Origin of the sequence: Rubrobacter tropicus (assembly GCF_011492945.1) — a bacterium.
GTDB lineage: Bacteria > Actinomycetota > Rubrobacteria > Rubrobacterales > Rubrobacteraceae > Rubrobacter_D > Rubrobacter_D tropicus.
Genome location: NZ_CP045119.1, coordinates 573,438 through 686,553 on the forward strand (window position 1 = coordinate 573,438; position 113,116 = coordinate 686,553).

Annotated in this window: 113 protein-coding genes, 2 tRNA genes, 1 pseudogene and 1 riboswitch (1 of these 117 running past the window's edge); of the genes and pseudogenes, 67 read left to right on the forward strand and 49 right to left on the reverse strand. The window is 66.6% G+C overall.

Translation table 11 applies throughout. The features are described from left to right. The 3 genes in view from GBA63_RS02625 to GBA63_RS02635 are tightly spaced (at most 49 nt apart) and all read left to right on the forward strand, a layout consistent with a single transcriptional unit that may run on beyond the window. Positions 1-2,222, forward strand: partial view of a heavy metal translocating P-type ATPase gene (locus GBA63_RS02625; protein ID WP_166173217.1) — the 3' portion only. Its footprint begins 490 nt before the window's first position; only the last 2,222 of its 2,712 coding nucleotides appear in the window; its start codon lies off the left edge, out of view; it ends in the stop codon at positions 2,220-2,222. A gap of 31 nt (positions 2,223-2,253) precedes the next feature. Continuing rightward, positions 2,254-2,562, forward strand: coding sequence for a metal-sensitive transcriptional regulator (locus tag GBA63_RS02630; protein ID WP_166173219.1), 309 nt, complete (start codon positions 2,254-2,256; stop codon positions 2,560-2,562). Positions 2,563-2,611: 49 nt separating this feature from the next. After that, on the forward strand, positions 2,612-2,824 hold the full coding sequence (locus tag GBA63_RS02635; protein WP_166173221.1) for a heavy-metal-associated domain-containing protein: 213 nt from the start codon (positions 2,612-2,614) through the stop codon (positions 2,822-2,824). A gap of 52 nt (positions 2,825-2,876) precedes the next feature. On the opposite strand, the gene GBA63_RS02640 is transcribed toward GBA63_RS02635, so the two are convergent. Both GBA63_RS02640 and GBA63_RS02645 read right to left on the reverse strand, forming a co-directional pair. Next, positions 2,877-4,193 carry a hemolysin family protein gene (locus tag GBA63_RS02640; RefSeq protein WP_228282274.1) on the reverse strand — a complete coding sequence of 439 codons (1,317 nt, stop codon included), beginning with the start codon at positions 4,191-4,193 and terminating at the stop codon, positions 2,877-2,879. Positions 4,194-4,349: 156 nt separating this feature from the next. Then, on the reverse strand, positions 4,350-5,201 hold the full coding sequence (locus GBA63_RS02645) for a D-2-hydroxyacid dehydrogenase (RefSeq protein ID WP_166173223.1): 852 nt from the start codon (positions 5,199-5,201) through the stop codon (positions 4,350-4,352). A 445-nt stretch (positions 5,202-5,646) separates the two neighbouring features. Here GBA63_RS02645 and GBA63_RS02650 point away from each other — a divergent pair, with 445 nt between their 5' ends. Further along, complete coding sequence (locus tag GBA63_RS02650; RefSeq protein WP_166173225.1) at positions 5,647-6,279, forward strand: NUDIX hydrolase; 633 nt, start codon at positions 5,647-5,649, stop codon at positions 6,277-6,279. Between the two features lie 271 nt (positions 6,280-6,550). On the opposite strand, the gene GBA63_RS02655 is transcribed toward GBA63_RS02650, so the two are convergent. From GBA63_RS02655 to GBA63_RS02665, 3 genes are all read right to left on the reverse strand, one after another. After that, positions 6,551-6,985 (reverse strand): hypothetical protein, encoded by a 435-nt coding sequence (locus GBA63_RS02655; RefSeq protein ID WP_166173227.1) that lies wholly within the window; start codon positions 6,983-6,985, stop codon positions 6,551-6,553. A gap of 40 nt (positions 6,986-7,025) precedes the next feature. Then, the gene (locus GBA63_RS02660; protein ID WP_166173229.1) at positions 7,026-7,871 is read right to left on the reverse strand and encodes a DUF1206 domain-containing protein; all 846 of its coding nucleotides are present in this window, start codon (positions 7,869-7,871) and stop codon (positions 7,026-7,028) included. A gap of 78 nt (positions 7,872-7,949) precedes the next feature. Continuing rightward, positions 7,950-8,798 (reverse strand): DUF1206 domain-containing protein, encoded by an 849-nt coding sequence (locus GBA63_RS02665; RefSeq protein ID WP_166173231.1) that lies wholly within the window; start codon positions 8,796-8,798, stop codon positions 7,950-7,952. A 147-nt stretch (positions 8,799-8,945) separates the two neighbouring features. On the opposite strand from GBA63_RS02665, the gene GBA63_RS02670 reads away from it, so the two are divergent. Then, on the forward strand, positions 8,946-10,664 hold the full coding sequence (locus tag GBA63_RS02670) for an NAD+ synthase (protein ID WP_166173233.1): 1,719 nt from the start codon (positions 8,946-8,948) through the stop codon (positions 10,662-10,664). Between the two features lie 159 nt (positions 10,665-10,823). Here GBA63_RS02670 and GBA63_RS02675 read toward each other — a convergent pair whose 3' ends face one another. From GBA63_RS02675 to GBA63_RS02685, 3 genes are all read right to left on the reverse strand, one after another. Then, positions 10,824-11,696, reverse strand: coding sequence for an ABC transporter permease (locus tag GBA63_RS02675; protein ID WP_166173235.1), 873 nt, complete (start codon positions 11,694-11,696; stop codon positions 10,824-10,826). A gap of 1 nt (position 11,697) precedes the next feature. Beyond that, positions 11,698-12,639, reverse strand: a complete 942-nt coding sequence (locus GBA63_RS02680) for an ABC transporter ATP-binding protein (RefSeq protein ID WP_166173237.1) — start codon at positions 12,637-12,639, stop codon at positions 11,698-11,700. A 138-nt stretch (positions 12,640-12,777) separates the two neighbouring features. Continuing rightward, the gene (locus GBA63_RS02685; protein WP_166173239.1) at positions 12,778-14,340 is read right to left on the reverse strand and encodes a sensor histidine kinase; all 1,563 of its coding nucleotides are present in this window, start codon (positions 14,338-14,340) and stop codon (positions 12,778-12,780) included. 166 nt (positions 14,341-14,506) lie between these two features. On the opposite strand from GBA63_RS02685, the gene GBA63_RS02690 reads away from it, so the two are divergent. From GBA63_RS02690 to GBA63_RS02745, 12 genes are all read left to right on the forward strand, one after another. Further along, positions 14,507-15,502 (forward strand): aldo/keto reductase, encoded by a 996-nt coding sequence (locus GBA63_RS02690; RefSeq protein WP_166173241.1) that lies wholly within the window; start codon positions 14,507-14,509, stop codon positions 15,500-15,502. A gap of 60 nt (positions 15,503-15,562) precedes the next feature. After that, positions 15,563-15,922, forward strand: a complete 360-nt coding sequence (locus tag GBA63_RS02695) for a hypothetical protein (RefSeq protein WP_166173243.1) — start codon at positions 15,563-15,565, stop codon at positions 15,920-15,922. A gap of 318 nt (positions 15,923-16,240) precedes the next feature. Next, a complete protein-coding gene (locus tag GBA63_RS02700; protein WP_166173245.1) occupies positions 16,241-17,017 on the forward strand; it encodes an inositol monophosphatase family protein in 777 nt (258 codons plus the stop codon). Positions 17,018-17,091: 74 nt separating this feature from the next. Beyond that, a complete protein-coding gene (locus GBA63_RS02705; RefSeq protein WP_166173247.1) occupies positions 17,092-18,072 on the forward strand; it encodes an aldo/keto reductase in 981 nt (326 codons plus the stop codon). A gap of 10 nt (positions 18,073-18,082) precedes the next feature. After that, the gene (locus GBA63_RS02710; RefSeq protein WP_166173249.1) at positions 18,083-18,472 is read left to right on the forward strand and encodes a VOC family protein; all 390 of its coding nucleotides are present in this window, start codon (positions 18,083-18,085) and stop codon (positions 18,470-18,472) included. 20 nt (positions 18,473-18,492) lie between these two features. Continuing rightward, entirely contained in the window at positions 18,493-19,125 is a 633-nt protein-coding gene (locus GBA63_RS02715) for a peroxidase-related enzyme (RefSeq protein WP_166173251.1), read from the forward strand. 54 nt (positions 19,126-19,179) lie between these two features. Beyond that, positions 19,180-19,380, forward strand: coding sequence for a hypothetical protein (locus GBA63_RS02720; RefSeq protein ID WP_166173253.1), 201 nt, complete (start codon positions 19,180-19,182; stop codon positions 19,378-19,380). Continuing rightward, a complete protein-coding gene (locus tag GBA63_RS02725; RefSeq protein ID WP_166179758.1) occupies positions 19,381-19,644 on the forward strand; it encodes an OsmC family protein in 264 nt (87 codons plus the stop codon). A gap of 103 nt (positions 19,645-19,747) precedes the next feature. Then, entirely contained in the window at positions 19,748-19,900 is a 153-nt protein-coding gene (locus GBA63_RS02730; RefSeq protein WP_166173255.1) for a hypothetical protein, read from the forward strand. A 163-nt stretch (positions 19,901-20,063) separates the two neighbouring features. Further along, positions 20,064-20,273, forward strand: a complete 210-nt coding sequence (locus tag GBA63_RS02735) for a hypothetical protein (RefSeq protein ID WP_166173257.1) — start codon at positions 20,064-20,066, stop codon at positions 20,271-20,273. A 116-nt stretch (positions 20,274-20,389) separates the two neighbouring features. After that, positions 20,390-21,181 (forward strand): ABC transporter ATP-binding protein, encoded by a 792-nt coding sequence (locus tag GBA63_RS02740; protein ID WP_166173259.1) that lies wholly within the window; start codon positions 20,390-20,392, stop codon positions 21,179-21,181. 3 nt (positions 21,182-21,184) lie between these two features. Continuing rightward, positions 21,185-22,027, forward strand: a complete 843-nt coding sequence (locus tag GBA63_RS02745) for an ABC transporter permease (protein ID WP_166173261.1) — start codon at positions 21,185-21,187, stop codon at positions 22,025-22,027. 185 nt (positions 22,028-22,212) lie between these two features. Here GBA63_RS02745 and GBA63_RS02750 read toward each other — a convergent pair whose 3' ends face one another. Next, positions 22,213-23,163: an ABC transporter substrate-binding protein gene (locus GBA63_RS02750; protein WP_228282276.1), complete on the reverse strand. Its 951-nt coding sequence runs from the start codon at positions 23,161-23,163 to the stop codon at positions 22,213-22,215. A gap of 141 nt (positions 23,164-23,304) precedes the next feature. Here GBA63_RS02750 and GBA63_RS02755 point away from each other — a divergent pair, with 141 nt between their 5' ends. The 7 genes from GBA63_RS02755 to GBA63_RS02785 all read left to right on the forward strand — a co-directional run bounded on the left by GBA63_RS02755 (position 23,305) and on the right by GBA63_RS02785 (position 29,793). Continuing rightward, complete coding sequence (locus GBA63_RS02755; RefSeq protein WP_166173265.1) at positions 23,305-24,306, forward strand: FecCD family ABC transporter permease; 1,002 nt, start codon at positions 23,305-23,307, stop codon at positions 24,304-24,306. Then, positions 24,303-25,346: a FecCD family ABC transporter permease gene (locus GBA63_RS02760; RefSeq protein WP_228282278.1), complete on the forward strand. Its 1,044-nt coding sequence runs from the start codon at positions 24,303-24,305 to the stop codon at positions 25,344-25,346. Before GBA63_RS02755 ends, GBA63_RS02760 begins: the two co-directional genes overlap by 4 nt. Before the next feature lie 13 nt (positions 25,347-25,359). Continuing rightward, positions 25,360-26,436, forward strand: a complete 1,077-nt coding sequence (locus tag GBA63_RS02765) for an ABC transporter substrate-binding protein (RefSeq protein ID WP_166173267.1) — start codon at positions 25,360-25,362, stop codon at positions 26,434-26,436. Continuing rightward, complete coding sequence (locus GBA63_RS02770) at positions 26,433-27,482, forward strand: iron-siderophore ABC transporter substrate-binding protein (RefSeq protein ID WP_166173269.1); 1,050 nt, start codon at positions 26,433-26,435, stop codon at positions 27,480-27,482. Before GBA63_RS02765 ends, GBA63_RS02770 begins: the two co-directional genes overlap by 4 nt. Before the next feature lie 38 nt (positions 27,483-27,520). Then, positions 27,521-28,333: an IucA/IucC family C-terminal-domain containing protein gene (locus GBA63_RS02775; RefSeq protein ID WP_166173271.1), complete on the forward strand. Its 813-nt coding sequence runs from the start codon at positions 27,521-27,523 to the stop codon at positions 28,331-28,333. After that, a complete protein-coding gene (locus tag GBA63_RS02780) occupies positions 28,330-29,163 on the forward strand; it encodes an ABC transporter ATP-binding protein (RefSeq protein ID WP_166173273.1) in 834 nt (277 codons plus the stop codon). The genes GBA63_RS02775 and GBA63_RS02780 overlap by 4 nt, the downstream gene beginning before the upstream one ends. Positions 29,164-29,283: 120 nt before the next feature. Continuing rightward, entirely contained in the window at positions 29,284-29,793 is a 510-nt protein-coding gene (locus GBA63_RS02785) for a ferritin (RefSeq protein ID WP_166173275.1), read from the forward strand. Positions 29,794-29,988: 195 nt separating this feature from the next. Here the strand turns inward: GBA63_RS02785 and GBA63_RS02790 are convergent, their stop codons facing one another. The 3 genes from GBA63_RS02790 to GBA63_RS02800 form a co-directional block, all read right to left on the reverse strand. Beyond that, the gene (locus GBA63_RS02790) at positions 29,989-30,168 is read right to left on the reverse strand and encodes a YbdD/YjiX family protein (protein WP_166173277.1); all 180 of its coding nucleotides are present in this window, start codon (positions 30,166-30,168) and stop codon (positions 29,989-29,991) included. A gap of 11 nt (positions 30,169-30,179) precedes the next feature. Next, positions 30,180-32,294: a carbon starvation CstA family protein gene (locus GBA63_RS02795; protein ID WP_166173279.1), complete on the reverse strand. Its 2,115-nt coding sequence runs from the start codon at positions 32,292-32,294 to the stop codon at positions 30,180-30,182. A 90-nt stretch (positions 32,295-32,384) separates the two neighbouring features. Continuing rightward, positions 32,385-32,969 (reverse strand): TetR/AcrR family transcriptional regulator, encoded by a 585-nt coding sequence (locus GBA63_RS02800; RefSeq protein WP_207957044.1) that lies wholly within the window; start codon positions 32,967-32,969, stop codon positions 32,385-32,387. 111 nt (positions 32,970-33,080) lie between these two features. Here GBA63_RS02800 and GBA63_RS02805 point away from each other — a divergent pair, with 111 nt between their 5' ends. Continuing rightward, positions 33,081-34,094: an SDR family NAD(P)-dependent oxidoreductase gene (locus GBA63_RS02805; protein ID WP_166173283.1), complete on the forward strand. Its 1,014-nt coding sequence runs from the start codon at positions 33,081-33,083 to the stop codon at positions 34,092-34,094. A gap of 37 nt (positions 34,095-34,131) precedes the next feature. On the opposite strand, the gene GBA63_RS02810 is transcribed toward GBA63_RS02805, so the two are convergent. Both GBA63_RS02810 and GBA63_RS02815 read right to left on the reverse strand, forming a co-directional pair. Next, positions 34,132-34,854 (reverse strand): ABC transporter permease, encoded by a 723-nt coding sequence (locus GBA63_RS02810; protein ID WP_166173285.1) that lies wholly within the window; start codon positions 34,852-34,854, stop codon positions 34,132-34,134. Further along, a pseudogene (locus GBA63_RS02815) lies at positions 34,844-35,713 on the reverse strand (ATP-binding cassette domain-containing protein); the annotation flags it as partial. The gene GBA63_RS02810 and the pseudogene GBA63_RS02815, both read right to left, overlap by 11 nt. 193 nt (positions 35,714-35,906) lie before the next feature. Between GBA63_RS02815 and GBA63_RS02820 the strand changes: the two are divergent. Together GBA63_RS02820 and GBA63_RS02825 are read left to right on the forward strand one after the other, a co-directional pair. Next, positions 35,907-36,779 carry an NAD(P)-dependent oxidoreductase gene (locus GBA63_RS02820; protein WP_166173289.1) on the forward strand — a complete coding sequence of 291 codons (873 nt, stop codon included), beginning with the start codon at positions 35,907-35,909 and terminating at the stop codon, positions 36,777-36,779. A 16-nt stretch (positions 36,780-36,795) separates the two neighbouring features. After that, the gene (locus GBA63_RS02825; RefSeq protein ID WP_228282279.1) at positions 36,796-37,140 is read left to right on the forward strand and encodes an Mth938-like domain-containing protein; all 345 of its coding nucleotides are present in this window, start codon (positions 36,796-36,798) and stop codon (positions 37,138-37,140) included. On the opposite strand, the gene GBA63_RS02830 is transcribed toward GBA63_RS02825, so the two are convergent. From GBA63_RS02830 to GBA63_RS02840, 3 genes are all read right to left on the reverse strand, one after another. Next, positions 37,121-37,702 carry an SRPBCC domain-containing protein gene (locus GBA63_RS02830; RefSeq protein WP_166173293.1) on the reverse strand — a complete coding sequence of 194 codons (582 nt, stop codon included), beginning with the start codon at positions 37,700-37,702 and terminating at the stop codon, positions 37,121-37,123. The two genes, GBA63_RS02825 and GBA63_RS02830, sit on opposite strands and share 20 nt — an antisense overlap. Before the next feature lie 12 nt (positions 37,703-37,714). Then, entirely contained in the window at positions 37,715-38,986 is a 1,272-nt protein-coding gene (locus GBA63_RS02835) for a hypothetical protein (RefSeq protein WP_166173295.1), read from the reverse strand. Between the two features lie 125 nt (positions 38,987-39,111). Then, positions 39,112-39,561 (reverse strand): SRPBCC family protein, encoded by a 450-nt coding sequence (locus GBA63_RS02840; protein ID WP_166173297.1) that lies wholly within the window; start codon positions 39,559-39,561, stop codon positions 39,112-39,114. Positions 39,562-40,028: 467 nt separating this feature from the next. Here GBA63_RS02840 and GBA63_RS02845 point away from each other — a divergent pair, with 467 nt between their 5' ends. Further along, positions 40,029-40,217, forward strand: coding sequence for a PCP reductase family protein (locus GBA63_RS02845; RefSeq protein ID WP_166173299.1), 189 nt, complete (start codon positions 40,029-40,031; stop codon positions 40,215-40,217). Positions 40,218-40,552: 335 nt separating this feature from the next. Here GBA63_RS02845 and GBA63_RS02850 read toward each other — a convergent pair whose 3' ends face one another. The 4 genes from GBA63_RS02850 to GBA63_RS02865 all read right to left on the reverse strand — a co-directional run bounded on the left by GBA63_RS02850 (position 40,553) and on the right by GBA63_RS02865 (position 44,708). Further along, positions 40,553-42,145: a CapA family protein gene (locus GBA63_RS02850; protein WP_166173300.1), complete on the reverse strand. Its 1,593-nt coding sequence runs from the start codon at positions 42,143-42,145 to the stop codon at positions 40,553-40,555. Between the two features lie 103 nt (positions 42,146-42,248). Next, positions 42,249-42,995, reverse strand: coding sequence for an amino acid ABC transporter ATP-binding protein (locus GBA63_RS02855; RefSeq protein WP_166173302.1), 747 nt, complete (start codon positions 42,993-42,995; stop codon positions 42,249-42,251). Then, positions 42,992-43,873, reverse strand: coding sequence for an amino acid ABC transporter permease (locus GBA63_RS02860; RefSeq protein WP_166173304.1), 882 nt, complete (start codon positions 43,871-43,873; stop codon positions 42,992-42,994). The genes GBA63_RS02855 and GBA63_RS02860 overlap by 4 nt, the downstream gene beginning before the upstream one ends. Position 43,874: 1 nt before the next feature. Continuing rightward, positions 43,875-44,708, reverse strand: coding sequence for an ABC transporter substrate-binding protein (locus GBA63_RS02865; protein WP_166173306.1), 834 nt, complete (start codon positions 44,706-44,708; stop codon positions 43,875-43,877). Between the two features lie 113 nt (positions 44,709-44,821). Between GBA63_RS02865 and GBA63_RS02870 the strand changes: the two genes are divergently transcribed. The 4 genes from GBA63_RS02870 (at position 44,822) to GBA63_RS02885 (ending at position 48,126) form a co-directional block, all read left to right on the forward strand. Beyond that, entirely contained in the window at positions 44,822-46,231 is a 1,410-nt protein-coding gene (locus GBA63_RS02870) for an MFS transporter (protein ID WP_207957045.1), read from the forward strand. Positions 46,232-46,311: 80 nt separating this feature from the next. Continuing rightward, complete coding sequence (locus GBA63_RS02875) at positions 46,312-47,226, forward strand: Asp23/Gls24 family envelope stress response protein (RefSeq protein ID WP_166173309.1); 915 nt, start codon at positions 46,312-46,314, stop codon at positions 47,224-47,226. Positions 47,227-47,252: 26 nt separating this feature from the next. Further along, complete coding sequence (gene mug, locus GBA63_RS02880) at positions 47,253-47,762, forward strand: G/U mismatch-specific DNA glycosylase (RefSeq protein ID WP_166173310.1); 510 nt, start codon at positions 47,253-47,255, stop codon at positions 47,760-47,762. A 202-nt stretch (positions 47,763-47,964) separates the two neighbouring features. After that, a complete protein-coding gene (locus tag GBA63_RS02885) occupies positions 47,965-48,126 on the forward strand; it encodes a hypothetical protein (protein ID WP_166173312.1) in 162 nt (53 codons plus the stop codon). On the opposite strand, the gene GBA63_RS02890 is transcribed toward GBA63_RS02885, so the two are convergent. From GBA63_RS02890 to GBA63_RS02910, 5 genes are all read right to left on the reverse strand, one after another. Next, positions 48,123-48,968 (reverse strand): hypothetical protein, encoded by an 846-nt coding sequence (locus tag GBA63_RS02890; RefSeq protein WP_166173314.1) that lies wholly within the window; start codon positions 48,966-48,968, stop codon positions 48,123-48,125. The two genes, GBA63_RS02885 and GBA63_RS02890, sit on opposite strands and share 4 nt — an antisense overlap. A 40-nt stretch (positions 48,969-49,008) precedes the next feature. Beyond that, positions 49,009-49,260 carry a hypothetical protein gene (locus GBA63_RS02895; protein WP_166173316.1) on the reverse strand — a complete coding sequence of 84 codons (252 nt, stop codon included), beginning with the start codon at positions 49,258-49,260 and terminating at the stop codon, positions 49,009-49,011. 55 nt (positions 49,261-49,315) lie between these two features. Next, the gene (locus GBA63_RS02900; RefSeq protein ID WP_166173318.1) at positions 49,316-50,266 is read right to left on the reverse strand and encodes an IS1595 family transposase; all 951 of its coding nucleotides are present in this window, start codon (positions 50,264-50,266) and stop codon (positions 49,316-49,318) included. A 213-nt stretch (positions 50,267-50,479) separates the two neighbouring features. After that, positions 50,480-51,121, reverse strand: a complete 642-nt coding sequence (locus GBA63_RS02905; protein ID WP_166173320.1) for a trimeric intracellular cation channel family protein — start codon at positions 51,119-51,121, stop codon at positions 50,480-50,482. Next, positions 51,103-52,488, reverse strand: coding sequence for a metallophosphoesterase (locus tag GBA63_RS02910; protein ID WP_166173322.1), 1,386 nt, complete (start codon positions 52,486-52,488; stop codon positions 51,103-51,105). The genes GBA63_RS02905 and GBA63_RS02910 overlap by 19 nt, the downstream gene beginning before the upstream one ends. 100 nt (positions 52,489-52,588) lie before the next feature. On the opposite strand from GBA63_RS02910, the gene GBA63_RS02915 reads away from it, so the two are divergent. Further along, positions 52,589-53,638, forward strand: a complete 1,050-nt coding sequence (locus tag GBA63_RS02915) for an aldo/keto reductase (RefSeq protein ID WP_166173324.1) — start codon at positions 52,589-52,591, stop codon at positions 53,636-53,638. A gap of 88 nt (positions 53,639-53,726) precedes the next feature. Here GBA63_RS02915 and GBA63_RS02920 read toward each other — a convergent pair whose 3' ends face one another. After that, positions 53,727-54,131 carry a type II toxin-antitoxin system VapC family toxin gene (locus GBA63_RS02920; protein WP_166173326.1) on the reverse strand — a complete coding sequence of 135 codons (405 nt, stop codon included), beginning with the start codon at positions 54,129-54,131 and terminating at the stop codon, positions 53,727-53,729. Continuing rightward, positions 54,124-54,372, reverse strand: a complete 249-nt coding sequence (locus GBA63_RS02925) for an AbrB/MazE/SpoVT family DNA-binding domain-containing protein (protein WP_166173328.1) — start codon at positions 54,370-54,372, stop codon at positions 54,124-54,126. Before GBA63_RS02925 ends, GBA63_RS02920 begins: the two co-directional genes overlap by 8 nt. A gap of 79 nt (positions 54,373-54,451) precedes the next feature. Here GBA63_RS02925 and corA point away from each other — a divergent pair, with 79 nt between their 5' ends. After that, complete coding sequence (gene corA, locus GBA63_RS02930; RefSeq protein WP_207957046.1) at positions 54,452-55,429, forward strand: magnesium/cobalt transporter CorA; 978 nt, start codon at positions 54,452-54,454, stop codon at positions 55,427-55,429. A gap of 168 nt (positions 55,430-55,597) precedes the next feature. On the opposite strand, the gene GBA63_RS23895 is transcribed toward corA, so the two are convergent. The 5 genes from GBA63_RS23895 to GBA63_RS02950 form a co-directional block, all read right to left on the reverse strand. Further along, the gene (locus GBA63_RS23895; protein WP_266096292.1) at positions 55,598-55,732 is read right to left on the reverse strand and encodes a hypothetical protein; all 135 of its coding nucleotides are present in this window, start codon (positions 55,730-55,732) and stop codon (positions 55,598-55,600) included. Positions 55,733-55,930: 198 nt separating this feature from the next. Beyond that, positions 55,931-56,788, reverse strand: coding sequence for a hypothetical protein (locus GBA63_RS02935; RefSeq protein WP_166173332.1), 858 nt, complete (start codon positions 56,786-56,788; stop codon positions 55,931-55,933). A 34-nt stretch (positions 56,789-56,822) separates the two neighbouring features. Next, complete coding sequence (locus GBA63_RS02940) at positions 56,823-57,164, reverse strand: PepSY domain-containing protein (protein ID WP_166173334.1); 342 nt, start codon at positions 57,162-57,164, stop codon at positions 56,823-56,825. A gap of 250 nt (positions 57,165-57,414) precedes the next feature. Beyond that, positions 57,415-57,684: a 2Fe-2S iron-sulfur cluster-binding protein gene (locus GBA63_RS02945; protein ID WP_166173336.1), complete on the reverse strand. Its 270-nt coding sequence runs from the start codon at positions 57,682-57,684 to the stop codon at positions 57,415-57,417. Positions 57,685-57,829: 145 nt separating this feature from the next. Continuing rightward, positions 57,830-60,163 carry a universal stress protein gene (locus tag GBA63_RS02950; RefSeq protein ID WP_166173338.1) on the reverse strand — a complete coding sequence of 778 codons (2,334 nt, stop codon included), beginning with the start codon at positions 60,161-60,163 and terminating at the stop codon, positions 57,830-57,832. A gap of 209 nt (positions 60,164-60,372) precedes the next feature. On the opposite strand from GBA63_RS02950, the gene GBA63_RS02955 reads away from it, so the two are divergent. Further along, positions 60,373-61,314, forward strand: coding sequence for an aminotransferase class IV (locus GBA63_RS02955; protein WP_207957047.1), 942 nt, complete (start codon positions 60,373-60,375; stop codon positions 61,312-61,314). On the opposite strand, the gene GBA63_RS02960 is transcribed toward GBA63_RS02955, so the two are convergent. The 3 genes from GBA63_RS02960 to GBA63_RS02970 all read right to left on the reverse strand — a co-directional run bounded on the left by GBA63_RS02960 (position 61,305) and on the right by GBA63_RS02970 (position 65,971). Next, complete coding sequence (locus GBA63_RS02960) at positions 61,305-64,001, reverse strand: PEP/pyruvate-binding domain-containing protein (RefSeq protein ID WP_166173340.1); 2,697 nt, start codon at positions 63,999-64,001, stop codon at positions 61,305-61,307. The two genes, GBA63_RS02955 and GBA63_RS02960, sit on opposite strands and share 10 nt — an antisense overlap. Before the next feature lie 61 nt (positions 64,002-64,062). Continuing rightward, positions 64,063-65,277 carry an FAD-dependent oxidoreductase gene (locus tag GBA63_RS02965; protein ID WP_207957210.1) on the reverse strand — a complete coding sequence of 405 codons (1,215 nt, stop codon included), beginning with the start codon at positions 65,275-65,277 and terminating at the stop codon, positions 64,063-64,065. A gap of 88 nt (positions 65,278-65,365) precedes the next feature. After that, entirely contained in the window at positions 65,366-65,971 is a 606-nt protein-coding gene (locus GBA63_RS02970) for a TetR/AcrR family transcriptional regulator (protein ID WP_166173344.1), read from the reverse strand. A gap of 111 nt (positions 65,972-66,082) precedes the next feature. On the opposite strand from GBA63_RS02970, the gene GBA63_RS02975 reads away from it, so the two are divergent. The 4 genes from GBA63_RS02975 to GBA63_RS02990 are packed head-to-tail and all read left to right on the forward strand — an operon-like array spanning position 66,083 to position 67,521. Further along, positions 66,083-66,625, forward strand: a complete 543-nt coding sequence (locus GBA63_RS02975; protein ID WP_166173346.1) for a hypothetical protein — start codon at positions 66,083-66,085, stop codon at positions 66,623-66,625. Next, the gene (locus tag GBA63_RS02980; protein WP_166173348.1) at positions 66,622-67,041 is read left to right on the forward strand and encodes a DUF4385 domain-containing protein; all 420 of its coding nucleotides are present in this window, start codon (positions 66,622-66,624) and stop codon (positions 67,039-67,041) included. Before GBA63_RS02975 ends, GBA63_RS02980 begins: the two co-directional genes overlap by 4 nt. 47 nt (positions 67,042-67,088) lie before the next feature. After that, the gene (locus GBA63_RS02985; protein WP_166173350.1) at positions 67,089-67,319 is read left to right on the forward strand and encodes a hypothetical protein; all 231 of its coding nucleotides are present in this window, start codon (positions 67,089-67,091) and stop codon (positions 67,317-67,319) included. A 10-nt stretch (positions 67,320-67,329) separates the two neighbouring features. Beyond that, complete coding sequence (locus GBA63_RS02990; RefSeq protein WP_166173352.1) at positions 67,330-67,521, forward strand: hypothetical protein; 192 nt, start codon at positions 67,330-67,332, stop codon at positions 67,519-67,521. Positions 67,522-67,788: 267 nt separating this feature from the next. Here GBA63_RS02990 and GBA63_RS02995 read toward each other — a convergent pair whose 3' ends face one another. Beyond that, positions 67,789-68,937 (reverse strand): MarP family serine protease, encoded by a 1,149-nt coding sequence (locus GBA63_RS02995; RefSeq protein WP_166173354.1) that lies wholly within the window; start codon positions 68,935-68,937, stop codon positions 67,789-67,791. A 172-nt stretch (positions 68,938-69,109) separates the two neighbouring features. On the opposite strand from GBA63_RS02995, the gene rlmN reads away from it, so the two are divergent. From rlmN to GBA63_RS03020, 5 genes are all read left to right on the forward strand, one after another. Then, entirely contained in the window at positions 69,110-70,141 is a 1,032-nt protein-coding gene (gene rlmN, locus GBA63_RS03000; protein WP_166173356.1) for a 23S rRNA (adenine(2503)-C(2))-methyltransferase RlmN, read from the forward strand. Continuing rightward, complete coding sequence (locus GBA63_RS03005; RefSeq protein WP_166173358.1) at positions 70,138-70,617, forward strand: PH domain-containing protein; 480 nt, start codon at positions 70,138-70,140, stop codon at positions 70,615-70,617. The genes rlmN and GBA63_RS03005 overlap by 4 nt, the downstream gene beginning before the upstream one ends. Continuing rightward, positions 70,607-72,094, forward strand: coding sequence for a PH domain-containing protein (locus GBA63_RS03010; protein ID WP_166173360.1), 1,488 nt, complete (start codon positions 70,607-70,609; stop codon positions 72,092-72,094). Before GBA63_RS03005 ends, GBA63_RS03010 begins: the two co-directional genes overlap by 11 nt. A gap of 214 nt (positions 72,095-72,308) precedes the next feature. Then, positions 72,309-73,187: a S1 family peptidase gene (locus tag GBA63_RS03015; protein ID WP_228282448.1), complete on the forward strand. Its 879-nt coding sequence runs from the start codon at positions 72,309-72,311 to the stop codon at positions 73,185-73,187. A gap of 270 nt (positions 73,188-73,457) precedes the next feature. Next, positions 73,458-74,360 (forward strand): S1 family peptidase, encoded by a 903-nt coding sequence (locus tag GBA63_RS03020; protein WP_166173364.1) that lies wholly within the window; start codon positions 73,458-73,460, stop codon positions 74,358-74,360. A 55-nt stretch (positions 74,361-74,415) separates the two neighbouring features. Here the strand turns inward: GBA63_RS03020 and GBA63_RS03025 are convergent, their stop codons facing one another. The 4 genes from GBA63_RS03025 to GBA63_RS03040 form a co-directional block, all read right to left on the reverse strand. Then, complete coding sequence (locus GBA63_RS03025; protein ID WP_166173366.1) at positions 74,416-77,304, reverse strand: AAA family ATPase; 2,889 nt, start codon at positions 77,302-77,304, stop codon at positions 74,416-74,418. Further along, positions 77,301-78,458, reverse strand: coding sequence for a metallophosphoesterase family protein (locus tag GBA63_RS03030; protein ID WP_166179764.1), 1,158 nt, complete (start codon positions 78,456-78,458; stop codon positions 77,301-77,303). The genes GBA63_RS03025 and GBA63_RS03030 overlap by 4 nt, the downstream gene beginning before the upstream one ends. Before the next feature lie 81 nt (positions 78,459-78,539). Further along, positions 78,540-80,585, reverse strand: coding sequence for an ATP-binding protein (locus GBA63_RS03035; RefSeq protein ID WP_166173368.1), 2,046 nt, complete (start codon positions 80,583-80,585; stop codon positions 78,540-78,542). Further along, the gene (locus GBA63_RS03040; RefSeq protein ID WP_166173370.1) at positions 80,586-81,731 is read right to left on the reverse strand and encodes a hypothetical protein; all 1,146 of its coding nucleotides are present in this window, start codon (positions 81,729-81,731) and stop codon (positions 80,586-80,588) included. It abuts the gene before it with no gap. Positions 81,732-82,000: 269 nt separating this feature from the next. Here GBA63_RS03040 and GBA63_RS03045 point away from each other — a divergent pair, with 269 nt between their 5' ends. Further along, complete coding sequence (locus tag GBA63_RS03045) at positions 82,001-83,017, forward strand: hypothetical protein (protein ID WP_166173372.1); 1,017 nt, start codon at positions 82,001-82,003, stop codon at positions 83,015-83,017. Between the two features lie 221 nt (positions 83,018-83,238). Here the strand turns inward: GBA63_RS03045 and GBA63_RS03050 are convergent, their stop codons facing one another. Both GBA63_RS03050 and GBA63_RS03055 read right to left on the reverse strand, forming a co-directional pair. Continuing rightward, on the reverse strand, positions 83,239-83,826 hold the full coding sequence (locus GBA63_RS03050; RefSeq protein WP_166173374.1) for a hypothetical protein: 588 nt from the start codon (positions 83,824-83,826) through the stop codon (positions 83,239-83,241). After that, entirely contained in the window at positions 83,823-85,187 is a 1,365-nt protein-coding gene (locus GBA63_RS03055; protein ID WP_166173376.1) for a M20/M25/M40 family metallo-hydrolase, read from the reverse strand. The genes GBA63_RS03050 and GBA63_RS03055 overlap by 4 nt, the downstream gene beginning before the upstream one ends. Positions 85,188-85,301: 114 nt before the next feature. Here GBA63_RS03055 and GBA63_RS03060 point away from each other — a divergent pair, with 114 nt between their 5' ends. The 17 genes from GBA63_RS03060 (at position 85,302) to GBA63_RS03140 (ending at position 103,324) form a co-directional block, all read left to right on the forward strand. Further along, complete coding sequence (locus GBA63_RS03060) at positions 85,302-85,829, forward strand: hypothetical protein (RefSeq protein WP_166173378.1); 528 nt, start codon at positions 85,302-85,304, stop codon at positions 85,827-85,829. A 150-nt stretch (positions 85,830-85,979) separates the two neighbouring features. Next, positions 85,980-86,717 carry a hypothetical protein gene (locus GBA63_RS03065; RefSeq protein WP_166173380.1) on the forward strand — a complete coding sequence of 246 codons (738 nt, stop codon included), beginning with the start codon at positions 85,980-85,982 and terminating at the stop codon, positions 86,715-86,717. Positions 86,718-86,873: 156 nt separating this feature from the next. After that, entirely contained in the window at positions 86,874-87,842 is a 969-nt protein-coding gene (locus tag GBA63_RS03070) for a serine hydrolase (RefSeq protein WP_166173382.1), read from the forward strand. 91 nt (positions 87,843-87,933) lie between these two features. After that, positions 87,934-88,485: a CAP domain-containing protein gene (locus GBA63_RS03075; protein ID WP_166173384.1), complete on the forward strand. Its 552-nt coding sequence runs from the start codon at positions 87,934-87,936 to the stop codon at positions 88,483-88,485. A gap of 181 nt (positions 88,486-88,666) precedes the next feature. After that, complete coding sequence (locus tag GBA63_RS03080) at positions 88,667-89,176, forward strand: LPXTG cell wall anchor domain-containing protein (RefSeq protein ID WP_228282280.1); 510 nt, start codon at positions 88,667-88,669, stop codon at positions 89,174-89,176. Between the two features lie 165 nt (positions 89,177-89,341). Beyond that, the gene (locus GBA63_RS03085; protein WP_166173386.1) at positions 89,342-90,121 is read left to right on the forward strand and encodes a tetratricopeptide repeat protein; all 780 of its coding nucleotides are present in this window, start codon (positions 89,342-89,344) and stop codon (positions 90,119-90,121) included. Next, a complete protein-coding gene (locus GBA63_RS03090; RefSeq protein WP_166173388.1) occupies positions 90,108-90,842 on the forward strand; it encodes a hypothetical protein in 735 nt (244 codons plus the stop codon). The genes GBA63_RS03085 and GBA63_RS03090 overlap by 14 nt, the downstream gene beginning before the upstream one ends. 2 nt (positions 90,843-90,844) lie before the next feature. Then, a complete protein-coding gene (locus tag GBA63_RS03095) occupies positions 90,845-91,474 on the forward strand; it encodes a tyrosine-protein kinase family protein (protein ID WP_166173390.1) in 630 nt (209 codons plus the stop codon). Between the two features lie 22 nt (positions 91,475-91,496). Beyond that, the gene (locus GBA63_RS03100) at positions 91,497-93,242 is read left to right on the forward strand and encodes an O-antigen ligase family protein (protein WP_166173392.1); all 1,746 of its coding nucleotides are present in this window, start codon (positions 91,497-91,499) and stop codon (positions 93,240-93,242) included. A gap of 11 nt (positions 93,243-93,253) precedes the next feature. After that, entirely contained in the window at positions 93,254-94,189 is a 936-nt protein-coding gene (locus GBA63_RS03105; RefSeq protein WP_166173394.1) for a sulfotransferase, read from the forward strand. Next, positions 94,182-95,306: a glycosyltransferase family protein gene (locus GBA63_RS03110; protein ID WP_166173396.1), complete on the forward strand. Its 1,125-nt coding sequence runs from the start codon at positions 94,182-94,184 to the stop codon at positions 95,304-95,306. The genes GBA63_RS03105 and GBA63_RS03110 overlap by 8 nt, the downstream gene beginning before the upstream one ends. Before the next feature lie 29 nt (positions 95,307-95,335). Next, complete coding sequence (locus tag GBA63_RS03115; RefSeq protein WP_166173398.1) at positions 95,336-96,085, forward strand: WecB/TagA/CpsF family glycosyltransferase; 750 nt, start codon at positions 95,336-95,338, stop codon at positions 96,083-96,085. A gap of 75 nt (positions 96,086-96,160) precedes the next feature. Next, positions 96,161-97,576, forward strand: coding sequence for a M23 family metallopeptidase (locus GBA63_RS03120; RefSeq protein ID WP_166173400.1), 1,416 nt, complete (start codon positions 96,161-96,163; stop codon positions 97,574-97,576). A gap of 58 nt (positions 97,577-97,634) precedes the next feature. After that, on the forward strand, positions 97,635-99,023 hold the full coding sequence (locus tag GBA63_RS03125) for a sugar transferase (RefSeq protein ID WP_166173402.1): 1,389 nt from the start codon (positions 97,635-97,637) through the stop codon (positions 99,021-99,023). 316 nt (positions 99,024-99,339) lie between these two features. Continuing rightward, complete coding sequence (locus GBA63_RS03130; RefSeq protein ID WP_166173404.1) at positions 99,340-100,671, forward strand: sulfatase; 1,332 nt, start codon at positions 99,340-99,342, stop codon at positions 100,669-100,671. A 54-nt stretch (positions 100,672-100,725) separates the two neighbouring features. Continuing rightward, the gene (locus tag GBA63_RS03135) at positions 100,726-102,396 is read left to right on the forward strand and encodes a flippase (protein ID WP_166173406.1); all 1,671 of its coding nucleotides are present in this window, start codon (positions 100,726-100,728) and stop codon (positions 102,394-102,396) included. After that, complete coding sequence (locus tag GBA63_RS03140) at positions 102,389-103,324, forward strand: sulfotransferase (protein WP_166173408.1); 936 nt, start codon at positions 102,389-102,391, stop codon at positions 103,322-103,324. The genes GBA63_RS03135 and GBA63_RS03140 overlap by 8 nt, the downstream gene beginning before the upstream one ends. 370 nt (positions 103,325-103,694) lie before the next feature. Here GBA63_RS03140 and GBA63_RS03145 read toward each other — a convergent pair whose 3' ends face one another. Together GBA63_RS03145 and GBA63_RS03150 are read right to left on the reverse strand one after the other, a co-directional pair. Beyond that, entirely contained in the window at positions 103,695-104,267 is a 573-nt protein-coding gene (locus GBA63_RS03145) for a DUF3267 domain-containing protein (RefSeq protein WP_166173410.1), read from the reverse strand. A 202-nt stretch (positions 104,268-104,469) separates the two neighbouring features. Next, on the reverse strand, positions 104,470-105,087 hold the full coding sequence (locus tag GBA63_RS03150; RefSeq protein ID WP_166173412.1) for an L-2-amino-thiazoline-4-carboxylic acid hydrolase: 618 nt from the start codon (positions 105,085-105,087) through the stop codon (positions 104,470-104,472). Positions 105,088-105,205: 118 nt separating this feature from the next. Here GBA63_RS03150 and GBA63_RS03155 point away from each other — a divergent pair, with 118 nt between their 5' ends. Then, positions 105,206-106,033 carry a class I SAM-dependent methyltransferase gene (locus GBA63_RS03155; RefSeq protein ID WP_166173414.1) on the forward strand — a complete coding sequence of 276 codons (828 nt, stop codon included), beginning with the start codon at positions 105,206-105,208 and terminating at the stop codon, positions 106,031-106,033. Positions 106,034-106,157: 124 nt separating this feature from the next. Here GBA63_RS03155 and GBA63_RS03160 read toward each other — a convergent pair whose 3' ends face one another. Further along, complete coding sequence (locus GBA63_RS03160; RefSeq protein WP_166173416.1) at positions 106,158-107,456, reverse strand: glucose-6-phosphate isomerase; 1,299 nt, start codon at positions 107,454-107,456, stop codon at positions 106,158-106,160. A 69-nt stretch (positions 107,457-107,525) separates the two neighbouring features. On the opposite strand from GBA63_RS03160, the gene nth reads away from it, so the two are divergent. From nth to GBA63_RS03180, 4 genes are all read left to right on the forward strand, one after another. Beyond that, complete coding sequence (gene nth / locus GBA63_RS03165; RefSeq protein WP_207957048.1) at positions 107,526-108,161, forward strand: endonuclease III; 636 nt, start codon at positions 107,526-107,528, stop codon at positions 108,159-108,161. Positions 108,162-108,168: 7 nt separating this feature from the next. Then, complete coding sequence (locus tag GBA63_RS03170; RefSeq protein WP_166173418.1) at positions 108,169-108,414, forward strand: hypothetical protein; 246 nt, start codon at positions 108,169-108,171, stop codon at positions 108,412-108,414. A gap of 18 nt (positions 108,415-108,432) precedes the next feature. Then, positions 108,433-108,517 (forward strand) — tRNA-Ser (locus GBA63_RS03175). A 159-nt stretch (positions 108,518-108,676) separates the two neighbouring features. Next, positions 108,677-108,961: a hypothetical protein gene (locus tag GBA63_RS03180; RefSeq protein ID WP_166172252.1), complete on the forward strand. Its 285-nt coding sequence runs from the start codon at positions 108,677-108,679 to the stop codon at positions 108,959-108,961. A gap of 696 nt (positions 108,962-109,657) precedes the next feature. Here the strand turns inward: GBA63_RS03180 and GBA63_RS03185 are convergent. The 3 genes from GBA63_RS03185 to GBA63_RS03195 form a co-directional block, all read right to left on the reverse strand. Beyond that, positions 109,658-110,992, reverse strand: a complete 1,335-nt coding sequence (locus GBA63_RS03185) for a glycoside hydrolase family 5 protein (RefSeq protein ID WP_166173420.1) — start codon at positions 110,990-110,992, stop codon at positions 109,658-109,660. 18 nt (positions 110,993-111,010) lie between these two features. Further along, positions 111,011-111,090: riboswitch (cyclic di-GMP riboswitch) on the reverse strand. Between the two features lie 202 nt (positions 111,091-111,292). After that, positions 111,293-111,365: transfer RNA gene (locus GBA63_RS03190), tRNA-Lys, on the reverse strand. Between the two features lie 372 nt (positions 111,366-111,737). Beyond that, positions 111,738-113,069, reverse strand: a complete 1,332-nt coding sequence (locus GBA63_RS03195) for an HD domain-containing protein (protein WP_166173422.1) — start codon at positions 113,067-113,069, stop codon at positions 111,738-111,740. Positions 113,070-113,116 lie beyond the last annotated feature (47 nt).

The following is a 113,116-nucleotide window of genomic DNA, read 5'->3' on the forward strand; positions in this document are numbered from 1 at the left end:
CCGGGACCGGGAGGGCTGCGGTAGACGACAGCGGTGACGTTCGGGACCTCGAACGGGATCGGGAGCTAAAGGATCTCAGGAACAAGTGGGTGGTGAGCCTGGCGCTCGGGGTCCTGATGATGGCCGAGATGTACCTGCCTTTCGGGCCCGGGATGGAGGTCATGGCGCCGCTGCTGTTGATCCAGGCGACCATAGTCCAGTTCTGGGCCGGGGCTACTTTCTACAAGACGGCCTGGGCATCCGCCAGGCACGGCGGCACCAACATGAGCACGCTCGTCGCGGTGGGGACGAGCGCGGCTTACGGGTACAGCGCGTTCGTTACGCTCTGGCCTGGGTTGAGCGCCGCTTGGGGCTTCCCGTTCTACCTGTACTTCGAGGTTTCGGCCATCGTGGTCGGGCTGGTCCTTCTGGGGCGGTGGTTGGAGGCGCGGGCCAAGAGGCAGACCGGGGCGGCGATCAAGGCGCTGATGGGCTTGCGGGCGAGGACGGCGCGCGTGGTCCGTGACGGTGTCGAGAGGGACGTTCCGGTCGAGGACGTGCGGGTCGGGGACCTCGTGCGGGTGCGGCCGGGGGAGAAGGTGCCCGTTGACGGGGTGGTGGTCGAGGGGCGTTCGACGCTCGACGAGAGCATGTTGACGGGGGAGAGCCTGCCCGTCGAAAAGACGGTCGGCGACGCGGTGATCGGGGCCACGCTCAACGAGACCGGGGGCTTCGTCATGCGGGCGGAGAAGGTGGGAGCCGAGACGGCGCTCGCCCAGATCGTGCGCCTCGTCGAGGAGGCGCAGGGCTCGAAGGCCCCGATGCAGCGCCTCGTCGACACCATCTCCTCGTACTTCGTGCCGGCCGTGCTCGGGCTCGCGGCGCTCACGTTCGGGGCGTGGCTCGTCGCAGGTCCTTCACCGATCCTCGCGCTGACGGCCGCGATCTCGGTCCTCATAATCGCCTGCCCGTGCGCCCTGGGACTGGCCACGCCGACGGCCATCATGGTCGGGACCGGCAAGGCCGCCGAGAACGGCATCCTGGTCCGCGGCGGCGAGGCGCTGGAGACGACACGCAAGATAGACGCCATCGTCCTCGACAAGACCGGCACCCTGACGCAAGGGAGACCGTCGGTTACGAGACTGATCCCTGCCGATGGTTTCACCGAGCAAGACCTGCTGCGCCTGGCCGCCGCCGCGGAGGTCGGTTCCGAGCATCCCCTCGCCGGGGCGATAGTCGCGCGGGCCGGGGAGGCGGGCCTCGACCTCCCGAAGCTCGAAGCCTTCGAGTCGATCACGGGCAAGGGCGTGAAGGCTGTGGTGAACGGCCGCGAGGTACTCGTAGGCAACCGGGCACTGTTGGAAGGTTTCGGGGTACATCTCGACGGGATGGAAGACCTGGCCGGGGACCTTGCCCGCGGCGGAGCCACGCCGATGTACGTCTCCGTGGACGGGAGGGGAGCGGGCCTCGTCGCCGTCGCCGACGCCCCCAAGCCGGAGTCGCGCGAAGCGGTCGAGCAGCTCGGCGCTCTGGGCCTCGAAGTCTGGATGCTCACCGGCGACAACGAAGTTACCGCCGGGGCCATAGCCGGGGAGGTCGGCATAAGCTCTGACCATGTACTCGCCGAGGTGTTGCCTGGGGAGAAGGCCGCGAAGGTTGCGGAGTTGCAGGGGCGGGGGAGGACCGTTGCGATGGTTGGGGATGGGATCAACGACGCCCCGGCGCTCGCGCGGGCCGACCTCGGCGTCGCGATAGGGACGGGCACCGACGTTGCGATGGCGGCATCGGATATCACCCTGATCGGGGGTGACCTCAGAAACATCGTCACGGGCATCGCGCTCTCTCGCAGGACGGTGGGCAAGATCAAGCAGGGGCTCTTCTGGGCCTTCGCCTACAACGTGGCCCTGATCCCGGTCGCCGCCGGCGCCCTTTTTCCTTTCTTCGGGGTTCTACTGAGCCCTGTCCTGGCGGCGGCGGCGATGGCGATGAGCTCGGTGAGCGTGGTGACGAACGCCCTGCGCCTGCGCTCCTTCGAGAGGCCCCACAGCGCGAAAGAGATCCTGCACCCGCCCTTGCGCGCCCGCCTCTCGGAAGTCGCCTACCTCGGCGCCATAGCTGTCGTCGCCGCCGGCATCGGGGCCGCCGCGCTCCTCCTCGCCCCGGCCCAGCAGTACGACATGGCCCCGAACGCTGGCGCCATGCAGAATGGTCCCGGCGCCGGCGGACACGGGAGTGGCGAGTGAGGTTTACCTACCTTCGGAGAGGACGAAGACGATGACAGAGCACGTAGGACAGGCGCACGGCTACATAAAAGAGGGAGACAAGGAGAAGCTCAAGAACCGGCTGCGGCGCATCGAGGGTCAGGTGAGGGGGGTGCAGCGAATGGTCGAGGAGGAGGCCTACTGCGTGGACATACTCACCCAGATCAGCTCCTACATCGCCGCCTCCGAAAAGGTGGCCTCCCTCGTCCTCCGGGACCACATGGACCACTGCGTCAGGGAGGCCGTCACTAACAACGAGAAGGCCGACGAGAAGATGGCCGAGTTGGCGGAGGCCGTGGAAGGGTTTATGAAGAGGTTTTGAGGCACTGGGTTTCAGGTATCAGGTTTTGCGGTGGAGAGGAGTGACGGAGATGGCGGAGACGAGGGTTTTGCGGGTGCCCGATATGAGCTGCGGGCACTGCGAGATGAGCGTTCAGGAGGCCCTGGACGAGCTCGACGGGGTGGAGCGGTCGAAGGCCGATCACACGACGGGCAGGGTCGAGTTGTCCTACGATGGAAGTAAGGTCACCGACGAAAAGCTCCAGGAAGCCATCGAAGAGGCCGGTTACACGCTCCAGGCCTGAGCTACAAAGCTATCAGCTTTTTGCTCTTGCTGATAGCTGACCGCTGATAGCTCTAAAAACCTTCGTTCGTCTCGGCGCCGCCGTTCTCCGTGACCACCACCTTCGCGACCCTGGGGCCGTCGATCTCGTCGACGCGCAGGAGGTGGCCGTCTATGCCGACCTCGTCGCCGACTTCGGGGGCGCGGCCCAGGGCGCCGAGGACCAGGCCGCCGATGGTCTCGAAATCCGCGCTCTCGAAGCGGGAGCCGAGGGCGTTGTTCACCGTGGGGATGGGGGCGCGGCCGTCGATGGCGTGGGAACCATCCGGAAGTTTTTCGACGTCCGGCTCCTCCTCGTCGAACTCATCCCGGATCTCGCCGACTATCTCCTCCAGGATGTCCTCTATGGTGATGAGGCCCTCGAAGGAGCCCCACTCGTCGATTACGACGGCCATCTGGATCTCCTGCCGCTGAAAATCCTCCAGGATGTTCTCTATGGAGCGGCTCTCGGGGACGATGATCACCTCGCGCGCAAGGTCCCTCGCCGTAACGTCTGACCCGACGTCGCCCTCGGGCCCGACGGCGCGCAGCACGTCCTTGACGTGGACCGCGCCGATAACCCTGTCGGGGGCGTGCTCCTCGTGGACCGGGTAACGGGTGTAGTTGCCGGCCCCGACCACCGGGATCAGGTCTTTGAGCTTCAGGTGGCCCGGGATGGCGACGACGTCGGGGCGGGGGACCATGATCTCGCGCGCCGGCGTGTTCTCGAGGTTGAACACGCCCCTCAGCCGGCTCTCTTCGTCCCTCTCCAGCACGCCCTGTTCGGTGCTCTGGGCGATCAGCTGGCGGATCTCCTGCTCCGAATGGGTGTCGTCGCCCTCCGAGGCCGGCGCCACCCCCAGGGCGCCCGTTATGGCGTTCGCCGTACCGTTGAAGACTATGGTGAAGGGCAGGAGCAGGTAGTAGAAGAACCGCATGAACGGTGCCACGAACAGCGAGGTCCCCTCGGCCTTCTGGATGGCGAAGGTCTTGGGCGCGAGCTCCCCGAAGACCACGTGCAAAAAGGAGGCGATGAACAGGGCTATGGCTATGGCTATGGGGTGCAGCAACGACGCCGGGATGCCGAGCGTCTCGAGCAGGGGCTCTATGAGGTTCGCGATGGCAGGCTCGGCGAGGGCGCCGATGCCGAGCGAGCAGACCGTGATGCCCAGCTGGCAGACGGCGAGGTACTGGTCGAGCTTCTGCTGGGCCACCTTGACGAGGCCGGCGGAAGGCTTGCGCTCCGCGACCAGCCGGTCAACCTGTGTCGCCCGTATCCTCACGAACGCGAACTCGGCGGCCACGAACAGGCCGTTCAGGGCAACGAGCAAGAGGGCGGCCAGGATCCTCAAGATCGGCAGGCCGGCGGACGCTACAAAGTCCAGGATGACTCCTCGAAAGTCGGGGGGCGCCCCCTGAAGGGAGGCGCGCAGATACTAAATGTTTCGTCTGTGTCCATTAACGCGACGCTGAATATACCATCCGTAACCCCGGTCCGAACCCGCCCCTCAGTACAGCAGCCGCTTGTCGAGCACGTTGACGAGCTCTTTACCGGCCAGGTAGCGCCCGAGGTTCTCGCAGAAAAGGTCAGTCTGGGCGGCGTTTATCAACTCCGGCACGACGTCGGTCGTGTGGGCGCTCACGATCACGTTCTCCATCTCCCAGAGCGGGCTCTCCTCCGGCAAAGGCTCGACCTCGAACACGTCGAGCGCGGCCCCCGAGAGATGCCCGCTACCAAGGGCCTCGACAAGCGCGGCCTCCTCCACGACCTTCCCGCGCCCGACGTTTGCGAAGTAGGCGCCGGGCTTGATGGCCGCGATGGTCTTCGCGTCGAACAGCCCCTCGGTCTGAGGGGTGCCAGGCAGGGTCAGGGCGACAAAGTCCGCCTCGGCCAAAACTTCGTGCAGGTTCTCCGTCTCATACAGCCCGTCGAACGAATTCCATGCGGCGTCCTCCTCGCGCACGACTCGCTTCACGCCCACGACGCGCATCCCGAAGGGGCGGGCCCTGTCGGCTATGGCCCTTCCTATGCTACCCGTCCCGACGACGCACAGCGTCTTCCGCTCCAGCGTTCCGGTCGTCCCCTGGCGCCAGGTCTTCGCCGCCTTGTCCTTTCTCAAGAGGTCGAGGTCCTTGACGTGCTGGAGCATGCCCATCAGCACGAACTCGGCGAGCGGACCGGAGTAGATGCCGCTGGCCGTCGTCACCACGACGTCCGTATCCACGAGGCCCGCGGTCCGCGCCACCTCCCCGGCCCCGGCCATGCTCCCCTGAACCCACCGCAGCTTCGGAGCGACCTGCATCAAATCCCCGACGTGCCCACGCGGGAAGTCGTAGAGCACCTCCGCCTCGGCGAGCATTTCGAGGAACTCCTCTTCTTGCTCCGGTGACCGACCCCACCCTCGGGACCGTTGTGGTCCCCTCCCAGCGGGGCGGCGGGACGAGGTCGGGCCGGTAGAGGACCTTCAGCCTACCGTCCACCCCCCGAATGCGGCGGACGAACTCTTCCTCGAAAAAGCTCGATATGACCACCGTGGGCAATGCGTCTCCTTTTGTCGTGTGTCAGCTAGTCAGCATTTCAGCTAGTCAGCTTAGACCTTTGCGGGCCGCGGTGCCGTTCGCGCTCGCGGCAGCCTCGAGCGGGAGGCTTCTATGGGGGCCGTGATCTTCCAAAAACCTGAAAGGTTGACCAGCCGAAAGCGGAGCCCGCAGGGCGCAGCGTGCTGAAAGTGGAGGCCAAAGGCCGTAACGTGCTGACAAGCGGAGGCGAAGCCGCAGCGTACGCGGCGACCGAAGGGAGGAGCATTGGACGAACGGATCGACGTGCTGGATGAGGCCGGGGGGCGCACCGGGGAGGTGGTCTGGAAGAGCGAGGCGCACCGGCTGGGGCTCTGGCACGGGTGTTTCCACTGCTGGATCTGCGCGCCAGCAACCGGAACCGGCGGTCCGTTCTTGCTCGCCCAGCGCCGCGCCGCCGAGAAGGACACCTGGCCGGGATACCTGGACGTAACCGCGGCCGGGCACCTTGCAACGGGGGAAGAGCCCCTCGACGGGCTGCGCGAGGTCGAGGAGGAGCTCGGCCTGCCGGTCCACCCGGACAGGCTAGTCCCCCTCGGCACCCGCCGCGTCGAGCTCGAGATACCCGGCGGACTGGACCGGGAGTTCCACCACGTGTTCCTCCTCCTGGAAGACACCCCCCCGAGAGACCTCCGGCTGCAACGAGAAGAAGTCGAGGCCGTGCTCCGCATCGACCTGGACGACGCCGAGATCCTGTGGAGCGCGGGCTCCGCGCCGGCCCGCGAGTACCCGGCCGGAGCACCCTTCGACACGCGGATCGTCCCCGAGGACTTCGTCCCCTACGAAGACGACTACCTGCGCCAGGTATCCCTCGCCGCCCGGCAAACCCTGGCCGGAAACCGTCCCGAGAAGATCTTCTAGAGCGGGTTTTCGGAAGCTGATCGCTTCCGAAGACCGCGCCATCAGCGATCAGCCCGCTTCGGCCTTACGGCCTACGCTCTCAGCGGTCAGCTTTTCTGTCTTCGGCTGACCGCTTTTCCAGACAGGTTCACTCTCTTTGCAAACCGCTTTAGAGTGATCCTAAGAACACAAAGCTGACAGGCCGAAAGCGAGGCCTGCGGAGCAGGCCGAAGCGGGCTGAGAGTGGAGGCGAAGCCGCAGCGGGCTGACGAGCCGCGAAGCGGCGTGCTCCCTACCCCAGCTCCCCGAGTTGGCGGACGGCGAGGTCCGCCTTCCAGCCCGCGCTCCTGGCGTCCCGCGAGACGTTCTCCGCGTGGGGATCTACCGCCCCGGCATTCTCGACCAGCTCCAGTAGCGCGTGGGTAACGCCGGCGGCGAGGTGCGTGGCCGCGGCGCCGAGCGCCCTGCCGCCCTTCGGCAGCCCCGGCACGTTACAGACGGCCAACGTCGCCAGGTCGGCGCAGGCGAGCGCAGCCTCGATGGTCGAGTCGGACGTTCCATCTGCGGTTTCGGCCAGTGAAGCCAGGCGCCGTCCGAGGTCCGTGGCGAGCCCCCGAACCGTCTCTAGACGCAGGTCGTCTTCGGGGCCCGACCGGCACGCCTCCACGAGAAGATCCGCCGCCACGACACCGGCCGACGCCACGCTAACGCACCCGGGAGCCATCACGATATTCTATCCGAAGCCTGAGAGCCGACCGCCGATAGCCCTACCCGGTCTCTATTCGCCGGTAGCGGGCCACGACGAACATGAAGAGGCCGAAGCAGGCAAGGCCGGCCGCGACGGCGCCGAGGAGGTAGGGGCCGAAGGGTTGGCTTGCGAGCGCGGAGAGGGCGCCGCCGAGGCCGCGGGCCCGGCTCGGGTCGAACCGGAGCGCCGCCTGCACGAGAAAGACGCCCATGACGCAGAAGACGACCCCCCTGGCGGCGTGCCCGAGCCGGCCGGCGCGCCTGGTCCAGGTCCTCTCTGCGGGTCCCATCTCGCCGGGCTTGAGCTTCTCCATGAACTTCGCGTCGTAGGCCCGGTAGAATTGGAAGAGGCCTATCGCTACGATCCCCACGCCGGCCGCGACGGTCAGGTAGCGGCCGAGGGGCTGGCGCAGGAGCGTCGCGGTCCAGTCGTCGGGCCCGCCTCCTCCACCGCCGCCGGACCCCAGGGCCACGCCTCCCACGCTCACCGCCAGGGCAACGTGGAACAGGCCGTTGACGACATGGTCAGAACGCTTGACGACCCCCTTCGCGTCCCTGCCCTCGTTCTCCGGGTCGAGGACGCCCTGAAAGAGGCGCCACACCGCGTACCCGAGAAGGCCAAGGGCGACGAGGCCGAGCAAGACCCTCCCCAGCGGCGCGAGCAGAATCGTCTGAAGCGCCCCCTCCTGTCCCGCCGCCTCGCCGCCACCGCCCAACGCGGCCCGAAAAGCGAGCACCCCCACCAGCACGTAAACGACCCCGTAGGCCGCGTACCCGAAGCGGGCCACCCGCCCGATCCAGGGCCTCGCCTCCCTGGCCGCCCGCCGCGCCCCGTCCTTGGCTTTGGACATCCCACCCCGCGCCACCCAAACCCCCTTACGACGTATCCACGAGATCGGCCCATAGCCGGGAGTCAAAAGCTAAAGGCTGAAAGCCGGTAGCCCTCAAGACGTATCTATGTGCCGGTGTCTGGCGACGAGAAACATGAAGGCGCCGTAGATCATCAGCCCCGCCGCCACCGCGGCGAGCATGAAGGAGCCCAAAGGTTGCTGTTGGAGGGTCTCCAGGGCCCCGCCGAGGCCCCTGGTCTTCTCCGGGTTCGACTGGTAGGTCGCCAGGAGCACGAAGGCCCCGGCGAGGCCGAGGGCCAGGGCGCGGGCGGCGGTGCCGACGCGGCCGGCCAGCGTCACGCCGAACTCCTCCGCGCCGTGCATCCGGTGGAGCTTCAGCTCGCCTTTGAACTTCGCCCCGTAGGCCGCGTAGAGCTGGTAGAGGGCGACGCCTATCACGCCGATACCGACAAGGGTTACCAGAATCCTGCCGAGCGGCGGCTGGTAGGCCATGACGCTCGCGGCCATCGCGTCCTCCGAGCTGTCCTCCGCCCCGAAGACCGACTGGGCCGCGGTGTAGGCCAGGGCCGCGTGGATCGCCCCGCTCCCGACGTAGCAGACGCGGCGCACGACGCCGTGGGCGTCCGAGCCCCTGTCGTCCGGGTCCGTGACCCCCTGCACGACTTTCCACGCCGCGTACCCGAAGAGCCCGGCCGAGAGAACCACCAGCAACAACCCCCCGAGCGGCTGGGTCCCGATGCTCTGCATGGCGCCGTCGGGGCTGGCGGTCTTCCCGCCCATCCCGAGCGCCTCGAGCATCGCCAGCAGGCCGATGGTGGCGTAGACGACGCCCTTCGCCACGTAGCCGAACCGGGCGAAGGCGTCCACCCAGGGCCGCGCGTGCCTGGCCGCCGCCTCTGCGCGATCCTGCACCTCTTCGACCGGCGGACCCGCTCGTGCCACCCGCTACCCCCTTCGTTTTCGGACGAGACGCCTGCGGTCCCGCGAGCACTTTACACCCGAAGGGATGGCTCTGTCGGAATCGGCGAGTGTAATGCCGATGTGGAAACCAACCCGGCACGAACCAACCCGGCGCGATATATTGGGGCCATGAGGGTCGCTCTCGCGCAGATCAACACCACCGTAGGCGACGTGTGGGGCAACGTCGAGAAGATGACGGGCGCCGTGGGGCGGGCCGTGGACGCCGGCGCCGAGCTCGTCGCCTTCCCGGAGCTCACCGTCACGGGCTACCCGCCCGAGGATTTGCTGATGCGCCCGAGCTTTATCCAGGAGAACCTGGAGGGGCTGGAGACGTTCGCCAGGACGGTACCCGAGGGGATCACTTGCGCGGCAGGTTTCGTCGACCTGAACGGAGACCTCTTCAACTCCTGCGCCGTAGTCTCGGGCGGGGAGATCCTCCACCGCTACCACAAGCGCTACCTGCCCAACTACGGGGTCTTCGACGAGAACCGCTACTTCAGGGAGGGTTCGGGGGCGCCGATGATCCGGACGGGCGGGGCGCTCGTCGGGATCAGCGTCTGCGAAGACATCTGGTACCCGGGGGGGCCCGCCCGCGAGCAGGCGCTCGCCGGCGCGAGCGTGCTGCTCAACATCTCGGCCTCCCCCTACCACCGCCAGAAGGGCGCCTTCCGCGAGAGGATGCTCGGCGTCAGGGCGTCAGACTACGGCTGCTACGTCGTCTTCTGCAACCTCGTCGGCGGCCAAGACGAGCTCGTCTTCGACGGCCACTCTGTTGTCTTCGACCCCGAAGGGCGCCTCGTCGCCAGGGCGAAGCAGTTCGAGGAAGACCTGCTCGTCGCGGACCTCCATCCTTCGGAGTCGCTCATACAGCGCCTCCACGATCCCCGTCCCCGCAAGGAGAACCCGGAGCGGGAGCCCGAGATCGTAAGCGTCCCGGACCACCACTCCGCCGCGAAAGACGCCGTCCAACCGCGGGTCGAGCCGTACCCGTCCGAGGAGGGCGAGGTGCTCGAAGCGCTCGTCCTCGGCCTGCGGGACTACTTCCAAAAAAACGGTTTCTCGCGCGCCGTGCTCGGCCTTTCGGGGGGGATAGACTCCTCGCTCGCCGCGGCGGTCGCCGTGCGCGCCCTCGGGCCGCAGAACGTCACGGGCGTCCTCATGCCGAGCCGCTACACCTCGGACCTCTCCAACACGGACGCCGTGGCGCTCGCCAAGAACTTCGGCATCGACACCCAGACCATCCCCATAGGCCCCGCCTTTGACGCCTACGGCGAGATGATGCGGGACGCCTTCAAGGGGCTGCCCGAAGACGTCACGGAGGAGAACCTGCAGAGCCGCATCAGGGGCAACATCCTGATGGCCCTCTCCAACAAGTTCGGTTGGATAGTGCTCTCCACCGGCAACAAGAGCGAGATGAGCGTCGGCTACTCGACCCTCTACGGCGACTCGGCCGGCGGCTTCGCCGTCATAAAAGACGTCCCCAAAAACCTCGTCTACCGGGTCTCGCACGAGGTCAACAGGGTGGAGGGGCGGGAGATGATCCCAAACTCCGTCCTCGATAAGGAACCCTCGGCCGAACTGCGCGAGGACCAGCGCGACACCGACTCCCTGCCGCCCTACGACGTGCTCGACCCGATCCTCGAGGCGTACATCGAAGAGGACAAGGGCATCTCCGAGATCGTGGCCTCGGGCTACGACGAGGACGACGTCCGTCGCATAGTCGGCCTCGTCGACCGGGCCGAGTACAAACGCCGCCAGGCCCCGACCGGCATAAAAGTGACGGGCCGCGCCTTCGGCCGCGACCGCCGCATGCCCATCACCAACCGCTACAAAGAACGCAAGAGTTAGCGGTCCGCTTCGCGAACCGCGCTTTCAGCTTTCAGCCGTGAGCTTTTTCATGGGTTGCGGAATCTTCTGTTGAATTCATGGCTTCTTCCGTCGGACAAAAATGTAGCCAATCGCTTTCGACTACCAGGCTTTAGCTGAAAGCTGACGGCTGAAAGCTCCCTACACCACGTCCCGTCTGCTGAAGACGAGCGCGGCGACCACCACGAAGACTATCGCGTACGCGGCCACGACCAGCGCCGCCTGTCCCGGGTCCACGGGCGGGTTCGGCGGGGAGAAGGGGCCTTCGGCGAAGGAGTTGGCGAGGAAGGTGGAGTTCTGGCCGGGGAAGAACTCCCTGGCGTCCTGGAAGGCTTCGTTCTGGATCGGGAGGCTCAGGACCAGAGTCTCCAGCACGAGGACGTAGACGAGCCCGAGCCCGACCGAGAGCGCGGTGCTCCTGAAGAGCGTGGCGAGTAATGCCCCGAACGCCGCCCAGAGCGTGAGGATCAAAACCCCCGAACCGAAGGCCCGGACGAGTTCGCCGGCCGGCGGCCAGCCAACCGGGCTCCCCTCCAGGCCGGCGATGACGTAGCCCGCGGCGGCGCTGCCGACGAAGACCGCGATCACGAACAATACGAGGACCACCCAGAGCGCCAGGAGCTTGCCGCCGAAGACCTGGGGACGGTTCGGGCGCTGGGTGACGATCGTCTTGAGCGTGCCCCAGCCATACTCGCCCCCCACGACCAGGGTGCCCAGGATCAGGGCTATGGCGCCTCCCAGGTTGCCGAAGACGGGCATGGTGCTGGAGACGAGGTTCTCCGGTAGCAGGGACCGGAGTTGATCCTCCTGAAATTGCCGTTCCTGCTGCTGGATCTGCTCCCTCTCCCGCTCCGGGATGTCCTCTGGCACGGGGGGCGACGGGGCGTTTACGAGGAAGACGTAGACCACCGCGTAGCCGACGATCACCGTCAGGACCAGCCAGATAAGGCCGAGCACCCACACCGCCGGCCGCCTGCGGAGCTTGAGCGACTCGGCCCTGAAGCTCGCGCCCACCCTAGACCGTCTCCCCGCCGGTGAGCTCCAGAAAAGCGTCCTCCAGCGAGCGCTCCGCGAACCGGAGCTCGCTCACCCGCAGGCCCGCCGAGACGAGCTTGGCGTTGATCTCCGCCGCCCGCTCGGGCCCCGTCGTCAGCCTGAGTACCCCGTCGTTCGTCTCCACCCTCTCGACCCCCTCCAACTTCTCCGCTATCTTCGCCGCCTCTTCCACCGGCTCGGCCCGGACCAGGAGGGCCTCGCCACCGCGCAGGTCGGTGACGGCGCCTTCGGAGATCAGGCGTCCCTTGTGGATCACGCCCACCCTGTCGCAGACTTGCTCGACCTCGCCGAGAAGGTGGCTGGAGAGAAGTACCGTGCGCTCACCGGTGCCGAGGCGCCGGATGAGGGACCTCATGTCGGCCATGCCCTTCGGGTCTAGGCCGTTGGTGGGCTCGTCCAGGATCAGGAGCTCCGGGTCTTTGAGGAGCGCCGCCGCCACCCCGAGGCGCTGCTTCATGCCCAAGGAGTATTTCTTGTACCGGCTCTTTGCCCGGCCTGCGAGCTCCACATCCTCCAGCACCTCGGCCACGCGAGAGTTCGGGACGCCGCAGTAGCGGGCCATGACCTTGAGGTTGTTCTTTCCCGAGAGGTAAGGATAGAAGGCCGGCGACTCGACGAGGGCGCCTATCTTCGCGAGCCCGCCCGGCGTGCCGGGGCTCCGGTCGAGCACCCTTGCAGACCCGCCGGAGGGACGCACGAGGCCGAGGAGCATCTTGAGGGTGGTGGTCTTGCCCGCGCCGTTGGGCCCCAGAAAACCGTAGACTTCGCCCCGCCTGACGGCGAGGTTCAGGTCGTCGACGGCTGTGATGCCGCCGTAGCGCTTGGTAAGGCCCCGGGTCTCGACCAGCAGGGACGCATCCGGCGTCCTCTCTTCCGGGGACTGCGGAACGTGTGTAGCCAAGCGCGGCCTCCTCTGGGGGTTACGCCCCGTATTCTCGCCCAGCCCGACGGGCGTGTCTAATCCTCATCGGAGTATGTAAAGGAGAGGTTAAGCGGTTGTCGGAAAGCCGAAAGCCGACCGCTGAAAGCTGAAAGCCACCTAACCCCTACCCTGAAACCTGAGCTGGACCGTGGTGCCGCGGCCGGGGGCCGAGATCGCGTCGAAGTCCGCGCCCACTTCTTTTGCGCGCTGGCGCATGTAGTCGAGGCCGAGGCCCGGGGGAGGGTTCGTGGTGTCGAAGCCGCGGCCGTCGTCCCGGACGCGCACGAGGAGCAGATCCCCGACAAGCCTGGACTCCAGGCGCATGTTGCCCGCGCCCGAGTGCTTGGCGACGTTCCAGAAGGCCTCGACGAGGAACCTGTAGACAGCGGCGGTCTCCATCGGGGAGAGGCCGTCGAGCGGGGCCTGGAGGTCCTCGTGGGTCTTTATCCCGAAGTATTCCTCGAACTTGACGAGCCGGTGGCGGAGGTACTCGCGGGGCCTCAGGGACCCCTCGCCGTGGATCGAGGTCTTCAGTTCGTCGTAGGGCCGCGAGACCTGGAACTCCGTCTCGCGCGAGGCGCGCAGGGCGTTGGAGACCATCTGCGCGGCCTCGTCGTGCTCGCCGCGGCGGGCGGCGTCGAGCGCTGAGCGGAGGGTCAGGGAGACGCCGTGTACTCCCTGCTTCACGGTGTCGTGCAGCTCGGAGAGGACGCGGCCCCCCTCCAGCCTGCGGGCGAGCTCTTCCTGCTCCTCGGAGAGCCGGCGGGAGGCCGAGGAGACCAGGGCGACGCGCAGGGCCAGGTAGAGGAAGACGATGGCGCCGCCCGCCGCAGCGTAGGAAGGCAGGGGAGGGTGGGTCGCCCCCCAGAGGAGCACGACGGCCAGATGGACCGCCGGGGAGAGCGGTCCGAACCAGAACAAGAAGACCCGCCAGGGCTCGATCCTCGCGCGTACTTCGGGGGCCACGGGTGAGGCGTCGAGCGCGGCGAGGCCCAGGCAGGCGAGGCCGAGGACCCAGATCATGTCGGGCCAGCCGGCGTTCTCGTAGGAACCCGTGGCCCGCGAGGCGAGGTAGAGCCCGTCGGCCACCGCGAACGCCAGAAAGCCCAAAGTGAGCGCCCCCGTGAACGGCGGCTTGCCCGGCGCCGAAAGGACCACCAGGCACAGGAAGAGCAAGGCGGCGTCGAAGAGCACCCAGGAGAGAACCGAGAGGACCTCCCACGAGCCCGCGGCGCCGGTCGCGGAGACCGCCGATCCGAGGAAGAAATACCAGGTCAGGACGCCTGCCGAGAGCATGATGCAAAGGGCGTCGAGCCCTGTTACCAGCGTGATCCTCCTGGTCGCCAGGCCGACTAGAAGCAGCATGGCGGCGACCAGCAAGAGGTACGAGACGAGGTAGGCGGCGTGCTGGTAGGACGCGCCTTGCGTGCCGAGCTGGCCCCCTTGCAAACCGGACCAGCCGAGGTCCCCCAGGAAGTTCGCGACCACGCCGCCGCCGAGCAGGCACCAGAGAAGACGCTGCCGCCCTCCCGCGCCGGTGATGGCATGCCCGAGCGAGAACATCACGAAGACCGCCGCGCCAATGTAGAGCGCGTTAGCCACCAGGAAACGTTCCCCCGAGCCGGCCGGCAGCGTCGCGAAGAAGAGCGCGCCGAAGACCCAGCACGCGAAAACCGCCATGTAAACAGCCTTCGTTCCGCGCGGGGTACGCGACTTCAACGTATCCGTGACCTGCACCAACCGTCCTCCAGAAACCGGTCGCCCCCATCGTACCAATCGGCGGTCCCCAGGGCCAGCCCTCGACTGCTAAAGTTGTGCCTTCGGACGGAGAGATCGGGAGGATCGCGTGGAATACAGGCGTCTGGGAGAGACGGGGCTCATGGTCTCGGAGTTGTGCCTCGGGTGCATGACGTTCGGCAGGGAGGCTGACGAGGACGACTCCAAAAAGCTCGTCGCCCGCTTTCTGGAGGCGGGGGGCAACTTTGTAGACACGGCCGACGTCTACACCGAGGGCGTCTCCGAGGAGATCACCGGCAGGGCCATAAAGTCCGTCCGCGAAGAGGTGGTCCTCGCCACGAAGGTCCGCTTCCCGATGGGCGATGGCCCCAACGACGTCGGCCTCTCCCGCAAGCACGTCACGAAGGGCTGCGAAGACAGCCTCAGGCGCCTCGGCACGGACTACATAGACCTCTACCAGGTCCACTGCTGGGACGAGGCCACGCCTCTGGAAGAGACCCTCGGGGCCCTGACCGACCTCGTCCACGCCGGGAAGGTCCGGTACATAGGGGTCTCGAACTTTACGGCGTGGCAGATCATGAAGAGCGTCGGCCTCAGCGACGGTCTGGGTTTGGAGCGGTTCGTGTGCCTGCAGCCGCAGTACTCCCTGATCGAGCGCAACGTGGAGTACGAGATCCTGCCCGCCTGCCTCGAAGAGGGCCTCGGCGTGATCCCCTGGAGCCCCCTGGGCGGCGGCTTCCTCTCGGGCAAGTACCGCCGCGACGGGCGCCCGCCGGAGGACTCGCGCATCGCCGGCGCCCAGGAGGAACAGGAGGAGCACTGGGACCGCCGCGCCACCGAACGCAACTGGGACGTCCTCGACGTCGTCGGCGAGATAAGCGAGACGACGGGCAAGTCCTACGCCCAGATCTCGTTAAACTGGCTCCTCCGCCAGCCGGCGGTAACGGCCCCCATCATCGGGGCGCGCACCACCGAACAACTGGAGGACAACCTCGGCGCCGCGGGCTGGGCGCTCGACGAGGACCAGGTTAAAAGGCTCTCGGAGGCCGGCGCCCTGGAGGACACGTACCCTTACCGCTTTATCCGCAACGCGCAGAGGGTTTAGCTGTCGGCTGTCAGCTTTCGGCCAGGGAGTGGGTTTGGGAGGATTTGGTAAGATCGTAGCATGGACCTGTACTCTTTTAGCGTCCGTTTGACCCCGGCGGCCAGGGAGCTTCTGCGTCCCGGCGAGGCGCTGGTCCTGGACTGGCACAGGATGGCGATCTGCTGCGCGGGCGCCGGTGAGGCGAGCCTCTACGCGACTTCTGAGGAGGGCGCCAGGGGGCGCAAGGGGCTCGTCCGTTTGAAGGGGGATGATCCGATCTACGCCGCCCGCGCCATCTTTCCCCACCTCGCCGGCCGGGAGGTGCTGCTCGACGCCCGCAAGACCTTCGGCCTGCGGCGCTTCACGTCCAACCTGCCGGGAGACTTCGGGCTTCGGGCCGTCATGGGCTACCTGCCGGAGCCCGAGAAGACCGCCCGCTAGCCGGAAGGCACCGCCGGTTGGAAAAGGCTGTTCCGGTACCGAGCGCCTCGATACATCCGGCTATTAACACTGCAATCCACCCTACCTGCGATCCCGCGCGGGTGGTAGGACGAGCGGGGTGGATGTTTCCCCGCGTATCTTGACCGTTCGCCGACGCTTCCCCCGGCCTGGTCACGGAGAACGCCTCGTCGTCCTCGTTGCCGCGAACCTCGCGCTGCGCCATCTCTACCGTCCTTCCCGACGGTTTTCGGCCCCGATCGTTCACTCCGTGGTACACCACGCGAAGGCGTGTCGTTGGTCGGACAGGAGGGCGGAGGCTTGAACGGGGAGCTAGATGCGGCGGTCGGGGCGGCGGAGGCGGCGGGAGACTTGCTGCGCGAGGGTTTCGGCCGGCAGAGATCCATCAGGTACAAGGGCGAGGTCGACCTCGTCACGGAGATGGACGAGAGGGCCGAGGGGGCCATCAGGGAGGCGCTGCTCGGGGCTTTCCCCGACCACGGCATGCTGGCAGAGGAGGGCGGCTCCCTGTCGGGCGGCGGCGACGCGCGTTGGATCGTGGACCCCTTAGACGGCACCACGAACTACGCCCACGGGCTCCCCGTCTTCGCCGTCTCGGTGGCGCTCGAAAGGTCTGGCGAGGTCGTCCTCGGCGTCGTCCACGACCCGATGAGGGGCGAGACCTTCGTCGCGGAGAAGGGCCTCGGCGCGACGCTGAACGGCGAGGCCCTGACGCCCACGGGGGAGGAAGACCTCGCCCGCGGCCTCGTCGCTACCGGCTTCCCCTACGACCGGAACAACGTCCCGGCCGCCCTCGAGCTCTTCGGGACTCTCTCCCTGCGGGCGCAGGGCATGAGGCGGCTCGGCGCCGCCGCCCTCGACCTCTGCTACGTCGCCGCGGGGAGGCTCGACGCGTACTACGAGCGCGGCATCCACGCCTGGGACGTGGCCGCCGGCGCCCTGATACTCGAAGAGGCGGGTGGCAGGATCACCGACTACCGGGGCGGCCCTTTCGAGGTCGAGGGCGGAGAACTCGTCGCGAGCAACGGCCCCCTGCACGGGACGCTCCTCGATTTCACGGCCGGGCGCGGCGGCTAGCGGGGGAGCGTCCGCCCCCGAACGTGTAATAAACTCAATCCTCCGAAAAAGGTTTCCGACAAGAGGGGAGATCCTTGAAACAACGAAACCTGGGCGGCGAGGGACTCGCCGTGTCCGAGCTCGGCCTCGGCTGCATGGGCATGAGCGAGTTCTACGGCGCCGAGAACGACGAGGAATCCATCGCCACGATCCACAGGGCGATAGACCTCGGCGTCACCTTCCTCGACACGGCCGACATGTACGGCCCGTTCACCAACGAGCGTCTGGTCGGCAGGGCCATTGCCGGCAGGCGCGACGAGGTCGTGCTCGCCACCAAGTTCGGCAACGAGCGGACCGAGGACGGCACGAGGCTCGGCGTCAACGGCCGCCCCGACTACGTCAGGAAGTCCTGCGACGCCTCGCTCCGGCGCCTCGGCGTGGACCACATAGACCTCTACTACCAGCACCGCGTCGACCCCGACACGCCCGTCGAAGAGACGTGGGGGGCGATGAAGGAACTCGTGGACGCGGGCAAGGTCCGTTACCTCGGCATCTCCGAGGCGGCCCCGGAGACCATACGGAGAGCCCACTCGGTGCATCCGATCAGCGCGCTCCAGACGGAGTACTCCCTGTGGAGCCGGGACGTGGAGGACGAGATCCTTCCGACCGTCCGCGAGCTCGGGATAGGCTTCGTCGCCTACAGCCCGCTCGGGCGCGGCTTCCTGACCGGCCAGATCCAGAGCCCCGAGGACTTCGACGAGGGCGACTACCGCCAGAACTCCCCGCGCTTCCAGGGCGAGAACTTCCACAAGAACCTGGAGCTCGTCGAGAGGGTGCGCGAGATCGCCTCCGAGAAGGGTGTGGCCCCCGGCCAGCTCGCCATCTCCTGGCTGCTCCACAGGGGCGAGGACATAGTCCCCATCCCCGGCACCAAACGCCGCAAGTACCTGGAAGAGAACGCGGCGGCTGTGGACGTGGAACTGACCGAAGAGGACCTTCGCCGCATAGACGAGGTCGCACCGGCCGGTGCCGCGGCCGGCGACCGTTACCCGGACATGAGCACCGTCAACGGCTAGGGAGGGTTTCGTGGCGCCGGTCATCAGGCTGGACCACTGCGTTATCCACGTCTCCGATTGGAAGAGGTCAAACGCCTTCTACCGGGACGTGCTAAACGCCGAGGTCGTGCCCGTCGGGAAGGGTTTCTCCTACCGGTTCGGTGCCCTGCAACTCAACCTGCACGGCCCCGGCGTGGACGCGAACCCGCTCGCGAGGGTCCCCGTCCCGCCGGGGGGCAGCGACCTCTGCTTCGAGTGGCCCGGAGATATCGGAGAAGCGGAAGCCCACCTCCGCCACCACAACGTCGATGTGGAGCTGGGCCCCGTCGAACGTCGCGGCGCCGGAGGTGTCGGCACGAGCGTGTACTTCCGCGACCCGGACGGTTCTCTGTTGGAGTTCATCTCGTACCAGAGCGCCTGAGACCGCCAAAGGGGAGTCATATGGACGACGTCGAGCACATATCGCGCAAAGGGACGGGTGTCCCTGTTAGCTGGTTCCCGGTCCCTGAAGAATCCGAGTTGCCGGAGAACCTTCGGGGGCTCTTCCGCAAGGCGCGGGAGGCCGTCGGGTTCGTGCCGAACGTGTTTCGGGCCTACAGCTTCAGACCCGAGAGGCTCTCCGCGTGGTTCTCGCACTACCGGCAGCTCCACGAGCCGACCGAGAACCTGGACGCGGCGGAGCGGGAGATGATCGCGGTGGCCGTCTCGATGGCGAACGGCTGCCTCTACTGCCTGGTCGCCCACGGCGCCGCCCTGCGCGAAGCCCTCGGGGACCCCATCCTCGCCGACCGCATCACGCTCGACCACCGGAGGGCCGGCCTCGACGAGCGCCGCACCGCCATCCTCGACTACGCCGTCAAGGTCACGGAGAGGCCGCTGGACTGCACCCCAGAGGACCTTGAACGGCTCAAGGGCTACGGGTTGACAGAGGAGGAGGTCTGGGACGTGATAGAGGTAGCGAGTATGTACAACTTCACCAACCGCATGTCGCTGGCGTGCGGCATGATCCCAAACGAGGAGTACCACGCCCTGGCGCGGCAACCCCGGGCCAACACGGTCGATACGAAACCTTAACCCCAGGGTAAATAGCGTAAGCTGGGGGGCAGTCCAGAGAGAAGGGGGATAGGCGTGGCCGAAGTGAAGTACGTCTCGCGGGTCGGGGTGGAGCCGGTGGAGGGGAAGGTGCGGCGGGCCCACCTGCCGGGCGAGGAGCAGCCGGTGCTCTTCGGGGTCCACTCGGAGGTCGCCGAGCACTACGGCGTCTCGCCGGGGGACGAGGAGCCGCACGCGAGCACTTTAGATTACGTGGTGGCCGCGGCGGGCGGGTGACTGCTCGGCACCTTTGCCGGCGCGCTGGCAGCGCGTCAAGTCTCCTTTGAGAACCTCCGGGCGGATACGGTTGGGGAGGTGGAAGCCGACGGGAAGGTGCTGGTGATCAAACGCATCACGCAGACCTTCCAACTCGCCGTCCCCGAAGAAGAACGCGAGACCGTCGAGCGGGTGCTCTCCGTGTACGCGGACAGTTGCCCGGTGGCCCGTTCGGTCAAGGGGAGCATCGAGATCTCCAGCGAGGTCGACTTCCTCTCTACGTAAATTGTCGTAATTTTTCTTAAAGAACGCGCAACACCGTTGACAAGCTCGGCGGGCGCCGCTAGAGTGCCATGGCTGTAGTTGTCGTCGCGAAAGGACCGAGGCTTTGATGCACGTCCACCACACGAACATAGGAATTCCGGTGTTCGGAGGAGAGGTGCGTCCCGAGCCGAGGCTCCTCAACCTTACGAACTCCGGTGTCGGGGCGTTCGGGGGAGAGGTGCGTCCCAAGGTCCGCGCGGTCGCGGTGAGAACATGAGCCTTTAGCTCAACCACACTTCTCAACGAGGCCCCCGGACCAAACGGACCGGGGGCCTCAAGCTTTGCGCCACAGGCCAGAGCACGAGTCTCCGCTCCGACCCCCAGAGACGGGCATCACCCCAGGTACGGAAGCGACAGAGAGACGAGAGAAGGAGAAAGAGATGTACGGGGAGTTTTACGCAGCGCAGGACCGCACGCTCAGGCAGCAGGAGCTCGCCGACAAGGTGGCCGAGCGACAACGGTACGCGCGGCCCAAAGACCGGCTCTCGCTGCGCGCCAGGCTCGCGCGGCAACTCTTCGCCCTGGCCGTGGCCGCCGAACGCGAAGAGACGTGGCGGGTCGTCTGGGAGCGGCTCGAAGCCCGGCAGTAGTGGCAGGCTCTGCCTGCCACGCTGTCAGCTTTCAGCGGTCAGCCTTTAGCCTATTTGTTGAGGCTGATCGCTGACGGCTGAAGGCTGACCGCTCTAAAGAGGAGGGATTCTTAGGTATGAAAGCGTTGGAACTCAAGAACGTGGACAAGAGCTTCAAGAAGCGCCGGGGGGAGGTGGTGCGGGCGCTGGATGGGATCTCGCTTTCGGTTGGGAAGGGGGAGGTCGTCGGCATCCTCGGGCCGAACGGGAGCGGCAAGAGCACGCTGGTCCGGGTCGTCTCCACGCTCGTCTTCCCGGATTCCGGGGAGGTCGAGGTTTTTGGGGTGGATGCGTTGCGGCATTCCAAGAAGGTGCAGAGGAGCATGAACCGGGTAAGCGTCGAGGCGAGCTTCTTCAAGAAGTTGTCCGCCATGGAGAACTTGATCTACGGGGCCAAGCTCTACGGCGTCACCACCGGCGAGGCGCGGCCCAGGATCAAGGAGATCCTGAACAACATCGGCTTCGCCCAGAAGCGGGCCACGGAGCCGATGGAGCACCTCAGCCGCGGGATGCAGCAGAAGATAGCGCTCGCCAGGGCCCTGCTCACCAGCCCCGTCCTCATGCTCCTCGACGAGCCGACGACGGGCCTCGACCCGAGGAGCAAGAAGGACGTGCAGGGGTTTATCAGCAGGATCAGGGAAGCCCACGACTCCTCGATCCTGCTCTGTACGCACGATATGGGCGAGGCCGAGGAGCTCTGCGACAGGGTAGGCATCATGATGGACGGTAAGATACTCGCCCTCGAAGAGCCGGAGAAGCTGAAGGCGCGCTACGCCAGCGGAACCAACGGCCGCGTGCCGACGCTGGAGGAGACTTTCATGGCCGCGACCGGCTACTCGGTCGAAGAGGCCAGCGCGGAAGGAGAATAGGGGATGAGAGGTCCCGTCAAACCCGGTTGGCTGGTCGAGATGATCGCCGTCTGGGGCTACGTGCAACGCAACTACTTTCTTACCAAACGGTACTTCATGTGGGAGGTAGTCTGGCTGACGTTCACCACCGTAAACGCAATGTCCATAACCTTTATCGGGGCCGGGGCGGCCCAGCGGCCCGGCGCCGAGGCCATCGACATCCGGGAGTACATGACGTTTCTGCTCATAGGTGCCTTGATCTGGAGCTACCTGTCCATGATCTTCGACATCCTCTCGGAGACGGTGCAGTGGGAGCGGTGGGAGGGGACTATCGAGTACACGTTCATGAGCCCGACGAGCCGGGTGACGCACCTGCTCGGCATGGGCGTCTACGCGATCGTCTACGGCATCATCCGAACGGCACTCGTCCTCGGCGTCGCCATGCTCGCCTTCGACCTCGACCTCGGCAACGCCAACTACGCGGCGGCCGTCGTGGTCCTCGCCGTGTGCAGCATCTCGCTCGTCGGGTTCGGGGTCGTCGCCGCCGTCATGCCGCTTCTCTCCCCGGAGAAGGGCCAGCAGGTTACCTACATAGTCTCGGCGCTTCTGCTCCTGGTCTCGGGCGTCTACTACCCCGTGAGCGTCCTCCCCGACTGGATGCAGCCGCTCGCCACCATCTCGCCGGTAACCTACGGCCTCGAAGGTGCCCGCGACGCGCTCCAGGAAGGCGCCGGCGTCACCCAGCTCTGGGGCAGTATCTGGCCGCTGCTCGTTATGGGGGTCGTCTTCGTGCCGCTCGGGATCTGGATCTTCCACCTCGGCGAGAACTACGCGAAACGGACCGGAAAGCTGAAGAGAAGCGGGTAGTGAGGTTCCGGATCTCGTACGGCCGGTCAGCAGGATAAAGCCTCCGCAAACCGGGGAGGTCCTCGCCCGGAGCGGTTTGCAAAGCTGAAAGCTGTCAGCCGTCAGCTATCAGCTTTCAGCCAAGAGCAATAAAGCTGACGGCTGATAGAGCGGTTTTCGGAAGCGATTAGCTTCCGAAAACCGCTCTAGCTTTCGGCCAGATGTTTTTCCAGGTCGTCCACGACGCCGTTGGCGGCGGTGGGGCCTATGCCGAGCATCCAGAGGTCGTCTGAGGCCTCGTAGACACGGTCTTGCCTGACGGCTTCGAGCTTCTGCCAGAGGGGGTCGGAGGTGATCTTCTGCCGCGTCGTCTCGTCTTGCGGGCCGTAGGCGGTCACGAAGATCGCATCCCCGTCCATCTCCGGTATGGTCTCCTCGCTCGCGTTGAGGATGGCGAAGTCGTCGACGTCCTGCGAGGGGGGGCGGGGCAACCCGGCGTCCTCGAGCACCGTCCCGACGAAAGACTCCTTCTGGTAGACGCGGGTCTCGCCGGGCAGGAAACGGACGACGGAGACCTCTGTCTCGCCCAACCGGCCGCCCATGGCCCTCTTGAACTCCTCCAGGCGGTCTTCGTAGCCGTCCATGACCTCTTTGGCCTCGTCTGCCCTGTTCATGGCCTCGGCGTGCTTCTCGAAGTTCTCTTTCCAGGTGACGCCCGTGGTCTCGGTGAAGACGGTCGGGGCGACCTGGCTCAGTTGGTCGTAGATCTGCTCGTGACGGAGTTTGCTGGAGAGGATGAGGTCCGGGTTCAGCGTGGCGATCTTCTCCAGGTTCGGCTCCTCGATGGTGCCGACGTTCTCTATGCCACCCGCGCCTTCGAGGTACGAGGGGAGACCGAGCCCCTCGACGGCCTCCACCGCTCCGACCGGCTTCACCCCCAGAGACATCGCGCTGTCCAACTCCCCCGTGTCCAGCACCACGACCCGCTTGGCGGTTCCTTGTATCTTCGTCTCGCCCATCGCATGCTCGATGGTTCTCGTCTGGGCCGAGGCACCGCCGCCATCCCCGCCTTGGCCACCGGCCCCGCCGCAAGCCGCCAGCGCGAGAGCCGCGGCCAGAAAAACTACTGCGGACAGACGGTCTTTGATCCAGATCAATTGATTAGTCCCTCCAGACCCTGTATCTTGGCGTCCCATGTTGCTATTGACAATCATTATCAATATCGTGGGCAAAGATAGAGGAGTTTCCCGGTCGCGTCAACACGGGTGTGATCCGGATCAGGTCCGGGGCGGATAGGGGTGCGGGTCTTGCGTTCACGGGCGGCGCTCTCGTTCGGGTTGGTGGTGTGTTCGGGGGTACTACTGTTGTGTCTGTTGGCGAGCGTGCGGTTCGGGGCGGCCCGGATAGGGACGTGGGAGGTGATCGGGGCCTTCGTCGACTACGGGGGCTCTGAGGACGACCTGATCATCCGCACCCTGCGCGTGCCGCGGGCCCTGATCGCCGCCCTCGTGGGCGCGGCCCTGGCCGTGGCCGGGGCCATCATCCAGGGTCTCACCCGCAACCCGCTCTCGGACCCGGGGATACTCGGCATCGAGGCCGGCGCCGCGCTCGCGGTGGTGGGGTCCGTGTTCTTGCTCGGGGCCTCTTCGCTGACTACCTACGCCCTCTTCGCGTTCGTGGGGGCGGCCGTCGCCGCGGTCGTCGTCTACGGGCTCGGGACGCTCGGGGGCGGGATGAACCCCATGAAGCTCGTCGTGGCCGGGGCCGCGCTGGCGGCCCTGCTCTCGTCGCTCACGACGGCGGTGCTCATCTTCAACCAGAGGACGCTGGAGGAGATCCGGTTCTGGCTCGCCGGTTCGGTGGCGGGGAGGGACCTGGGCCTGCTCTTGCAGGTGCTGCCCTACGTCTTCGCCGGGTTGCTGCTCGCGTTCGTGCTGGGCCGCCAGATCACGGCCCTCACGCTCGGCGAGGACGTCGCCACGGGGCTGGGCCAGCGCACCGCGTGGGTAAAGTCTCTCTCCGTGGCGGCGGTCGTTCTCCTCGCGGGGAGCGCGGTCGCCATCGCGGGGCCGGTAGGCTTCGTCGGGCTCGTCGTCCCGCACGTGGCGCGCTTCTTCGTCGGGGTGGATTACCGCTGGATCCTGCCCTACTCGGCCCTTCTCGGGGCGATACTTCTTGTCTCGGCCGACATAGCCGCGAGGGTCGCGCTCAGGCCGCAGGAGCTGCCGCTCGGGGTCATGACCGCCCTCGTGGGGGCGCCCGTGTTTATCTACCTGGCGCGCAAGAGGAGCAAGGGGTGAAGGGGAGGGTAGTCTTCAGGCCGTGGGGCGGGCGGGCCTCCGCGCTGCTGGACCCGCGCGCAATCATTGTCTTCGTGTTGCTCGGGCTCGTCGCGTTCGCGGGCGTCGTTGCCAACGTGGGGGTCGGCGAGTACCCGATAGCGCCGCCCGACGTGATCCGGGCTCTCCTCGGCCTCGGGTCCGACGACGGCAACTACGGCTTTATCGTCAACGCGCTCAGGCTGCCGCGGGCGCTGGTCGCCGTCCTCGTCGGGGCCGCGCTCGCGGTTTCGGGCGCGGTCCTGCAGGGGATCACGAAGAACGACCTTGCGGCTCCTGACATCGTGGGGGTCAACGCCGGGGCCGGGCTCGCGGCCGTGACGTTGATAGTCGCCTTCCCCTCGGTCTCCGCGGCGTACCTGCCGCCGGCGGCCTTCGGGGGGGCGCTCGTCGTGGCCGGACTGCTGTACCTGCTCGCGTGGCGGGGGAGCAGCTCGCCGACGCGGCTAATCCTCGTCGGGGTGGGCCTCGGCGCGGTCGCGACGGCGCTGACGACGTTCATGATCACGTTCGGAGAGATCTACCAGGTCAGCCAGGCCCTCGTCTGGCTGACCGGCAGCGTCTACGGCCGCTCCTGGGAGCAGGTCCTCACGCTCCTGCCGTGGCTCGTGATCTTCATGCCCCTCACCCTGCTGCGCTTCCGGCACCTGAACGCGCTCGGCCTGGGGGACGAGGTGGCGAGGGGGCTCGGCGTCCGCGTGGAACTGGAGCGGGGCCTGCTCGTGCTCTGCAGCGTCGCGCTCGCCGCCGCGGCCGTAGCGACCGCCGGAACCATCGCCTTCGTTGGCCTCATGGCCCCGCACATCGCGAGGAGGCTCGTCGGGCCCGCCCACGGCGGCCTGCTGCCGGTCTCTGCGATGACCGGCGGGGCGATGGTCGTGCTCTCCGACCTCGTGGGAAGGACGCTCTTCGCCCCCGTCGAGATACCGTGCGGCATCGTCACCGCCGTCGTGGGTGCCCCGTTCTTCCTGTACCTGCTCTACAAGACGCGCAAGGCATGAGAAAGGGGCAAGCGTGAAGGCGGAAGGCTCATCGCACGGGGTGGGAGCGTTCGGGCGCGGCAGGCGCCTGAGCCGCCGGGGTTTCTTGAAGCTCGGCGGCTCAGGCCTCGCGGGCGCGGCGCTGCTCGGTAGCGGAACGCTGGCAGGATGCGGCGGGGGGACGCCGCAGGGGGAGGGAGGCTCCGCCGGGACCCGGCGGGTGGAGCACGCCCTGGGCGAGACCCGGATACCGTCAGATCCCCGGCGGGTGGTGGCCCTCGATTCCTTTATCGCGCTCCCGGCGTTGCTCGACGCGGGCGTGCCCGTGGTCGGCGCCCTGTCGGTGAGCGCCATCTCCGGCGGGGGGGCGTTGCCGTCCTACCTCACGCAAGAAGAGGCCGACGGGATCGAGATCGTGGGCGGCGCGGAGAGCGGCCCAAACCTGGAGGCGATAGCGGCGCTGGAGCCCGACGTCGTAGTCGCGTGGTCCGTGCTCCTCGACGACCGGCTCTACGAGGATCTGAACCGCATCGCGCCGACCGTCGCGACCGAGGGGGTCGCCTACCTCGGCGGGGACTGGAGGGATGAGGCGCGCAGGATCTCCTCCTGGTTCGGCGCCGAGGAGGGTGCCGAGGCGCGGATCTCCGCCTACGAAGAGCGTGTGGGAGAACTCGGACGGCGCGTAGAGGAGCGCCTGGGCACCCCGTCCGTCAGCGCCCTGCGGATCACCGAAGACCAGCTGCTCCTCTACTACAGCTGCTTCTGGCCCGGCTCGGTGCTCGCCGAGGCAGGCCTGCGGCGCCCGCAGAACCAGCAGCGCGACGATGGGTGCCCGTCCTTCCAGGAGCAACACGCCGACGTCCTGAGCCTGGAGAGGCTGCCGGAGGCGGACGCCGACGCCCTCTTCTACTACGTGGGGGGAGGCCGGGACGGCGCAGAGGCGCTGAAAGACCGGATGACGGAGAACCCCCTGTGGCGGTCCCTGGACGCGGTCCACAACGGCCGCGCCTTCGCGGTGGGCGGTGACGCCTGGCTCTTCGCCAACGCGCGGGCCGCGGAACTCGTCCTCGACGATCTCGAAAAGCACCTGCTAGGAGGAGATACGGTATGAAGAAATCAGCGACGACGCCCAGGATACTCACACGACGCGGACCGACCCGCGGGCAGTTCCTCGCCGGTGTCGGGGGTTTGCTGCTGCTCGGCGGCTGCGGCGGGACCGGCGGTGGTGGCGGCGAAGAGGGTTCGGGCGGGACGAGGACGGTAAGGCACAAGTACGGCGAGACGGAGGTCTCAGGGGTCCCCGAGCGGGTCGTCACGGTAGGATTCACCGACCAGGACCCGGTGTTGGCGCTCGGGGTCACGCCCGTCGCGGTGCGCGAGTGGTTCGGGGAGAAGCCTTACGCGGCGTGGCCCTGGGCGCAGGACGAGCTGGGGGGCGCCGAGCCGGAGGTCCTGCCCTCCACCGAGCTAAATATCGAGCAGATCGCGGGCCTAGATCCCGACCTGATCGTCGGCGTCTCCTCCGGCATGACCCGGCAGGAGTACGACACGCTCTCGGAGATAGCCCCGACCCTCGCCCAGTCCGGCGAGTTCGTGGACTTCGGTGTCCCCTGGCAGGAGCAGACGCAGGCGATAGGCCGCGCTTTGGGCCGCCAGGACCGGGCCGGGGAGATGGTCTCCGAGCTGGAAGCGCGCTTCGCCCGGGCCCGCGAGGAGCACCCGGAGTTCGAGGGCGCGAGCGGGGTGGTGGTCGGGCTTACGGCCGAGGACGACTCCTACACCCCGTCCCCCTACGGGCCCCAGGACGTCAGGGGGCGGTTCATGTCCTCCCTCGGGTTCCGGATACCCGAGGAGATCGCCGACCTCGCCGGCGATTCCTTTTTCGCGGACCTCAGCCGAGAGCGCCTGGGGCTGATCGACACCGACGTGCTGGTCTGGGTCACGGTGCTGGCTGAAGACTTCGAGGCGGTCCGGACCGATCCGCTGTACCGCAGGCTCGACGCCGCGAGGGAGGGCCGCGACCTCTTCCTGGAAGAGACCCTCTCCGGCGCCCTCTCTTTCGGCACCGTCCTGAGCCTGCCTTTCCTGCTCGACGGGCTGGTGCCGATGCTCGCAGCGGCCGTAGACGGCAACCCCAACACCGAGGCGGCGTCATGACTCGCCACCCTCGGACGCGGGGGGTTCGCGATTGGCGAATGACCGGCCCACCGCTCGCGGCGACGCTGGAGCGCGCCTCCGGGGCAGGGTCCTGGGGCGACATCCGGCTCTTCGGCCATGCGGGATCCCCCGCCGGCCCGGGATGGTCCACGGCCGCGGAACTCTGCTCCGACGCGTCGCTCCTCGACGGGTTGTTGCGGCGCTTCGGGCGGGAGTGCGGGACGGAGATCCCGCAGGTAACGGGTAGCCTCTTCTTGAAGGGCTACCTCTGGCGCGTCCTAGCCCCGGTCGTCGCCGCCCTCGTCCTCGAACGCCGGGTGCCCGACCTCGGGCCGGAGGGCGTGGCGCTGCGCTTCGACGGGCTCGGCTTCCCGGCGGACCTGGCCGTGGGCGGCGCTTTCGCCGCCCTGCCGGACGATCCAGAAGCCGGGCATCCGAACGCTCTGGTTCTGGCTTCGGAAGAAGACCTGTCGCGCTACCTGGCGGAGAGGTTCGCCGGGTCCCATCTGCCCGGATTGCTCGCCGCGCTGCGCCCGCGAACGCGCCGGGGGCTCTTCGCCCTCCGTCAGATGGCCGTGGACGCGGTCGCCGACGCGTTCCTGATCGTGGGCCAGGCCCTGGATCGCGAGGAGGAGGCCGTCGATCTTGCGGAAGGGGTGCTCGCCGACCCAGCCCCGCTCACGGGACCGACCAACTATTACGCGGTGGAGCACGACGGGCGCCGCGAGACGAGCCGGGTGCGCAACGCCTGCTGTCTCTACTACAGGCTCGGAAGGGACGCCTGTCTCACCTGCCCCCGCACCACCCGGGTGGAGAAAACAGACGAAGCGCCGGAGGTCAGGAGCCGTTGAGCAAGCTGCGAACCGAGAAGGTCAGGCTCGGCTACGACGAGGCCGTCGTCATCGACGGCCTAACCGTCGAGGTGCCCGAAGGCAAGATAACCTCCGTCGTCGGCCCCAACGGCTGCGGCAAGTCCACGCTGCTCCGCTCCCTGGCCCGCCTGATGAAGCCCCGCGGCGGCGCGATCTACCTCGACGGCGACGCCATCTCGAGCCTCCCGACCCGCGAGATCGCCCGCCGCCTCGGCATCCTCCCCCAGAGTCCGGCCGCCCCCGAGGGCCTCACCGTCCGCGAGCTCGCGGCCCAGGGACGCTACCCGCATCAGGGCTGGCTGCGTCAGTGGTCCAGGGGGGACGAGCGGGCCGTCGAGAAGGCGCTCCGGACCACGGGCGTCGCCGAGATCGCGGACAGGCCGCTCGACACCCTATCGGGCGGCCAAAGGCAGCGGGCCTGGATCTCGATGGCCCTTGCCCAGGAGACCGAGACCCTGCTGCTCGACGAGCCCACGACGTTCCTCGACATGGCCCACCAACTCGAAGTCCTGCAACTCCTCGACCGTCTCAACCGCGAGGAGGGGCGGACCATCCTTATGGTCCTGCACGACCTCAACAACGCCGCCCGCTACTCGCACCGGGTCATCGCCCTCTCCAAAGGCCGGGTCTTCGACGCCGGCCCGCCCGACGAGGTCGTGACCCCGGACCTCTTGAGGCAGGTCTTCGGCGTGGAGGCGGACGTGGTCCCCGACCCGCGCACGGGCGTTCCGCTGTGCATCCCCCACGGCCTCCACCATGGGCCGTCAAAGACCCGGTTCGGCGCGTTGGATCCCGCAGAGAAGGGTTAGCAGGTACGATGTTCCGGGACCGCGACCGTTCCCCCTCCCCGCCCGACGAGCTTGCGAACACGACCCCGCCACCTTATGATAGCGGTAGTGTGTTTTGTGACAATACGCGAAAGGAGCGGCATGAGCGAGGTCGCGCAAACGCGGATGAAGGGTGCGATGAGGGAGGCGATGGAGGAGCAGATCGGGCACGAGTTCTCCGCCGCCTACCTGTATCTCTCGATGGCCGGCTTCCTCGAGACGGCGAACCTCCCCGGCTTTGCCCGCTGGATGAGGGCGCAGGCCGCGGAAGAACAGGTCCACGCCCTCAAGTTCTTCGACTTCTTGCTCGACCGCGGCGAGTCCGTCCGCCTCCGTCCCATAGGAGAGCCGCCCCACGACTTCCACTCGCCGCTAGACACCTTCGAGCAGGCCCTGGAGCACGAGAAGCGCGTCACCTCCCTCATCCATGACCTCTACGAACTAGCTATCTCCGAAGGTGACTTCCCCGCCCAGGTGCTCCTCAACTGGTTCGTCTCAGAGCAGGTCGAAGAAGAAAAGTCCGCATCAGAGATAGTCGAACGCCTCCGCATGGCCGGCGAAGACACCGCCGCCCTCTTGATGCTGGATAAAGAGCTGGGAGAAAGGGAGTAGGGTAGCTGTCAGCTTTCAGCGGTCAGCTTTCAGCTTTTTGCCGCGCAGGGCCACACCGGGCCGCGCCACCCGAAACGCTTCGGATGGCGAGCAGCGCGACGTGTCGAGACGGCTAGCTGATAGCTGAAAGCGAGCCGGATGCGGCGAAGCGGGCTGACAAGCTGCCTCGCGGTCCGACCGGACCGCGAGGCGTCATCAGGGGCAGCGGCTGCCCGGGTTGTTGTACTTCTCGTTCTGGCGCCAGCGGTAGAACTCGCCGCGGTTCATCGGGCGGCGGCCGGGGTGGGTCGAGGAGTGGACGACGAGGTACTTGTCGTAAGCGTTCTCGCCCGAGATCTCCTTCAGGTACTCCCAGATGGCGCGCAGGGGTCTCATCGCTCCCTATTCTAGCTCCCGGTCCCGACCGGTTCGCGCTCGTCTAAAGGCTGGCCGTCGGAGTCGAGGTTGGACTCCTGCCAGGGTGCCTCGCTCAGGTCCGGTTCCTTGCCGCCGCGGATGATACCGAACCACACTCGGGTGGCGTCCACGAGGACGACGATTATCAGGAGGGCGAAAAGGATCGAGAGCACGCCGTCCACCGTGGAGTTCGTGATGATCTGGCGCACGTCGTCCGCGCTCTGGGCGGTGCCGTAGAGCTCGCCGTTGGCGAGGGCCTCCTGGGCGGCCGCTCTTTGCGCGAAAAAGCCGAGCGTGGGGTCCGAAGAGAAGATCTTCATCCAGCTCGCCGTGAGCGTCACCGACGCGTCCCACAGAAGCGGCAGCGCCGTCACCCAGGCGTAGCGGAGCTTGCCCATCTTTATGAGGATGGTCGTGCCGACGGTGAGGGCGACGGCGGCCAGCAGCTGGTTGGCGATGCCGAAGAGGGGGAAGAGCTGGTTGATGCCGCCCAGAGGGTCGTTCACGCCGGCGTAGAGGAAGTAGCCCCAGGCGCCGACGATTAGGGCGCTCGAGATCAGGTTCCCCGGCAACCACGAGGGGTTGGCGAAGGGGCGGTAGACGTTGCCGATCATGTCCTGGATCATGAACCGCCCGACCCGCGTTCCGGCGTCGACGGTCGTCAGGATGAACAGGGCCTCGAACATGATCGCGAAGTGGTACCAGAACGCCTGGAGCGCCTGGCCGCCGATGAGGCCCGAGAAGATGGCGCTCATGCCTACCGCCAGCGTCGGCGCGCCGCCCGTCCTGCCGACGATGCTCTCCTCCCCGACGTTGTCCGCCGTCGTCTGGAGCGTCTCCGGGCTCACCTGAAACCCGAACCCGTTTACGGCCTGGGAGGCGGACTGGACGGTGTCCCCGAGCACGGTGGCGGGCGCGTTCATGGCGAAGTAGACGCCGGGGTCGAGCGTGGTTGCGGCGATAAGCGCCATCACCGCCACGAACGACTCCATGAGCATCGCCCCGTACCCGATAAACCGGGTCTGGCTCTCTTTCTGGATCAGCTTCGGCGTCGTCCCCGAGGCCACGAGCGCGTGGAACCCGGACAACGCCCCGCAGGCTATCGTTATAAAGACGAACGGAAAGAGCGGGCCGGCGAAGACCGGGCCCTCGCCGTTGAAGGCGAACTCGGTGGCCTTGGGCATCTGGATGGCCGGCAGGGTGAAGGCGATGCCGACTGCCAGCAGGAGTATGGTTCCTATCTTCATGAACGTCGAGAGGTAGTCGCGGGGGGCCAGGAGCACCCACACCGGAAGCACGCTCGCTATAAAGCCGTAGGCGATGAGGGCGAAGACTATCTGGTTCGGGCTGAACGTCCAGAAGTCGGCGTACGGGCTGGACTCCGCGATCCAACCTCCCCCGATGATCGCCAAAAACAGCAGCCCCACCCCGATTATCGAGACTTCGAGGACCCGCCCCGGACGGATAAAGCGCAGGTACACACCCATCAGGAGCGCTATGGGCAGGGTCATGGCGATGGAGAAAGAGCCCCACGGCGACTCTGCGAGGGCGAGCACCACGACCAGGGCGAGAACCGCGAGCAGGATGACCATGATCGAGAGGACCGCGATCAGGGCCGCGACGCCGCCGACGGGACCTATCTCTTCCCGGGCCATCTGCCCGAGCGTCTTCCCGTCGCGCCTCATGGAGAAGAACAGCGTGGTCATGTCCTGGACAGCACCCGCCAGGATCACGCCGACTATGATCCACACCGTCCCGGGCAAAAACCCCATCTGCGCCGCGAGCACCGGCCCTACCAGCGGCCCCGCCCCCGCGATGGCCGCGAAGTGGTGGCCGAAGAGCACCCGCCGGTCCATCGGCTCGAAGTCCCGACCGTTGTTGAGCCGCTCTGCCGGCGTCGCCCTCGAATCGTCGGTCTCAAGTACCTTCTTCTGGATGAACCTGGCGTAGAACCTGTAGGCGATGGCGTAGGAGGCAATGGCCGCGAAGAGCAGCCAGCCCGCGTTTACGGTCTCCCCGCGGGAGAGCGCAAGCACCCCCCAGCAGACCGCCCCGACCAGGGCGATACCCAGCCAGATACCGTAGCGACGAATGCTATTCCCCATGGTCCCCCTGCCCTTCCCTAAAGGCTCTTACGAGATATTCGGCATCCTAGCACAATGGAAAACGGTAATGAACACGCCGCGACGGCGGCGCTATCGGGCGCCCAGGTACGCCAAGAGTCGGCGGGTCAGGGCCAGAGGGTCCCCCAAACCTTTTGCCTTCTCCGTGTGCCCGGAGAGCGTGAGGTCCACCGCCCCGTGGGCCGTGGCGTACACGAGCGCGGCCAACTCGACGGGATCTTCGCCCGGTAACAACCCCGCTTCCTGGCAGTCCGCGACGGCCCGCACGAACCGCTCGTGGACGGCGCGCGCGGCCTCGTGTGCCACCGGATACGCGCTGCCCTTGACCTCGGGCCCGAACATCAGGCGGGTGCGGGCGGGGTTCTCTAGCGCGAAGCCCACGTAAGCCGCCGTCATCGCGTCGAGGCGCTCGAAGGACCCATCCGCCGCCCCCGCCGCCCCGGCCATCTTCTCCCCGACCTGCTCGAAGTAGCCCGCCGCGACCACAGAGAGCAACTCTTCCTTGTCGGCGAAATGCCTGTACGGCGCCTGCCTGGAAATCCCAGCCCGCTCCCCGACAGCCCGTAACGTCACGGCGGTCATGCCACGCTCCTCGAGCAAGCCCGCCGCGGCCCGGATCAAAGCCCCCCGCGTATCACCCCGCTCCCTCGATGCCACCTTGTCTCTCGTCCTACTCATCTCCAGAAAGATAACAACCCGAGGTTGACAACGTCAACTTGGGAAGTTAAAGTTGACGTTGTCAACGTAGCTCTATCGCGGAGGTTCGGTATGCGAGGGGAAGATGGCGGGACCGGGCGAACGGCCATCATCACGGGGGGCAACCAGGGGTTGGGCTACCAGGCGGCGAAGAACGTCGCCGCGGCGGGTGATGGGTGGCATGTGGTCATCGCCGGGCGCAACGAGGAGAAAGTTGTGGGGGCCGTTGGGCGGATGAGGGCGGAGAGCGGCAACCCGCGCGTCGATGGGATGGTTTTGGATCTCGCCTCGCTCCACTCCGTGCGCTCCTTCGCCGAAGCGTTCGCCGCCCGCGAAGACCTGCCGCCTTTGAGGGCGCTGGTGCTCAACGCCGGCCTGCAGGTGGTCAGTGGCACGACGTACACGGAGGACGGCTTCGAGACCACCTTCGGCGTCAACCACCTCGGCCACTACCTGCTGGTCAACCTGTTGGTAGGGGAGATGGCCCCGCCCGCGAGAATCGTCTTCGTCTCCAGCGGGACCCACGACCCGGAGCAGAGGACCGGCATGCCCGCGCCGCGCTACCGCGGCGCGAAAGCCCTGGCCTGGCCGGAGCGATATCCCGATCCGGACGAGGAAGGCGAGGGGACTGGCGTGGTCGGGAGGAGGCGTTACACGACCTCCAAGCTCGCCAACTTGTACACGAGCTACGAGCTCGCCCGGCGTTTGGCGGGATCGGGGGTCACGTCGAACGCCTTCGATCCCGGCCTCATGCCGGGCACCGGGCTCGCCAGGGACTGGGGCTCCACCGCACGCTTCGCCTTCGACCACGTCCTGCCGCTCCTGCAGCCGGTGTTCGGTATGTTCGGGGTGAACGTCAACACCGTCGAGACGTCAGGCAGGGCCCTTGCCCGGCTCGTCACCGACCCGGAGCTCGAAAACGTCTCCGGCAGCTACTTCGAGGGCGAGAAAGAGATTCGTTCCTCGGAACAGTCCTACGACAGCGAGAACGCCGCGGAGCTGTGGGAGACGAGCGCGGAACTGGTCGGCCTGGGCGCGGGAGAGACCGTGTTACGGATCGGGGATAAGGTGCCGAAGCGGGCGTAGGGAGGGTGAGAGGCCGCCTCGGGTCGTCCGATCGAGGTTACAGGCGCACCGAGAGCAAGCGCGGGGCCGTGAGGCACACGAGGACGATGAGTGCTGTGCAGATGATCGGGGGGTAGACGAAGACCTCCCAAGGGGCCGTCCCGGTCGCCAGGCCGAAGATGGTCTTCAGGGCGTCGTTGGTGTAGGCGAAGGGGACGAAGTCGCGGAGCACGGCGAGCCAGCCTTCCGGGTTCTGGTTGCGGAAGAGGCCTGAGACGTAGATCAGGGGGAACAGGACCGCGGTGGCGTAGAGCAGCACGTCCGCCGGCGAGGTGGTGAAGTTGGCTATAAAGATTCCGATGCAATTGGCCGCCACGAGCGTCGCGAAGACCGCGAGCGTCGCCGCCAGCACCCAGACGAGCGGCGCCGGGTGCAGCGCGTAGACGACGACCAGCGCCGAGAGCAACTGCAGAAAGTCCAGAACGGCGTTCACGACGAGGACCTCGAAGACGATGCGGTAGGGCGAGAGGGGCGTGAGCGCGACGCGCACCAGGATGCCGTCGTTCAGGTCCGACGTCAGGCTCTCCCCGGCCCCAAAGGTTCCCGCCATGATCGCCACTATGCCTATGACGGCCGCCGCGTACTGCGCCGGGATATCGCTCGCGGCGACGGGGCCGATGATCGCGAGCGGGTACAGCATCTTTATCGCGAGCGCGAACCTCTTGCCGAAGAAGAGGGCCACGTCCTTCTTCCAGTAGGCGTCCGGGGGACTAATCCTCACGCCTGAGCGCCTCCCCCGTGAGCTTGACGAACACGTCTTCCAGGTTAGGCCGCTCGACCGAGAGGCTCACGACGTCCCCGCCTGACCGAACCAGGCCGGCCACGACGTCCGCGACGATTCCCGGCCGCTCGTCGCAATGAACCACCAGGTTCCGGCCCTCCGGCACCACGCGCTGGACCCCCTCCACGCTCTCCACCGGGCCGTACTCGACCGGGTTGCGCAGCGTCGCGACCACCCTACGGACGCCTTCTACCGAGGAGATCAGGGCCTCCGGAGTGTCCTGCGCGACCACCCCGCCCCGGTACAGAAAAGCCACCCGGTCGCACAATGCCTCGACCTCGTCCACCTGGTTGCTGGCGAGCACGACGGCCACGCCCGACTCGGAGAGGTCCCGGATCTTACGCTGGAACGCGAGCTGGGAGGTGTAGTCGAGCCCGAGAGAAGGCTCGTCCAACAGCAGGACTTCCGGTCCGTGCGCCAGCGCCTCGACGAGCGCGAGCTTCTTGCCCATCCCGTAGGAGTAGGTCTTGACCCTGTCGTCCGCGTACTCCGCCAGGTCGAAGAAGTCGAGCAACTCGGAGACCACGGCTTCGGCCTTCGCCTCCTCGACCCCGTAGGCGCGGGCGAAGAAGTACGCGTTGGCCCTTCCGGTAAGGTCGCCGTAGTGGGTGGGACGGTCGACCATGAGGCCCATCCTCGCCCTCACCTTTCGCTTCTCCCGGATCCCGTCAGCGCCCGCCACGAAAAACCTGCCGCCGTCGGGCTCGATGGCCGTGGAGAGGACGCGCAGCAGGGTGCTCTTGCCCGAGCCGTTTGGCCCGACTAGCCCGAAGACCTCGCCGGGTGCCACCGAGAAGCTGACGCCCTCCACGCCACGGCCGCTGCTCTTGTAGCGGCGGGAGATCTCTCTCGCTTCCAGCGCGGGTACGGGGGGCTCGACCATGCAGGCATTCTAGCGCCGGTTACCGGGACGGGCTGTGGTGGGCCTCACCCCACGCCCACGTTCCGGTAGAGTATGGTAGTTCCATCGTTGTCACAGACGAGGAGGACGGATGGCCGAGAACGCGAAGGTCGCACTGCTTGGGACCGGGATCATGGGCGCCGCGATGGCGCGGAACCTCTTGAAGGCCGGCATGGAGGTCCGAGCCTGGAACCGCTCGGCTGAGAAGGCCGAACCACTGGCCGAAGACGGCGCCACGGTGGCCGAAGATCCTGCGGAGGCCGCCTCCGGAGCGGACTTCCTGCTGACGATGCTCTCCGACGCCGACGTTATAGAGAGCGTGGTCGGCGAGGGTGCGCTCTCGGTCCTGGCTGAAGGCGCCGTGTGGCTGCAGATGAGCACGGTGGGGGAGGAGGGCAGTGAAAGGCTGGCCCGGCTTGCCGCCGAGAACAACGTCGCCTTTGTGGACGCGCCGGTGCTGGGTACCAAGGCACCGGCCGAGCAGGGGCAGTTGGTCGTGCTCGCCTCGGGTCCTGAGGACGTGCGGGACGAGTGCGAACCCGTCTTCGACGCGGTCGGGGGCAAGACGGTGTGGCTCGGCGGGGCCGGGGAGGGCAGCCGCCTCAAGCTCGTCGTGAACAACTGGATCGTGGGCCTGCTTGGGGTCTTGGCAGAAACCATCTCTTTTGCCCGGGCCACCGGCGTCGACCCGCAGAAGTTCCTCGAGACCATCGAGGGCGGACCGCTCGGCCTCCCCTACGCGCAGATGAAGGGCAGCATGATGATCGAGGAAGACTACCCCACGAGCTTCTCCGCGAAGCTGGCCCGCAAGGACGCCGGCCTCGTCCTCGACGCCGCCGCGAGAAAGGGCCTCGACATGACGGTGGCGGCAGCCGTGGCGGCCCACTTCGACGAGGCGATAGCCTCGGGCCACGGGGACGATGACATGGCGGCCGTCTACGTGGCCGCAACAGCCCATGGGTGACGAAACTGCCCCGCGCGTGACTAGCGCCTCCTGTGGCCGCCTGGAGGCGGGGGAGAGGACCTTCAAGGACGCGAAGCTCTTTCCCGGCGGCGCCAGGGAGTGGGACTGGAACGAGACAGGCACCCGCCACGAGCCTGGCGTCGGACCCGCCGACGTCGAGGAGCTGTTAGAACACGGCGCGACGACGGTCGTCCCCGGAACGGGCTTCTACGGAAAGTTGCGCGTCCGCGGGGAGACGCTCGACGCCCTGAAAGAGAGGGGCGTCGCAGCGCGCGCCCTGCCGACCGAGGAGGCCGTTGCCGCGTACAACGAGCTACGCGAGAAAGGACCGATGGGCGCGCTCATCCACTCGACCTGCTGATACCGTTTCGGGCGCAGTAGCTGCTGAGTCCTTCTTCTCCCTCGCGCATGACGCCGTCGTGGCTGTGACGGTAAGTACTCTTCGCCACGTGGCCGATCAAGTTGAGCGCCGGGTTCGTCACGCGCACGTACCAGTCGAACGTGACGTGGGTGATCCCCCGATTATCCTCCGCGAACAGGGTCTCGAGTACTCCTGTCAGGTCCCCTGTGACGACCTCGCGCAGCCGTTTCTCGGGCTCCACGTCCGTGTAGACGCAGTGAATCCTGAAAGGCGGGGCGAGACGGGCGACCTCGGGCGCCTGGTGCACCCTGAAAGAGACCGTGCTCCCCTCGCGCAGGGCGTCATCGTCGTCCTCGTCCGTCAGCTCCATCGAGGGCCACCATTGCCGCAGCGCTTCGCGCGAAGTCATCGCATCGTAGACCGCGGGGAGCGGCGCCGGTATCGTCCAATGCGTGCGCCAGTCGTAGGTCTTGATCAGGCGGTTTCCAACCAGAATGCCGGCACCGACGCCTACCAGCCCCGCCGCGACGGGACGGACGACGGCCGGGTTGTTCGTCTGCATACAAAAACCCTCCTACAGTGGGTGGGCCGCGTTCCGCCGTTGGGTCTCGGTCAGGGCCCCCGGACGGTAGAAACGGTCGTAGAAATCTGGATCCAAGTGGTGGGCCTGGTACGCCAGCACCGTACGGAACGGGCCGCTGTTGGCCGGGAACCTGCCGTACCTACCGTACACGTACTCGCAGTAAGAGATCGTGGCGTTGATGGCGGCGTCGGAGTAGTTCGGGATGCCGGCCTGCACACGCCCTCCCTCCCGCCAGCCCGTGGCTTCGCCCCCGTCGCGGTGCGTGCCGCTCCCCCACGCCCGCTTGTAGTCCACGAAGGCTAGTACGGCCTCCTTCATGTTCCGGTAGTAGGGTGGGCAGAAAGGTTTGATCAGCACCTCGCCGTCCAGCTCCAGTCCCACCGCGGTTGGCACGGGCGGGTCCCTTTGCAGAGCCTTCAAAATCCTCGTCGTCACGGGCCCGGCCCCGATGGTGCGTGAGAAGGGAATCTCTTGCACGCGGAAGCCGAGCGCCTGGAACCAGGCGAAAGGGTGGGCCGCGAAGTGCGAGAAACCGCCAAGCCCCAGGGCCTGCGTCATGAGCCCCAGGTTCTGCAGCACGCCGCCCTGTTCGATCGCCGCGAACTCGTAAAGCCAGGTCTCCAGGATGCCGACCGTGGCGAAGCGTCCCTCTCCAGGATCGTCGTGCAGGTGTCCGCCCTTCGAACGCGCGAACCTGGCGATGCCAGGCGGCCGGTAGCGGTTGCGTTCGTCCACCACGAAATAGCCGAAGTCCTCGCCGAAGGCAGAGAGGAGGATGTTGATGTAGAAAGCGCTGAGCTCGGCCACGGGCAGGAAATAGGTCGTGCCCGTCACGTTCGCAGACCACTTGTTGAAGGGCATCACGAAGGGCAGCTCGCGCGGCACGTTTGGACGTCCGTCGGCGATGCGGACCCGACTCTTCTCGTAGAGCTCCGCAAGCCTGTGTTCGCGGGCCATTGCGGAGAGGGAGGAGATCTCGGCCCGGGGATGATCTTGCGGACGTTTGAGCATCCACGCTCCCTCGTCGTTGATGACGAAGAGCGCGACGGCGTGGACCGCGTCGCCGCTCGCGACCGTGCGGCCTATCAAGTGCACCATGATGTTCCCGCCGCCCGCCTCCGGCAGGTCACCGCCGTCGAAGGGCAACTCCGCGAGTGCGAAGCCCGTGACGCCGCATCCCGCAAAGGCCAGGGCCGCCTCTTCTTGGTGGCTCAACGGCTCGGGCCCGCGCCTGCTCTGGTAGGCGAGCGGTCCTCCGTTCAAGCTCATGCCTCCCCCGAAACGTCGCGAGCGGCGTTCGATCAGGGCTTCTAACAACGGATAGCGGGCCAAACGTTCGTGGGGACCGTGGAAGGTCCCGGCCGGCTCTCCCGCGGACCCTGGCGGTTTCATACGGCCTCCCTTTCCAGCTCACCCTTCAAGCGCCGGAGCGCCTCGATGGACTCCGCTTCGACCCGGCGACGAAGCACCAGGCGGTCGAGGAGCGCCATCAGCCGGTTTGGCATGGCGTAGACGAGGTCCCGCTCGAACGTCGTGCCGTTCGCGTCCGGCGTCAGGGCGTAGACGATGGTGCCGCTGCCGCCTCCCTCTACCCTGCCGTCGATAACCCAGCGGCGCGGCGCTTCCCTCTCGCGCACCGTCCACACCACCCGCCCGCGCCGCCTGGCCACGCGGAACTCCTCCGTCACCCTCTCTCCAGGCCCGAGCGAATGGTCGGTCGCGCCGCTCACGCCCAGGGACGAAGGATGCCATGCCGGCCAGTTGCCCGGGGTCGTCACGTAGTCGTAGACCCTTTGGACAGGCTTCTCTATGCGAACGGTGTTGTGTATGCGGGTCATGCCGCGTCTCCTTAGAAGGCCCAGGCCAACGTGTCGGTGTCGTACGATTCGCACAGGCGCACTACCTTGCCGCCGCGGACCGAAGATATGTGCGTCCAGTCCGTCGAAAACCTGTTCGGTGGTCTGCAGGCGAACCCGTTCGTGGCCGCCGGGACCGAAGACGCACAGTACGTTAAAGGGCGGTTCGTCGGCGGTGAGCGCGTCTCTGAAAGGCTCAATCTCGGCGAACCGTCCGATGAACTTCCGGTGACGTTCTTCTCTCAGGCGACTCGCCAGGTCGCGCGGCATCGGACGTGCCCTCCGTGGGCCGTAAGCCATAGCGTTACCCTGAATTATGCTGTAGCTAGCGGGTTGGGGCAACCTCGCCCGCCGCGGCACGATAGCGTGAAGAACTCTATCGTCCGTCCAGCCCGCTGGGGTAGAATGCGGACACCAGCAATTTGGGATCTTCGGAGAGAGGTTGCGCGTTGCCTGACGAACGGAACATTACCTGGGACCCCGAGGCCGACCGCCGCATAAGGCGCAGCCCCTTCCTGATGCGCCGCTTTATCCGCAAGCGCATAGAAGACCGCGTGGCCGGCCGCGGACGGACCCACGTAACGGAAGCCGACGTGGACGAGAGCGCCGGGATGTACCGGCAGTACAGGTTTAAATAGCTTTCAGCGGTCAGCTTTCAGCCGTCAGCCTCTTTTACGGTGATGTGGCTTTGTGGGGATCTTGTCTCCCGTTTCGGTCAACCGGCGCCGGGTGCTTTTCGGCGGGCCACGCCGCCCTAAGATAAGCTGAACGCTGATAGCTGACCGCTACAAAAAATCCGGGCCGGTGAGCCGCCCTTTTGGCGGGCGTCCACCGACCCGGTCTGTGGGCCTGTTAGGGCCCGCAGATGGTTGTCGACTTAGTGATCCATCGGACCCTTTCCTCCTCCTCGAGGTACAACAACCACGATCATAGTAGCATCCCTTGCGAGGATCGTGCTACATCTTTCGGATCATTATCTCTCTCCGTACGCTTCGAACTCGGGGCCCAAAGAGGCGGCGTAGATCTTCCGCAGGGTCCTGTCCCCGCCGGCCTCGGGGGTCAGGAAGTTTGGCTGGGCGTAGTCCAGGAGGATGAAGGGGACCGGTTGGATCTGGATGATCCGGTCCTCGTGGAGGGTGATCTCGGCGAAGATGCCCGTGGAGGTCTCCTCGGACCAGGACTGGTCGAGGAGGAAGTTTCCGACGCCGTAGAAGATCGGGGCCCCTTCGTAGAGCTCGATGCCCTTGGGCCAGTGGGCGTGGCCGCCCACTACGAGGTCCGCGCCCGCGTCTACCGCGGCGTGCGCGAGCTTTACCTGTCCCGGTTCCGGTTCTGCCAGGTATTCCCTGCCCCAGTGGGGCATCACGACGACGAGGTCCACCTCCCGTCGCAGGCGTTCCACGTCCTCCCTCACCACGTCCTCCACGAGCGGGGCCGTGCCCGGGGTCGTCTCCGTGGCCCAGGCCCACTCGTAGCCGGGGATGCTCAGGTGGGAGAGAACGCCTATCCTCGTGGCGCCGAGATCGAAGATCATGGGCTCCCTGGCTTCTGCGAGGTCCATCCCCGCCCCGGCGCGCTCGATACCCGCCCGGTCGAGGTGCCCGAGCGTCTCCTCGAGCCCTGACGTCCCGGCGTCCAGGACGTGATTGTTGCCGAGGGTGACGCCGTCGATGCCGGCCTGCTCCAGGATGGGCATGAGGCGCAGGTCGCCGGTGAACGTCGCCTCTTCCGGGTGGTAGACGGCGCCCTCCACGACCGGGTTCTCGAAATTCGCGAGCGTCAGGTCCGCGCCCGAGAGGTACTCGCGGACGGCGCCCGCCCGCCCCGTGCGTTCGGCCGTGAACTGGTGGACGGTGCTGGACGGGGAGTAGGGGTTCGGCTCCAGCGTGCGGCTCGTGATCGCCGCGTAGCCCCCATCCATCGAGAAGTCTGGGCCCATACCCTGCCGGATCGCCATGTAGTTCTGGCCGCGGTCGAGTACGACGTCGCCCCCGATCACGACCCGGCGAAGCTCGCCCGGGTCCGGCCCCGTCCCCTGCTTGGGGCGCAGCGGGTAGTCCGAGGGCGCCGCGCCATCAGGCTCCAGGATGGACTCTCCCTCGACCGCCAGCGCCCTGACCCGCGGACCTACCGCGTCCCAGGGCACGAGTCCCAAGGCATCGGGGGTCCGGCTTACGTGGTCGATGACCGCGTCCGCCGAGTCGAAGCTTCTGAAACCGGGGCGTTCGATCAGGCCTTCCGCCACCCCCAGCGACCCCTCCGGTACCGACAACTCGTCCACCCCAGAAAGCTCCCGCAGGCCCACGCCCTCGCGCAGGGAAGAGAGGTGCGCAACCGGCACGAGGGAAGCCTGCGAGTCCGGATTGCGGGTACCCTCCGTAGCCCCTCCCAGGGCCCGGGATTTAGTGTTGCTCTTGCGACTTTCGCTCTTCCGGGTTTCTACGGTACCCCGGTTCGCTTCCGTGTTCTCGGGCGCCTCGGATGAGCAAGAGCCTAGCGGAAGAAGCAGCGAGAGTATCCCCGCCACCAGCGCCAATACCTTCAACCCAAGAACCGTTCGCTTCAAGAAGCCACCTCTCGGAACCCGAACCCAACCATAGCAATCTATCAGCACCGGCTGAAGGCTGACTGCTGAAAGCCGACAGCGCGCCCTTCAAAAGAAGGGCGCCTCACAGCCGTCCGGCCTCGATGATGCGGCGGAGGAAGCGGGCCGTCCGCGGGTTCTCCGGAGAGGAGAAGATCTTCTCCGGCGGGCCCTGCTCCAGGATTCGTCCTCCCTCCAGAAAGCAGACCCGGTCTGCGATGTCGCGGGCGAAGCCCATCTCGTGGGTCGCGATGATCATGGTCATGCCTTCTCTGGCGAGCTCCCTGATCACGTTCAACACCTCCGCCACGAGCTCGGGGTCCAGCGCGCTAGTGACCTCGTCGAGCAGCATGATCGATGGCCGCATCGCCAGCGCCCGAACTATCGCGACCCGCTGCTGCTGGCCGCCTGAGAGCCGGTCGGGGTACTCGTCTTTCCTGTCGGCGAGGCCGAAGCGCGCCAGGAGCGAGATGGCGTGCTCTTCCGCAGCTTTCCGGTCCATCTTGAGCGCCTCGCGGGGGGCGAGGGTTATGTTCCTGAGCACCGTCATGTGGGGGAAGAGGTTGAAGGACTGGTAGACGATGCCGATGCGTCGGCGGACGCGGTTCGCGTCTACCCCGGCGGCCGTGATCTCCTCCCCTTCCACAACCACCCGCCCCGCGTCTATCGGCTCGACCAGGTTGGTGCATCGGAGCAGGGTGGACTTGCCCGATCCCGAGGCCCCGATCAGGCACACCACCTCGTGCGCCGCGACCTCCAGGTCTATCCCCTTCAAAACCTCGTTCTCGCCGAAGGATTTGCGAATCCCTTCGAGTACGAGGACCGCGCTCACGCCACCCCCCCGGCCTGGCGGCGGCGCTTGTCGCGCGCTATGAGGCGGTCGGTAAAGCGGGCCAGCGGGATGGTTATGAGGACGAAGAGTAGGGCCGCCACGACGTAGCTCGCGTAGTTGAACTGGGAGGCGCCGTAGATCTGGGCGGCGCGGGCGGCCTCTATGGAGCCGAGCACCGAGACGAGCGCCGTGTCCTTCTGCAACCCTATAAAGTCGTTGAGGAGCGGCGGTATGACCCGCCGGATGGCCTGCGGCAGCACGACGAACCGTAAAGACTGGAAACGGGAGAGGCCGAGCGAGCGGGCGGCGGCGTTCTGGCTCTCGTGGACGGACTCGATGCCGGCGCGGTAGACCTCGGCCACGTAGGCCGAGTAGACCAGGACGAGGGCTATGATGCCGTAGGTGACGTCCGAGAGGTATGAGAAGTAGGCGATGCCGAGGCCCGGCACGCCGAAACCTATGATGTAGAGGACCAGGATCAGGGGAACCCCGCGGAAGACGTCCGTGTAGACGATGGCTACCAGCCTGAACGGAAAGAAGGCCGGTCCCGGTATCCCGCGTACTACGGCGATCACTAGCGCGAGGACCAGGATCAACACTTCCGAGATCGCGAATATGTAGACGTTTAGCAGGAACGCGCCGAGGACCGAGGGCTCGCTCGGGGTTCCCTTGATCGACTGCCAGAGGTGAAAGGGGCTGAAGAACCGCTCGGTGACGAGACCGCTCCCCGGCGCGAGCGCCACGACGAGCGCCACGGCCGCGAAGAAGACAACGGTGCTCGCGCCCGAGACGAGCACGGCGCGGTTACCGAGAGCCTTGGAGCCGCGCCCGGGGGACGGTTCGAGGCTGTCGGCGGGTCCGGTCCCCCGGGTCGTCAAGCTACTTCTCTAGGGTCGGGACTTCCAGGTACTGCTGGAGGTGCTCTCTCCGGAGGTCTTTGAGCGTCCCGTCCTTCTTCATCTCGCCGAGCACCTCGTTCACGCAGCCGACGAGGGGGTTGCCCTTCTCGAAGAGCATCCCGAACTGCTCGTTCTCCGGATACTGCCCGATCACCTCCGAGTTCTCTATCTCGATGTCGCGCAGGTAGACCGTCGTGACGAGGTCGGTGACGAAGGCGTCGATCTGGCCCCCTTCGAGGGCGCTCCTGGCGTCGTTGGTCGAGTCGTAGACCTTTGCCTGCTCTTCTGGCTCTATGGTCGTGTTGACGAAGTCGAGCGCGGTAGTGCCGACCTGGGCCCCGAGGCGGTCGTCCTTGAGGTCAGACAGGCTCTCGGCGTCGGCGGCGGGAGAGTCGTTCAGAACGAGCACGCCCTGGGCGTTGTCGAAGTAGCCGTCCGAGAAGTCCACGACCCTCTGGCGTTCGGGGGTGATCGTGATCTGGTTGATGTCGAAGTCGTAGTCCTTGGCGCCGGGCGCGTAGGATTTGTTGAACGGTTCGACCACCCACTTTATGGGCAGGTCCATGCGCCTGGCGACCTCGCTTGCGACCTCGCCCTCGTAGCCCCCGTAGTTCTGGGGGTCGCCCTTGAACCAGGGCGGGTAGGCGGGCCTGTCCGTCGCAACCGTGAGGGTTCCGTCCTCGAAGAGCGGCGGGTCTTCGAGGTCGCAGGAGGCTTGGTCCTGCGATGAAGCCCCACCGCCCCCCGCGCCGCCGCAGCCGGCCAGAAACAGGCCCGCGGCGATCAACCCGGCCAGCACAACTCGCTCTCTCATGCGGCTCCGATCTTTTTTATGGGATTCGGGTTTCCCCTTCTTGGGAGCCGGCAGTATAGGGTCCGCGGAAAACGGATTCAATCGCGGGGCTCATGGATCGTATACTCCCGCGGGTGAGTAACCGTCCGAGTGAAATCCGGCAGACCGACGCCCGACTCGTTCTGGCGTTCGTGTGCGCCACCGCTTTCACGGTAGTCCTGAACGGGACGATGCTGCCCGTGGCGCTCCCCGAGATCGGAAGCGCCCTGTCGCTGGGGTCCGTTGCCCTGGGTTGGATCATCACGGGCTACTTCCTCGTCAACGGGGTCGCCATACCGTTCTTCGGGCGTCTGGCGGACATCTACGGGGTCGCGCGCCTCTACGCCATCGGCCTGGCGACGTTCTTTTTGGGCTCGGTCCTCTGCACCCTCGCCCCGGGCTTCGCCACGCTCATGGCGGGCAGGCTCGTCCAGGGCGCGGGCGCCGCCGCCGTGGTTGGGCTCGGGCCGACGGCCGTGAGCCTCGTCTTCCCGGCGGAGATCCGGGGCCGGTCCCTGGGCCTCGTCGGGGCCGCGGTCGGGGCCGGCGCCGCGGCCGGCCCGGTCTTCGGCGGCGCCGTCACCGACCTCTTCGGGTGGAGGATTCTGTTCGCGGCGGGCGTCCTCTTCGGCGCCCTCGTCCCGCTGGCCTCCAGGATGCTGCCGAGGGGCGCCGGGTCTCCCGAGAGCCGCCTCGACCTCGCCGGCGGGGTGCTGTTCGCTTTCGCGCTCGGCGGCGCGCTGCTCGCGCTCACGCGGGGGGCAGAGGTCGGGATCAGGGACGGGGTCTTTCTCGCGTCCGTCGGCGTGGCGGTCGTGGCCTCGGTCCTGTTCGTGTTCCGTCAGGCGACGGCGCCCGAGCCGTTCGTGCCGCGGGCGCTGCTGGCGAACCGGGCCTACGTGTGGTTGTGCGCGGCGACGCTGCTGCTCATCGGCGTGATCGTCGCGGTCGAGGTTGCCGTGCCGCTGCCGCTCGCCCAGATAAACGGCCTCGGCGCCACGCAGATCGGGCTCGTCCTCGCGCCCTCCGCGCTCCTCACCGTCGTCTGGGGCCCGGTCTCCGGGAGGCTCGTGGACCGCCTCGGCGTCGCGGCGCCCACCGCCCTTGGCGCCGCCGCCTGCATCGCCGGCGTCGTGCTCCTCTCCGGCTTTGGTGTCGGGGGGGCGGCCTGGGTCACCGCCGCGCTCGTGGTCGTGGTCGGCGTCGGGATAACGTTGGGAAAGATCGCCACCTCCACCGGCGTCTCCCTGACCGTGCCCGAGGAGAACCTTCCCTCGGGGATCGCCGTCAACGAGATGGTCTGGATCTGCGGTATCAGCGTCGGTACGGCCCTCTTTACGGCCGTCGCCGCCGCCCGCTCGGGCGCCCCGGACCCGCTGAACCCCTTCCACTCTGGTCCCGGCGTCGGCTACAGCGACGCCTTCCTGGTCCTTTCGATCCCCCTCGTCTTGCTCCTGCTTACCACGCCCAAACTGCGCGGAGCCGGAAAGAAGCGTTCCCGGTAGCGGGGCCGGATGGTTGCCGGGGAAAGGTTTGGGGAAACATCTAGAATATTCGTGAGGCCGGCGACGGAGGAGAACCAGAGATGACAGAAGCAGAGCAGAGGCAAAAAGAGAGCCCGCTGCTGAGCGACCGCGGCGTGACAACCATCAAGGACACGGTCGTCTCCAGGATCGCGGGCATGGCAGCGGGCGAGGTCGATGGCGTCCACATGGGCGGCGGCGCCTCCCGGTCCGCCGGCGGCTTCCTCGAAGGGATCACCGGCTCGGAGAGCACGACCCGCGGCGTGAGCGTCGAGGTCGGCTCCGTCGAGACGGCCCTCGACCTCAAGATGGGTATAGATTACGGCAAGAACATCCTCGGCACGGTCGGCGAGGTGCGCCAGAAGGTCACGGAACGCATCCACAGTCTCACGGGCCTGAACGTAACCGAACTCAACGTGACCATAGCCGACGTCGTCTTCCCGGAAGATAGCAAAGACGCCGGGAACGGCAGCCGGCAAGAATCCGGCGCGCGTTCCGGCCCCCAGTTCGAGACGCGCACGATGCCCCGCAGGGAACTCCGCCCCGGCGCCAGCGAGCGCGAGTCCACCCCCGTGGAGCCCCGCAGCCGGTCCTACACGGAGGGCTCAAGCGGCCCGGTCCCGGAGGAGGAGGTCCGCGCCGAGGGTACGCCCGTCGAAGAAGACGAGACCCGCAGGCTAAGGGTCGGCGACGAAGCAGCGTCGAGCGACGACGCCCGGCCGGCCCGCCGCGAGGAGGCCGAAGCCCCGGCGTCCGGCGCCCCCGAGTCGGAGACGCCGAGGGCCGAGGCTCCCACGGACGAGACCACCCTCACCGGCGGAACATCCTCGGGCGAGAGGGCCGCGCGCGAGACCGCCTCGAACGAGGGAGCCGTGGGCCAGACGGACGACAGGACGCAGGAGATCAACCGCGAGCGGATCTCTGAGGGCGAGGAGCGACGCTCCCGCCGGCGCAGGCGCCGCGGCGAAGACAGGTAGGCCCGGCAGAGGCCCGGACGGACGTCGTGGCGACCGATCTCCTCCGCCCCGGCCTGAGGCTCCTCTTCTGCGGGTACAACCCGTCGCTTTTGTCCGGGACGACGGGCCGCCACTACGCCCACCCCGGCAACCGATTCTGGCGCGTTCTGCACGCGGCCGGCATCACCGAGCGGCTACGGAAGCCGGAAGAGGACGAGGCCCTGCTGGACGAGGGCATCGGGTTCACCAACCTCTGCCCGCGCCCGACGCGCAGGGCCGACGAGCTCTCGCGGGAGGAGATCCGGACCGGCGCCGAAGCGCTCGAAACCAAGCTTGAACGCTACAGACCCGCCACCGTGGCCTACACGGGCATAGGCGTCTATAAGTGGTTCAGGGCCACCTCCAAGGCCGGGTGGGGCGTGCAGCCCGAACCGGCCGTGCCCGGCGTCGCCGACGTCGTCGTGCCCTCCCCCTCGGGCCTGAACCGGATGCGCTTCGAGGAACTGGTAGAGCACTACCGGGTCCTGAAACGGTTTGTAGAGGGATCGAGGCCATAGTGAATAGGACAATGACGTAGTTGACTCACCAAAGTCGGGTGACAAGTTGCTAGCATCCGGTAGTCGTTCGGTTGTCATTGAGTAGACATCTTATGTACATCTGTGCGGAAGATCCCGCTACAATACGGAAAGCACGGCTGGCGTTTTAACAACAAGGCTGACGGTTTAACAGCGCGTCTAACGCACAGGAAGGACGGCTGACGTGCAAGACGAGAGGCCTAACCGGGAACGCAAAGAGGACGAGAACGGCGAGCAATTCGACCGCTTTGAGGAAACGCTGCGGAAGCTGGTCAAGGTTCCCAAAGAGGAAGCCGACGAAGAACGAGAGCGGGAGAAGCGAGAGCGGGAGAAGCGGGCCGGCTAGTTGTCTTCGGGGTCGCGGATTATGCCCCAAACGGCCAACAAAATCAGCAGTGTTTGGAGTAACCCTGAGTCGCTCGCCGCATCCATCTGTGGTTCGTTGCGGCCGTCTGCTGTTGGAATTTTGAACCAATCCTGGTTCACACGAGCAGAGAACAGGTTGACGGTGACAATTTGTTCCAGAGGTATCGCAATTTCGAAGTCACGGGCCTTCAGCGTGTAATCTGGATCTCGACTTCGACGCCTCTTGATTAGCGCATAAACGCGATTGTAATCCGTCGTCAGTTGAAGACCCATCGTATCTTCAAGCCGATGCCCGCTCAATGAGGGCAGAATCCTGAAGTCTTCGGTGTTGTGCCTGGGGTCTGGGGTGAAGACGGGCCAGCCAATGTACGCCTTTCGGTTTTCCAGCGTTATAGAAACCAGAAGTTCTTCGTCCATGGCCCGGTACAGGAGTTTCTCTAGTTCCCCGCCATGCTTTCTTATGGCGCGAGCCGACGCCCGACCCTTCCTGTAAACCGCGTTGATTAGGGAAGGTAGCAGGAGCCCCCACAAGAAAGCCACGAAGAAAGTCGCCAGAGCGGGTGTGTGTAGCGGGCCGGTGACATATTGCCATTGTTCGGAGATTGACATTTTTTGGTTTTCTGAAAGCCGGTTCTCTACCAGCAGTATAGAAGCACGCGACAAAGCGAGCAGACCGATAGCCCAGCTGGCAGCAACGAACAGTAACCGTTGCCCTTGCACCCTGGCGGCCTGATAGCTCGTGTAGTGGCATCGATAAGAGAACACGAAAGCGCCCGCCAAGGCAAGCAGAAACAACACCGATGCAGAAGCGGCCCCCGCCACAATCCGTTAGCTGGCGCTCAAAATGAGTCGGAGTAGACTACTAAATTCCCAGTCTTCCCTTGTGCGATTTGGCAAGCCTGCTCATCTGTCTCATTTGCTTTTCGACGTGGGGAAGCTCGATAAACTCGTCCGACTTGATGTACTTCCTGCCGTCGGCCGTCGTGGTGTATATATAGGGCTTCTCGCCTGAGGTTTTCCTTCTCTTGGTTCGACGCTCACCTAAGGCCATCGCGTACCCACCCTTCCCCAACGCTACGAATAGAGAACCTACACGCCCTATCCTGCCAGCCAAGCTTAACACGACGTTCCTTCCATTAGTACGGTTTTTTTACCCACTAGTTGCGTTTTTACTCAAGAACCGCCTTGCCCGTTAGCTCGTCATACGTGAGCCGACGCCCCGCCACGCTCCCGAGCGCTTTCTGGAACCTCTCCCCGTCCACGCCCTCACGCTCGTTGAACCTGAAAGCCTGCTCGTCCAAGTACCTGAAAAGGTGGTACGGCTCGACGCTGACGTAAGTCCCCTTGATCCCGCGCTTTAGCAAGCTCCAAAAGTTTTCAAGCCCGTTCGTGTGAACGTGTCCGTCAACGTATCTCTCGGCGTGGTCAACGACGTTGTGGACGTACTCAGGGTCCAACCCCCGGTAGGACTTGAGCGCGTCCGTGTGGACCTCCGAGCCCGGCTCGACGTTCTCCCGAACCTCGACTTGCAGGGTGCGGCTCCTGGTGTCGGGAACCACCTTGGTCCTCACTTCGCCGTGGCGCTCCAGGAGGCCCATGACCGCCACCTTGCCCGACCCGCCCGTGCCCGTTATCTTCTCGGCCCGCTTGCTCTTGTGCATGTTGCGGGCCTTGCCGCCGATGAACGTTTCGTCGGCCTCGACTTGACCCGACAGCTTCTCAAACGTCCCGGTCTGCATTGCGAGCCTGATGCGGTGCAGCATGAACCACGCGCTCTTTTGCGTGACCCCGAGATCCCGCGCCAGTTCGTAGGAGCTTATGCCGTTCTTGCAGTTCGCGATGAGCCACACGGCGGGCAACCACTTGTCCAGGCCGAGCGGGGAGTCCTCGAAGATCGTCCCGACCTTGACGCTGAATTGCTTCTTGCAGGCGCGGCACTTCCACACGCGCCGGGTCTTTAGGAAGTAGTGCTTGGGGTCAACGACGCCGCACTTCGGGCAGACCGGACCTTCGGGCCAGCGAAGCTTCGCGACGTACTCCGTGGCAACGTCCAGATCCGCAAAATACCGTATCGCTTCTAGTAACGTTTTCGGCTGTTTTGCAGGGCTTTCCATGCCCATAGTATAGCACATTTTGGTGAGTCAACTACGTTATTGCCGTGAATAGACCAAGGGCTATGGAGTCTTTGGGCTTTTAGATTCTGGAGGCTTCGAGGGGCGGGGGATGATTCTTGCCTATCAGCCCGCTGCGGCTTCGCCTCCGCTCTCACCATCTGCTTTGTTGCTCCTGGCTGAAAGCTGACCGCTTCAGGTTCAGTTCTCAAGCGAGCCGCTCTAGAGCCTTTCGTCGTGTGAAGTAGAATTTTCCACGTCCTTCGGGCCCGGGCTCGGGATGTGCAGGTCGAGGCGGAGGGCGGTGAGGCGCAGGAGGAAGACCGTGGAGATGGTCAGGAGGGCCACGATGGCGCCGTCGACGCCCGCGTTGGTGAGGAGGACGTAGACCGTGGCGCCGGCTATGGCTGCGGTGGCGTAGACCTCGCGGCGCAGGACCAGGGGCACCTCCGAGCAGAGCACGTCGCGCATCATCCCCCCGGCGACGCCGGTTATGGTCCCCATCAGGACGACTATGGGGGCCGGGACGCCGGCCTCGTAGGCCGTCGTGGCCCCGATGAACGTGAAGACCGCGAGGCCGAAGGCGTCGGCGACCAGCAGCGAGTATCGTGGGGGTCGCAGGAAGCGGGCGTAGGCGAGGGTAGCGGCGGCGGCGAGGACGCTGACCAGCAGGTAGGTCGGGTCTTCTATCCAGAAGATCGGACGCCGGTCGAGAAGCAGGTCGCGCACGGTCCCGCCGCCGATGGCGGTGATGACGGCCACGACGAGGACGCCGAAGAGGTCCATCCTCTTGCGGCCGGCCGTCAATGCCCCGCTGATGGCGAAGACCGCGACCCCGAAGAGGTCTACGACGTAGAGCGCCATGCGGGTAGCTCGGAGGCCGCCAGCAGGCGGGCTTTGGCGTCGGGGGCGGGTTGGGAGGGCCTGCGCCCCAGGGATACGAGGCGTTCCAGCCGGGTAAGTCTCTGACGCGCGGGCTTCGGCTTTTCCCACAACTCCGCGCGAAGGACGCCGTCTTCCGCCATGACCCTTACGTGCGTGAGCACGAACTTCGAGACGAAGACCGGCGGGCCCTTAAGGCGCGGTGAGACAGGCTGCAGCTGGCGCAGCCAGCACCCCGAGTTGACCAGCGCGCAACGCCGGCCGCCGGGGCGTTCGATCTCGTGGAGGGAAGGCAGGTGCGTGTGACCAGAGACGAAGACGTCCACGGTGGCCGGGTCCAGAGACGGGGCCATCGGCGGCCTCGCTTCTCCCTTCGCTATCCCCTCGATCTTCTTCCGGGATGCCTCGGCCGGCGAATAGTGGGGCCCTCCGCCTTGAGCCCCCTTGCCCGGGCTCACCGCGTTCAGGGTCCTGCGCACGACGTGCCGGATCACCAGGAAAAAGACGGCGAAAACGAGCAAGACCACGAGCCCGAAGACGGCGAGGTCCAGGAAGAGCTCGTGTATCCGGGGCAACTCGCCCGAGGCCCCCAGAAACCCGCCTCCCTGGGAGAGGGCCAGCAGGTAGGCCGCGGTCCTGTAGAGGGCGTAGGCCACGAGCAGGGGCAGGAGCAGGTAGGAGATCACCTTCCCGACAAAGTCGTAGAAGTAGCGCCCGGCGACCCAGCCCGGTATCGCGACCAGCGGGTAGACCATCTTTATCTCGGAGAGGTCCAGGCCCGGAGACACCTCGCCATAGGGCGCCACGCGCCGGGTGAAGTCCATGACCACGTGGTGCCCGAGCGGCGTATCTAAACTGTCCGAGTAATCCTCGACGACGTTGACCGGGTCCAACTGGTTGCCGTGCTCGCAATAAACGACGCGCCGTTCTCCGCCTACCTCCATCGAAGCCAGGTAGCTGTAGGCGAACTCGTCCACGAGCCCGACCGCCTTCAGGGTCTCCTGGATCTCCGGGTTCCACCACGCCTCGGCGTCGTGGTTGCCCGGCAGGTAGACCACCCGCTTTCCTTCCCGGGACCTGAAATTCTTCAGGGAGTCGAAGAGGTCGAGGTACTCCGGCCGCGACATGGTCAACGAGGCCCGGTTCGTCCCCTCGGGCACATCGCCTATCTGAAGGAAGTCGAAGAAGTCCCCGGCGAGTATCAGCTCGACGGGACGGTTGAATGCCGCCAGCTCCTCGAAAAGGGTTTCGAGCTCCGCGGGCGACTCGAACCCGTCGCACCCGGGGTCCCCCCCGATGTGGGAGTCCGAGACGAAGACCATCACCGTGTCTTCCGGCAGCTCTGGCACGGGCCAAGTATATCTAGCACGAACCCCGCGGGTTCTGGCTTCGGTGGCCCGTCGTGCTAGGCTAGCGCTCGTCTCGGAGGCTAGATCCCAAGGAGGACTTATGGAGTACCGGCGTCTCGGGCGTTCCGGATTGTTCGTCTCGTCGCTCACCCTCGGCACGATGACCTTCGGCGGCAGCGGGCCTTTCAGCAAGGTCGGCTCGACCGACGTGGCCGGGGCCACCCGGCAGGTGGACATGTGCCTCGATGCCGGGGTCAACCTCTTCGACACCGCGGACATCTACTCCTCGGGCGAATCCGAGGAGATCCTGGGCCAGGCCATCTCGGGCCGCCGCGACCAACTGCTGCTCGCGACGAAGGCGCGTTTCCGAACGGACGAAGGCCCGAACGGGGCGGGCCTCTCGCGCCACCACATCATCCGCGCCTGCGAGGAGAGCCTCAGGCGCCTGGGCACGGACCACATCGACCTCTATCAGGCCCACGAGTGGGACGGCGTGACCCCGCTCGAAGAGACGCTCGAAGCCTTCGACACGCTCGTCCGGTCCGGCAAGGTGCGCTACGTCGGCTGCTCCAACTACGCCGGCTGGCAACTGATGAAGGCGCTCGGGGTGTCCGAGAGGCACGGCTACCAGCGGTACGTGAGCCAGCAGATCCACTACACCCTCGAAGCGCGCGAGGCCGAGTACGAACTCCTCCCGCTCTCCCTCGACCAGGACTGCGGCATCCTCATCTGGAGCCCGCTCGCTGGCGGTCTTCTCTCCGGCAAGTACCGCCGGGACCAGGATGCCGCCGAGGGCCGCCGCTTCGAGGGCTGGGACGAGCCCCCCATCCGCGACGAAGCCCGCCTCTACGACATCATAGACGCCCTCGTCGAGGTCTCCGAAGGACGCGGCGTCTCCGCTGCCCAGGTCGCCCTCGCCTGGTTGCTCGGCCGTCCCGGCGTCTCCTCGCTAGTCGTGGGAGCCCGCACCGACGAGCAACTCGCGGACAACCTCAAGGCCGCCGACCTGAAGTTGTCCGACGAAGAGCGCAAGCGTCTCGACGATGTCAGCGCCCCGCCGCTCATTTACCCGTTCTGGCACCAGCTAAAGACGGCTTCGGACCGCCTCGGCCCGGCCGACATGCCGCTAATGGGACCGTATCTGGATTAGCTTTCGACGTTTGGTTATCGGTTCTCGGCAAGAAACGAACGCGACCTGACCCTTCGAGGGGGATGCGCGTCCCGGGCGGCGGACTCTCTTATTTGTTGGTCTGGGATCGGGGCCTGACGAGCCTGACCTCGACTTCCAGGTCGAGGTCCTTCCAGGCTCCGTCCGTGGTCAAGACGGGGAGTTCTAGCTGCCGTCCCAGGGCCAGGCATGCCCGATCCGCCAGCGAAAGACCCCTGGATTTCGTCAGGGGACGCAGCATCCCTGCCCGGAACGCCAGTTCCCGGTCGAAGTCGCGTATGTCCAGGCCCAAACCCCCGACCGCTTCCCTGATGGTCTCTTCGGGCATGCCCGCGTCGGCGAGCTTCGCCGCCACTTCGGACAGGTTGACCGCGCCCATCGCGGCGCTGGGCACGACCCGGGCTACCTCCTCGTGCCCGCGCTCCTGCTGCAGCAACGCGAGCAGGGCCGAAGCGTCCAGAACGACCTCACTCACGCGCGGCCTGCGCTCTTCTCTCCGAGATCAACTCGTCCGAGAGGTTGCGCGCCGCCGGAACGTAACGCCGCACGAGAGCCTGCGCCCGCGCCACGGCCTGGGCGGGCGTAGAGATGTGCAAGCCCTCCTCATCCAGACGCACCAGTACCTCGTCGCCGGGCTTCAACCCCAACCGCCGACGGTACTCCGTAGGTATGACCAGTCTGCCACCCTGTCCCAGTTTTGTCTTGATCTCACTCATGCGCCATCTTTGCGACACTCTACCACGAAAACATGACTTGCCACCGGCGAGAAAAAGTGGCCATCACCGCAAGCGTATAATGCCGGCTGTGATCGTGGACAGCGCCATCTACGTCGACGGCAAGCGGGCCGTCGAGCCCGGGTCTCTGGAAGAGATCTACGACGCCTGCCGCAGCCGGGAGGGCATAGCCTGGATCGGCCTGTACAAGCCGACGGCCGAGGAGTTCGAGTCCGTGGCCGAGGAGTTCGAGCTGCACCCGCTGGCCGTGGAGGACGCGCTCGACGCCCACCAGCGGCCGAAGCTCGAGCGTTACGGCGAGACGCTCTTCGTCGTGCTCAGGCCGGCGCGTTACGTGGACGAGAGTGAGACGGTCGAGTTCGGGGAGACGCACGTCTTCGTCGGCAAGAGCTTCGTCATCACCGTGCGCCACAGCGAGGTGCCGGACCTCAGCGAGGTGCGGCAGCGGCTCGAGGAGGACCCCGAGCTGCTGCGGCGGGGGCCGGAGGCCATACTGCACGCGATCATGGACCAGGTGGTCGACGATTACGGCCCCGTCGCGGACGGCCTCGAGAACGACATACAGGAGATAGAGTCCCAGGTCTTCGGGGGGAGCGCCGACGTTTCGCGTCGGGTGTACGAGCTCTCGCGGGAGGTGATTCAGTTCCAGAGGGCGGCGGACCCGCTCAACGAGGTGCTCGGTGCCCTTATGCGGGGTGAGATCATAGACGTAGACTCCGAGGTCGGCCGCTACCTCCGCGACGTCCAGGATCACGCCCAGCACGTCTCGGACCGCCTCTCCGGCTACCGCGAACTCCTCCAGAGCATCCTGAGCGTCAACCTCACGCTCGTCAGCCTCTCCCAGAACGAGCAGGTAAAAAAGATCTCGGCCTGGGCCGCCATCCTCTTCGCCCCAACCCTCATAGGCACCGTCTACGGCATGAACTTCGACCACATGCCGGAACTCCACTGGCTACTCGGCTACCCCTTCGCCCTCATGCTCATGGTCCTCACCTCGGTGCTGCTCTACTTCGTCTTCAAACGCCGCGGCTGGTTGTAGAGGCTCCAGGCAACAGGTTTCAGGATGTTCCGGGTGCCCGTAGGCCGGCGCGTGTTCTCTTGACCGTTTGGGCGGGCAGACCGCCGCTGGTACGGGATGGCTTCATCTCCTGGCGGCACGAAAAAGCGGCCCCTTCGGGGGCCGCTTCGCTTCGAACGCTTCGGCGCTTTAGGTGTTGCGGCGCCTGCGGTTGCGACGCCTGCGCCGACGACGCCTCTTGCCGCCGCCGGAGTTGCTGTCGCCGCTCTTGCTGCCGTCCCGAGCGCTGGTCCGGGCCGGGGCCATCTGCGTGAACTTGGCCATTACTCTCACCTCCTGGGTGCTGGTACTCGGTTAACCTTACGAACCCTATGATGCCGGCCGGACATTAGGCGTCCATTACAGGAGGGTGAGGGTTCTCTCATCCGCAAAATATGGGAGAACCCGACGAGTTCGAAGACATGGGGTCGCAAAATATGACCCCATGCCCGCCGCAGGAAAGCACCGATCTCTAAAGGCTGGCTAACCGCCTTTGGAGTAATCGACCAGCGCCGCACGGCCGCCGGCGCCGTCGGTGTGGACGCTAAGCAGTGGCCCGACGTTCGGGGCGTAGAATTTCAGCTCCTGGACCTTCGGCTCGGTCGGGACCAGGTCGCGGGTCATAAGGACGTCCTTGTCGAAGAAGCCGTAGGGGACCTGGACCTGCTCCTCGCCGACGGTGATGACCGAGGCCTTGTCTTCGGCCTCGCCCTCGTAGTACTCCTGACGGTAGGAGAGGCCCGGCTCGGGATTGGCCGGCATGGCTATACCGGGCTGCGCCCCGTCTACGCCGGCCTCGAAGGAACCCGAGTGGTCCGCGACCTTGCCGTTCTTGTAGTTGGTGACGTACTCGCCGAGGTACCAGATGTTGCCGGCCCTGTCCTGGGCATACCAGTCGTCCGTGATCTCGACCGGCGTGCCGTTCTCGGTGACCGTGTCGCGGATGACACGGGCCTCTACGCCGTTTGCGATCATCTTCGTCTCGTCCGTGACCTCGACGACGACGTGCTCTTTCGTGCCCTCTGTGTCGGTCTCGCTATAGACCCACTTGTTGCCCGGGGCCATCGGCCAGTAGGGGTTGTCTATGTTGATGGAGAAGTCGGCCGGGTCGAGCTTCACGGGCTCGCTTCCCCGGGGCAGACCTCCCCGGCCGCCGGGTTCCGGGGCCGTGGCGGCCGGTGCCGACTTGCCCGGGCTCTCGTCCTTCTCCGACGTCGTCGACGCATCGGCCCCGCACGCGCCCGTCGCGAGTGCCGCCGATAGGCCGATACCGAGCAGGGTCGCGGCCAGCAGGCGCCTCGACCCGGGGTGTTGGGCAGGGGCTTCTAGGCGGCGTCGCATGTCGTTCTCCCGTGTTCGGTGCCGTCAGGTGGGATCAGTCGTCGCCGGGCCCGTCTTCGTCGTTCGGCCCGTCGTCGTCGGCCTCCTGACCGATCACGTTATGGTCGCTGTCCAGATGCACCTCGACCTGGCTGCCGTCGTCGCGCCTGACCTCGACCTCGAAGAGACCGGCGCCGCCCTCATCCTCCCGCTCGACCCCGGTGACGGTCCCGCCACCCACGGCCTCGAGCGCCGCGCCCTTCGCATCCTCGGCTTTCGGCCCCGTTACCTGCTCCCCGGCGTCGCCCCCGGTGGCGTACGCGATCCCGGCCCCCCCGCCGACAACCAAGACGGCCACGGTCGCCGCGCCGGCGACTAGTTTCTTCCTGTCCACCATCTCCACTCCGTTCGTCGTGTGCCTGCGGAATAGAGTATGGCGCCCAAACCTGAGCGGGGCCTGAGAGGCGGCTTAGAGGAGCATTAAAGCGGGTTACGGAGGCATAAAGCCTCCGCAACCCGCGCGGCGGTCAGTAGTCAGCGCGCTCCGGCTTCGCCTCCGCCCTTAGCCTTCGGCTTTTCTTGCCCTTGCTGAAAGCCGACCGCTGACAGCTGAAAGCTCTGCAGAGAGGTTCATCCTCTCTGCAAAATCAGGCGTCGAGCACCACGTCCGAGAGGGGGCTGCCGATGCAGATCAGGCGCAGGCCCTTCTCCAGTTCCTCGTCGCCGATGGCGAAGGCCATGTCCTGGTCGATCTCACCTTCCAGGCACTTCTGGATGCACGTCGTACACGTGCCGCTGCGGCAGTCGTAAGGAAGCGTGAGCCCGGCCTCCTCCGCCGCTTCGAGGATGTACTCGTCCTCCGCAACGTCGATGGTGAGGCCGCTCTTCTTGAAGGTGACTTTGTGCATTTTAGCCATCAGCCGTCAGCTTTCAGCTCTTGCCGTCGGGGAAGAGCTTGGTTGGTTACGACGACGAGATGAAAGGAGGCCCCCACCGGAGGACCTCCCACACCGGAATAGAGTTCCGAGCCGAGACAACTTGCTGATAGCTGACCGCTGAAAGCTACCTCTGCTCGAACTCTTCACCGGGTGCGCCGCAAACCGGGCACTCCTCGGGGGGCTGTATGCCCTCCATCTCCTCGCCGCAGGTGCCGCAGATCATCGTTACGGTCATGGGCGGGTGCGGGGCCTCGCCGTTCTCGGCCTCGATCTTCTCGCCGGTGTCTTTGGCGAGGTCCGCTATGGAGACCTTGCCGGTTATGACGTCTTCCATAGTGGTGCGGGCGCCGCTGAGGGAGTCCTCGACGAGGGGGAGGTCTATGTGGGTGACGCCTCGCTCGCGGGCGAGCTTCTCGGTCATGTTGCGCGAGATGTTCCGCATGAAGCCCTTGGGCGCCCGGTCGAGGCGATCTATTGCCTCCTGTGTCCAGGTGAACTCTTTCGAGCCGCCCTCGGGAACCAGCGCACCAGCCTTCTGGAAGGCGGAGTGGTCGATGGGGCACTTGGCGCCGGTGGTCTCCTGGACCTGTTCTTTGGCGTGGGAGACGGGGCAGCCGCCGGATTTGACCTCGGGGGCCTCGCGGCCGGTCTCCTCGCGGTACTGCTGCTCGACGTACTCGCGGGTGATGGTCGAGTAGCCCTTCTTGAGCGCGCTCTTCTCTACACGCGCCCTTACGCGGCGCTTCTCCTGCCACTCTTCGAGGGAGTCGAGCAGGGCCGTCGCGTCCTCTGTCCAGTGGAGCTCGCGGCCGTCGTAGACCTCGGAGAGGTTCATCGTCTCGTCGCCCGCGGTCGTGGCTATCTCGGCGTCCACCGCGTGGAAGTGGGTGGGGCCGGAGCCGCAGACGGGGCACCTGGCCGGCTTGCCCTTCGCCACGTAGCGGCAAACGTCGCACTCGAAGCGGTCCTGGCCCTGGGCTGCGCGGTGGATCTCATCCTGCACGTCGGCGGAGACGCCTTCGATGTCGCCCTGGTCCTCTGACTTCCCGAACCCGCCGCGGCCGGCTTCGAGGATCTCGTCCTTCGTAACCTCGCCGTTGCCGTTCTTGTGACCGTTGCCGTTGGCCTTGCCGTTGGTGGCGCTGTTGCCGTTTGCCTTATCGGCGGTGCGCTCGTCGAAGTCCTTGAAGAGCGAGTCGATGGGCTTCTCCTCGCCCATTGCCTCGGCCTCGCGCATCTGGTCGCCGATGGCGCGCATGGACTCCATGGCGCCGGGGGGGAGGATGCTCTTTATTACCTCGTCTATAACGCCCGTTGTGATTACCGTGTAGCCCTTCTCGATGGCGTAGCGGATGATCGCGCCCGTCGCCATCCCGACGACGAAGCCCGGGATGCGGTCGAGGCGCTGCAGGGCCTCGTCGGTCCAGGTCATGTGCTCTTCGGCGGTGTAGAGGTCGGGGGCCTGGTACTCGTAGTTGCCGATGAGGACGTTCGTCGGCAGGTAGCGCATCATGTTCTCGGTGTTGCCGCCGATGTCCATCTCGTCGTCGGAGTGGTAGCCGATGCGGCCCATCACGACCAGCGTCGGGTTTACCTCGTTCACGTACTTCATGGTCTGCTCGAAGGGCTTGCCGGCCAGCAGCGTCGTCTTGAGCTCGACGCCCTCGTCCTCGGCTATCTTCTTGGCGACCTCGAGGTGGGCGGTGTAGATCTTGGCGAGCCCGGAGTCGATGATCTCCTCGTGCAGCTTCTCCTGCTCCTTGAACCGGAACACCTTCTGGGCCTTGGAGGAGAGAACGCCCGCTATGGAGTGGAACATCGCGTAGTGGAAGTACGGGTCGAAGACCGAGATGGCCTCGACGGTGCCGCCGAACTCGCGCGCAAGCTCGATGGCCCGCTTGAGGCCGCCGAGCGACTTGGCCGAGCCGTCCACGGCGACGACTATGTGCTCGAAGGGACTACGGTCGAGGTCCTTGACGATCAGGGTGTCCGCCTTGGTGAGGCGGCGGACGACGCGCTCGGTGACCGTGCCGAGGACCGTGTCCTTGACGGCGGCCATGCCCATCGCGCCTATGACGACGAGGTCGAAGTCGTTGTCGTTTACGTCCTCGACTATGACCTTGAAGTTCTTGCCTTCGAGGGAACGACGGACCAACTCCACGTCGTACTTCTCGCAGAGGGGCTCCAGCACGTCGATGTAGGAGTCGGTGATTATCTCCAGGCCCTTGGTTATGAGCTGGTCGTGGATCTTGCGCTGCCGCTTCATCTCGTCTTCGTCCCGGAACTCCTCCGGGAGGCCCGACTCCATCTGTCTGAAGCGGACGTCGTGCATCTTGGCGGCGTAGGCGTGGCAACCCGCGACCCTGCCCCCGAACTGCCGCGCAACGTCGACGCCTATGACGCACGCCTGGTTGGAGTAGTCCGAGTTGTCGACCGGGACGTAGATCTCTTTGTACATTTACCGCTCCCCTTACCGTAAGGACGCCGGACGCGATCTTTTTGACAGGCAGCACAAAAGCGCCGCCTTCCTGTTCGCGTAATGTACCGTTGTAGAGCCTGTACCGCAAATAAAAGCGTTCACACGGCCAAAAACCCGGCCCCGCTGGAAAACCTGCCCCGCCTGCCCGAAGATGGCCGAATTGACCGAAGCAGGGGAGGCCAGCAAAGATGGGCGCCGACGCGATGAAACGGGGCACTAGTAGAAGCGGGGACAGGGGGGCGTACGCGGAAGGAGCGGCCTTCGTCGAAGGCGAGTTCGTGCCGGTGGACGAGGCGCGCATCCCCATCCTCGACTGGGGCTTCCTGCGCTCCGACGCGACCTACGACGTGGCCCACGTCTGGCGGGGGAGCTTCTTCCGCCTGGAGGACCACCTCGACCGCTTCGAGAGGGGAGTGGCGAAGCTGCGCCTGCGCCTGCCCTTCGGGCGGGACCGCATACGCGAGATCCTCGTGGAGTGCGTGCGCCTGAGCGGGTTGCGTGACGCCTACGCGGAGGTCATCTGCACCCGCGGGATACCGAAGCCCGGCTCCCGCGACCCGCGCGACTGCGAGAACCGCTTCTACGCCTTCGTCGTGCCGTTCGTCTGGATCTCCACCCCCGACAAACAGACCCAGGGCCTCCACGCCACCATCAGCCGCGTCGAGCGCATACCGCCAGGCTCGGTCGACCCGACCGTCAAGAACTACCACTGGCTCGACCTCCAGGCCGGCCTCCTCGACGCCTACGACCGGGGCGGGGAGACCGCGATCCTCGTAGACGAGAACGACAACGTCGTCGAGGGACCCGGCTTCAACGTCTTCGCGGTGAAGGATGGCGCCATCGCCACCCCCGACGGCGGCGTCCTGGAAGGCGTCACCCGCAGGACCGTCATGGAGCTGGCCGCGGACCTGAACGTTCGGCTCGAAAGGCGGCCCGTCCCCGCCGAAGAGCTACGCCGCGCCGACGAGGCGTTCGTCACAAGCACTGCCGGCGGCGTGATGCCCGTGACGGCCGTGGACGGTTCGCCGCTGGGCGACGGGAGACCCGGTCCCGTCACCTTGCGGTTGCGCGGGGCGTACTGGGGCCTGCACGAAGACCCCCGCTTCTCGCTCCCGGTCCGCTACGACTGAACCTCCGCGGGCTTCCCGAGGGTTATCGTCCCCAGGGACCCGTCGACCGTCACCTCCTGGCCCGTGATGATGCGGCCGGTGGCGTCCGGTACGCCGACGACGGCAGGTATCCCATACTCGCGGGCGACGATCGCGCCGTGGGACATCGGGCCGCCCATCTCCATGACGAGGCCGCCGGCAGTGAGAAAGAGGGGCGTCCAGCCGGGATCGGTCGAGGGGGCGACCAGGATCTCACCCGGCTCGAGGCCAGCGCCCGCCGGGTCGAGCACGACGCGCGCCGCTCCGACCGCCACGCCCCCGGACGCCGGGGTACCGTTCAAGTCTCCGGTCGTCTTTCCCGGGACCCCCGCGTCCGGCTCGGTGCCGTCCGAGAGCAGGACGCGCGGGATGTGCCTGCGGCGCGTCTCCCTGTCGTGGTCGGCGCGGCGCTCGCGGACCAGTTCGCGCAGGTCTTCGCCCGCGGCGGCGGCCCGCGCCTCGGGCAGCGTGAGGAAGAAGACGTCGTCTGCGTCCTCCAGGCGTCCGGCCTCCGCCAGCTCCCTGCCCACCGGCAGAAGGAGGGACCGGACCCGCGCGAAGAGCAGGATTATGCAGAACTTGGGCATCTCCCTCATGCCGAGCAGGGCCCGCGCCCGGTTCAGGAAGAACGCGACGAGCCGTCCGCGGAGGCGGCCCCGGCGGTATGCGCGGCGGGACAGCTCCTCGACCATGGCTTCGGCTTCGAGGGCCGCCCGGCGGAACTGGATGTCCGGCGCCCGCGCCGGGTCTTCGAGGCGGAGGTAGTTCGAGATCACGCCCAGGACGTGCGTCGGGTTCTCGGACCACCGCGGCAGACCGAGGTCGATCTCCGCCACCGCCCGATGCCCGTAGACGCCCAGGAACCGCGCTAGGCCCTCCTGGAGCGTGCCCGGCAGCGCGCCGTCTTGGTAATTCCTCGCAAGCTCCGGCGACGGCGTGTCGCGCGTGGCCCCGGCGGCGTCCGGATCGGCGCGCACCCGCTGGGCGAGGTCCCATAATGCGAGGTCCATCTCCGTGGTCGGGTTGTGCGGCAGCGCCCGCAACGCGACCCGCCTTTCGTCCCCGGTGGCGAGCCCCCCGAGCAGCCTGCCAGCCAGGGCGCTCGCCACGAGGCCGGCGCCGAAGGCCGGGGGGACGTCGGGGAGCAGGCGCGGCGGGCCGCTGAGCAGGATGCGCCCGGCCTCGTCGAGCCGCGCCACGGTGGTCGGGGACACGTCGTCCGCCGCGCGGAAATCAGCCGCGAGCTCTAGCGCCCGGTTCCGGGCCTTCGCCGGGTGGAGGAGGGCCAGGATCAGGCGCTGCGGGACGCCTACCCGGAGTAGTGTCGGCAGGACGGCCCGGATCGCGGGCCACGGGGACGTGGTGGTGGGGGAGAGGCGTGGGTCGTCAGCGAGGTGCCGGAGGATCGGGGCGGTCCGCGCCTCCATGTTGCGCGTCGCGAGGTCGAGCAGGCCGCGGCCGAACGTGCTGCGCAGCGCCGGCGTGACGTCCACGAAGAGGCGGCCCGCGGCCTCGGCGTAGGGGGCCGGGCCGGCGAACGGGTCGGGCGGCCCGTACCCGAGAAGCGTCGAGATCGACGACCCGAGAAGCCGGAACGCCTGCCGGCCCATCGGCGTCAGCGGCTGGTAGACGCCCTGGGCCACGCTGGCCGAGAAGTAGACGCGCAGCTCGTCGTCGGGGGCGCAGGCCGGCAGGGGAAAGAGCGTGGTGATCGGCCGCGCCTGGAGTAGCCACGTCGTCCCCCCGGCGTCTATCGCCCACTCGGTGTCCTGCGGCGCGCCGTAATGCTCCTCGACGCGCGCCCCGAGCCGCGCCAGGGCGCGAACCTGCTCGTCCGTGAGGGAGGCCTCTTCTCCACCACCGAACCCTTCTATTCGCCGCGTGCCGCCCCCCTCTTCCGCCACGACGGCGATCCGCTTGTCGCCCGGGCGGCGCTCCAGGATCCTGCCCGTGGCGGTGTCGACGACGAAGTGGTCCGGGTTGACCGCGCCGGAGACGATGGCCTCGCCCAGGCCGACGCTGGCATCGATGACGGCCTGGCGGCGCCTCCCTGTTATGGGGTTCGCGGTGAAGAGGATACCGGAGACCTCGGCGGCGACCATCCTCTGCACGACGACGGCGAGACGCACGGCGCGGGGGTCTATGCCGTTCGTGGCCCGGTAGCTGACGGCCCTCTCCGTCCACAGCGACGCCCAACAACGCCGCACCGCGTCCAGCACGGCTTCCGGCCCGATTACGTTGAGGTACGTGTCCTGCTGGCCTGCGAAGCTCGCCTGCGGCAGGTCCTCTGCCGTCGCCGAGGAGCGGACGGCCACCGGGGCGTCGTCCCCAAGCCCCTCGTAGTTTGCGGAGATCTCACGGACCAATTCGTCCGGGACCGGGGCTTCGAGCAGCGCGAATCTCGCCACCTCCGCTAGCTCCGCCAGGCGCGCCGCGTCTTCAGGCGTTGTCTCGGCCAGCGCGGCGAGCGTCCCATCCAGGCCTGCCCCGGCCGCCACGAGGTCGTAGGCCGCCGTCGTCACGCAGAACCCTCCGGGTACCGGCAGCCCCGCCCGTATCATCTCCCCCAGGTTCGCCGCCTTGCCCCCGACGGCCGGCAGCATGGTCCGGTCCACATCCACAAAATCCAGCGTCAGCGGGACGACCGGGACTTCTCGCGCGCGCTCCATCAGCCTCTCCTCTCCGGGCCGGTGATGCCCGGCTCTCTTCGGCCCCCTCCGGCGTCCCTACCTAGCCCTTTACGCGCACCCGCCAGAGGCCGAAGCCGACGAGGCGGCCGGGGAGGTCCCGCAGGACCGGTATGCGCGGCAGAAGCTTCAGCAGCAGCGGGGGGGAGAACGGCCGGCTCGACCCGAGGGCGGGTGCCAGGACGTTTTTCTGGATCTGGGCCTGTAAAGCCTGGATCACCCTGGTGGGCAACTCCCGCCGCCGCTGCACCGCCGCGAGGTGCTTCTCGTCCAGGGCGACCAGCCGCCTCTGGCTCTCCGTGAGCGGCCCGTCGAGGACGTTCGCCGCCGACACGGCGTCCTGGATCGCGTAGTTGATGCCCACCCCCGCTACGGGGCTCATCACGTGGGCCGCGTCCCCGATGAGCAGAAGCCCCGGTTTGTGCCACGTCGGGCAGCGGCTCGACTCGACGGAGAGCAGCGAGACCTCGCGCCAATCCGTGAGATGGGCTAGCCGATCCGCGAACTCGGGGATAAGCCCGGCGAACTGCCGCTTGAGCTCCCCGATGCCCTCGTGCCGAAGCTCTGGAAAGGTCCCCTTGGGGATGACGTACCCCGCCTGCCAGTAATCCTCCCGGTCCAGCATGACCGCGATGTGCCCCCGCCCGAACCGGCCGACGATCCCCTCCTGGTCCTCCGGCTCCCTCGGCAGCTTGAACCACAGCACGTCCATCGGCGGCGAGGTCTTTATGGGCTCTATCCCGGCGAGCCGGCGTACCCGGCTCCCGCGCCCGTCCGCCCCGACCACGAGCGCCGCCCGAACCTCGCGCGGCCCGTCTTTGCCCTCGTAACGCACCCCCCGTACCCCACCGTCTTCTTCGACGAGCCCGCGGACCCGCGCCCCCATAACGAGCCGGAAGTTCGGGTATTTCTCTGCCTCACCGACTATGAACTCGAGGAAGCTCGTCTGGGGCATGACGGTTATGTAGGGGAACTTCGTCCTGAGCCGCGAGAGGTCTATGGGCGAGAACGGCCCCTCGTCGGTCTGGATGGTGAATGTCGAGATCTTGCTGTGACGACGTTCGAGCAGTCTGCCGGCGAGGCCCAACTGGTCCATGATCTCCATGACCGAAGGGTGCAACGTGTCACCCCGAAACTCCCGGTCGAAGTCCGGGTGCGCTTCGAGAAGCGTCACGTCCACGCCCTTGCGCGCCAGCAGCAACGCCAGCACCGCCCCGCCCGGACCCCCGCCGACGACCGCGCAGGCCGTGCGCGTCACCCCGGAAGCCCCGCGGGGCTCCGCAGCATCGGCGCTCGCCCTCTTCTGCGTTGTCTCCGTCACGGCGGGACCTCCTTCGTCGCCTTCTCTAATCCTTCGGCCTCAACCCTTCGAGAAAGATACCGATGGCCGTCTTTAGGTGTTCTTCGTCGGTGAGGTCGTCCTCGCGCAGGGCGGGGAAGACGATCTTGCCCGCCGCCTGCGGGATGAGCATCCCGACGAAGGCCCGCGCGCCCGAGCGCACGTCGTGGGGCCGCAGCCGCCCCAACTCGACCTGACGCGACAGGTACTGCTTGAGGAAGCCGAGCACCTTCGCCGCCGTCGCCCTGCCCAGCATGTCCGCCAGCCCCGGACGCCTCATGGCCTCCCCTACCAGAAGCTTCATCATGCGCTGGCTGACAGGGTTATTGACGGTCGCGAAGTAAGCTCGCGCGATCTCCGGCAAAACCTCCTCGGGCGGACGGTCCATCATCGACGCCGGATCATCCACCGTGGTCCGCAAGGGAGCGTGGGTGTGCAAGACCGCGTCGAAGAGGGCCTCCTTGTCCGGGAAGTACCAGTAGATCAGGGCCGGAGACTGCAACCCCGCAGCCCCCGCTATGCTCTTGATAGTCGCCCCCTTGAACCCCTTCGTCGAGAACTCCTCGAACGCCGCGTCCAGGATCTGACCCCGCCTGTCTACCTCCTCAGCCAACCAATCCTCCTTGATCGAACATTCAATGAACCCACGTTACTCCTGATTGAACGTTCTGTCAAGCGTGATGTAAGGGGTCGCCACGTCGCGTTCCGGGTTAGACTCTCGAAGATGGACCGTCCGTATCGCACCAAGTCTCGAAACCTGTTCCGATTGTGGACGGAGCACGACCTCGCGGACCACGGGCCGGAGTTCGGCAGTTACCGTCCCGCCTTCTACGAAGGGCTTAGGCGGGAGGACGAGCCGGTAGTGTGGAAGTTCATCGAGGAGAACTATCTACGGAAGTACAGGTGCTTCGTCAGGGTCGGCTTCGACTGGATGGCCGACGGTCTGTGGGAGATCCCGTTCCCCGGTTCCGTTTCGATGGGTTTGTCTTCGTCTCCGGAAAACTTCGGGATGCCCGAACCGCTGTCCGCGAGGATCCACGCGTGGCAGGCCAACCTGGATTCACGGGAACCGGGCGCGGAACCGGAAGAAGAGGACTTCGACTACAGGGCGTCCGATGCCGAAGGCGTCGAGATAGCCGGGGAGGTCATGCTGTTCCTCGGTAGCGGCTATTACGTCGAGTATCGGCCTTTTCGGGAAGTTTCGATCAGGGACGGCGGTGCGGTCGAGCTCGAAGTGCCGGCGTTCATCACAGATTTGACGCGATGAGCTATCCGTACGACGGCGTGGATCTTCGGGCGCATCCCGAGGCGTACAGGGTCGGCCGCGGGGAGCAGGGCGTCTTCCACGCCGAGCCGTACAAGGGCGAGTTGTTGCCTCTCTGGAGCTTCAAGACCGAGGAGGCCGCGCGGGAGTCGTCCGAGAAGATCTACGCGAAATTCGAGGAGTACAGGGCCGAGGGCGACTTCGTCGGCATGGACGTCGCCAGAAAGTACTTGCAGATGGGATGGACCAGGGCGAGGCGCTACGCGAAGTACGAGGGCGGCAAGAAGAGCAAGCCGCGCGAGGAAGAAGACCCGGAGAAGGCCCGGGCGGCCGAGGTCTTTCGGGCGAAGTGGCGGGCCGCGGCCGAGGACGAGGAGTATTCGAGGCTCAAGGAAGAGCACCGGCGGCGAAACGAGTAGTGGGTTCGGGCGTATACCGTTGTGAGAGCGAAGAGAAGGAGAGAGTCATGCGCAATCCCCTGATCGCGGCCATCCTCAGCGTCATCGTCGCGGGTCTCGGCCAGATCTACAACGGCCAGATAGGCAAGGGCGCCGTCTTCATAATCCTCCAGCTAATCAACGGCGCGTTGACGGTGGTCCTGATCGGCTGGGTCCTGATGCCCATCGTTGGACTGTGGGCCACCATCGACGCCTACCTCGTCGCCAAGCGCAACAACGAGAGGTACGGCTTCAGGTAACATCCCGTATATGGACCAACGAGATTTGCTGACCCTGGAGAGCGCCGTAACAGCCATCGACGAGGCGGCCTCGGCCGTCGCCCGCGAGGTCGAGCGCGACCGCCTGCGCGAGACATCCCTGGCCCGCCTCGCCACAGTCGAAGCCGAACTAACCCGAAGCCGCATCGCGGTCGAGAAGATCATCAAAGAAGAGACCCGCTAGCGAGCCGCGAAGCGACTCGCGCACGCTTCGGCTTGCGCCTCCGCTTTCAGCACGGCGCTTCGCGCCTTTCAGCTAGTCAGCATTTCAGCACGCCTCCTTCGGAGGCTTCCAGGAAGTCATCCGTACGCGTCACGTCCCACGGCACCCGAACCGTCGCGCGATGCGCGGCCCGGTAGGTCTTAGCGCGGCAAGAAGCTGACAAGCTGAAAGCGAGGCCCGCGAAGCAGGCCGAAGCGTGCGCGACGACCGTAGGGAGGAGCTTGCGTGCTAACCTGCGCATCCTCCGGTGCTTACCGGGTTGGTGCGTCCGGTGGCGAGTTGCAGGTGGCGGCCGACGAGTTGGGAGGGGATGCCGAAGCCGGCGTTGGAGGAGTCGGCGCGGCTGGCGAAGATGGTGGAGACTACTTCGCCCTCGGCGTTGACGGCCGGGCCGCCCGAGTTGCCCGGGCGGACGAAGACGCGGAAGCCGGTGACTACGCGTTCGACCGGGCCCTCGTTGTAGGCGTCGCCGGAGATCACGCGTTCGGTCTCGCCGGTTCGGGCCGGTTGGATGTCGAGCGGGCCGTTCTGGGGGAACCCGATCACGGCCGCCGCCTCGCCCTTGCGGGGCGGCGCGAGCGGGATGGGGGAGAGGCCTAGTTTCCTGACGCGCAGGACCGCCACGTCGTTCTTCTCGTCGAAGAGGACCACCTCGGCCTTCAGGCTGCGGCCGACGCCCCTGGGCTGCACCCTCGTCACGGCCTCGCCGGCGACGACGTGGGCGTTGGTGACGACGAGGTTTCTCCCGGCGGCCCAACCCGAGCCCTCGACGCCGTAGCCGCAGGCCACCCCGGTTACGCGCACGGTCCTCATGGACGCCGCCCGCACGTCGGGGTCCGAGACTATGCCTTTCTCCGGGGGGGCGACGTCGGGGCTGGGGCCCTGAATCTTGGGCAGCGGGTCGATCTTGGCGACCGCCCGGGTGAGCATCCCCGAGGGCATCCGCTCGTTGAGAGAGCTCAGGATCTTCGACTCCTCGACGGCCGGATGCAGCCCGGCGAGCGGGGGAGACTGCAGGGCAAAAACCCCGACGGCCCACACCAGAACGAGCGAGAGCGCAAGCCCCAGAACGCCACCCCCCAGACCGTCCAGGGCCGCCGAGGTCGGCCCCGTGAGCCGGTTTCTCAAGGAGCCCCCGACGATGCGGGCCAAAATCTCCCCAAGAACGGCGAAGCCAACGATGCCAATAAGGGTAATACCCAACTCATAAATAGGGTTCCCCCCCTCCGGCGCGAGCGAGGGCGCCACCCTCGACCCGACCGAAGCCCCCACAACCACCCCGACGAGCGAAAAGACGCCAGCCAGAAAGCCGGTGCGCGCGCCGCGCAACACCGCCAGCAAAACGAAGAGGGCTATGAACACATCGAGCGCCACCATCCGCAAATTCTACATTGTTAGCACGCGCGCTTCGCGAGCTATCAGCCCGGCGCTTCGCGCCTTTCAGCACGCTCCAGCCTTCGGCTTCCGCTCTCAGCCCGCATCGGGCTGACAAGCTGCCCGAAGGGAGGAGCTTGCGTGCTAACATCTGCGCATGAGAGTTGCCGAGTTTTTGCCGGAAGTAAAGAAGACGCTCGAGGAGCGCGGGGAGCCGCGTTACCGGTTGGGGCAGGCCTACGCAGCCCTGACGGTCTCCCTGGTGCGGGACTGGGAAGAGGCGACCAGCCTGCCTAAGGGGTTGCGAGAAGCTTTGAACGAGGCTGCTCCGGCGGCGGTGCTCGACCTTCGGAACGCTTCGATGGCGACCGACGGTACCAGGAAGTACCTCTTCTACACGCACGACGGGCATGCGATAGAGACGGTCATGATCCCGGAAAAAGGTCGGCACACGGTCTGCATCTCGACGCAGGTTGGGTGTCCGATGGCCTGCAAGTTTTGCGCTACGGGGCTCATGGGCATCAAGCGGAACTTGAAGGCGCGGGAGATCGCCGAGCAGGTCCTCGTCGCCGCCCGCGACATCGCCCCTGAGAGGGTCTCGAACGTCGTAGTCATGGGGATGGGCGAGCCGATGCTGAACTACGGGGAGACGGTGAAGGCCTTGAGGGTGCTGAACGATGGAGAAGGGTTCAACCTCGCCGCAAGGCACATCGCCGTCTCGACGAGTGGGCTGGTAGACAAGATCCGGCGCTTCGCCGACGAGCCCGAGCAGTTCCATCTGGCGATCTCGCTGCACACGCCGTTTGGGGACGAGCGGGCCGAGATCATGCCCGTCGCCTCCCGCCACTCCATCCCGGAGCTCATGGACGCGGCCCGCTACTACGTCGACACGACGCGCCGCAAGCTCTTCTTCGAGTACACGCTGCTGGCCGGCGTGAACGACCAGCCGCGGCACGTGGAGGCGCTCGTGGACCTGCTGGATCACCCCCTCTACCACCTGAACCTCTTGCGCTTTAACTGGACGGACACGGGCTTCTCGGCGACGAGCAAGGGGGACGCCAAGGCGTTCTTGCGGTACGCGAGGGAGCTCGGCCTCTCGGCGACGCTGCGGCCGAGCCGGGGGCAGGACATCGACGCGGCCTGCGGCCAGCTCGCGGCGAAGGACCTGCGCGGCCGTCCGGCCATCCCGATGCTCTCCCGCCCTTGAAAGACGAGCCTTCGGAGAGGTTGGATCCGCGGGCAAAGGTCGTTTGGAGGATCTCGGGCGCCCTCAACACGTTGCCCCTCCTGGCCGGCGCCGGGTTCGCGAGCTTCGTCCTGCTGAGGTGGGTCGAGGTTTCCGTGCTTGTGGGGATCCTTCCCGTTCTTGCCGTGCTCGCGCTGGCTGTCTTCTCCGTTTTCGTGGCGCCGGGGCTCCGGTGGCGGCGGTGGCGGTACGAGATCCGGCCTGACGAGGTCGACCTGCAGCGAGGGGTCTGGTGGGTGAGCCGCACGCTGGTTCCTCTGGCCCGCATCCAGCACGTGGACACGCGGCAGGGCCCCCTGCAGCGGCGCTACGGGCTCTCGACGGTCGTCTTCCACACGGCGGCGGGGCCGAACCAGATCCCCGAGCTCTCGACACCCATAGCCGCGGAGGCCCGCGACCGCATCGCGGACCTCACCAGGGAGCAGGATGAGCTCTGAGGCGGAGCCGCTACTCCATCTCCACCCCGCGGCGATGGTCATTGACGCCCTGAAGTCCGTCAGGCGCCTGGTGAGCGCCTCGGCCCTGCCCGGCATCATCGTCCTCTTCAGCCAGGGGCTGAGCCCGCTCACGATCTTCCTCGTCCTGCTCGGCGCGGTGGTCCTCGTCGTGCTCGCGGCGGTCTGGGGCTTTCTCTCCTGGAGGGCGACGAGCTACGGGGTGGTGGGCGGCGCGTTCCGGCTGCGGCAGGGCGTCTTCCAGAAGAGCGAGCGGACGATTCCGCTGGAGCACGTCCAGTCCGTGGATACCGTTCAGGGGATAGTGCAGCGGGTATTCGGCGTCTACGAGGTGCGCGTCGAGACGGCGGGCGGCGGCGCGACCGAGCCGGACGCCTCGCTCCCCGCGCTTAGCCGCGGGGCAACGGAGGCCCTGCGGCGTGAGATCGAGGGCGCGAGAAAGGAGCCCGTCGATACCGAAGAAGAGGCCGGGCCCGAAGTCCTGCGGCGTCTGTCTGTGCGGGATCTTCTCGTCGCGGGCGCCACCAGCGGACAGATAGGAGTAGCCCTCTCCCTGCTGGCCGTCGGCTCCCAGGTCTTCGACGAGTTCTTTTCCGAAGCTTTTTTCAGGGATCTGGTAGACAGGGTCGCGCCGAACGCCCTGGTCGTCGCCCTGATTCTCGTCCCCGCCGTCGCGCTCGTCGCCTGGCTGCTGGCGATAGCCGGCACGGTGCTGGCGCACTTCGGCTTTACCCTCTCGCGCGACGGGGATTTCCTGTACATCAAGCGCGGTTTGCTGGAGAGGCGCGAGGCGACGATCCCGCTAGGACGCATCCAGGCCGTCCGCGTCTCCGAGGGCGTCCTGCGCCAGCCTTTCGGCCTCGCCTCCCTGCGCGTCGAGAGCGCCGGCTACGGCGAGGACGCGGGCGTCTCCGCCGTGATGTTCCCCCTGCTGCCCCGCGACGAGGTGCAGGCGCTCCTGAGAGAAGCCGCGCCCGAGTTCGCGGTCGACCCGCCCCTGAACGCGCTTCCGCGCCGCGCCCTCCGCCGCTACGTCTTCAGGGCCTGCATCCCGGCCGTGGTCCTTGCCGCCGCCGGGGTGCTCGTTCCGCTGCTGGTCTTCGACGCCTTCTTCGGTCTTTTGTCGGCGCTTTTGATCCCGGCCTTCGCCGTCTACGGTTGGCTGCGTTTCCGGGCGGCGGGGTGGGCCCTGGAAGGAGACCGTCTGGTGGTCAGATCCCGCAACCTCGGCCGCGTGACGGTCGTGGCGCCCAGGCGCAGGCTCCAGTCGCGCAGCGTTTTGCAGAGCCCCTTCCAGCGCCGGGTCCGGCTCGCCACCTTCGAGACCGAGGTGGCGTCGGGGGGAGGCGGTTCGGCCCTGGAGGTGACGGACCTCGGGTTCGAGGATGCCAGGCGCCTGGTAGAGGCACTATCGTCGCGCGTCTCTATTAAGAAAAGTGGGGAAGAACGTCCTGCATGAACCCCCCGAAGGCGTGCCCGGGTACTCCGGACGCTGGCAGGGGTGAGATCTTCCCCGGGAAGTGTCTTGCCGATTACGCCGGTTCGATATTGTTGTAGTAAGATTCTGCGCGAAGTAGAAGAGCTCCCGAAATCCATCCGCAACGAACCTCGTGGTGGTGAGCGGGGGCACACGCATACTGCAAGAAAGCGATGAGGGGGATGGTTTGAAGAGCGTGGTCGAGTCGGGCGCGGTAGGGGACAGACAGCTTTTTGGGCGCTACTTTCTCGCGGTCGTACTCGCACTGGCGATTGGTCTCGGGGTCTCGGTGCCCGCCTTCGCCGCGGAGGGCGAGCCCGAGATCCAGCCCCACATCGTCGGCGGGACAGCCGTGCCCGACGGCAAGTACAGGTTCATAGCGGCCCTGCGCGACGTGACGAACGGCAGCACGGTCTACCAACAGCAGTTCTGCGGCGCCACCCTTATCGACAGTGACAGCGTGCTCACCGCGGCCCACTGCCTGGAAGGGACCACGGCCGCACCGCTGCGGGTTACGGTGGGGATCACCGACCTGAGCAAGCAGCAGGGGCAGACGCGGTCGGTGGCCGCGATCTTCCGCCACCCGAACTACACCTCGTCGACGGTCAGCTACCGCTACGATGCCGCCGTCCTCAAGCTCAGCAGCCCGGTCACGGGGATCTCGCCGGTCAAGATACCCGCCACCACCTACAACACCTTCGAAACGCCGGGGCGCCGGGCGACGATCGCCGGCTGGGGCAACACCGTCAAGCAGCCCCCGAGCGGCGGCGCGGGCAGCAACTACCCTTACAGGATGCGCGAGGCGAAGGTGCCGATAGTCCGTGACGGCGTCGCCAAGGATATCTACGGCTCGGCCTACGCGACGGGCCTCATGGTCGCCGCGGGCAGGGAGGGCAAGGACACCTGCCAGGGCGACTCCGGCGGCCCGATGTTCGTCTCGACGAGCAGCGGCCGTTACCAGATCGGCATAACCAGCTTCGGCGCCGGGTGCGGGGCTCAGGGCTTCCCCGGCGTCTACGCCGAGGCCAACTCCGGACCGATCCGCTCCTTCATCTACAACGCGGCCAGCCGCTAGCCTTACTTCGCCCGATCTTCGGGGCCGACGGTTCATTCCGCCGGCCCCGCTTTTGTCCTCTTTGCAGCCCGTGGGAGTACGCGAGCGGACCGTCAAGACGTGGTTTCCACCCGGAACTTCCTCTTTCGCCACGGGAGTTTCCTGTAGTAAGATGCCGCGCGAAGAGGGAGACGGTTCCGCGTTCTATTCGTGGCCGGGCTGGGGCCGGGCTTCTTCGGCGCCCGCTTCGGGGCGCACGCATATCGTTGGAGGGTCGATGAGGAGGTCGGTTTGAAGGTCGGAGGCGGGTCGGACACGGGTAACGCCTTGCGTTACCACACGCGTTATCTGCTGGCGGTGGTGTTCGCGGCGTTGCTGAGCCTCGGGATCGCGGTGCCCGTGTTCGCCGCCGAGGAAACCACGGGTGGGGGAGATTCCACGACCAACGGTTCCCGAATCGTGGGCGGGACAGCGGTGCCCGACGGCAAGTACAAGTTCATAGCCGCGCTGCGGGACGTGACCCGGGGTAGCTCCGTCTACCAACAGCAGTTTTGCGGCGCCACCCTGATCGACCGCGACAGCGTGCTCACCGCGGCCCACTGCGTCCAGGGCACGACCCGCACCCCGCTGCGGGTTACCGTTGGGATCACGGCGCTCAACAAGAAACAGGGACAGACACGGCGGGTGGCCACGATCTTCCGCCACCCGAAATACTTCCCGAGGCGCAACGAGGCGAACGACGTCGCCGTCCTCAAGTTGAGCAGCCCGGTCAGGAACGTCGCGCCGGTCAAGATCCCCTCCGTCTCCTTCAACACGTTCGAGCAGCCCGGGCGTACGGCGACCATCGCCGGCTGGGGCAACACGGAGAGGCAGGGGCCGTTCTTCCAGCAGCCCGACAACTTCCCGTACCGGATGCGCGAGGCGAAGGTGCCACTGGTCCGCGACGGCGTCGGCAAGCGCGTCTACGGGGACAACTACGTGACGCCCCGCATGGTCGCCGCGGGCAAGGAGAACAAGGACACCTGCCAGGGCGACTCTGGCGGCCCGATGTTCGTTCCGACGAGCACCGGACGCTACCAGATCGGGATAACCAGCTTCGGCGCCGGGTGCGGGACTGAGGGTTTCCCCGGCGTCTACACCGAGACGAACGCGGAGGTGATCCGGAACTTCATAGCCACGGCCATGCGCCGGTAGGCGAACCGAAGAACCTTGCCGGGGCCCGCGGCGCTCGCCGCGGGCCTTTTTCGTTCTACTCCGGTCCCCCGTCCGAACCCAGCAACCCGGCCTCGAGCAGGGGCTCCGGCGTCCCGCCCAGGGGTGCGTCCATGCGCCGGATCCGGCTCTTACCCTCTTCGTCTTCCTCTATGAGCCAGATCTCGTCGACCAGGGCGGATTCCTGCACCTCGCCGACGTGGGAGATTATGAAGATTTGGCCGAAGGACCGCTTGAGTCTCTCGACCGCAAGCAACACGTTGTTGCGCCTCCCGGCATCCAAACTGCCGAACACCTCGTCGAGCACGAGGAACCCTAGAGTGTTCCCCCCGCGCGCCGCGACGAGCCTGGAGAGCGCGACCCTCGCCGAGAGGCTCGCCACGTCGGCCTCCCCGCCCGAGAACCGCTCGATGGCGTAGGAGTCGTCGAAGCGGTCGAGCAGCCTGACGCGGTAGTTCTCGTCGAACTCCATGCTCTCGTAGCGGTTGTCCGTGAGCTCCCGTACCAGGCCCGATGCCTCCGCCTCGAGCATCGGCCTCGCCCGCGCGGTCAGGGAGCGGAAGAACTCGGTGAAGAGCCCGTCCATCTCGTCCATGCGCGCCGCCGCCGCAGCCCTCTCGTTGGCGAGCTTCCTGTCGTCGTCGAGGCGCTTGAGCTCCGTCTTCGCCCGTTCTATGCGGTGGTCGGCGTCCTTCCAGTCGCCGCCGAGCCCCTCCCTCGCGTCCCTGAGCCCCGAGACGCGCTCCTCGGACGACGCCACCCTCCCCGCGGCGGCTTCGTACGCCTCCTCGTCGAAACCGAGGGCTTTGACCTCCTCGCGCAGCTTCTCCGCAGCTTTCCCGGCTTCTTCGACGCGCCCACGCGCTTCTTCGAGCGTCTCTTCGACGCCGGCCCGGGTCTCCAGCCGCCGCTCCAGCTCTTCTACCCGGCCGCGGGCCCGTTCGAGGCGGTCTTTCTCGGCGCTCTTCTCCCGGTGCGCTTCGGCGTCGTAAGAGAGGTCCGAGAGCTCTTCCAGCCTCGCCAACAGCTCCGAGACGCGCCCCGTCAGCCGCGAGTGCTCGGCGGCCAGGGCCGCCACGGCGGGCCGAGCGTCCCGCACGCCGCGCAGGCGTGCGCGGCGGTCGCGGGCGTCTTGCAGGTCTTCCCGGGTCGGGGGCCGTGTTCCTTCGAGGCTTTCGCGCCGTTCGGCCAGTTCTTTGTCCAGCCCTTCGAGCGTCGTCAGCCGGTCGGCGGCGCGGTCTTCGGCCCTCACCAGCGATTCGCGCAGGGACCGCCAGCGGTCGGTCCTCGCCCGCAGTCTCTGGAGCTTCTCCGCGGACTCCTCGGCAGAGCGGGTCAGCTTCTCGGCCTCCGCTGACTCGACGGCGGCCTGGCGACGGAGGGAGGCGGCCTGCCGCTTGAGGGTGTCGGAGATCTCCTCCTGCTCCCCGCCGTCGAAGCCCCTGTGGCAGGTGGGGCAGTGGTCCTCGGCCCCGCTGTCTATGGCCTCCCGCGCCCTGTCCACGTTCTTCGCCTCGCGCTCGTGGGCGTTGGCCCGGCCCCGGTGGAGGGCCGCGAGCTCCTTGAGCCTCTCCTCTTCCCCGCGGAGCTCCTCCTCGCGCCTCTCCGGGTCCTCGCCGCCGGAGAGGTCTTCGAGCTCCTCCCGCAGCCCCCGCGCCTCTTCTTTCGCCTCCTCGTGCCGGGCCCTGGCCCTCAGCACCTCCTCCTCGGCGGCCCGGTACGCCTCGTGACGGGCGGAGAGGTCGCGCAACTCTTCGTGCCGCGCCTCCGCCTTCTCGAGCTCGCCCGTTGCCCCGTCCAGAACCGCGACGGCGCGCTGCAGGAGATCCGGGCCGTCAAGCTCGAAGAGGGCGTCGAAGCCGGGGACTACCTCCCCGTCCCCGCCGTCCAACCCCTCCAGAACGTCCCAGACCTCGCCCTCGATGTCCGAGACGCGCCGCTGCCCCTGCAGGCACTCCCGACGCCCCCTGTCCCGCTCCTCCGCCAGCCGCCGGTCCTCCTCCAGCTTCTCGAGCTCCGCCGTTACCTCCGGCAACCTGGCCGTCCGGGGCTTCAGGCGACCTAGCTCCTCCTCCGCCGCCGCGAGGTCGGCAAGGTCCTTCTCCCCCTCGGCGACCCGGTCCGCCGCCCGGCGCCCCTCGGCCTCGGCCGCCCGCAGGTCCGCGGTCAGGCGCGAGTGCTCGCGGTAAGACGACTCGAGCGCGTCGCGGGCCGCGCGGGCCGACCGGAGTTCTTCTTCGGCCGAGACCAACTCGGTCGAGACCTTCTCCAGCTCGCCCTCCAGGCGGTCGCAGGCCTCGCGGGCCTCCTTGAGCTCCGCCTGGAAAGATTCCAGGTCTGCCTCGGCGAGCCGTTTCTCGAGGACCCTCGCCTCCGACCTGAGGGCGTTCCGGTCCTCGCGCAGCAGGGCCTGTGCCGCCTCGACGCCGCCGATGCCCAGGAGTTTGGAGATGCGGCGGACGCGGCTGATGCCGTCGTCGTTGGCGAAGAAGCGGAGCTCCTTCTGGCGGGCGTAGAAGGTCGCTTCAAAGGCCGTCCGGTCCATCCCGAGCAGCGTCTCCTCGACCCATCGGATCACGTCGGAAGTCCCGGTGACGATGGTCCGCCCATCGCCGTCGCGCACCTCCGCGCTCGTTGAGCCGCCCTTGAGCTGACGCCTCACCATATACGATCCGCCGTCCGTGGCGAGCGTAACCTCGACCACGGACGGGTCCTTCGTGGAACCGCCGCTCCACGGGATAGACTCGTTGGCGAACCGCGGCCCGCCGCCCCTCGAACCGAAGAAAGCCCACAGGATGCTCTCGAAGAGGGTCGATTTGCCGGCGCCATTTGCTCCCACGACCCCGACGGCTCCCTCCGGCGGAAACAGCTCCACCGGGTCCCTGAGCTGCTTGTAGTTCTGGATAAAGAGGCGTTCCAGGATCACGCGCCCGGCTCCTCGCTCGCCGCCCGCGTCAGATAACCGCGCCCCTTCTCCAGAAACTCCTCCGCGAACGCCTTCTCGAGCTCGCCGCGCTCCCGCCTGGAGTTGACGAAATGGGCGAACTCCTCGCCGAGCGGCCCGAAGACCGCCGAAGGCGGGCCGTCCTCGCCCGCCGCTTCGGGGCTCTCCTCGGGGTGGATCTCCAGACTGAAGTTCAGACAACGCCGCTGCAGGTCCCGCAACAGTTCCCTGTCCACCCCGCTCGCGACCCCGCGCCTCACGTCGTAGGCCCGCAGCCGCACGATGGCACCGTCGAGGTCAACATCGGAGACCCGCTTCTGAACCTCTTCCGTCAGCTCCGCCGAGTCCATCTCTTTCGCGGAAATTTTGGGGAGGTCGATCATGGGCCGCGTCTCTATCTCGACGTGCTCCACGCTCTCGAGACCGTTGCCGTCGAACTCGACGACGGCGAAGCCGGCCTTCGAATCGACCTCGCCGAACCCGAAGCGCTCGGTGGCGCCGGAGTAGTACGCGTTCTCCTTATGCTTGTGGAAGTCGTGGTAGTGGCCCAGTGCTATGTAGTCGAAGGGGGCGGAGATCATGCCCGGCTGCAGGTCCGCCTCGCCCATCTCGTGCTGCCTCGTCTCCAGCCCGTGCACCAACCCGTGCGTCACCAGGATATTCACGTCCGCGTCCCGCGCCGGCATCACCGCCCCCGTCCCGAACACGGCCCCATGCGGCACCAGCGTGACCCCGACGTTCACCCCATCGAACTCGTCCACCCAATAGTCAAGATCGAACCCGTGCGCCGAATGCACGTTCACCAGGTTCGCGTACTCTAGAGCGGCCGTCGTCGTCCGCAGCCGCGGCGTCTCGTGGTTCCCGGCCGCCACGACGTAGGGGATGCCGGCCCGTGCCGTAATGCGGGCCGTCTGCTTCAGGAAGCCGATGATGACGTGCGTCGCCGGCCGCACCGAGTCGAAGACGTCGCCCGAGTGAATAACGACGTCCACGTCCCGCTCCAGGATGGCATCCACGGCTCGCCCGTAGGCCTCCTGGACGTCGACCTCCCGCTGATTGCGGTTGGACTCGGGATCGAGCCGCGCGTACCGCGAGTACCCGAGATGCGTGTCCGAGATGTGGGCGATCTTTACGATGTCAGGCTTTCTAGATTCATCGCATGCACACCTAGAATATACTTCGCCTACGACACGCTAACCATCATCATCGTCTTCTTGCTAATCACGCATCCGGTCCAGGCCGGAGAGGATCTGGGACGACTCTCGCCTCCTCGCGGGCCGGTTGTTGCGGGTGAGGTTCCAGCGGAAGTTCTTGTACGGGTCGGCTGCGCCGTGGCCCGTGCGGTGGGCGGCCTGGACGGCGTCGAGTGCCTCGTAGACCTGCTCTTCGGGGACGCCTTCTATGTCGCCCCTTATAGCCGTGATGGCGGGGGGCTTGCCTGTCTTTATGAGGCCGCGCATGACGGCGAGGACGGAGGTTGCGGCGTCGCCCTTGCGCTCGCCGAAGATGTCGGTGCCCTGCTTGCCCATCAGGACCATCGGGCGCGGGAAGGTGCCGAAGACGGGGACCGCGTAGTGGGCGTGGCGCAGGAGGAGGCGGCCCTTTTCTAGCTGGAGGAGCTCCTCGCGGGTCGTGCCGGAGAAGGAGCGGTAGCTGGAGTTGGTGAGTTCTTCGTCGCCTATGCGACCGTAGAGGCTTGTGGCTGCGTTGCCGACGACCTCGTCGTCTACCTTGGAGCGGAACTGCTGGGCGCCGAAGAGGGTGAGGTTCAGGTGGCGCCCACGGGCACTTATGTCCACGAGGGTGTCTTTGAGGCTGCTGGTCTTTGAGCCCGAGGGGGCGTACTTGTTCAGCTCGTCGACGAAGATGACGAGCTTGTCTACGCCGAGGCGGCCCTGCTCTGCCATCTCCCAGACGCTGTTTATGACCTTGGTAACGACGAGGTCCTGGGGGACGCCGGAGAGGTGCGAGATGTCGACGACGCGCATCTCCCGATCCTGGAAGGGGCCGTCGACCTGCGGGGAGTCGCCGTACTCGACCCGGCCGTGGACGAGGAGGCCCGCGCACTTGCTCGGGAGGACCCCGAAGCGGTTGCGGACCTTGGCTATGGTGGCCTGGTGGTGGCCGTTCCAGTAGGAGCTGTCGCTCTCCTCGAAGTACTCGAAGGCCTCATCTAGCTGCGAGTGGAAGCCGCGCATGGTACGGACGGGGACGGACCTGAGGTACTCGACGAAGCCCTTGAACTTGTCGTCGTAGTCGGTCGGGTCGAAGATGCGGCCGGCGTGGGGGAGGACGTCTTCGAGGTCCCACACGATGGGGTGGACGCAGGTGTCCTCGCCGCGGGCGTTGCGCAGGGTGTTCAGGTCCTTGGTGCGGAGGTCGGCGGCATGAACCATACCGTCGCCGCCGTCCTTGCCGAAGGCGAGCGGGGCGAAGATGCGGAGGTTCTCGAAGGGCTTTATTTCGAGGCCCAGAGACTCGTACATCTCGCGGTCCTCGGGGGGGAGGCCCTTCTGGTTCGCCTTCTTGTAACGCTCGGCGAGTTCGGGGTCCTTTTCGGAGTCTACTTCGACGGGCTTGTCCAGGAAGAGGAGGTCGGCGCCTTTTACGTTGAACATGAGGGCGGCGACTTTCTTGTCTTTTACGGTCTGGAAGGTGCTCGCGATGGTGAAGAGGGCGTGGCTGGTCTTGGTGGAGAGGCCGCTCATGCCGGTTATGTTGAGGTGGCCCGCTTCGGGGCCGAGGAGGTAGTCGCCGTCGACGAAGAGGGGGGTGCGCTGGGGGGAGCCGTCCTTCTCGTTGCCGTTCTCGTGGAGTAGCATCGGTATTTTGTGCCCCGCGAAGTCGTCCGTGCCGAGCGCGTACTCTATGGCCGCGCTCGTGGCGAAGAAGACGGGGCCCGTGCGGACGGGTCGCTTTGACTTCTTCTTCTCGTGGCGGTGCTTGGTGGCGAGGACGCGGGCTTTGAAGACCAGTATCTCGACGCGCTCGGAGAGGGCTTCGAGGGCCGGATCTCCGTCGTAGGCGTAGAAGTCGTCCAGGAAAGACTGGAGGTCCGAGTATCTTCTCGGATCGTCCAGGACGGCGACGGCGGTCGCGTCTTCAGCTTCGGCGGCTACGATGTGGCCGATGTCCAGGTTCTGGGCGGCTTCGGTCTCTGCGGTCCAGAAGAAGAACTCGTGGGCGGTTGCGGGGCTGTCCTCGCTCGTCACGACGCGGCCTATGGGGCCGAGTTCTTTATCCAGGAAATGGTCGTGAAGCATCTAGCTCCCTCCGTTGAGTGCGAGTTGGCGTTCGAGTTTCGAGTAGGACCGCTCCGAGCTCTGTACCAGGGGCTTCAGGATCTTCTCGACGTAGTGGATCGGGTAGATCATGGCGGGCCACCTCGGGTCCGGCTTCGCCAGCGGCGCCCGCTCGGCGATGACCCAGCGGCTGATCTCGTCCACGGTCTCGGGCTTCGTGTCCCTGGGCGCCTCGATCCTCATCAACGAACCCAACGCGTCGGCGCCCTGCTGGGGCGGCCACATTCTCAAGTACCAGGAGGTGCGCCGCTCGCTGAGGTCTCGCCGGAGCTGCCAGTCTGGGACGAAGCTCGTCGTCCTCATGCCTGGCTCCAGGTCGAGCAGCATCGCGACGTCCCTGCCGACGAACTCGGGGCGGGCGACGCTCTTTATGAGGCCGACGGCGCGCCGGTTGGACTCCCTGATATCCCTGAGCTGGCCGTCCACCGCGATCCAGGCCTCCGAATCCGCGAGCGTCCTATCGTCGAGCTCCCACCGGCGCAGCATCTCGCCCTCCAGCCGCTCCCTGAGCGTGCGCACCCGCGAGCGGGCCATCTCGCGCATCCCGACGTAGTCCGAGGGGTCCGCGCCGGGCACGTACGCCGCCGAGTCTACGACCAGGTGCGGGGAAGAGGGGACGTCCTCGACCCCGAACTCGGAGAAGCCGGCCCCGATGAGCAGGTCCCAGAACGCCCCGACCTTCTCGTCGCCGGCGCTGCGGGGCAGGATCACGGCCTGCACGACCGTCGGCGGGTCCTCGAGCGGCATCCGGGAGAACCGCCTGTCGCAGCGGTTGACGATAGCGGCGGCCACCGTTGCAACGATCACGGGCGACATCTCTATGCGCCCGATCTCCCTTGAGCTCTGGACACCGTCGAGAAAGTAACAGAGCCGCGAGGTGCCGTCGGACCGGCCGATGTCCCGCGGCCCCGGTGGCTCCTCCAGGTGGAAAGGACGCCCCGGCGGTGCCCCGTCTTCCTCGTCCTCGACCGGACGGTGGGCGAACTGCTGGCCCTCCAGGTGAACGGTCCCGGCACCCGCGGTTACATGGATGCCCTTTCGCCCGGCGTCGTCCAATGCCTGGCTTATCTTCGTAACGAAATCTTTAGAAGCGCTCCCCGCCAGCATGGCCGGAAGTATACGCGCGACGCCAGCCGAAGACTAACCGCCTAACCCTGAGCCTCGTTATCAGGTTCATACACCGACGTACCGAACCGCCCCGCCGCCGTCACCGCTTCGGTTTCCTCCGTCGAGCGGGAACCACCAGGCCCCCGCTTTGTAGGGCGTCCGTGCGACCAAAGTCCCGCATAGATTTGGGTCCTCTGGCCGGTTCGCCCTCTCCCCGTCGCCGTTACAGTCGTGGTGTAAGGAGATCCGTCCAGCGAAAGGAGAAAACCATGGCACAGAGAGCCACGTCCGTTATCGGGTCCCCCGAACATCCTGGGAGGGCGTCCTCAAACGAACTGCGGCCCTTGCCCTACAGCGCCTATCCGGGAGCCGGCGACGCCGACCGGCACGGGTTACAGCCCCTGCCGGCTTCCCTGCCGGCCGCTGATTTCGCGCGGGCCCGGCCCCACCGCGGCAGCAGATACTCCACGGTCGTCGCGGCGGACCTGACGCAAGACCAGCTCTTGCAGATGGCGCGGGTGGTGGCAGCCTCGTTCGCCCGCCGGGAACCGCAGGCCCGCCACCTCCAACCCCCGAAGAACCCGCCCGCGGGACTCATGGAGACGCTCCACACCGATCCGTTCGGCACCGACCCGTTCGGTTCGTGGGACGCGGAGACGCATCTGTACTGGATAATACGTCTCTTCGCCCTGACGGACCCCACCAGCCCGCGGGACGCCATCGAGATCAACGAGGAGGTACTGGCGCAATCCGTCGCCGTCGTGGACGGGGAGGGACGCGTCATCGGCGGCGCGTTCAACGAGACGATGCCGCCCTTCGACGTGGAGCCGCCGTTCCGGCAGGACGATCCGTTTCTCGACACCGTCGTGGCGGTCTGGGAGCCTGTCTACGCCGCGCTGGGCGCCCAGGACGCCGAGGCACTGACGGCCCTCTCCGAACGGTACCCGGCTTTCCGGGAGGCATACGGCGGGGGTAGGGTTGGTCACCACCTTCTGGTTGCCCGCTCCGACGATCTCCCGACAGAAGACGCCTTCGAGCTAGTGGCCGCGAGCGCGGAGCGCTACCTGGCGCTCGGCTATTCGTACATGGTCACAGAGGCCACCAACCAGTGGACCGGGGCGGCCTTCGAGGCCCTCGGCGGGGTGCGCGTGCACTTCGCCCCCTTCCAGGCGCGTCAGGCCGTTCGCAAGAGCGGCGAGCCGCTCGAGGGCATCACGACGAGCCCGAACGGGTTCCTGTCGGACAAGGACAGCGGGGGCATGTTCTACGTGGTCCGTCTCTCCTAGAAGGCCATCCCGACGTTCCGCGCGGTCGGGGGCCAGACGACGGTCTGGCCCCCTCCCCTTGACCAGATAGAGACGGCGCGAGAGGTCCGCCCGGGGTGGCGGCTTCACCCTCTTCGACGCTTTACCCGCTAGCCGGAGGAGGCTGCATCCGGTTCTCGTGCCGGACACGCGGGCGCCTGACCCGGGTCGTCGCAACCCATACAAGAATACGTTGCCCAGTACTAGAGGTCTTCCCGGTCCTCGGGTTCGGAGACGACCGACTCGAACTGCCTCTCGGCGAGGCCGACGGCCGAGCGGAAGCTGCGGCGCTGTTCTGGTGTTTCGGCGTAGGCGTCGCGGGCCATCTTGAGGATCTTCTTGGCCTCGTCGCGTTGCCTCTCCCCGTTTGGGATCTCCTTGGAGAACGCGTAGGCGAGGTCGCCTTCTTCCTCGTAGTAGAAGTGGAAGAAGACCTCCCTCTGCCGCCCGAGGCCCGAGAGGGCCGCGTCGCCCGAGACCTGGCTCACGTTCAGGAGCGTCGCCGCCGAGAAGGGTTCGCCGTCCATCGGGTAGACGGTGAAGGCGAGGCGCACGACGGGGCCGTAGAACGTCTTGTAGAACTCGAGTTGGCGCACGATGCGGGCGGGGCCCCTGATCCCCTCGATCTCCCTCCACGACGCCGCCGTGACCACGTGACCCTTGGGCGGCCTCATCGACTCGCGACCCCGCGTCGAGACCATCCTCGCCTGCGCCCCCCGTTCGAGCACGGCGGAGGCGAGGCTCTTTCGGACGTTCTCCGGGAGATCCAGGCCCCTCCTCTCCTCCGTCAAGACGGGTACCCTTCGCGGCCGAAGCGCTCGAAGAAGCGGGCGAAGTAGCCGACGGCCTCGAAGTAGTCGGCGAGGCGGACCGACTCGTTGGGGGAGTGGATGCGGCTCTCCGCGTTCGCGACGTTGCCGGTCATGATGGTCGGTATACCCAGCTCCGTGGCGAAGAGCGAGGTCGGCCCGCTGCCGCCGATGGTGGGGAAGACCACGGCGTCGTCGCGCCCGAGATCCTCCCAGGCCCCGACGGCCGTTTGCACGACGGGCGAGCCGACGGGCGTCTTGGCCGCCTCCACCCCGTGCAGGTCTACTACTTCGACGTCCCCGAAGCCGCGCCGGTCCAGGTGGGCGCGCAGGAGCTCGAGCACCGGACCCGGGCTCTGGCCCACCACGAGCCGGAAGTCCATCTTCACGAACGCCTCGGACGGGACTATCGTCTTCGACCCGGGACCCGTGTAGCCGCCCAGGATTCCTGCGATGTTCGCCGTGGGACGCAGGAGATACTCCCGAAGGGCCGCCTCGCCGGTGAGGTTTCGGTCGAGGGCTTCGACGCCCCAGAGTTTTCTCAGGGCGGCGTCGTCGAAGGGGATCTTCCGTATGGCTTCGAGCTCTTCGTCGGAGGGAGGCTCTATTAGATCCTCGAAGCCGTCGAGCGTGATCTCCCCGTTCTCGTCCTTGATGGTCCTCAGCGCCTGCACGAGCCGCCACACCGGGTTGGGCGCCACGCCGCCGTACATGCTGTGCAGGTCGTGGGAGGCGCCGCGGGCGCGGAGCTCGACGTAGGCCATCCCCTTCGTGCCGCACTCGATGCTGGGGCGCCCGGCCTCGTCTTTCATGGCGCCCTCCCACAGGCAGGCGTCGGCCGAGAGGAGGTCCGCGTTCGCCCGGACGAACGCGGCCAGGTTCGGGCTGCCCACCTCCTCCTCGCCCTCGATCAGGAACTTGAGCTTGAAGGGGAGCGGGCCGTGCTCCTGTATATATAGGCGCAGCGCCTGGATGCGCGCCAGCACGTCGCCCTTGTCGTCCGCGACGCCCCTGGCGTAGAGGGAGCCGTCCCTGACCGTCGGCCCGAACGGGTCGCTCTCCCAGAGGTCCAGCGGCTCCGGCGGCTGCACGTCGTAGTGGCCGTAGGAGAGGAGGGTCCGGCTCCCTTCCCCTATCTCGGCGTAGACGACCGGCTGGCCTTCGGTCTCCATGATGCGGGCCTCGGCGCCCGCGTCCCGCAGTTTGTCCGCAACCCATTCCGCGCAGGCCCGGAAGCCGCCGTCATCTTCCGGGCGGGCCGAGATCGAGGGCATCCTCAAGAACTCTTTTAGTTCTTCGAGCAGGGCGTCCTTCGACCCCTCTATCCGTCTCTCTGTCTCCATCTAAAATCCTCCGTTCGACTCAGTGGCAGGTTAGCATCTGGACGGGCTTGCGCCATCCGGGTTGGGCGTAGTCTCCCGCGGGACCCGCTGTTATATTGAGGCCGGAGGTTGCCCTTGGAGCAGAGGCCGGATCGCGAACTCGAGAAGAGGCGGACGCGGCACGCCCGCCGAAGCTCGGACGCGGACGAGTTCTGGGACGGCATCGGTGTGGACGTCGAGGGCATGAGCCCGAGGGCGCAGGTCATCACCTCGCTTGCTGTCCTGATCCCCGTGTTGCTTGGCGCTGCCTCGGTGTTGTTCTTGTTCACTAACTTCTGGTGGCTCGTCTTCGTTTTTGGATGGACGGTCTTCCCAGGCTTCAGCCTGTTGTTGAGGGGCATCGCGGGGCTCTCCGACAGCGAAGGGCGCAAGGAAATCCCCGGCGGCAGCAAGGAGCGAGAGTTGCTCTCCGTGCTGCGCGAGCACGAGGAGATCTCGCCGACCCGGGCCGCGATGGAGACTTCGCTGACGGTCGAGGAGGCCGACAACATGCTCAAAGAACTCGCGGCCAAGGGCCACCTCGACGTGCGGGTGCGCGGTGGCGGCATCTTCTACGGTCTCTGGAAAGGCGAAAGTGACCGGGAGCTCGAAGAAGGCCGCTGAGGCGTCGCGAGGGCAACAAGCTGACCGGCTGAAGTGCCGACCGGCCGACAAGCTCTTTCCAGTGTCGTGGGGGGATACCCGCGTGTTATTATTCAGGGCCCGGAAGGGGTTTCGGAGCGTGAGATCGAGAGCTTAGGGTAAACACGTTTTATGGAAGAGCGCAGGATACCGGAGACGCTCGAAGAGGCCTACAGGCTGCGCGACTCGGCCGGCTCCTTGCAGGAGCGGGACTTCTACCAGGAGCAGGTCTACGCGCTCCGGCGAGAGGAGTACCGTTCGCGCGGTATTCGGACCGAGATCTCCTCCCGCCGCCGCGAACGCCAGAGCGCCCTGGAATTTTCCCGCGAGATGTTCTTCCTGGAGGTGGCGGAGATCTCGGGCCGCTCCGGGAGCCGCGAGGCCCGCGCCGCCCAGCACGAGGCCCGGCGCTACGCCACCCGCCTCGACACCCACGCCTTCCTGAAACAGCTCGCCTCGCCCCACTCGGGCGCCGTCGAGCTCTACCGGCGCAACTACCTGGAGTTACTGAGGATGGGCAAGCCCCCCGCCGAGGCCTACTACCTCTCGCGCGTCATAGGGTTGGCGGGCGAGGGCGAGTTCCGGCGGGCCGCGGAGAGCGTGCGGGAGTCGGGCTACCCGACCAGGGGGAAGCTCGCGTACACCGTCGAGAAGACGGCGATCCAGATAAGGGATTTGCCCGGGGGCATGATCCTGATCCTGCTAACCTTCTTCGCCTCCCTCTTCGCCTTCGTGTGGGCCACGCAGACCTGGGACCAGGCCGGGGCGGGCACCATCTTCTTCGTCTCTTTGGGCCTGATCGCCGCGGGCGGCCTCATGTTGATCTCGGCCATCTTTATAGTTACCTTTATCCGGTCGATAAACAAGTAGCCCCGGCGCACGTGCGCCGGATACGGGGGGACAGCAATCTACGCGCCATCACCCAGACCGGATACGCCCGAGGAGACGGGGCTGTCCCGCCGCGAGCGCAGGCAACGCCGCAGGCAACTGCGCAAGACCCGCCAGCGGACCTTCAGACGGCGCCTCTTGTTGGTCCTTCCCGTCTTCGTGCTTCTGGCCGGGCTACTCTTCTTCCTGGCCTCCGCCACCGAGGACCCCGTCACCCGCGCCCAGACGCCCACCGCCGAACCCCGCCTCCAACCGCCGGACGCGGACGATGAGGGGGCGCCTCCCGGCGCCCGGGCCGGGGCCCAGCCCATTGCGCGGGCCGGGATCTCCGGCGCGGAGAAAGGAGACCTGCACCAGAAGCTGAAGAGGATAGCCGACGCCTACCCCGGCAGGTATGGGGTCGTCGTCTCCGACCCGTCCACCGGCCAGACGGTCTCGATGGACCCCGACGGGCGTTTTCTGGCCGCGAGCCTAAACAAGCTTCCGGTGCTCATGACGCTCTACCGGTCCGCGGCTGCCGGAACCGTCGATCTCGACGACGAGATCTCCATGCAGGCCTCCGACGTTCAGGCCTACGGGACGGGCTCCCTGTACACGAAGCCGATCGGCTACACCCTGACGTTGCGCGAGTGCGCGGCGTTCCTCATAAAAGAGAGCGACAACACGGCCTGGAAGATGCTCGACCGCTACCTTGGCCGGGACTACATCCGATCCGAGCTCCAGCGCGTGGGCGCCAGCACCACGGAGTACTGGATCCCGAACACCACGACCCCGAACGAGATCCTCATAATGCTGGAGAAGATAGCGGACCCCTCTTACACCAGCCCCGAGCTCTCCGCCGAGATGCTAGACCTCATGAAGAACACGGACTTCGAGGACCGCCTGCCCCAACCCCTCCCCAAAGGCGCCGAGGTCTCGCACAAGATCGGCTCCTACGGCGCGACCTTCGGCGACGCCGGCCTCGTCTTCCCGAAAGGCTCCAGCAGACCGGAGGATGCCTACTTCATAGTGGTCATGGTGGACGAGACCGGCGAGGGCACCGCCCGGGCCGCCATGCAGGAGATGTCTCTCGCCTCTTACAAAACTTTCGTGGAAGCCAGGCAGTAAGAGAGGCGGCCCTGTGTCACCTCGCACTGGTGCTGGGCGGGTGATCGGCTAAGATGTACCCACTGTAACGAAGAGCAGGGGGGATTTTTTCGTGAGGTACCTGAGCGTTTTGTTTGGTTCCGTCTTCGTCGCGACGGCGTTTGCGGCCGCCGCCGTCGTAACGGCCCCTCCCGAGGCCGAAGCGGCCACGGGTGGGTACGTGGGCAAGTGCGGAGGGGGCAAGATCTTCTTGAGCGCCGACGAGAGACAGAGCTTTTATCTCCACAACCAGCAGCGCAAGAGCCACAACCTGAGGCAGTTCTGCGTCCACCCGACATTGCAGAAGGTAGCCAGGGCGCACTCGAAGGACATGATCCAGCGCGACTACTTCTCCCACACCACCAAGGGCACCAGCCGGCAAGCGTGCGACCGCGTCAAGAACGCCGGATACCGCTTCCGCTACTGCGGCGAGAACATCGCGTACGGTTCCGGCTCCTACGGCGAACCGCAGAGCATCATGCGCTCCTGGATGAAGAGCACCGGCCACAGGCGCAACATCCTCAACGGCAAGTACCGCGAGATCGGCATCGGCGCCTACACCGGCACCTATAAGGGGATGCGGAACACGACGATGTACACGGCCGACTTCGGAACCCGTCTCTGAGCATCAGGTCCGCTGGAGCCCCCGCGCGCTACAGACGGGGCCCCGGTCATTCGGTCCCGTAACTGTTCCGCGTATTGTTAAGTAATTTTAAGAAATTGGGAAAAAATATGCGGAATGGTGTTGACATTAGGGTTCTCGGGTATGAAAATGCTCGGCGTAGGTAATTGTCGAACAGGAGGTAATGAAGTTGAGGAAGGTAATGCTTTTGGCGGCCATGCTCGCCATGGTGCTGGCGGCTGCGGCCCCGGCTCTCGCCCAGGACGCGGTTGCCGTCGACGAGGGCACCGCTACGGGCGGCGACGTCCAGTACGTGGACTGCTCGCAGGTTCAGGAGCTGACCGTTAACCAGGGTCAGTACGGCGACGCGGTTGCGGCTGCCGACGACGAGAGCGCCGCGGTTGCTGGCATCGCCCAGGAGCTCGGCATCACCCAGCAGCAGGTCAACGCGTGCCTCGGTGAGGTCGGCGCCGTTGCTGGTGGCGACATCAACGTTGACGGCTCCGCTGCCGCCGACGAGGGCTCGGCTTCCGCCGCTGCCGACGAGGGTTCGGCTTCCGCCGCTGCCGAGGGTTCCGCCTCCGCCGCCGCTGAGGGCGAGCTCCCCGAGACGGGTGGCGCTTCGCTGCTCGCGCTCGGTGCTGGCGCCCTTCTGGTCGCCGGTGGCCTTCTGGCCCGCAGGATCGTTCGGTAACTAACTAACCGAACGCAGCATCACAGGACGGGCCCCTTCGGGGGCCCGTCTTTTTCGTGCCCGGGTTTGTCGCGGGCGCTTCTGCCTTTCCTTGTATTCGCGGGGGGGAGTGGATATGCTCATGCGCGGTGATCTTGCATGAGCGGTACTATCTTTAGAGTCTCCGTGGGGTTTTTGGTTGGGGTTTTGGCTTTGATGGCCCTGGCCCTGTGCGCGGCCGACTACTATACGACGGAGCAGCAGCGTCTGGCGGCGGCCGGTGACCCGCGGGGCGCCCTGGAGGCCTCGAGGCTGGCGCTTCGGCTCGACCCCTTCGAGACCGACGCCCTGGAGGCGCAGGCCCGCGCTTTGCAGCAGCAGCAGAAGTACGAGGAGGCGGCGGCGGCGCTGCGGGAGGCCATAGAGCGCGACCCGAACAATTACCTCCCGTACCTGCTCCTCGGAAACCTGCAGCTCGCCATGGAGGATCGGGATGCCGCGGTGGAGAGCTACAGGGACGTGCTGGAGCTCAACCCCAAGGCGACGACCGCCAGCACCTACATGGCCCAGACCCTGGTCGTTCAGGGCAAGCTTCGGGAGGCGAAAGAAGAGTACCTGAAGCTTGAGAGGGAGGACCGGATTCCCTACGACGCGCTCTACAACCTCGGGAGGATCGAGGTCCGCACCGGCGAGGCCGAGGAGGGCTTGAAAGACATAAAGAGCGCCAGGCGCCAGGCGCGTTCGGGCCTGGAGGACCTCGAAGGGCCGCTCGCGAGGCAGCGCGAGGAATTTATACGCGGGATGGATCTCGCCGTTGCCGACGCGATGGTGGTGGCTGGCCGCGAGTCGGGGGCGCGTAGGATCCTCTCCAACAGCCCCTCCGAGCAGGCCCCGTCGCTGCTGCAGCTTCTAGACTCCGACCCTGACGCCTACCGCGAGCAGGTGGTGAACAGTGACATCTACTGACCGGCAAGGCTGGCAGGACGGTCGCAGGGACGCCACCTCGCTCGCCGAGGTCTTGCACGTCCTGAAGGGCCGGCGGTTGCTGGTGGTCGGCGCGGTGCTGGTTCTGGCCGGGATCGCCCTGCTCCTCGGGCTTTTCAGGGAGCCGGCGTACACGGCGGAGGCCGTGGTCGGCTTCGCGCCCAGGGAGGCGCCGGACGACGAGGGCGCGCAGCAGGCCTTCGCCCAGGAGGTGTTCTCGGCCGCCACCTCTCCGGGGAGTTTCTCCGAGGGCGTAAAGGAAGAAGCCGCCTGGCGCGGCACGGCGGGGGAGTTCAGTGATCGCCTCGACCCTGGCGTCTCCGTGCTGGGGAGCGGCGGCATGGAGATGAGGGTCTCGTTCTCCGGACGCGAGCCCGAAGAAGCGGCCAGGGTCGCCAACGCCTACGCGGAGATGTTCGCTTCGGAGGCCGGGCGCCTCGGTGACGAACAGCTCTCCGCGGGGACCGGCGTCGCGGAGGCGGCGGTGATGCGCCGGGCCGTGCCGTCCGAAGACTCCGGCCCGCCGGCACTGCTCTACGCTGCCGTCGCGGCCGGGGTGGGGCTCCTGCTCGGGGGGGGCGCCGCGCTCTCGTTGGAGGGGAGGTCCGGCGGCTGGCGGGACGTCCGCGACGCCGAGGTGACCCTCAGGGCCCCAGTCCTCGGGGCCATACCGGACTACTCCCCGACCGAGAACGAGGGTTGAGGATGAGCCTGGAAGCCGTCAGCGGAAGCGTCGTGCGGTCGCTTCTAGACCCCGGCTCGCCGGTCAGGCCCCATTACGAGGACCTGGCCGCAAGGCTGCTCTCCCTGGAGGAGATCCACAGCGTCGTCGTGACGAGCTCGGAGCCAGGTGCGGGGCGCACCAGCGTCTGCGTCGGCCTCGCGGGGGCCGTGGCCGGCATGGGGCGGCGGGCCGCCGTCGTGGACTGCAACCTCGAGGACCCCCAGCTCCACAGGGTGCTCGGCGAGCCCAACTTCGTGGGCCTCACCAGCGGTCTCGAAGGAGACAAGCCCCTCGAACAATACGGCCACGAGGTGGCGCCGGGCCTCCTCGTCGTGCCGACCGGTCTGCTGCCCCCCGACCCCGCCTCCCGCCTCGAACACGAGAGGCTCGTCGAGACCGTGCGCTCGCTCGAAGGGGGTAGGGATCTGGTCCTCATAGACGGTCCGGTCGCCGGCGGGGTGCTTTCGTCCCCGAACCTCTCGGGCGGCTTCGACGGGGTGCTACTCGTCGTGCACGCCTCCCGGACGCCCAAGAGCCTGGCCCGCGAGACGACCGACGACCTCCTGGAGGCGGGAACGAACCTGCTAGGGGTGGTGCTGAACGGATGCTAGTGGGCGTCAAGGGAGACCCGGCGTGAGGGGCATCGAGACGGTCGGGGACCGGCTCTTCGGCGCCGGCGGCCGGGACGAGGGAGGCGAGAAAGGGCGGCGTCCCGGGCGTTTGCTCGTCGTTTTCAAGGCCTTCGCCGTGCTCTCGGTCGTCGGCGCGACGGCGTTCGGTCTCGTGTCCGACGGCCTCTACTACGATACGCTGTGGCTTCTGGTCGCGGCCGGCGTTCTGGGGCTGCTCTTCGTGACCGTGCTCTCGCGGGGCTTCTACGGCGGGGTGTCGCGGGAAGGTTGGATCCTTGTCTCGCTGCTCGCCCTACTCGTCCTCGTGAAGGGTTTGTCCATGATCTGGACTATAAGCGAGACGGAGACGATCAAGGAGACCCTGAGGGCCTCGACGTACCTGGCGGCCTTCGCCATCGTCCTGGCCGTCGACGTCGCCGTGCCGCGTCTGGGATGGGCGCTGGTCGTCTCCCTCGCGGTGGCCCTGGGAGCGCTCTGGGAGAGCTCGTACTGGTTCGCCCTGCTCCTGCTGCTCCTGGCGGCCGTCGTCGGCGCGAGCGCCTTCGCCAGGGGCGGGCCGCCCGGCTACCGGCAGGTGGGCGCCCTGGTGGACGGCCTCTGCCTGGCCGTTGTCCCCGTCGCCGGGTACGGGATCCTGCAGAAGGCCTACCCGGCCGATTACGAGATAGATTCCATAGACCGCTACAGGGTGGACTCCACCCTGGGGTACCCGAACACCGCGGCCGTCGTCCTGGGCATGGGGGCACTGCTCGCGCTCTCCCGGATGACCTCGATGCGCAATCCCCTCTGGCGGGGGCTGTACTCCGTGCTCGTGCTCGGCTCCCTGGTCACGCTCTACCTCACGCTCTCCCGCGGCGGCATAGGTTCCTTCGGGATAGGCCTCATCGTCCTCTTCGCGCTAGGCAACAACCGCCTGCAGATGCTCGCCAACTTCCTGCTCGTCGGCCTCCCGGGCGCCTGGCTCTGGTGGCGGATGCAGGACCTCGGGGCGCTCCTGAGCGCCGATGTCCCCATGCGGGAGAAAATCTCTGACGGGACCGCCTTCAGGAACGACCTGATCGCGGCCCTCCTCGTCGCCTTCGTGCTGCAGGCGGCCTACGCCCTCTTCGTCTCCCGCTACGAGCTGACCTCTATCGCCAGGCGCTACGTCGGCCTCGCCGTCGGCGCCATCGGGGCCGTGGCGGCGGTCGTGGTCGCGGTGGTGGTCGTGACGGGGTTCGGCGGAATCGGCCAGACCGCGCGTGCCATCTTCAGCAACCCGGACCAGCAGGGAAGCGCGGCCGAGAGGCTGGTCTCCCTGGGCGTGGGCTTCAGGGCGGAGTACTGGAAGGTGGCCTGGGAGGCCTGGCTCGAACGCCCCTTCACCGGGACAGGGGCGGGCACCTTCCAGTACACGTGGCTGGAGAACAGAGATAGTATCCAGGGCGTAAAACAGGTCCACAACCTCTACCTGGAGCAGGGGACGGAGACCGGCCTCGTCGCCTTCCTCGCCCTTCTCGCCTTCGCTGCCCTCCTGCTCTTCTACGTCGGCAGGGCCGCCTGGCGGTACGGCCCCGACGGTGAGGGACGGCTCCTGCTCGCGGGCCTCCTGGCGGCCGTCACGGTCTACGGGGTCTCGTCCGTCTTCGAGTGGCACTGGTACCTGCCCGGCTCGACGCTCTTCTTCTTCGTGATCGCCGCCGCGGCTGTACGGCTCGCCCGTACGGAGGACCACCCGAAGGGCGCCGACGAGACCCCCCCCGGCTGAGGGATGTCGTGGTGTACCCCCCGCTGGTCGGCGACCGCCTCGGGAGGCTGCTTGGCGGCCTTCACCTAGACCTTGCCAGGGGGGACCATCGCAGAACGGTGTTCCTCGCCGGGACCGGGCGCAGCGGGACCACCTGGCTCTCCGGGCTCGTCAACCACGACCGGCTTTACCGCAACGTCTTCGAGCCGTTTCACCCCGGCAAGGTCGGGGCCCTTCGGGGTTTCCGGAGCAAGCAGTACCTCAGGCCCGATGATCGGCGCGAGGAGTTCCTGTACCCGGCGCGAAGGGTACTCTCCGGCGAGGTGAGGAGCTTCTGGACGGACCGGGGCGGCGCCTTGCTGGCCCGGCGGCGGCTCGTCAAGGACGTCAGGGCGAACCTGATGCTCGGCTGGATGGCGGACAACTTTCCCGGCATGCCCATAGTGCTGCTCGTGCGTCATCCCGGCGCGGTCGTCTCCTCCCGGCTCGCGCTCGAGTGGCGGGACAACCTCGACGAGACGATGGAGCAGAAGGAGTTGGTGGAGGATCACCTGCTCCCGATGGAGGCCGAGATCCTGGCCTCCACGGAGCCCTTCGAGCGGCACCTCTTCCTGTGGTGCATAGATAACTACGTCCCACTCAAACAGTTTCGACCAGGCGGCCTCCACCTGTGCTTCTACGAGAACCTGCTCCTCGACCCCGAGACCGAGCTCCGCCGCCTGTTCGGCTTTATAGGCCGGGACTTCGACGAAGGGGTTCTCCGTCGGATTGGACGTCCCTCTCCGACGAGCCGGCGGGAAACGCGCGGGGACCACGATGCCGAAGGGTGGGGGCGCGGGACGACGGGGCGCCAACTGGAGAGGGCTTCGGAGATACTCGGCCTCTTCGGCCTCGACCGCGTCTACGGCGAGGGGGCCACGCCCGATCCCTCAGGCGCCCGCGCCCTGATGGCCACGGGCAGTGCGTAAACCGCCCGTCGTGGTCCTCTCCGGCGTGCGCTGGGACTTTCTCTGGCAGCGCCACCAGGCGCTCGCCACGCTCTTCGACCGGGCCGGTTACCCGACCGCCTTCGTCGAGACCACGGGCCTCGCCAACCCGGGCCCGTCCGCCTCTCGCAAGGTCGCGGCCAGGCTGCGGAGGACCGGCAGGAAGGATCCGGGCGGCGGACCCTTCGTCTACCCCCCGCTCGTGCTGCCGCCGACCTACCGGGCCTTTAGGGTTGCCAACCGCAAGTTGTTCCTGCCGCGGGTGGCGCGGGACTTGCGCGGGTTTCTCGGCGAGAGGCCCATAGTCGTCGCCTACCCGCCGACCCGCACGACGCTCGACTTGATCCCGCACCTCGATCCCCGGCTCGTCCTCTACGACCTCGCGGACGACTACGAACGCTTCCCCGGCGCCCCGAAGGACATAGCCTCCACCGAGCGCGAGCTCCTGGTCCTTGCCGACCTGGTCTCCTGCACCTCAGAACCCCTGCTGCGGAAGGCCAGGCGCGTCAGGCCCGACGCCTTCCCGAGCGGTCCTGCGGTCGACTACGAACGGTTCGCCGCCCTGCGGGAGCATCCACCCGCCCTGCCGGCGCGTACCGTGTGTTTTTTCGGCCACCTGGGCCGGGAGCGCCTGGACTTCGAGGTACTGCGGGCGATAGCCCGGGCTGGCTTTCGGGTGCGGCTCTTGGGCAACGCCGAACGCGCCGAGAAGGGCTTTCTCGGAGAGCCGAACGTCGAGTACAGGGGGGAGGTCCCACACCACTTGTTGCCCGCGGCCCTCGCCGGTGTCGACGCCTTCATTCTGCCTTACAGAATGGGGGATCTTACACACGCCATCTCCCCCGCAAAGACCTACGAGTGCCTCGCGACCGGCAGGCCCGTCGTGGCCTCCCCCTTGCCGGCCCTGGAATCGCTCTCGAAGCACGTGTACCTGGCAGACGGACCGGAGGGTTTCGTAGAAGCCCTTGGAAACCTGGAGGGCACGGAGACGGGGGAGAGGGTCCGCGCCAGGAACCGGCTTGCGCGGGAGAACTCGTGGGAGGCGCGGTTTCGGGAGCTGGAGGACGTCATCTCGCGCTCCCTGCGGGACCGGCCGTGAGCCGTCCGGGCCGGGTCGATGTGTTAGGGGTGGGGGTCGACCCGGTGACGGTGGAAGGGTTGCACGCGGAGATCCGGCGTCTCGTCCGTCGCCGGGGTGGGGTCGTGCTCAACGTCAACGCCCACTGCCTCAACCTGTGTTACGAGGACCCCGGGCTGCGACGCTTCTTCGGCGCGGCCGACCTCGTCTTCTGCGACGGGGCCGGCGTGAGGCTGGCGGCGAAGATTCTCGGGGGGAGCCTGCCGGAGAGGATCACGTACGCCGACTGGCTCCCGCGCCTCGCGACGTTCGCCGAAAGCGAAGGCCTCTCCCTCTTCTTCCTGGGCGCCCGGCCCGGCGTGGCCGAGAAGGCAGCCAGAAGGCTCCGGAGCACCCGCCCGGGCCTGGAGATCGTCGGCATCCACCACGGCTTCTTCGACCACGCCGCGAACAGCCCGGAGAACGGTGCCGTGGTGGCGGAGATCAACGCCGCCGGGCCCGACCTGCTCCTTCTCGGCCTCGGAATGCCGCTGCAGGAGCGCTGGCTGATGGAGAACCTGGAGAACTTGAACGTCGGCGCGGCGCTCACCGGCGGGGCCTTCTTGGACTACGCCGCGGGGAACCTGCGCCGCGGCCCCCGCCTCCTGACGGACAACGGCCTCGAGTGGCTCGCCCGGCTCCTCGTCGAGCCCCGGCGGCTGTGGCGGCGTTACTTGCTCGGGAACCCCGTTTTCCTGGCCCGCGTCGTCGGGCAAAGGCTCCGCATGGTGGACGGATCTCGAAAAAGGCAAGAAATGTAAGCGACAACCCTTAAAGTTTTCGAACTTTTGTTCGATAATGACAAGACAAAGAGCACATCTTCTCTGGAGGGGGAAATGCGCAACCACCACAACATATTGGGCTTCGTGCTCCTTACACTGGCCGCAGTCATGGGAGTCGTGGGCCCGGGTTCGGGCGCGGAGGCCCGGCAGGCGGACGGCGCGCCGCCGACGGAGAAGACGGGTGGCGAGGCGGTCGGGGCCTCGGTGGTGCATCCCGAGGAATGGACCGTAGAACGGGAACCCTACACCTTCGACAGGACGTACGGATACACGTTGTGGTACCCCGACACGGACGAGGCTCACGACCACGGCGGGACGCCCGCTCTGCGGGTCGCGCTCGCCTACGATCTGGAGCCGGGGGACATCGAAGGCGAGGTCAGGGAGACGATCTCCGCCTACCCGGACCTGCCCATGAAGCGCGAGACCGTGGGCGTGGCCGAGAGAGGCTACGGGGGCGTCGCGGTCGGTCCCATCCCGGGCAGCACCCCGTTCACCGAGGTGTACGTGCCGGTCAACGGCCGGGTGTACAAGATCAACGCCTACCTGAAGCCGGGGCAGGAAGGCCTGAGCGCGCAGGACAGGGACCTGCTGTCGGGCGTAAAGTTCGAGCCCCCCTCCCGTTCGGTCGCCTCGCTGGACGTCCCGGCCGCCAACGCGCCGGAGACGCTCTACGACGCAGGGAACCAGAGGCTGCTCTCGCGAGAGCAGGAGACGCGGGCGGAAGCGCTCTCGTTCGAGCCGGAGCAGTCGAGGGCTTCGACGGACCCCAAGGCAGCCGGGACCGGAGAGGCCCAGATCTCGGAAGGCTGCTGGAGGGCCAACTCGGACTTCTTCGTGCAGACCCAACACGGCCTGTACGCCAACAGCCGCTCCGACGACGGCATACCGACGGGGCGGACCGTCATCGGCAAGCCCAACTACTGGGGGCAGTACACGCACGGCAACCTCGGCTACGGCCGGTGCGCCTCCGACTACTACACGAACGACAAGTTCGCCGTCGACTACCCCATGAACCGCGGCGACGCCCTGTGGTCGCCCTTCAAGTGCGGCCGGGTAACCTTCGCCGGTAGAAACGAGTCGCACAAAAACTACGGCATCTTCGTCGTCATAAAATCCTGCCACAACAAGTACGTGAGTATGTCGGCCCACCTGAACGCCTTGAAGCGGGGCATCTCCCGGGGAGACAACGTCAGTAACAGCACCGTCATAGGCTTCGCCGGGGATACCGGGGACCCGAGCATCCCGGTCGGGCGGGTGCATCTGCACCAGGCCTTCTACCGCTACCCGAAATATCTCCAGGATGGTTCGCCTTACGGCGGCAGGGGATTGCAGGTGGTCCGCCACCGCTTCGTTGGCACCTCGGTCAACGCTAAGAGCCCGGGGATCTACTCCTTTGGCTGGAAACACGACGATGGGGCGACCTGCCGCAGGGGCATCATTTGCGGCAAGGGGTACAAGATCAGCAACTAGCGAGGCCGGGGCGCGGACCGGGGATGCCGGGCGGTATACTCCGCCCTCGTAGGTACCCGTGCGTTTGTTGAGAGACATTCCGAAAAGGCTCCTCGGCTTCAAGTTCTTGCGGCGCACCATGAGCGTGGCGGTCCTGGCGGCCATGGACGGCGCTGCCCTCCTCTTCGGCCTGCTCGGGGCGATGCGGCTCCTGACCGGCGCCGGGGATGGGCGGACGATCTCGCTCGTCCCGCTTCTGGTCGGCGCCTGGGTCGTGGTTTGCGCCGCTTTCAGGCTCTACGACCGGGCGCCGGTCAGGCGCAACCCCGGGGCTTTGATCGGGGCCTCCGCGTGTTGGGCCGGCCTGACCCTCGTCGGGGCCGCGGTCTACCCCGAGAGTGGCCTGACCCTGTCCGGCGTCCTGGTCTCTGCTCTGCTGGCCTTCTTCTGCGCCGGCGCTTTGAGGTTCTTCTTCGAGTGGGGCGTGGCGCGGGTCTACCGCCGCGGCCTCGGCCAGACGCCGGTCCTGGTGGTGGGCGGGGAGCCCGACCGGGCGCGGGTGCTGCGTACGATGGGGCGGGCTGGTGGGGCCTACGTCCTGGCCGGCGAGGTCGGCCTGGAGGGCGGCACGGTCGACCTTGCGGCGATGCGGGCCGCGCTCGACACGACCGAAGCCCGCATCGTCGTGCTCGCCGGGGCCGAGCGGCTGCCGGATGACGAGCTCCTCGAACTGCTCCGCTCCATGCGCCTGCGCGGCGTGCCCTTGCGCGTGGCACCCGGTGCCCTCGCCCTCATGCGTGGCCGGACCATCCTCTCCGAGAGCATGGGAATGCCGCTGCTCGAGGTCCGATACCCGCAGCTGGACAACTCCCAGCGGGCGCTCAAGCGGGCCCTCGACGTCGTGATTTCGTTGGCCGGCATCCTGCTGCTGTGGCCGCTCTTTTTCCTCGTCGCCCTCGCCGTCCGGCTCGACTCGCCCGGGCCGGCGCTCTTCCGCCAAAAAAGGGTCGGCGCCGACGGAAAGACCTTCGTTTGCCTCATGCTCAGGACCATGCGGGCAGACGCCGAAGTTCTGCAGGAGGAGTTAGAGGCGATGAACGAGGCGCGGGGCCCGATCTTCAAGATAAAAAGAGACCCCCGAGTGACCCGCGTCGGGGGGTTCCTGAGGCGCTGGAGCCTCGACGAGCTTCCTCAGCTCGTCAACGTGCTCAAGGGGGAGATGAGCCTCGTCGGGCCGAGGCCGCTGCCGGTACGCGACTTCCTGAGGATGGAAGAGGCCCACAAGCGTAGGCTCGGCGCGGTGCCGGGGATGACGGGGTACTGGCAGATCAGCGGCAGAAGCGACCTCTCCTTCGAGGACATGGTCCGCCTCGACCTCTACTACATAGAGAACTGGTCGCTCTCTTTCGACCTCAAGATCATACTCAAGACCCTCGGCGCCGTCCTGCGCCGCGAAGGCGCGTACTGAGAAGCACGCCGGCTTCGCCTCCGCTTTCAGCGCGCTTCGGGCCTTCGGCCCTCGCTTTCAGCGCGCTTCGGGCCTTCGGCCCTCGCTTTCAGCGCGCTTCGGGCCTTCGGCCCTCGCTTTCAGCGCGCTTCGGGCCTTCGGCCCTCGCTTTCAGCGCGCTTCGGGCCTTCGGCCCTCGCTCTCAGCCCGTCAGCTCTGCGGTCTTGGATGTTACGGGAAGACCTTTGCGGTCATCTTGCCGGTTTGATCTAGAATAGGCTGCGGCGCGCCGGCCTTTGGGGCCGGGCGCGGAGACGCTTTTTTCGGAGGTAAGAGCTTGAATGTAGTCCTGGTTATCTTGGACAGCCTGCGCAAGGACCACGTCGGCGTGTACGGCAACGACCGTGTCGAGACCCCGAACCTGGACGCTTTGGCGGGCGAGAGCTTCCGCTTTACGCGGGCCTACCCGGAGTCCCTGCCGACCATCTGCGCCCGACGCGCGATCCATACGGGCCTCAGGACCTTTCCTTTCAGGAACAGGGTCGAACTGCCGGGGGAGACGTTTCAGCCGGCCGGCTGGCAGCCCATTCCCGAGGACCAGGTAACGCTCTCGGAGACGCTGGTGAACGCGGGGTACAACACGGTGCTCTACTCCGACACCCAGCCGATGTTCCACCCGTCGATGAACTTTCAGCGCGGTTTTCGGGTCTTTGACTGGATCCGGGGCCAGGAGCGCGACCGCTACCGCCCGAAGACCCTTGCCCCCGAAGACCTCGTCGAGCAGAACACGGTCCCCGGCAACGACGAGGGCATGATCAGCAAGGTCCAGCAATACCTCGCCAACACCCGCACCCGGAAGGGCGAGGAGGATTACTTCGCCCCGAGCCTCTTCGCCCGCGGTATGGAGTTTCTGGAGCGCTCCGACGAGGGACAGCCCTTCTTCCTGGTGCTCGACTCCTTCGACCCGCACGAGCCCTGGGACCCGCCCGAGGAGTACGCGAGCATGTACTCCGACGGCTACGAAGGCCGCGACCCCATCGTCCCGAACTACGGCGGCTCCGAGTGGATCGAAGACGCCGAGCTGGAGCGGATGCGCGCCCTCTACGCCGGCGAGGTGACGATGGTCGACCGCTGGTTCGGGCGCTTCATGGACAAGATGAAGGAGACCGGAAGGGCGGACGACACCATACTCGTAGTCCTCGCCGACCACGGGGTGGCCCTCGGCGAGCACGGTTACACGGGCAAACCCTTCAACGCGCTCTGGCCCGAGCTTACGGACATACCGTTCATGATCCGGCACCCAGAAGGTCTCGGCGCCGGCCAGACCAGCGACTACTTCGCCTCCACCCACGACGTGGCCCCGACCATCCTCGGTTTGCTCGGCCTGCTCCCCCAGGAACGGATGGACGGCCAGTACCTCTCAACCCTTATGGAGGGCGGCGAACTACCGCCCAGAGACCACTTCACTTTGGGTTACGCCGACCACGTCTGGGCCCGAGACGAACGTTACCTCATGTTCTCCCGCAACGACCGGTCCGAGCCCCACCTCTACGACCTCCAGAACGATCCCGGTGCCAGCCGGAACCTGGCCGACAGCGACCCCGACCGCGTCGCGCGCATGTTCGACGACTACGTACTCGCCGACGCCGGCGGTTCATTGGATGGCTAGGTACTTTTCGCGCCGGGCTTTCCGTTCGGGCGAAAACCCCTATAATCTCCTGCCGTGAACGAGGAGAACAAACCCAAACGAGACGAGCTTCGGCCCACGGTCGGCCAGGGTTCCGCGCCCGAGCCGGAGGCTGAGGCTCCCCCGGTGACGCCACCCGGCAACGCGGACGACGGCCGGCGGGGGGACGACACCTACGTGGCCCGGGTCGCCCGCGGGGCCGGCATCAGCACGGCTGGGCAGGGCATCGGGCGCGTGCTCGGGTACGTGGCGCAGGTCGCCGTCGCCAGGCTGCTCGGCGCGCAATTCTACGGCTTCTACACCTTAGGCGTGGCCGTGGTCAACGGGGTGCATATAGTCTCCAGGTTCGGCATGGAGAACGGGGTCGTGCGCTACGTGGCGCACCACCGCGAGCACGGGGACGAGGCGAGGGTCCGGGGGACCATCGTCCAAGCGCTCCTGATCACGCTGGCCATAAGCCTCGCCCTCTCCGTGGTGATGTTCTTCGGGGCCGGCCTGATCGCCGACCGTCTGCCAAAGGACGCCCCCGAGATGGTCATGGTGCTCCAGGCTTTCGCTTTCGTGCTGCCGTTCTTCGTCTTTATGAGCATGACCGCCTGGGCCACGCAAGGCTTCCAGACCGTCACCTACGCCGCCTACATCCAGCAGTTCATACGTCCCGGCCTGTTCTTGCTGTTCGTCGGAGCCTGCTACCTGATAGGCGCGGGCATCGTAGGCGTCATAGCCGCCTACGCCCTGGCGATGTTCCTCGCCGGCGTCGCCGGGCTCTACTACCTCAAAAAGCTCTTCCCGCCGCTCTTCGACAGGCAGGCTCAGACGAAGTTCGAGACGAAGGCGCTCTTCGGGGTCTCCGTGCCGATGAGCGTCACCCAGGGGGCGCAGTACCTCAACAACTTCTCGGCGATCCTGATCCTCGGCGCCTTTGCGGCGGGATCTCCGGTCGGCATCTTCAACGCCGCGGCCCGCACGGCCACCTTTCTTACTGCCGTGCGCTTCGCGTTCTCCGGCATCTTCTCGCCGATCATCTCGGGCCTCCACGCGAGGCAGGACAGGGAGGAGATGGGCCGGCTCTACAAGGACGTCTCGCGCTGGATCTTCACCGGCGCCTTCGTCCTGTTCCTGGTGATAGTGGTCTTCGCCCCGCAGGTGATGTCCGTCTTCGGGGCGAGCTTCGGCCAGGGCGTTACGGCCCTCGTCATCGTCGCGGTCGCCCAGCTCTACAGCTCCTCCGTCGGTCCCGCGCCAAGGATGCTCGCCATGACCGGCAACCAGAACTTCGCCATGATCGCCACCTCCGTGGCGGCCGTTACCGGCGTGGTGGTTAGCCTCATCCTCATACCGCGCTACGAGATACTCGGCGCCGCCATAGGGATGGCGACCGCCATTATCACGGAGAACACGGGCACGATGGCCGCCGTGAAGTGGCGGCTTGGTTTCTGGCCTTTCAACCTCGCCTGGCTCAAACCGCTCGCCGCCGGCGCCATCGCGGCCACCGCGACGTACGCGATCACGCTCTTCGTCATCCTCCCCGGCGGCCCGATCCCGAACGTCATGGTCTTCGGCGGCTTTCTCGGCCTCCTGTTCCTCGCCCTCCTGTTCCTCTTCGGCCTCTCGGACACCGACAAGGAGTTCCTCGGCGCTTTCTGGAACGTCGCCAAACGCTACCTGCCGGCCCGCTTCCGCGGCGGGGGTGAGAACCGTGGATAGCTCCCCCGTAAAGGTCCTCTACGTGGCCGGCCTCGGCCGGAGCGGGAGCACGATACTAGCCAACACTCTGGGCCAGGTTGACGGCTTTTTCTCCGGGGGCGAGTTGAATTTTATCTGGAAGCACGCCCTGATAGAGAACAGGCTCTGCGGCTGCGGCAGGCCCTCCCGCGAGTGCCCGTTCTGGGGACCTGTCTTCGACGGGGAGTTCGGCGGGCAGAGCGAGTCCCTCGCCCGCGAGATGATGCGCCTTCAGTACTCGGGCGCCCGGACCCGGCACATCCCCCTCATGCTCACCGAAGGCGGCAGGGAGAAGATAAGGACCCGCCTCGGCAAGTTCCTGGACAACACCGGACGGCTCTACGGGGCGATCCGCTCGGTCTCGGGTAGTCGCGTCGTGGTCGACACATCCAAGGAACCGGCCTACGGCTACGCCCTGGGCATGGTCCCCGGCGTAGACCTGCGGGTCCTGCACCTGGTCCGCGACCCCAGGGCCGCCGCCTACTCCTGGGCCAAAAAGAAGCCCCAGCCCGACAGCGCCGACCGCGAGTTCATGCACCGGAAGACCCCCACCCAGAGCGCCGTCTTGTGGGACGCCTGGAACGCCGCCATAGAGGCCCTGTGGCGCCGGTCCCCCGATAAGTACCTCCGCCTGCGCTACGAGGATTTTATAGCCGACCCACGAACGAGCTTCGAGGCAATGCTCAAGCTCGTAGGGGAAGAGGGGGCGGAGCTTCCGCTCGTCGGAGACCGCGAGGTCAAGCTCGGCATCAGCCACACCGCCTCGGGCAACCCAAACCGCTTCGACACCGGGGCCGTCGAGCTAAAGCAGGACCAGGCCTGGACCGAGAGGATGAACGGACGGGACCAGAAGCTCGTAACCGCCCTGACCCTGCCGCTACTGGCGCGCTACCACTACCCGCTGACGTAAGCCTCCGCCGGAAGATCCTTGCAATAAAGCGGATCGCGGTGGCTACATGCCACCGCGATCCGAACGGTCAGCAGTCAGCCCGCTCCGGCTTCGCCTCCGCTTTCAGCCATCAGCGGCCGGCTTTTTGCCCTTGCTGAAAGCTGACCGCTGAAAGCTGACAGCCTTCCAAAGAGGCCCAACCTCTTCGCAAACCGCTTTAGGTCAGGTCACGTAGCCCTACGGCGGCTTGCAGAAGGACGGAAACCTTCGCGAATAGGCCAGGGGTCGTAGAGTTCTCCAGGTTTTCGGGTTCTTGGGCTCTTGGGGGTGAGGGATGGGTCTTGCCCGGAGTTTCGTGACGCACCCCTTCAAACCTGAATGCCTCAAAGCCTCACGAACCTCCCGGTTCATCTCTTATGCAAGTCGCTCTAACCGACTGCCCGTGGAAGCGCACGCCGCGCTCGAAAGGTTGCACGAGGATGCCTTCGGGTTTGCGGAGAACCAGCAGCGTACACCAGAAGTTTCCCAGGTAGAACGGCAAGATGCAGGCGAGGACCGGCGCCGCGGTCGGGAACCTGACGACGTACGCCAGCACCACCGCGCACGAGAGCAAGACCGGTGCGCCGTACGAGATCGCGAACTGCCCCCTGGTAAACCTGTGATCCGGCGCCCTCCACCAGGCGAAGAGCGGGCCGTTGCCCCGCTCGATCCACCCCACGCGTCGCGGTCGCGCTCCGAAACGGCGCAAGACCGCGTACTGGGCCAGGTCGGGTAACACGAGCCCCGCCGCGACCGCCGCCAACAGCCAGGACCAGACCGCCTGCCCGGCCACACCCTCCCACCCGGACCACGACGCCACGTAGAGACCCGCCAGCAACGACGCCACAAGAAAGACGGCGAAGACTGCGTAGAAACGTCGACCCGGAACGTACTCCTCCGTCGCGAATCCTTCGTCGACCTCCACGCCTTAGACCCCTTTCGTGACCTTCGCCAACCCGTTAGGCTCTTCCTGCGGGATCACAGCCTACTTATCGGCAGGGGCCCGATCGCGGTTTAGCGCAACTATCCGGAGTTCGCCGCACTCCACGCTTTGGCGCACCCGTTGGCGCACGGGCGGGCCGGACCTGTTCCGCGGTCCGGTGTGGACGGGTCGCGGGGGACCCGCGCTACTTTTTGGGCTTGCGGCCGATGCTGACCATCTCGGGCTGGACGCCTTCGGCCGGTCCGTCGTCGAGTTCCTGATCCCTGTACTGGTAGACGCCGCGGCAGGTGTGGCCTCCCGTGGTGCGCTTCTCGGTGTAGGACAGCTTCACGTTCGGGTTTATGGCCTCGACCATCGCTTTCTCGTAGGTCGAGAAGGCCGCGCAGGGTTTCACGTCCCAGCCCGGGACGCCGTCGTGGCCCATGCCGCCGAACCAGGGGCAGCGGTCGGCGTTTATGACGTACTCGCCGTCCTTTGTCTCGGTGAGCGTGATCTCGATGTCGAAGAAGCGGTTCGCGAGCATGACGACGTCCACGGCGTCCTTCATGGTGGTGACGTCGAGCTGCTCGCGCAGGTCCGAGCCTTGTTTCTCTCCTATGCGGCTCATGGCGAGCTTGCCGACCTTCTGGCCGTCGTAGCCGAGGTCGTCGGCCGCCCGGATCATCTCGTCGAGGATAACCCCGGTACCCGCGCTAGCCGCCTTCCACTTGTACCACGTCGGCCCCGGCAGCCCGAGCTTCATAGCCCACCTCGCGAGGAAGAGCGGTAGGCGGGGCAGACCGTAGACCTGGAGCCATTTCATAGAAAAGATTCCTCTCTCCGCTTCCGACGAACCACCATTATACCCGCCGCCCGACGCGCGACCCCCCTTTGCCCTACCATTGGACGGTCCCGCCACGAAGAACGGAGAGGCCGCGCGTATGCCCATACGCAACCCAGAGCCGCTAAGAACCGCAGCCCTCCTCCTTTCCCTGATCACGCACAGACCCCGCGAACTCTTCGACAGGGCCGCCGGTTACGCCGACCTCGTCCTGGAACGGTTCGCCGCTGCGCCGCCGGCCCACGAAACGACCACCTGGGATGAGGCCCTGCGGGACCTCGACGGCCTGTACGGTCGCGCGCGCAGGATACTGGAAGAACCGGCCCTGGAAGAGATCGAAGCCCGCACGCGTCGCCTGTTGGAGGACATCAGGCCGGACGACGCCTTCAGCCAACGCTGGGCGGCCGACTCCCTCTTCGCCCGCCTCTGTTACCTATCCTGCCGCCTCGTCGAACCCGTCGTGGTCATCGAGACCGGGGTGGCCTACGGCGTCAGCTCCGCTTTCCTGCTGCAGGCCCTGAACGAGAACGGCCGCGGAACGCTCCACAGCGTGGATCTCCCGCCCCTCAGGAGGGAGTATGAGCGCCACTGGGGCATCGCCGTACCCGACGCCCTCCGCGACGCCTGGAGCCTCCATCGCGGCGCCAGCAGGCGCATCCTGCCACCCCTCCTCCAGAACACCGGTCCGTTGGACCTCTTCGTCCACGACAGCCTCCACACCCGCCGCAACATGCGCCGCGAGTTCGAGGCCGTCTGGCCCCGCCTGCGACCCGGCGGCGTCCTCCTGGCCGACGACGTCGAAAGAAACCGGGCCTTCACCGACCTGCGCCAAAAAGCCCCGACCCTCTGGCGCATCGTCCGGGACCGGGAGACGGCCCCCCTGCACGGCCCCGCGGCCCCCGTCGTCTTCGGGATGGCGATTAGATAGCCGTCAGCTTTCAGCCGTCAGCGTTCAGCAGGTAGGCGTCGGACAAGCTAACGCTGGACAACCGGCAAACCGGACGAACACCCATAGCTGGCGCAAAAGAGTACCGTTGCCGCAAAGCTGATAGCTAGTGTCCTGGCCTTCCCATCCTCTTGTACGTGATCTCCTTGCCCGCCTCTACGCCCGGCTGGTCGAAGGCGTTGACGCCGTAGAGGTCGCCGGTGATGGCCGTCTGGATTTCGAGGGCCTGGAAGAGGTAGCCGAGGTTCTCCTCGTTGACGGCGCCGAGCTTTATTGTCGAGTTGGGGCGTCCGGCTTCGGTGAGCGCCTTTCTGGTGGCGTCGCACTCGACGTTCAGGAGCTCGGCCATGGTGTGGCCGCCGAGGTATCCGACGCCTTCGAGGTCCTCGTAGGCCTTGGGGATGGACAGGTCCTTGGGGTGGTCCTCGACCTCTACTATCTCGATCACCTTGTCCTGCGGGCCTTCCATGTAGAGCTGGACCTGGGAGTGCTGGTCGGTGGTGCCGACCGCGCCGTGGGGTGTCGAGCCCTTGCCCTCCTTGCCGAGCGACTCGGCCCAGAGCTGGACGAACCACGCCGCGAGCCTCTCCAGGGAGTCGGCGTAGGGCATCATGACCCGCACGTTGCGCCCGCGCTGCGTGTCCATCAGGTAGTGCATGGCCGCCCCGACTACCGCCTGGTGCTCGGGGCCTTGCTCTTGCACCTCGTCCACGCACTGGGCGGCGCCCGCGAGCATGGCCCCGACGTCCAGGCCCGTCACGGCCGCCGGGAGCAGCCCGACCGGTGTCAGCACCGAGAAACGTCCCCCCACGTCGGCCGGGATGGGGAGGACACGGAGGTCTTCGCGTTCGGAGATCTCCTTCAGAAAACCCTTCTCGGGGTCGGTCGTTGCGACCGTGCGCCCCTGGTAGCCGAAGGAGCCGAGGGCGTCGACGAGAAAGCCCCGGATGACGAGGAAATTGGCCATCGTCTCCGCGGTCGAGCCCGACTTGGTGACGACGTTGACCCACGTGCCGCCGGGGTCCGCGACGTCGAGGACGGCCGAGAGGGTGGCGGGGTCGGTGTTCTCCGCGAAGTGGACGCGCGGTCCCCTGCGGGCTTCGCCGGAGAGCATGTTGTAGTAGGGATGGTTCAGCGCCCGGTGTACGGCCATCGGGCCCAGGGCGGAGCCGCCGATGCCGACGTGGACGAAGTCGGTGGCCCCAGAACCCCGGATCTCCTCCGCCAGGGATACCGAAGACTCCGCGTACTCCCGCGTCTTCGGCAGCCTCATAAACCCGGGAGGATCGCCCAGAAGCCCGTCGACAGCCTCCTTCAGCCGGGGTCTGACCCCGTCGAGGTCCCCGTCCTCCAGGCCCCCTTCCACCCCTTGCAGGTTCTCGTAATCGAAGGTGACTTCGGCCATGCTGGATCTCCCCTCTGTACGGGACGCCTTCCGGAGACAGTGTAGTCCAGGGTATAATCCCCGGCCATCGTGAGAGATAGGGCCCCAGTCGAGGAGACCATAAGCCGCCTGAAGTCCGCCTACCCCGACGCCCGCACCGCCCTGGACTGGACGACCCCCCTGGAGCTTCTCGTCGCCACGATCCTCTCGGCCCAGACCACGGACGTTCGCGTGAACCTGGTGACCCCGAACCTTTTCGCCAAGTACCCCACCGCCGCCGACTACGCCGGGGCCGACCCTGCGGAGTTGGAGGAGGACATCCGCCAGACCGGGTTTTTCCGAAACAAGGCGAAGTCGCTGCGGGGCATGGCCCGCGCTTTGGTAGAAGACCACGATGGCGAGGTCCCGCGCACCATGCGGGAGCTCGTCGCCCTGCCAGGCGTCGGGCGCAAGACCGCCAACGTGGTGCTCGGCAACGCGTTCTCCATCGACGAGGGCGTCGTGGTCGACACCCACGTCAGGCGCCTCTCGAACAGGCTGGGCTTCACCACCCACGACGATCCCGAGAAGATAGAGCGGGACCTCATGCAGACGGTCCCGAAGGAGGACTGGACGGTCTTTTCGCACCTCCTGATCCTGCACGGCCGCGCCGTCTGCAAGGCCCGCAAACCGGATTGCGAGGACTGCACGCTTAACGACCTCTGCCCCTCGGCCTTCCGGGTCTAGTAGCCCCATGCCCTCGAACGACATCCTCCACGCCCGCCTCCCGCCGGAAGAAGGCTTCGAGCTCTACCGGCACCGGAACGCGGGCGCGATGCGCACCCAGGGCTGGCACGGTTACTACTGGGCCAGGCCCACCGCGGCGGGCGACTACGAGATCCGGAGCGTCCCTGCCTCGCTCGGCGAACCCTCCACCCACGGCGGCGTCATGCCCAAAGAGGCCTTCGAAAGGCTGTACGAGAAAGCCGACCGCGTATAATGTCTGCTTGTGAAACGCGGGGGCATGGCAGAGCGGACGAATGCGCTGGTCTTGAAAACCAGAGGCGCCAAAACGCCCGAAGGTTCGAATCCTTCTGCCCCCGCCGCCAACTCGAATACGCACTCCACATTAAATTTGTTAAAAATCATTAAGATATTGGAGACTTTTGAGTTTCGGTTATGTACACTGTGGGTAACTTCTCATGTGGAGAAGGAAATGCAGGCCGCTTGAGAGACGGAAACAACAGAAAAAGGAGGACTGGATGAAGAGGGCAATACTCTTGGCCACTGTCGCACTTTTGGCCATGCTAGTCCTGGTGCCGATGGCGATGGCTCAGGACACCACCATGATGATGGGTGGCACGACGATGATGATGGAGCAGACGGGCGGCCAGATGATGGGCGGCACGACGATGATGGAGATGACCAGCGGTCAGATGGCTCAGGACGATCTGCCGACCAGCGGTGGCCCGGCCATACTCTTGCCGGCGGCCGCTCTGCTCGTGGGTTCGGGCATCTTGACCTACGCGATCCTGCGTCGCAGGTAGCAGATAACGTAACAAGCGGGGGACGGACCACCAACAGGTCCGTCCCCCATTTGGCCGGGGAAGAGCCTGCACCTCCCCGGTCTTTTTTGTAGCATTTCAGCTAGTCGGCACGCTTCGGCTTTACGGCCTCCGCTTTCGGCATCTCAGCCGCTTAGATCTTCCCGCACTCGGGTAACGTGTCGCCCCTTGTCTTGAACGCTTGTAAGAGTAATTGTCTGATGCCCATAGACCGGGAGTTCGAACCGGGTCGGTCGCAGTAACCTCTCCTGACAGGTTGCCCGGACGTTACTCGTTTACATGCCGGCAGCCCTTATCGTTGGGCCGACGCGGAGGTCCGCGGCGCGGCTCGTCGGCCACGCAAGCCCCGGTTAACAAAACTTAACGTTACTATAATCCGGGATCGGGCCGATCCTGCGAGGGGTGGGCCGGAGGTTACGGCACGTTCCCGGTCATTTTCCCTGGTCCCGGCCTGGCGCTCTGGGTAGACCACTGTCGCCACCGAGTCCGACGGCGGGCGCTTCTAAAGCGGGTTGCGGTGGTATTGAACCACCGCAACCCGCGCTATCGGCTATCGGCTATCGGCTATCGGCTATCGGCTATCGGCCGTCAGCCATCGGCCAAAGAAAAGGCAGCCGAAAGCTGATCGCTGAAAGCTGACGGCGATTGCAGGGAGGTCCAACCTCCCTGCAATCTGCTCTAGTAACCCTTCGCGGCGTAGTGGGCGTTCTCGTCCTCGTAGGAGCGCACGTAGTTGCCGCCGCCGGTGCCGGACCCCGAGTAGTAGTCGAAGTACTGGTGGGCCGTGTAGCGGACGTTGGGTATGCTGGTGGGGATCCAGGGTCCGTTGGGGTGGTGGTCCACGCACTCGTCCACGCTGGCCCTGTAGGTGGTGACGGCGATCGTGGTCCTGTCTCCGCGCCCGCGGATATCGGAGACGACGGAGCGGGTGATCGCCTCCCACGTCTGGCCCTGGGTCTTTCCGCGGGCCGGGACGATGCCCTTCTTGCCGTTGGGCTCGTTCATCAGGTCGTACACGATGACCGTCGGGTCCGAGCCGAACTGGGCGGAGAGCCTTTTCCACAGGTCCCTGAAGTGGCCCACCGTGCAGCGGGGGGAGTTGAGGGCCTGTTTGCCGGTGCCGTCGTGGCCGCCGATGGCCGCCGTCCAGTAGCCGCCGTAGTTGTGGCAGTCGAGCACGACCTTGAGGCCCGCCGCCCCGGCGTTGCGGACCGAGCGCTTCAGCCGCGCGAGCTCGGCCGTCTTCAGGCCGCCCCCGAGCACCGGCTGCAGGCGCTCCCACCGGAACCCGATCCTGACGATCCCCACCCCCTCGGAGCGCAGGTATCCGAAGGAGTTCATCCCGCCGTTGACCGCCGGGTCCGAGGGGGTGGGGTTGACGGTCGGGTACCAGTAATCTTCGCCGTAGACGCCTGGTGCCCTGTTGGAGTGGGTGCCCTCTTCCCACCGCTGCCCGCCCGAGAAGTTGACGCCGCGCCACGCCCCTGGCACGTCCAGGTGCCGCTTCACGAGCGCGGCCTGGTAGCCGGGTTTTGCGACGGCTATGGGGTTGGGGCCGCCCGCCCCCTCGCCCACGCTCATCCACAGGGAGGCGAAGTAGCCGCCGTCGTGGGTATCGTTGTAGCGCTCCGAGCACTCCTGCGCGGTCACCCACAGGCCCTTCGCGTCGGCGTGGGAGTACCACGCCTCGCCCAGTCGGGCCCACCGCTCCTCGTCGGGGGCGAACTCTTCGCGGCTCCTAGTCGTGTTCTGCGGGAAGCCGACCTCGCCTATGTAGCCCCGGGCACCCCGTAGCCAGGAGGTGAAGATCTTGAGCTCGTCGAGGGCCAGGTGGGTGACCGCATCCTGATACCCACCATGCTCCGGGTCTCCCGTGTGCGCCCGCGAGGGACCGCCGCCAACGACGCCCAGGGCGGTCGTCCCCGCCCCCGCAAGCGCCAGCCGCCTGATAAATCCCCTGCGGCTCAGGGTTCCGACGGCAGGCACCCTCGAAGAATCGCCAACGGACCGCACCTATTCCCCCCTCTTCTGTTCGGTGGCCCGGCCGCCTATCCGCGGATAGGCCCGTGGCTTTGCCTGCCCGCCTCACGACGGGGTCGCCCTTGCGCAGCAGGAGGCAAATGTATACATGTGAACAAGGGGTGTCAAGACGGCGAGGTTTGTCCGAGATGGACGAAGCGCCAGGTCAGCGAAGCGGCCCGTGGGACCGAGAAGGTCTGGCGAAAGCACCCGTTGCAGTAGGGAGCCCCCGGCGGTCCACCGGGGGCTCTTCCCGCTGCCGTGTCCTGCCCGCAAGACGGGGCATTCTTGGAGTGAGCCGCCCAGGACTCGAACCTGGAACCTAAAGATTAAGAGTCTTTTGCTCTGCCAATTGAGCTAGCGGCCCGTGCGCGGGGATTATAGCATCGCCGATCGGGATGGCCAGGGTCGAAGGTTAAGTTTTGTTGTCGAGGCTTGCGCGGACCCTGGCCGTGTGTTTATAATCTTTGTATCATCCTAGCGGTTCTTCTACGGGCCGCTAAGGGCCGGAAAAGGGGCTTCCCTTCTGTGAACGCCGGCCCTTTTTTTATGAGCTGGTCAGCAGTTCAGCCTGTCAGCATTTCAGCCGGTCAGCACGCCGCCTTCGGCGGCTCTCAGCGCTTCAGCCGGACCAGAAATCCTCTGCTCGCCCGGGTGGTGCCAGAGCAACCTCTGAAATGCTGAGATGCCGAAAGCGGAGGCCGCAAGGCCGGAGCGTGCTGACAGGCTGAAACGCTGTTTATCCGACTTCCCTTGCGATGGTGAAGAGCTCTTCGGCGTGGCGTTTCACCGAGGTCGCGAGGTTTTCGGTCGCGGTGGCTATGGTTACGCGGCGGAGGGGGGCGTGGAAGCGGGTAAGGTCGTCCCCGGACATGCCGGAGAGGCTTCGCCAGCCGACGGGGTTGCGTTCGCCGGGGAGGGGGAGGTGGCGGATCAGGCGCAGGTCGACGGAGAAGTCCTGGCGCCTGGGGAGGTCTATGAGGATGTCGAAGGGGCCGGCGACGCCCTTGCGGTAGCGGGTGAGGTAGCGGGACCAGGCCTCCTCGACCCGGCGTCGCCAGGAGGCGTCGTCGCGGAGGCGTATCAGGGGGTCGTAGCCCGGATGGCGCTCGTCGAACTGCAGGGCGAGGTGGTAGGGCTTTCGCTCGGCGAGGCGGTTCATCAGGACCGACGTGGAGCTCTCGGCCTCGGCCGAGTCCTCCAGCAGCACGAAGGCGCCCGCGTCGTCCTGTTCGGAGAGCTTGTCGAAGGTAACTATCTCGTCCTGAACGGCGTCCTGGACGGCGCGTTGGAACATCACCGTCGGGATGCGGAGGGCATGGTGGCCGTAGACGTTGTGGTGGATCAGGTACCTGGAAAAGACGAGGGACTGCAGGCATCCCGCGCTCTCCTCATCCAGGGAGAGGACGGCCCGGTTCTCCTGGCCGACGATCCTCAGGTTCTCGATCAGGGGCATCGCCTCGACGAGGCCGAAGGGCACCCTCGCCCCCCGCCCGTCGCGCACGAGCCGGTCCAGGCCGTCCACGTCGAGCGAGCCGAAGAGGATGTCGCGCAGGAGGTGCTCTGTCGGGGTGAGGCCGCGCGGAGGAGTATCTCCACGGGATACGAGCCGGAAGACGTTGTGGGGCTCGAGGTCCCAGTCGTTGCGCAGGACCTTGGCGACCTCGGTATGCTCGATCCAACGCCGGCTCAACTCTTTGAAAGTGGGCGCTCCCGGCAGGGCTATCCCCTCCACGGCGCCCGAGTAAGGGTAGCGGCCGGCGTTGAGGAGGAGGGCGGCGGCCAACGCGCCCTGCACGTCGCGATCTTCGAGGTAGGCGCCGGTGTCCACGATCCTCTTGAGGGTGAGCCGCGCGAGGTGATAGGTGCCGACGGCGTGGTCCAGGCGCGTGTGGCGGGCCCTGGGGAAGGCGGCGAAGGTCAGGCCGAGCTGGCTCAGGCCTTTGAGGCGTTGCATCGCGTCGGTCTCGAGCAGGGCCCTCACCGACCTGTCCGTGGGGACGTCGCCCCAGATCACATCCCGGATTCTTCTTCCGGAGCCCCCGAAGAACTCCCCGACCGTTCCGCTCAAAGACGCCCCCGGTTGACTCGCCCAGCACATTCTAACCAAAATGGCCC

Bases quoted from the DNA above. Each gene is read 5' to 3' on its own strand.
- GBA63_RS02635 (WP_166173221.1), top strand. From the start codon at position 2,612: ATGGCGGAGACGAGGGTTTTGCGGGTGCCCGATATGAGCTGCGGGCAC.
- GBA63_RS02830 (WP_166173293.1), bottom strand. From the start codon at position 37,702: ATGCAGACGAACAACCCGGCCGTCGTCCGTCCCGTCGCGGCGGGGCTG.
- GBA63_RS02630 (WP_166173219.1), top strand. From the start codon at position 2,254: ATGACAGAGCACGTAGGACAGGCGCACGGCTACATAAAAGAGGGAGAC.
- GBA63_RS02975 (WP_166173346.1), top strand. From the start codon at position 66,083: ATGGACCGTCCGTATCGCACCAAGTCTCGAAACCTGTTCCGATTGTGG.
- GBA63_RS02715 (WP_166173251.1), top strand. From the start codon at position 18,493: ATGGACGACGTCGAGCACATATCGCGCAAAGGGACGGGTGTCCCTGTT.
- GBA63_RS02980 (WP_166173348.1), top strand. From the start codon at position 66,622: ATGAGCTATCCGTACGACGGCGTGGATCTTCGGGCGCATCCCGAGGCG.
- GBA63_RS02685 (WP_166173239.1), bottom strand. From the start codon at position 14,340: ATGGCGGTTTTCGCGTGCTGGGTCTTCGGCGCGCTCTTCTTCGCGACG.
- GBA63_RS02900 (WP_166173318.1), bottom strand. From the start codon at position 50,266: ATGGGCATGGAAAGCCCTGCAAAACAGCCGAAAACGTTACTAGAAGCG.
- GBA63_RS02985 (WP_166173350.1), top strand. From the start codon at position 67,089: ATGCGCAATCCCCTGATCGCGGCCATCCTCAGCGTCATCGTCGCGGGT.
- GBA63_RS02820 (WP_166173289.1), top strand. From the start codon at position 35,907: ATGGCCGAGAACGCGAAGGTCGCACTGCTTGGGACCGGGATCATGGGC.
- GBA63_RS02840 (WP_166173297.1), bottom strand. From the start codon at position 39,561: ATGACCCGCATACACAACACCGTTCGCATAGAGAAGCCTGTCCAAAGG.
- GBA63_RS02645 (WP_166173223.1), bottom strand. From the start codon at position 5,201: ATGCTCGCCGAGGCGGAGGTGCTCTACGACTTCCCGCGTGGGCACGTC.
- GBA63_RS03180 (WP_166172252.1), top strand. From the start codon at position 108,677: ATGAAGAGGGCAATACTCTTGGCCACTGTCGCACTTTTGGCCATGCTA.
- GBA63_RS03150 (WP_166173412.1), bottom strand. From the start codon at position 105,087: ATGAAATGGCTCCAGGTCTACGGTCTGCCCCGCCTACCGCTCTTCCTC.
- GBA63_RS02795 (WP_166173279.1), bottom strand. From the start codon at position 32,294: ATGGGGAATAGCATTCGTCGCTACGGTATCTGGCTGGGTATCGCCCTG.
- GBA63_RS03010 (WP_166173360.1), top strand. From the start codon at position 70,607: ATGAGCTCTGAGGCGGAGCCGCTACTCCATCTCCACCCCGCGGCGATG.
- GBA63_RS03065 (WP_166173380.1), top strand. From the start codon at position 85,980: ATGGAAGAGCGCAGGATACCGGAGACGCTCGAAGAGGCCTACAGGCTG.
- GBA63_RS02695 (WP_166173243.1), top strand. From the start codon at position 15,563: ATGGACCTGTACTCTTTTAGCGTCCGTTTGACCCCGGCGGCCAGGGAG.
- GBA63_RS03120 (WP_166173400.1), top strand. From the start codon at position 96,161: ATGCGCAACCACCACAACATATTGGGCTTCGTGCTCCTTACACTGGCC.
- GBA63_RS02670 (WP_166173233.1), top strand. From the start codon at position 8,946: ATGAGGGTCGCTCTCGCGCAGATCAACACCACCGTAGGCGACGTGTGG.
- GBA63_RS23895 (WP_266096292.1), bottom strand. From the start codon at position 55,732: ATGGCCAAGTTCACGCAGATGGCCCCGGCCCGGACCAGCGCTCGGGAC.
- GBA63_RS03055 (WP_166173376.1), bottom strand. From the start codon at position 85,187: ATGGAGACAGAGAGACGGATAGAGGGGTCGAAGGACGCCCTGCTCGAA.
- GBA63_RS02865 (WP_166173306.1), bottom strand. From the start codon at position 44,708: ATGAGAGAGCGAGTTGTGCTGGCCGGGTTGATCGCCGCGGGCCTGTTT.
- GBA63_RS03045 (WP_166173372.1), top strand. From the start codon at position 82,001: ATGGCACAGAGAGCCACGTCCGTTATCGGGTCCCCCGAACATCCTGGG.
- GBA63_RS03155 (WP_166173414.1), top strand. From the start codon at position 105,206: ATGCCCATACGCAACCCAGAGCCGCTAAGAACCGCAGCCCTCCTCCTT.
- GBA63_RS02935 (WP_166173332.1), bottom strand. From the start codon at position 56,788: ATGCGACGCCGCCTAGAAGCCCCTGCCCAACACCCCGGGTCGAGGCGC.
- GBA63_RS02940 (WP_166173334.1), bottom strand. From the start codon at position 57,164: ATGGTGGACAGGAAGAAACTAGTCGCCGGCGCGGCGACCGTGGCCGTC.
- GBA63_RS02735 (WP_166173257.1), top strand. From the start codon at position 20,064: ATGTACGGGGAGTTTTACGCAGCGCAGGACCGCACGCTCAGGCAGCAG.
- GBA63_RS03040 (WP_166173370.1), bottom strand. From the start codon at position 81,731: ATGCTGGCGGGGAGCGCTTCTAAAGATTTCGTTACGAAGATAAGCCAG.
- GBA63_RS02790 (WP_166173277.1), bottom strand. From the start codon at position 30,168: ATGAGACCCCTGCGCGCCATCTGGGAGTACCTGAAGGAGATCTCGGGC.
- GBA63_RS02740 (WP_166173259.1), top strand. From the start codon at position 20,390: ATGAAAGCGTTGGAACTCAAGAACGTGGACAAGAGCTTCAAGAAGCGC.
- GBA63_RS03170 (WP_166173418.1), top strand. From the start codon at position 108,169: ATGCCCTCGAACGACATCCTCCACGCCCGCCTCCCGCCGGAAGAAGGC.
- GBA63_RS02805 (WP_166173283.1), top strand. From the start codon at position 33,081: ATGCGAGGGGAAGATGGCGGGACCGGGCGAACGGCCATCATCACGGGG.
- GBA63_RS02945 (WP_166173336.1), bottom strand. From the start codon at position 57,684: ATGGCTAAAATGCACAAAGTCACCTTCAAGAAGAGCGGCCTCACCATC.
- GBA63_RS02950 (WP_166173338.1), bottom strand. From the start codon at position 60,163: ATGTACAAAGAGATCTACGTCCCGGTCGACAACTCGGACTACTCCAAC.
- GBA63_RS03095 (WP_166173390.1), top strand. From the start codon at position 90,845: ATGAGCCTGGAAGCCGTCAGCGGAAGCGTCGTGCGGTCGCTTCTAGAC.
- GBA63_RS02990 (WP_166173352.1), top strand. From the start codon at position 67,330: ATGGACCAACGAGATTTGCTGACCCTGGAGAGCGCCGTAACAGCCATC.
- GBA63_RS02745 (WP_166173261.1), top strand. From the start codon at position 21,185: ATGAGAGGTCCCGTCAAACCCGGTTGGCTGGTCGAGATGATCGCCGTC.
- GBA63_RS02955 (WP_207957047.1), top strand. From the start codon at position 60,373: ATGGGCGCCGACGCGATGAAACGGGGCACTAGTAGAAGCGGGGACAGG.
- GBA63_RS02775 (WP_166173271.1), top strand. From the start codon at position 27,521: ATGACCGGCCCACCGCTCGCGGCGACGCTGGAGCGCGCCTCCGGGGCA.
- GBA63_RS02995 (WP_166173354.1), bottom strand. From the start codon at position 68,937: ATGGTGGCGCTCGATGTGTTCATAGCCCTCTTCGTTTTGCTGGCGGTG.
- GBA63_RS02915 (WP_166173324.1), top strand. From the start codon at position 52,589: ATGGAGTACCGGCGTCTCGGGCGTTCCGGATTGTTCGTCTCGTCGCTC.
- GBA63_RS02785 (WP_166173275.1), top strand. From the start codon at position 29,284: ATGAGCGAGGTCGCGCAAACGCGGATGAAGGGTGCGATGAGGGAGGCG.
- corA (WP_207957046.1), top strand. From the start codon at position 54,452: ATGCCGGCTGTGATCGTGGACAGCGCCATCTACGTCGACGGCAAGCGG.
- GBA63_RS03160 (WP_166173416.1), bottom strand. From the start codon at position 107,456: ATGGCCGAAGTCACCTTCGATTACGAGAACCTGCAAGGGGTGGAAGGG.
- GBA63_RS02770 (WP_166173269.1), top strand. From the start codon at position 26,433: ATGAAGAAATCAGCGACGACGCCCAGGATACTCACACGACGCGGACCG.
- GBA63_RS02960 (WP_166173340.1), bottom strand. From the start codon at position 64,001: ATGGAGCGCGCGCGAGAAGTCCCGGTCGTCCCGCTGACGCTGGATTTT.
- GBA63_RS02925 (WP_166173328.1), bottom strand. From the start codon at position 54,372: ATGAGTGAGATCAAGACAAAACTGGGACAGGGTGGCAGACTGGTCATA.
- GBA63_RS03035 (WP_166173368.1), bottom strand. From the start codon at position 80,585: ATGCTTCACGACCATTTCCTGGATAAAGAACTCGGCCCCATAGGCCGC.
- GBA63_RS02875 (WP_166173309.1), top strand. From the start codon at position 46,312: ATGACAGAAGCAGAGCAGAGGCAAAAAGAGAGCCCGCTGCTGAGCGAC.
- GBA63_RS03080 (WP_228282280.1), top strand. From the start codon at position 88,667: ATGAAGTTGAGGAAGGTAATGCTTTTGGCGGCCATGCTCGCCATGGTG.
- GBA63_RS02905 (WP_166173320.1), bottom strand. From the start codon at position 51,121: ATGGCGCTCTACGTCGTAGACCTCTTCGGGGTCGCGGTCTTCGCCATC.